The 112542-nt window shown below is 66.0% G+C and carries 115 protein-coding genes and 1 tRNA gene (2 of these 116 only partly in view); 63 read left to right on the top strand and 53 right to left on the bottom strand.

The annotated features are described in order from the left end of the window. On the bottom strand, positions 1 to 294 hold the beginning of the coding sequence (locus BKY59_RS12010) for an alkaline phosphatase family protein (RefSeq protein ID WP_206362063.1). Its footprint begins 537 nt before the window's first position; only the first 294 of its 831 coding nucleotides appear in the window; its start codon is at positions 292 to 294; its stop codon lies beyond the left edge, outside the window. Positions 295 to 452: 158 nt separating this feature from the next. Between BKY59_RS12010 and BKY59_RS12005 the strand changes: the two genes are divergently transcribed. Then, the gene (locus BKY59_RS12005; protein WP_240500081.1) at positions 453 to 3800 is read left to right on the top strand and encodes a PAS-domain containing protein; all 3348 of its coding nucleotides are present in this window, start codon (positions 453 to 455) and stop codon (positions 3798 to 3800) included. A 174-nt stretch (positions 3801 to 3974) separates the two neighbouring features. Here BKY59_RS12005 and BKY59_RS12000 read toward each other — a convergent pair whose 3' ends face one another. Together BKY59_RS12000 and acs are read right to left on the bottom strand one after the other, a co-directional pair. Continuing rightward, positions 3975 to 4601, bottom strand: a complete 627-nt coding sequence (locus BKY59_RS12000; RefSeq protein ID WP_076071787.1) for a response regulator transcription factor — start codon at positions 4599 to 4601, stop codon at positions 3975 to 3977. Next, positions 4598 to 6553, bottom strand: coding sequence for an acetate--CoA ligase (gene acs / locus BKY59_RS11995; RefSeq protein WP_076071866.1), 1956 nt, complete (start codon positions 6551 to 6553; stop codon positions 4598 to 4600). The genes BKY59_RS12000 and acs overlap by 4 nt, the downstream gene beginning before the upstream one ends. Positions 6554 to 6698: 145 nt before the next feature. Here acs and BKY59_RS11990 point away from each other — a divergent pair, with 145 nt between their 5' ends. Next, positions 6699 to 8156, top strand: a complete 1458-nt coding sequence (locus BKY59_RS11990; RefSeq protein ID WP_076071785.1) for a DcaP family trimeric outer membrane transporter — start codon at positions 6699 to 6701, stop codon at positions 8154 to 8156. 48 nt (positions 8157 to 8204) lie between these two features. Next, a complete protein-coding gene (locus tag BKY59_RS11985; protein ID WP_076071784.1) occupies positions 8205 to 9872 on the top strand; it encodes an MFS transporter in 1668 nt (555 codons plus the stop codon). Positions 9873 to 10021: 149 nt separating this feature from the next. Here BKY59_RS11985 and kynU read toward each other — a convergent pair whose 3' ends face one another. The 4 genes from kynU to pgi form a co-directional block, all read right to left on the bottom strand. Continuing rightward, a complete protein-coding gene (gene kynU, locus BKY59_RS11980) occupies positions 10022 to 11257 on the bottom strand; it encodes a kynureninase (protein WP_076071782.1) in 1236 nt (411 codons plus the stop codon). Next, positions 11254 to 12183: an alpha/beta hydrolase gene (locus tag BKY59_RS11975; RefSeq protein WP_240500080.1), complete on the bottom strand. Its 930-nt coding sequence runs from the start codon at positions 12181 to 12183 to the stop codon at positions 11254 to 11256. The genes kynU and BKY59_RS11975 overlap by 4 nt, the downstream gene beginning before the upstream one ends. 86 nt (positions 12184 to 12269) lie before the next feature. Continuing rightward, positions 12270 to 13616, bottom strand: a complete 1347-nt coding sequence (gene gorA / locus BKY59_RS11970; RefSeq protein WP_076071779.1) for a glutathione-disulfide reductase — start codon at positions 13614 to 13616, stop codon at positions 12270 to 12272. Positions 13617 to 13760: 144 nt separating this feature from the next. Next, positions 13761 to 15278, bottom strand: coding sequence for a glucose-6-phosphate isomerase (pgi, locus tag BKY59_RS11965; protein ID WP_420822093.1), 1518 nt, complete (start codon positions 15276 to 15278; stop codon positions 13761 to 13763). Between the two features lie 121 nt (positions 15279 to 15399). On the opposite strand from pgi, the gene lepB reads away from it, so the two are divergent. Then, positions 15400 to 16182: a signal peptidase I gene (gene lepB / locus BKY59_RS11960; protein WP_076071778.1), complete on the top strand. Its 783-nt coding sequence runs from the start codon at positions 15400 to 15402 to the stop codon at positions 16180 to 16182. A gap of 158 nt (positions 16183 to 16340) precedes the next feature. Here the strand turns inward: lepB and BKY59_RS11955 are convergent, their stop codons facing one another. The 3 genes from BKY59_RS11955 to BKY59_RS11945 form a co-directional block, all read right to left on the bottom strand. Next, the gene (locus tag BKY59_RS11955) at positions 16341 to 16925 is read right to left on the bottom strand and encodes a CHAP domain-containing protein (RefSeq protein ID WP_240500079.1); all 585 of its coding nucleotides are present in this window, start codon (positions 16923 to 16925) and stop codon (positions 16341 to 16343) included. Positions 16926 to 16983: 58 nt separating this feature from the next. Next, a complete protein-coding gene (locus BKY59_RS11950; RefSeq protein ID WP_083672094.1) occupies positions 16984 to 17319 on the bottom strand; it encodes a hypothetical protein in 336 nt (111 codons plus the stop codon). Between the two features lie 156 nt (positions 17320 to 17475). Further along, the gene (locus tag BKY59_RS11945; protein ID WP_076071774.1) at positions 17476 to 19716 is read right to left on the bottom strand and encodes a ribonuclease R family protein; all 2241 of its coding nucleotides are present in this window, start codon (positions 19714 to 19716) and stop codon (positions 17476 to 17478) included. A gap of 166 nt (positions 19717 to 19882) precedes the next feature. Here BKY59_RS11945 and BKY59_RS17780 point away from each other — a divergent pair, with 166 nt between their 5' ends. From BKY59_RS17780 to BKY59_RS17435, 5 genes are all read left to right on the top strand, one after another. Then, a complete protein-coding gene (locus tag BKY59_RS17780) occupies positions 19883 to 20026 on the top strand; it encodes a hypothetical protein (protein WP_165374850.1) in 144 nt (47 codons plus the stop codon). Positions 20027 to 20094: 68 nt separating this feature from the next. Next, positions 20095 to 20169, top strand: a tRNA-Ile gene (locus BKY59_RS11940). A gap of 156 nt (positions 20170 to 20325) precedes the next feature. Further along, positions 20326 to 21615: a tyrosine-type recombinase/integrase gene (locus tag BKY59_RS11935; RefSeq protein ID WP_076071773.1), complete on the top strand. Its 1290-nt coding sequence runs from the start codon at positions 20326 to 20328 to the stop codon at positions 21613 to 21615. Positions 21616 to 22011: 396 nt separating this feature from the next. Next, positions 22012 to 22365, top strand: a complete 354-nt coding sequence (locus tag BKY59_RS11930; RefSeq protein ID WP_338056540.1) for a transposase — start codon at positions 22012 to 22014, stop codon at positions 22363 to 22365. Between the two features lie 195 nt (positions 22366 to 22560). Continuing rightward, positions 22561 to 23169 (top strand): hypothetical protein, encoded by a 609-nt coding sequence (locus BKY59_RS17435; protein WP_129586371.1) that lies wholly within the window; start codon positions 22561 to 22563, stop codon positions 23167 to 23169. Between the two features lie 183 nt (positions 23170 to 23352). Here BKY59_RS17435 and BKY59_RS11925 read toward each other — a convergent pair whose 3' ends face one another. The 8 genes from BKY59_RS11925 to BKY59_RS11890 all read right to left on the bottom strand — a co-directional run bounded on the left by BKY59_RS11925 (position 23353) and on the right by BKY59_RS11890 (position 28880). After that, complete coding sequence (locus tag BKY59_RS11925) at positions 23353 to 23877, bottom strand: CAP domain-containing protein (protein WP_076071770.1); 525 nt, start codon at positions 23875 to 23877, stop codon at positions 23353 to 23355. Positions 23878 to 24092: 215 nt separating this feature from the next. Continuing rightward, on the bottom strand, positions 24093 to 24275 hold the full coding sequence (locus BKY59_RS11920; RefSeq protein WP_076071768.1) for a helix-turn-helix transcriptional regulator: 183 nt from the start codon (positions 24273 to 24275) through the stop codon (positions 24093 to 24095). Then, positions 24272 to 24475 (bottom strand): hypothetical protein, encoded by a 204-nt coding sequence (locus BKY59_RS11915; protein WP_129586370.1) that lies wholly within the window; start codon positions 24473 to 24475, stop codon positions 24272 to 24274. The genes BKY59_RS11920 and BKY59_RS11915 overlap by 4 nt, the downstream gene beginning before the upstream one ends. A gap of 161 nt (positions 24476 to 24636) precedes the next feature. Next, entirely contained in the window at positions 24637 to 25146 is a 510-nt protein-coding gene (locus BKY59_RS17430) for a hypothetical protein (RefSeq protein ID WP_129586369.1), read from the bottom strand. Beyond that, entirely contained in the window at positions 25143 to 25640 is a 498-nt protein-coding gene (locus BKY59_RS11910) for a hypothetical protein (RefSeq protein ID WP_076071765.1), read from the bottom strand. Before BKY59_RS11910 ends, BKY59_RS17430 begins: the two co-directional genes overlap by 4 nt. A 280-nt stretch (positions 25641 to 25920) precedes the next feature. Further along, positions 25921 to 27540 carry a hypothetical protein gene (locus BKY59_RS11905; protein WP_076071763.1) on the bottom strand — a complete coding sequence of 540 codons (1620 nt, stop codon included), beginning with the start codon at positions 27538 to 27540 and terminating at the stop codon, positions 25921 to 25923. Between the two features lie 112 nt (positions 27541 to 27652). Further along, the gene (locus tag BKY59_RS11900) at positions 27653 to 28309 is read right to left on the bottom strand and encodes a helix-turn-helix domain-containing protein (protein WP_083672093.1); all 657 of its coding nucleotides are present in this window, start codon (positions 28307 to 28309) and stop codon (positions 27653 to 27655) included. A gap of 373 nt (positions 28310 to 28682) precedes the next feature. Continuing rightward, positions 28683 to 28880, bottom strand: a complete 198-nt coding sequence (locus BKY59_RS11890) for a hypothetical protein (protein ID WP_076071757.1) — start codon at positions 28878 to 28880, stop codon at positions 28683 to 28685. A 53-nt stretch (positions 28881 to 28933) separates the two neighbouring features. On the opposite strand from BKY59_RS11890, the gene BKY59_RS11885 reads away from it, so the two are divergent. From BKY59_RS11885 to BKY59_RS11865, 5 genes are read left to right on the top strand one after another with little or no spacing between them, the layout of a single operon-like run. Then, positions 28934 to 29407 (top strand): hypothetical protein, encoded by a 474-nt coding sequence (locus tag BKY59_RS11885; protein ID WP_076071756.1) that lies wholly within the window; start codon positions 28934 to 28936, stop codon positions 29405 to 29407. Beyond that, complete coding sequence (locus BKY59_RS11880; protein ID WP_076071754.1) at positions 29404 to 30393, top strand: CHC2 zinc finger domain-containing protein; 990 nt, start codon at positions 29404 to 29406, stop codon at positions 30391 to 30393. Before BKY59_RS11885 ends, BKY59_RS11880 begins: the two co-directional genes overlap by 4 nt. Positions 30394 to 30398: 5 nt before the next feature. Next, entirely contained in the window at positions 30399 to 31823 is a 1425-nt protein-coding gene (locus tag BKY59_RS11875) for a replicative DNA helicase (RefSeq protein ID WP_165374849.1), read from the top strand. Continuing rightward, positions 31820 to 32671 (top strand): YdaU family protein, encoded by an 852-nt coding sequence (locus BKY59_RS11870; protein WP_165374848.1) that lies wholly within the window; start codon positions 31820 to 31822, stop codon positions 32669 to 32671. The genes BKY59_RS11875 and BKY59_RS11870 overlap by 4 nt, the downstream gene beginning before the upstream one ends. A gap of 14 nt (positions 32672 to 32685) precedes the next feature. Continuing rightward, positions 32686 to 33021, top strand: coding sequence for a hypothetical protein (locus tag BKY59_RS11865; protein ID WP_076071750.1), 336 nt, complete (start codon positions 32686 to 32688; stop codon positions 33019 to 33021). A gap of 22 nt (positions 33022 to 33043) precedes the next feature. Here BKY59_RS11865 and BKY59_RS11860 read toward each other — a convergent pair whose 3' ends face one another. After that, positions 33044 to 33355 carry a PilZ domain-containing protein gene (locus BKY59_RS11860; protein WP_076071749.1) on the bottom strand — a complete coding sequence of 104 codons (312 nt, stop codon included), beginning with the start codon at positions 33353 to 33355 and terminating at the stop codon, positions 33044 to 33046. Between the two features lie 117 nt (positions 33356 to 33472). Here BKY59_RS11860 and nusG point away from each other — a divergent pair, with 117 nt between their 5' ends. From nusG to BKY59_RS17425, 10 genes are all read left to right on the top strand, one after another. Further along, a complete protein-coding gene (nusG, locus tag BKY59_RS11855) occupies positions 33473 to 34039 on the top strand; it encodes a transcription termination/antitermination protein NusG (RefSeq protein ID WP_129586367.1) in 567 nt (188 codons plus the stop codon). A 1155-nt stretch (positions 34040 to 35194) separates the two neighbouring features. After that, the gene (locus tag BKY59_RS11850) at positions 35195 to 35464 is read left to right on the top strand and encodes an HNH endonuclease (protein ID WP_076071746.1); all 270 of its coding nucleotides are present in this window, start codon (positions 35195 to 35197) and stop codon (positions 35462 to 35464) included. A gap of 107 nt (positions 35465 to 35571) precedes the next feature. Beyond that, a complete protein-coding gene (locus BKY59_RS11845) occupies positions 35572 to 35958 on the top strand; it encodes a hypothetical protein (protein WP_076071744.1) in 387 nt (128 codons plus the stop codon). Next, the gene (locus tag BKY59_RS11840; protein ID WP_083672091.1) at positions 35909 to 37801 is read left to right on the top strand and encodes a terminase large subunit; all 1893 of its coding nucleotides are present in this window, start codon (positions 35909 to 35911) and stop codon (positions 37799 to 37801) included. Before BKY59_RS11845 ends, BKY59_RS11840 begins: the two co-directional genes overlap by 50 nt. Then, entirely contained in the window at positions 37798 to 39087 is a 1290-nt protein-coding gene (locus BKY59_RS11835) for a phage portal protein (protein WP_083672090.1), read from the top strand. The genes BKY59_RS11840 and BKY59_RS11835 overlap by 4 nt, the downstream gene beginning before the upstream one ends. Further along, positions 39084 to 39698 (top strand): HK97 family phage prohead protease, encoded by a 615-nt coding sequence (locus tag BKY59_RS11830; protein ID WP_076071741.1) that lies wholly within the window; start codon positions 39084 to 39086, stop codon positions 39696 to 39698. The genes BKY59_RS11835 and BKY59_RS11830 overlap by 4 nt, the downstream gene beginning before the upstream one ends. A 28-nt stretch (positions 39699 to 39726) precedes the next feature. Beyond that, on the top strand, positions 39727 to 40914 hold the full coding sequence (locus BKY59_RS11825; protein ID WP_076071739.1) for a phage major capsid protein: 1188 nt from the start codon (positions 39727 to 39729) through the stop codon (positions 40912 to 40914). 51 nt (positions 40915 to 40965) lie between these two features. Further along, positions 40966 to 41187 (top strand): hypothetical protein, encoded by a 222-nt coding sequence (locus BKY59_RS11820; RefSeq protein WP_076071737.1) that lies wholly within the window; start codon positions 40966 to 40968, stop codon positions 41185 to 41187. Then, positions 41187 to 43421 (top strand): SGNH/GDSL hydrolase family protein, encoded by a 2235-nt coding sequence (locus BKY59_RS11810; RefSeq protein WP_129586366.1) that lies wholly within the window; start codon positions 41187 to 41189, stop codon positions 43419 to 43421. Before BKY59_RS11820 ends, BKY59_RS11810 begins: the two co-directional genes overlap by 1 nt. Beyond that, on the top strand, positions 43418 to 43702 hold the full coding sequence (locus BKY59_RS17425) for a hypothetical protein (protein WP_129586365.1): 285 nt from the start codon (positions 43418 to 43420) through the stop codon (positions 43700 to 43702). The genes BKY59_RS11810 and BKY59_RS17425 overlap by 4 nt, the downstream gene beginning before the upstream one ends. On the opposite strand, the gene BKY59_RS11805 is transcribed toward BKY59_RS17425, so the two are convergent. Next, positions 43699 to 44418: a type II toxin-antitoxin system HicB family antitoxin gene (locus tag BKY59_RS11805; RefSeq protein ID WP_076071731.1), complete on the bottom strand. Its 720-nt coding sequence runs from the start codon at positions 44416 to 44418 to the stop codon at positions 43699 to 43701. The genes BKY59_RS17425 and BKY59_RS11805 overlap by 4 nt on opposite strands. 96 nt (positions 44419 to 44514) lie before the next feature. Between BKY59_RS11805 and BKY59_RS17775 the strand changes: the two genes are divergently transcribed. The 19 genes from BKY59_RS17775 (at position 44515) to BKY59_RS17770 (ending at position 60187) form a co-directional block, all read left to right on the top strand. Next, positions 44515 to 45501, top strand: coding sequence for a hypothetical protein (locus BKY59_RS17775; protein WP_076071730.1), 987 nt, complete (start codon positions 44515 to 44517; stop codon positions 45499 to 45501). After that, complete coding sequence (locus tag BKY59_RS11795; protein WP_076071728.1) at positions 45501 to 46049, top strand: head-tail connector protein; 549 nt, start codon at positions 45501 to 45503, stop codon at positions 46047 to 46049. The genes BKY59_RS17775 and BKY59_RS11795 overlap by 1 nt, the downstream gene beginning before the upstream one ends. A gap of 29 nt (positions 46050 to 46078) precedes the next feature. Beyond that, positions 46079 to 46396: a phage head closure protein gene (locus tag BKY59_RS11790; protein WP_165374847.1), complete on the top strand. Its 318-nt coding sequence runs from the start codon at positions 46079 to 46081 to the stop codon at positions 46394 to 46396. Further along, positions 46393 to 46932, top strand: a complete 540-nt coding sequence (locus tag BKY59_RS11785; protein ID WP_076071724.1) for an HK97 gp10 family phage protein — start codon at positions 46393 to 46395, stop codon at positions 46930 to 46932. Before BKY59_RS11790 ends, BKY59_RS11785 begins: the two co-directional genes overlap by 4 nt. After that, positions 46925 to 47320, top strand: a complete 396-nt coding sequence (gp17, locus tag BKY59_RS11780) for a tail completion protein gp17 (protein ID WP_076071722.1) — start codon at positions 46925 to 46927, stop codon at positions 47318 to 47320. The genes BKY59_RS11785 and gp17 overlap by 8 nt, the downstream gene beginning before the upstream one ends. Positions 47321 to 47385: 65 nt before the next feature. Beyond that, positions 47386 to 47805: a phage tail protein gene (locus tag BKY59_RS11775; RefSeq protein ID WP_076071721.1), complete on the top strand. Its 420-nt coding sequence runs from the start codon at positions 47386 to 47388 to the stop codon at positions 47803 to 47805. A gap of 17 nt (positions 47806 to 47822) precedes the next feature. Next, entirely contained in the window at positions 47823 to 48206 is a 384-nt protein-coding gene (locus BKY59_RS11770; RefSeq protein ID WP_129586364.1) for a hypothetical protein, read from the top strand. Further along, entirely contained in the window at positions 48206 to 48325 is a 120-nt protein-coding gene (locus BKY59_RS18370; RefSeq protein ID WP_083672088.1) for a phage tail assembly chaperone, read from the top strand. The genes BKY59_RS11770 and BKY59_RS18370 overlap by 1 nt, the downstream gene beginning before the upstream one ends. A gap of 178 nt (positions 48326 to 48503) precedes the next feature. After that, positions 48504 to 50663, top strand: coding sequence for a tape measure protein (locus tag BKY59_RS11760; protein WP_076071717.1), 2160 nt, complete (start codon positions 48504 to 48506; stop codon positions 50661 to 50663). Then, positions 50660 to 51253 (top strand): hypothetical protein, encoded by a 594-nt coding sequence (locus tag BKY59_RS11755; RefSeq protein ID WP_129586363.1) that lies wholly within the window; start codon positions 50660 to 50662, stop codon positions 51251 to 51253. Before BKY59_RS11760 ends, BKY59_RS11755 begins: the two co-directional genes overlap by 4 nt. Continuing rightward, positions 51253 to 51894 carry a hypothetical protein gene (locus tag BKY59_RS11750; protein ID WP_076071714.1) on the top strand — a complete coding sequence of 214 codons (642 nt, stop codon included), beginning with the start codon at positions 51253 to 51255 and terminating at the stop codon, positions 51892 to 51894. Before BKY59_RS11755 ends, BKY59_RS11750 begins: the two co-directional genes overlap by 1 nt. Further along, complete coding sequence (locus BKY59_RS11745; protein WP_076071712.1) at positions 51891 to 52340, top strand: DUF6950 family protein; 450 nt, start codon at positions 51891 to 51893, stop codon at positions 52338 to 52340. Before BKY59_RS11750 ends, BKY59_RS11745 begins: the two co-directional genes overlap by 4 nt. Next, complete coding sequence (locus BKY59_RS11740; RefSeq protein WP_076071711.1) at positions 52333 to 56490, top strand: hypothetical protein; 4158 nt, start codon at positions 52333 to 52335, stop codon at positions 56488 to 56490. Before BKY59_RS11745 ends, BKY59_RS11740 begins: the two co-directional genes overlap by 8 nt. A 9-nt stretch (positions 56491 to 56499) precedes the next feature. Beyond that, the gene (locus BKY59_RS11735) at positions 56500 to 57735 is read left to right on the top strand and encodes a tail fiber domain-containing protein (RefSeq protein WP_076071709.1); all 1236 of its coding nucleotides are present in this window, start codon (positions 56500 to 56502) and stop codon (positions 57733 to 57735) included. Between the two features lie 66 nt (positions 57736 to 57801). After that, positions 57802 to 58332 carry a hypothetical protein gene (locus tag BKY59_RS11730; protein ID WP_076071708.1) on the top strand — a complete coding sequence of 177 codons (531 nt, stop codon included), beginning with the start codon at positions 57802 to 57804 and terminating at the stop codon, positions 58330 to 58332. Then, the gene (locus BKY59_RS11725) at positions 58329 to 58733 is read left to right on the top strand and encodes a hypothetical protein (RefSeq protein WP_076071706.1); all 405 of its coding nucleotides are present in this window, start codon (positions 58329 to 58331) and stop codon (positions 58731 to 58733) included. Before BKY59_RS11730 ends, BKY59_RS11725 begins: the two co-directional genes overlap by 4 nt. Before the next feature lie 401 nt (positions 58734 to 59134). Continuing rightward, positions 59135 to 59650 (top strand): TIGR02594 family protein, encoded by a 516-nt coding sequence (locus BKY59_RS11720; RefSeq protein WP_076071704.1) that lies wholly within the window; start codon positions 59135 to 59137, stop codon positions 59648 to 59650. Further along, positions 59647 to 60063 (top strand): hypothetical protein, encoded by a 417-nt coding sequence (locus BKY59_RS11715; protein ID WP_076071702.1) that lies wholly within the window; start codon positions 59647 to 59649, stop codon positions 60061 to 60063. The genes BKY59_RS11720 and BKY59_RS11715 overlap by 4 nt, the downstream gene beginning before the upstream one ends. Then, on the top strand, positions 60047 to 60187 hold the full coding sequence (locus tag BKY59_RS17770; RefSeq protein WP_165374846.1) for a hypothetical protein: 141 nt from the start codon (positions 60047 to 60049) through the stop codon (positions 60185 to 60187). The genes BKY59_RS11715 and BKY59_RS17770 overlap by 17 nt, the downstream gene beginning before the upstream one ends. A 33-nt stretch (positions 60188 to 60220) precedes the next feature. Here the strand turns inward: BKY59_RS17770 and BKY59_RS17420 are convergent, their stop codons facing one another. Further along, complete coding sequence (locus tag BKY59_RS17420; RefSeq protein WP_129586362.1) at positions 60221 to 60703, bottom strand: hypothetical protein; 483 nt, start codon at positions 60701 to 60703, stop codon at positions 60221 to 60223. Between the two features lie 146 nt (positions 60704 to 60849). Between BKY59_RS17420 and BKY59_RS11705 the strand changes: the two genes are divergently transcribed. Together BKY59_RS11705 and BKY59_RS11700 are read left to right on the top strand one after the other, a co-directional pair. Continuing rightward, positions 60850 to 61392, top strand: coding sequence for a hypothetical protein (locus BKY59_RS11705; RefSeq protein ID WP_129586361.1), 543 nt, complete (start codon positions 60850 to 60852; stop codon positions 61390 to 61392). Positions 61393 to 61408: 16 nt separating this feature from the next. Further along, positions 61409 to 62260: a recombinase family protein gene (locus tag BKY59_RS11700; protein WP_076071696.1), complete on the top strand. Its 852-nt coding sequence runs from the start codon at positions 61409 to 61411 to the stop codon at positions 62258 to 62260. 118 nt (positions 62261 to 62378) lie between these two features. On the opposite strand, the gene BKY59_RS11695 is transcribed toward BKY59_RS11700, so the two are convergent. From BKY59_RS11695 to BKY59_RS11675, 7 genes are all read right to left on the bottom strand, one after another. Further along, on the bottom strand, positions 62379 to 63008 hold the full coding sequence (locus BKY59_RS11695; RefSeq protein ID WP_076071694.1) for an SOS response-associated peptidase family protein: 630 nt from the start codon (positions 63006 to 63008) through the stop codon (positions 62379 to 62381). Beyond that, positions 63001 to 63177, bottom strand: coding sequence for a hypothetical protein (locus BKY59_RS17765; RefSeq protein WP_165374845.1), 177 nt, complete (start codon positions 63175 to 63177; stop codon positions 63001 to 63003). The genes BKY59_RS11695 and BKY59_RS17765 overlap by 8 nt, the downstream gene beginning before the upstream one ends. Positions 63178 to 63370: 193 nt before the next feature. After that, on the bottom strand, positions 63371 to 63523 hold the full coding sequence (locus BKY59_RS17760) for a hypothetical protein (protein WP_165374844.1): 153 nt from the start codon (positions 63521 to 63523) through the stop codon (positions 63371 to 63373). A gap of 139 nt (positions 63524 to 63662) precedes the next feature. Continuing rightward, complete coding sequence (locus tag BKY59_RS11690; protein ID WP_076071692.1) at positions 63663 to 63869, bottom strand: DUF6961 family protein; 207 nt, start codon at positions 63867 to 63869, stop codon at positions 63663 to 63665. Between the two features lie 15 nt (positions 63870 to 63884). Continuing rightward, positions 63885 to 64181: a YozE family protein gene (locus tag BKY59_RS17120; RefSeq protein WP_129586360.1), complete on the bottom strand. Its 297-nt coding sequence runs from the start codon at positions 64179 to 64181 to the stop codon at positions 63885 to 63887. 225 nt (positions 64182 to 64406) lie between these two features. Further along, entirely contained in the window at positions 64407 to 64640 is a 234-nt protein-coding gene (locus BKY59_RS11680; RefSeq protein WP_076071688.1) for a hypothetical protein, read from the bottom strand. Between the two features lie 94 nt (positions 64641 to 64734). Beyond that, positions 64735 to 66444 carry a sensor histidine kinase gene (locus tag BKY59_RS11675; protein WP_240500078.1) on the bottom strand — a complete coding sequence of 570 codons (1710 nt, stop codon included), beginning with the start codon at positions 66442 to 66444 and terminating at the stop codon, positions 64735 to 64737. Positions 66445 to 66589: 145 nt separating this feature from the next. On the opposite strand from BKY59_RS11675, the gene BKY59_RS11670 reads away from it, so the two are divergent. Further along, positions 66590 to 67069 (top strand): Lrp/AsnC family transcriptional regulator, encoded by a 480-nt coding sequence (locus BKY59_RS11670; protein ID WP_076071686.1) that lies wholly within the window; start codon positions 66590 to 66592, stop codon positions 67067 to 67069. 230 nt (positions 67070 to 67299) lie between these two features. Here BKY59_RS11670 and xth read toward each other — a convergent pair whose 3' ends face one another. The 8 genes from xth to BKY59_RS11635 all read right to left on the bottom strand — a co-directional run bounded on the left by xth (position 67300) and on the right by BKY59_RS11635 (position 74787). Continuing rightward, positions 67300 to 68076, bottom strand: a complete 777-nt coding sequence (gene xth / locus BKY59_RS11665) for an exodeoxyribonuclease III (protein WP_076071684.1) — start codon at positions 68074 to 68076, stop codon at positions 67300 to 67302. A 153-nt stretch (positions 68077 to 68229) separates the two neighbouring features. Next, positions 68230 to 68556, bottom strand: a complete 327-nt coding sequence (gene erpA / locus BKY59_RS11660) for an iron-sulfur cluster insertion protein ErpA (RefSeq protein ID WP_076071682.1) — start codon at positions 68554 to 68556, stop codon at positions 68230 to 68232. A 38-nt stretch (positions 68557 to 68594) separates the two neighbouring features. Next, the gene (locus BKY59_RS11655) at positions 68595 to 69317 is read right to left on the bottom strand and encodes a M23 family metallopeptidase (protein ID WP_076071680.1); all 723 of its coding nucleotides are present in this window, start codon (positions 69315 to 69317) and stop codon (positions 68595 to 68597) included. A 237-nt stretch (positions 69318 to 69554) separates the two neighbouring features. Then, the gene (locus BKY59_RS11650) at positions 69555 to 70043 is read right to left on the bottom strand and encodes a peroxiredoxin (protein WP_076071856.1); all 489 of its coding nucleotides are present in this window, start codon (positions 70041 to 70043) and stop codon (positions 69555 to 69557) included. Between the two features lie 23 nt (positions 70044 to 70066). Continuing rightward, positions 70067 to 72754, bottom strand: a complete 2688-nt coding sequence (locus tag BKY59_RS11645) for a bifunctional [glutamine synthetase] adenylyltransferase/[glutamine synthetase]-adenylyl-L-tyrosine phosphorylase (protein WP_276205511.1) — start codon at positions 72752 to 72754, stop codon at positions 70067 to 70069. Positions 72755 to 73014: 260 nt separating this feature from the next. Then, positions 73015 to 73650, bottom strand: coding sequence for a sigma-70 family RNA polymerase sigma factor (locus BKY59_RS11640; protein WP_083672103.1), 636 nt, complete (start codon positions 73648 to 73650; stop codon positions 73015 to 73017). Between the two features lie 136 nt (positions 73651 to 73786). After that, positions 73787 to 73924, bottom strand: coding sequence for a hypothetical protein (locus tag BKY59_RS17755; RefSeq protein ID WP_165374843.1), 138 nt, complete (start codon positions 73922 to 73924; stop codon positions 73787 to 73789). A gap of 68 nt (positions 73925 to 73992) precedes the next feature. Next, a complete protein-coding gene (locus BKY59_RS11635) occupies positions 73993 to 74787 on the bottom strand; it encodes a response regulator (protein WP_076071678.1) in 795 nt (264 codons plus the stop codon). Positions 74788 to 75101: 314 nt separating this feature from the next. Here BKY59_RS11635 and BKY59_RS17750 point away from each other — a divergent pair, with 314 nt between their 5' ends. Both BKY59_RS17750 and BKY59_RS11630 read left to right on the top strand, forming a co-directional pair. Next, a complete protein-coding gene (locus tag BKY59_RS17750; RefSeq protein WP_165374842.1) occupies positions 75102 to 75212 on the top strand; it encodes a NepR family anti-sigma factor in 111 nt (36 codons plus the stop codon). Between the two features lie 87 nt (positions 75213 to 75299). After that, positions 75300 to 76874 carry a sensor histidine kinase gene (locus BKY59_RS11630; RefSeq protein WP_165374841.1) on the top strand — a complete coding sequence of 525 codons (1575 nt, stop codon included), beginning with the start codon at positions 75300 to 75302 and terminating at the stop codon, positions 76872 to 76874. A 188-nt stretch (positions 76875 to 77062) separates the two neighbouring features. On the opposite strand, the gene BKY59_RS11625 is transcribed toward BKY59_RS11630, so the two are convergent. Further along, entirely contained in the window at positions 77063 to 77242 is a 180-nt protein-coding gene (locus tag BKY59_RS11625; protein WP_076071676.1) for a hypothetical protein, read from the bottom strand. A 167-nt stretch (positions 77243 to 77409) separates the two neighbouring features. Between BKY59_RS11625 and BKY59_RS11620 the strand changes: the two genes are divergently transcribed. Then, positions 77410 to 77538, top strand: a complete 129-nt coding sequence (locus BKY59_RS11620; protein ID WP_076071674.1) for an entericidin A/B family lipoprotein — start codon at positions 77410 to 77412, stop codon at positions 77536 to 77538. A 68-nt stretch (positions 77539 to 77606) separates the two neighbouring features. Here BKY59_RS11620 and tatC read toward each other — a convergent pair whose 3' ends face one another. The 11 genes from tatC to BKY59_RS11565 form a co-directional block, all read right to left on the bottom strand. Continuing rightward, complete coding sequence (gene tatC, locus BKY59_RS11615) at positions 77607 to 78374, bottom strand: twin-arginine translocase subunit TatC (RefSeq protein ID WP_076071850.1); 768 nt, start codon at positions 78372 to 78374, stop codon at positions 77607 to 77609. Then, entirely contained in the window at positions 78374 to 78802 is a 429-nt protein-coding gene (gene tatB, locus BKY59_RS17115) for a Sec-independent protein translocase protein TatB (RefSeq protein WP_083672084.1), read from the bottom strand. Before tatB ends, tatC begins: the two co-directional genes overlap by 1 nt. 93 nt (positions 78803 to 78895) lie before the next feature. Beyond that, the gene (locus BKY59_RS11605; RefSeq protein WP_076071672.1) at positions 78896 to 79141 is read right to left on the bottom strand and encodes a twin-arginine translocase TatA/TatE family subunit; all 246 of its coding nucleotides are present in this window, start codon (positions 79139 to 79141) and stop codon (positions 78896 to 78898) included. Positions 79142 to 79225: 84 nt separating this feature from the next. Continuing rightward, positions 79226 to 80233 (bottom strand): beta-N-acetylhexosaminidase, encoded by a 1008-nt coding sequence (nagZ, locus tag BKY59_RS11600; RefSeq protein WP_076071670.1) that lies wholly within the window; start codon positions 80231 to 80233, stop codon positions 79226 to 79228. Positions 80234 to 80396: 163 nt separating this feature from the next. Continuing rightward, a complete protein-coding gene (locus BKY59_RS11595) occupies positions 80397 to 81173 on the bottom strand; it encodes an SPOR domain-containing protein (RefSeq protein ID WP_076071668.1) in 777 nt (258 codons plus the stop codon). Then, a complete protein-coding gene (argS, locus tag BKY59_RS11590; protein WP_076071667.1) occupies positions 81173 to 82900 on the bottom strand; it encodes an arginine--tRNA ligase in 1728 nt (575 codons plus the stop codon). Before argS ends, BKY59_RS11595 begins: the two co-directional genes overlap by 1 nt. A gap of 266 nt (positions 82901 to 83166) precedes the next feature. Next, on the bottom strand, positions 83167 to 83919 hold the full coding sequence (locus BKY59_RS11585) for an alpha/beta fold hydrolase (protein ID WP_076071665.1): 753 nt from the start codon (positions 83917 to 83919) through the stop codon (positions 83167 to 83169). A 72-nt stretch (positions 83920 to 83991) separates the two neighbouring features. Next, positions 83992 to 84462 carry a GFA family protein gene (locus BKY59_RS11580; RefSeq protein WP_076071663.1) on the bottom strand — a complete coding sequence of 157 codons (471 nt, stop codon included), beginning with the start codon at positions 84460 to 84462 and terminating at the stop codon, positions 83992 to 83994. Beyond that, positions 84459 to 85115, bottom strand: coding sequence for a DUF2238 domain-containing protein (locus BKY59_RS11575; RefSeq protein ID WP_076071661.1), 657 nt, complete (start codon positions 85113 to 85115; stop codon positions 84459 to 84461). Before BKY59_RS11575 ends, BKY59_RS11580 begins: the two co-directional genes overlap by 4 nt. A 4-nt stretch (positions 85116 to 85119) precedes the next feature. After that, complete coding sequence (locus tag BKY59_RS11570; protein ID WP_076071659.1) at positions 85120 to 86196, bottom strand: aspartate-semialdehyde dehydrogenase; 1077 nt, start codon at positions 86194 to 86196, stop codon at positions 85120 to 85122. 123 nt (positions 86197 to 86319) lie between these two features. Continuing rightward, positions 86320 to 87300, bottom strand: a complete 981-nt coding sequence (locus BKY59_RS11565; RefSeq protein WP_076071658.1) for an NAD(P)H-quinone oxidoreductase — start codon at positions 87298 to 87300, stop codon at positions 86320 to 86322. Positions 87301 to 87398: 98 nt separating this feature from the next. Here BKY59_RS11565 and BKY59_RS11560 point away from each other — a divergent pair, with 98 nt between their 5' ends. From BKY59_RS11560 to BKY59_RS11505, 12 genes are all read left to right on the top strand, one after another. Further along, entirely contained in the window at positions 87399 to 87596 is a 198-nt protein-coding gene (locus BKY59_RS11560) for a DUF1192 domain-containing protein (protein ID WP_076071656.1), read from the top strand. A gap of 132 nt (positions 87597 to 87728) precedes the next feature. Beyond that, entirely contained in the window at positions 87729 to 90125 is a 2397-nt protein-coding gene (gene clpA, locus BKY59_RS11555) for an ATP-dependent Clp protease ATP-binding subunit ClpA (RefSeq protein WP_083672082.1), read from the top strand. Positions 90126 to 90545: 420 nt separating this feature from the next. Beyond that, on the top strand, positions 90546 to 91343 hold the full coding sequence (locus BKY59_RS11550; RefSeq protein ID WP_076071654.1) for a hypothetical protein: 798 nt from the start codon (positions 90546 to 90548) through the stop codon (positions 91341 to 91343). Next, positions 91340 to 92524: a M48 family metallopeptidase gene (locus tag BKY59_RS11545; protein ID WP_240500076.1), complete on the top strand. Its 1185-nt coding sequence runs from the start codon at positions 91340 to 91342 to the stop codon at positions 92522 to 92524. Before BKY59_RS11550 ends, BKY59_RS11545 begins: the two co-directional genes overlap by 4 nt. A gap of 11 nt (positions 92525 to 92535) precedes the next feature. Then, complete coding sequence (locus BKY59_RS11540) at positions 92536 to 93141, top strand: hypothetical protein (protein ID WP_076071651.1); 606 nt, start codon at positions 92536 to 92538, stop codon at positions 93139 to 93141. A 312-nt stretch (positions 93142 to 93453) separates the two neighbouring features. Next, positions 93454 to 97617, top strand: a complete 4164-nt coding sequence (rpoB, locus tag BKY59_RS11535) for a DNA-directed RNA polymerase subunit beta (RefSeq protein ID WP_076071848.1) — start codon at positions 93454 to 93456, stop codon at positions 97615 to 97617. A gap of 156 nt (positions 97618 to 97773) precedes the next feature. Further along, positions 97774 to 102075: a DNA-directed RNA polymerase subunit beta' gene (gene rpoC / locus BKY59_RS11530; RefSeq protein ID WP_076071649.1), complete on the top strand. Its 4302-nt coding sequence runs from the start codon at positions 97774 to 97776 to the stop codon at positions 102073 to 102075. A gap of 283 nt (positions 102076 to 102358) precedes the next feature. Beyond that, positions 102359 to 102715 carry an SWIB/MDM2 domain-containing protein gene (locus BKY59_RS18365; protein WP_076071648.1) on the top strand — a complete coding sequence of 119 codons (357 nt, stop codon included), beginning with the start codon at positions 102359 to 102361 and terminating at the stop codon, positions 102713 to 102715. 167 nt (positions 102716 to 102882) lie between these two features. Continuing rightward, positions 102883 to 104061, top strand: a complete 1179-nt coding sequence (locus BKY59_RS11520) for a glycosyltransferase family 4 protein (RefSeq protein WP_076071646.1) — start codon at positions 102883 to 102885, stop codon at positions 104059 to 104061. A gap of 199 nt (positions 104062 to 104260) precedes the next feature. Continuing rightward, on the top strand, positions 104261 to 105589 hold the full coding sequence (locus tag BKY59_RS11515) for a replication-associated recombination protein A (protein WP_076071644.1): 1329 nt from the start codon (positions 104261 to 104263) through the stop codon (positions 105587 to 105589). Positions 105590 to 105608: 19 nt separating this feature from the next. Next, positions 105609 to 106175, top strand: coding sequence for a YbhB/YbcL family Raf kinase inhibitor-like protein (locus tag BKY59_RS11510; RefSeq protein ID WP_076071642.1), 567 nt, complete (start codon positions 105609 to 105611; stop codon positions 106173 to 106175). Positions 106176 to 106259: 84 nt separating this feature from the next. Continuing rightward, positions 106260 to 106751, top strand: coding sequence for a GreA/GreB family elongation factor (locus BKY59_RS11505; RefSeq protein ID WP_076071640.1), 492 nt, complete (start codon positions 106260 to 106262; stop codon positions 106749 to 106751). Positions 106752 to 106912: 161 nt separating this feature from the next. Here the strand turns inward: BKY59_RS11505 and BKY59_RS11500 are convergent, their stop codons facing one another. Beyond that, positions 106913 to 107647 carry a metallophosphoesterase family protein gene (locus BKY59_RS11500; protein ID WP_076071638.1) on the bottom strand — a complete coding sequence of 245 codons (735 nt, stop codon included), beginning with the start codon at positions 107645 to 107647 and terminating at the stop codon, positions 106913 to 106915. Positions 107648 to 107699: 52 nt separating this feature from the next. Next, the gene (gene lov, locus BKY59_RS11495; protein ID WP_206362062.1) at positions 107700 to 108746 is read right to left on the bottom strand and encodes a blue-light-activated histidine kinase; all 1047 of its coding nucleotides are present in this window, start codon (positions 108744 to 108746) and stop codon (positions 107700 to 107702) included. A gap of 165 nt (positions 108747 to 108911) precedes the next feature. Between lov and BKY59_RS11490 the strand changes: the two genes are divergently transcribed. After that, positions 108912 to 109772, top strand: coding sequence for a type 1 glutamine amidotransferase (locus BKY59_RS11490; RefSeq protein ID WP_076071636.1), 861 nt, complete (start codon positions 108912 to 108914; stop codon positions 109770 to 109772). A gap of 9 nt (positions 109773 to 109781) precedes the next feature. On the opposite strand, the gene BKY59_RS11485 is transcribed toward BKY59_RS11490, so the two are convergent. From BKY59_RS11485 to BKY59_RS11475, 3 genes are read right to left on the bottom strand one after another with little or no spacing between them, the layout of a single operon-like run. Then, positions 109782 to 110666: an SMP-30/gluconolactonase/LRE family protein gene (locus BKY59_RS11485; protein ID WP_076071844.1), complete on the bottom strand. Its 885-nt coding sequence runs from the start codon at positions 110664 to 110666 to the stop codon at positions 109782 to 109784. Positions 110667 to 110726: 60 nt separating this feature from the next. Continuing rightward, entirely contained in the window at positions 110727 to 111362 is a 636-nt protein-coding gene (locus BKY59_RS11480; protein ID WP_076071843.1) for a 2-dehydro-3-deoxy-6-phosphogalactonate aldolase, read from the bottom strand. Positions 111363 to 111376: 14 nt separating this feature from the next. After that, a complete protein-coding gene (locus BKY59_RS11475) occupies positions 111377 to 112375 on the bottom strand; it encodes a 2-dehydro-3-deoxygalactonokinase (RefSeq protein ID WP_083672081.1) in 999 nt (332 codons plus the stop codon). Between the two features lie 57 nt (positions 112376 to 112432). Between BKY59_RS11475 and BKY59_RS11470 the strand changes: the two genes are divergently transcribed. Continuing rightward, positions 112433 to 112542, top strand: the 5' end (the start) of a protein-coding gene (locus BKY59_RS11470; protein ID WP_276205508.1) for an alpha-N-arabinofuranosidase. The gene runs 1486 nt beyond the window's last position; 110 of the gene's 1596 nt are visible here — the first part of the coding sequence; its start codon is at positions 112433 to 112435; its stop codon lies beyond the right edge, outside the window.

Genomic DNA, 112542 nt, shown 5'->3' with positions numbered 1-112542 from the left:
CACAAAGCCCGGCTCGCTCAGCCCCGGATGCCCGGCCGCCGCCAGCCGGAACAGCCGCCCCAGCTTCGGATTGACGAACCGCTTGCGCAACGCCGCGACGCCGGGCGTGAAGCCCACGAACATCGCCGCATGCGACCCGTAGGTGAAATGCGATGGCGCCTGCGCCTCGTACAGGGCGGACACGCTCTTGGCCGCCGGCGCATAGGCCGCGACGAAACTGTCGAAACGGCAGGAATCGAGCGTCACGAACAGCACGCTGTCGTCCGAAATCATACGGGGCGGTTCATGCTGCATGTCATCGTCTCTCCCGCCCATGCCGTCCGCCCGGGCGCCTACGGGACATAACCTGCCCCGGCCCTGGCCGGAAGGCCGCCAAACCGGGAAGCCGGAACGGCATCCCCGGCTTCCCGTCCGGTCCGGCAACGCGTACGATCCGGCCGGTCGATGCTGCCGTGGAGCGCGCTATCACTGGTCCCGCCGTCATCCTCGCGATCCTGGCCTACGGCGCGCTGCTGTTCGGCATTGCCTGGATCGTGGACCGGCGCGGGCTTTCGCCGCGGCTCGGGCGGATCGCCTATCCGCTGTCGCTGGCGGTCTATTGCAGCAGCTGGACCTTCTTCGGCGGTGTCGGAACCGCGGCGACCCGCGGCTGGGACTATCTGGCCATCTATCTCGGCCCGGCGCTGCTGTTCCTGCTTGCGCCGCGTTTCCTGGCGCGGCTGGTCCAACTGGCGCGCGACGAAGGGTCGAGTTCGATCGCGGACTTCATCTCCGCACGCTACGGGCGCAGCCGCGGCACGGCGGCGATCGTCGCGGGCACAGCGCTGCTGGCGTCAGTGCCCTATATCGCGCTCCAGCTGCGCTCGGTCACGCTCAGTTTCGGCGCGCTGGCCGGGATCGGCAGTTCGTCCGCGGTCGGCACGCTGGTGGCACTGCTGCTGGCGGTGTTCGCCATCCTGTTCGGCGCGCGGCGGTACGAGGTCGCCGGGCGCAACCCCGGCGTCGTCGCCGCGATCGCCACCGAATCGCTCATCAAGCTGCTGTGCTTCGTGGTGCTCGCCGGGTTCACCCTCCTGCTGCTGGCCGACGTGCCGAACGCGGCGCTGGCCGCCCCGCTGGCCCGGCTGGGGGCGGGCTTCACCTGGGGGGCGCTGACGTCCGACTTCTGGGTCCGCACGCTGCTGTCCGCGCTGGCGATCCTCTGCCTGCCGCGGCAGTTCCATGTCGGCGTGATAGAGGCGAGCGGCCCGGACGCGGTGGCCCACGCCCGCTGGCCGTTCATCGCCTATATGGTCGTCATCTCGCTGCTCGTCCTGCCGCTCGCGCTGGCGGGAATGACGGTGCTGCCAAATGACGGCACGCCCGATCTGTACGTCCTGGCCGTGCCGCTGGCGCAGGGGCACCGGCTGGTCGCGCTGCTCGCCTTCCTCGGCGGCTTCTCGGCCGCGACCGCCATGGTCGTGGTCGAAACGATCGCGCTGTCCACCATGGCGACGAACGACCTGCTCGCCCCGCTGCTGCTGCGCCGCCACAGCGATGCCGGCGAGGGCGCGCTAGGCCGGCGGATGCTGCGCGTCCGGCGCGTCATCATCGTCGCCATCGTCGCCACCGCGCTGGTCTACGGCCGCAGCCTGGAGGCGGGCCTGCCGCTCGCGTCGATCGGCCTGATCGCGTTCGCCGGCGTCGCGCAGTTCGCGCCGGCGCTGATCGCGAACATCGGCTGGGGGTTCACGGATCATGCCGCGGCGCGCGGCGGGCTGATCGCCGGCGTGCTCGTCTGGATCTACTGCCTGCTGCTGCCGTCGATCGGCGACGGCGTCGGCCCGACGCTGGCGCAGTTCACGCACGGCTGGCTCGATCCCGCCGCGCTGCTCGGCTGGCGGATCGGTTCGCCGCTCGTCAACGGTACGGTCTGGAGCCTGGGCCTGAACGTCGCGTTGATGGCCGCGCTCCATGTCCGCCGCTGGCGGGGCGGCGGCACGATCGACCATGTCACGACGCTGGGCGAACTGCGCACGCTCGTCGCCCGTTTCGTGGGGGAGGCGGAGGCGGCCGAGATGATGGACAGCGTATCGCTCAACGCACGCGCGCCGATCGACGGGCCGGCCGCCCGCACCGCCGAACGGCTGATCGCCGGCGTCATCGGTGCCCCGTCGGCGCGCAAGATCGTGGCGTCCAGCATCGCCGGATCGGCGATCGACGTCAGCGACGTGGTCCACCTGCTCGACCAGCGCGGCCGATCGCTGCGCTTTTCGCGAACCTTGCTGTCCGCCACGCTGGAAACGATCGATCCCGGCGTCAGCGTGATCGATGCGGACCTCCGCCTCGTCGCGTGGAATCCGCGCTATGTCGAAATGTTCGATTATCCGGAGGGCTATGTCGTCACCGGCCGGTCGATCCGCGATCTCATCCGCTACAATGCCGAACGCGGCGGCAGCGGGCCGGGCGAGATCGAGGCGCATGTCGCGCGGCGCATGGCGCATCTGGCGCGCGGCACGCCGCACAGTTTCGAACGGCAACGCCCGTCGGGCCGCTGGATCAAGGCGGTCGGCCGCCCCATGCCTGGCGGTGGCTATGTCCAGAGCTTCACCGACATCACCGCTGAAAAGGAACGCCAGGCCGATCTGGAGGCGCGCGTCGCCGCCCGCACGCAGGATCTGGCGCAGTCGAACCTGATGCTGGACGAGGCCCGCGCGGTCGCCGAAACCGCAACGCGCGACAAGACGCGGCTGCTGGCGGCGGCCAGCCACGACCTGCTGCAACCGCTGCACGCCGCCCGGCTGTTCTGCGCCGCGCTGGATGCGGGCAAGGCGGCGCACCAGGCCGAACTGATCCACGCGATCGATGGCGCGATCGGGTCCGCCGACACCCTGTTGCGCGCGCTGCTCGATGTTTCGCGGCTCGATGCCGGCGGGGTCGTGCCGAAGATCGAACGCTTCGCGCTCGGCCCGCTGATCGCCGAACTGGCCGCGCAGTTCGCGCCGCAGGCGCGCGAACGCGGGCTGCTGCTCGCGGCCCACGCCGGCACGTTCAGCGTCGCGACCGACCGGTCGCTGCTCCGCTCGATCCTGCAGAACTTCCTGTCGAACGCGATCCGCTATTCCACGGACGGCCGGATCTGGATCGGTGCGCGGCGGCGCGGGGACGCTGTGTCGATAGAGGTGCGCGACGCGGGGCCGGGCATCGCGGCGGCGGACCGCGAACGGATCTTCGACGAATTCGAACGGCTGGAAAGCAAGGGCAGCGCGGGCGGCGGCGTCGGGCTCGGCCTCGCCATCGTACGGCGTATCGCGCGCCTGCTGGGTGCCACGGTCGAACTGCGCTCCGCACCGGGCCGCGGCTCGACCTTTGCGATCCGCGTGCCGATCGCCCCCGCCGGCGCGGACCATCTGCCGACCCCGCCGACCCCGCCCCGCACGCTGGTGCCTGGAACACGCATCCTGTGCCTCGACAATGACGCGACGATCCTGGCGGCGCTCGATGCGGCGCTCCGTGCGCGGCGCTGCGTCCCGCTGCTCGCGGCGACGATCGCGGAGGCGTTCGTGCTCGCCGCCGACGAGGAACCCGATATCGCGCTGATCGACTTCCACCTCGACGAGGCGGAAGACGGCCTTGACGTCGCCGCGCGGCTGGCGGCGATGCGCCCCGCCCCCGCGATCGCGCTGGTGACCGCCGACCGCGCGATCGCCACCGACCCGCGCGCAGCCGGCCTCACGATCCTGATCAAGCCCGTCGTTCCCGCCGACCTGTGGCATTTCATCGAAGGCGCCTCGATGGCGGCGGCGCAGGGGATGGAATAGGACCTGACCCGCTTTGCCGAAAACCGCCCATCCCGTGCGAAGTCGAGGGACCCTTCGAGCGTAGCCGAGAAGCCAACAGCGCCCCTCGGCTACGCCCGGGGAAGGTGCCTCGACTGCGCTCGGCATGGACGGATTGAAGTAGAGCTGTCTGAAGTCATCCAGCTCCAAACCACCTCAATCCGCGAAATGCACGTCCATCGCGCGCGCCGCCAGCACGGCCTGCGTCCGGTTCTGCACGCCCAGCTTGCGCAGGATCGCGGTCATATGCCCCTTCACGGTTCCTTCGGAGATACCAAGGTCATAGGCCACCTGCTTGTTCAGTCGCCCGGCCAGCACGCCGAGCAGGACCTTCAGCTCGGTCGGCGTGAGGCTGGCGACGCGGACCGCCATGTCGTCGGTCGGCGGCAGGTCGCTCGCCACGTCCCGCTCGCCTGCCAGCGCGCGCGCCACGGCCGCCTCCAGCGCGGCCAGGTCCGCCGTCTTCGATACGAACCCCACTGCGCCATAAGCGCGTGCGCGGGGTGCCGCCTCCGCTTCGTCCGCCGACGATATGACGACGATCGGCGTGTCCGGCCGCTCCGCATGCAGCAACGCCACGCCGCCGAACCCCTCCGAACCCGGCATCCGCAGGTCGAGCAGGATCAGGTCCAGCCGGCTGGCCGCCCGCGCCGCATCCACCGCCTCGCCCAGCTGCCCCGCCTCGATCACCACCGCGTCGGGCGCCGCGCGGCTGACCGCCAGCCTCAAAGCCTGCCGGAACAGCGGATGGTCGTCCGCGATCAGGATCCGCCGGGCCGTCATGCTGCGACGGCGGTCGCCTCCGCACGCCCGGCGATCAACGCATCGACCACCGCCGGGTCGGCCAGCGTCGAGATATCGCCCAGCGCGTCGAGCTGGTCCTCGGCGATCTTGCGCAGGATGCGACGCATGATCTTGCCCGACCGCGTCTTGGGCAAGGCCGGCGCGAACTGCAGAATGTCGGGCGTCGCGATCGGCCCGATCTCGCGCCGCACCCACTGGACGAGTTCCTTGCGCAGGTCATCGCTCGGCGCGGCATTCGCGTTCAGCGTCACATAGGCATAGATGCCCTGCCCCTTCACGTCGTGCGGCATGCCGACCACCGCCGCCTCGGCAACCTTGCTATGCGCGACCAGCGCGCTTTCCACCTCCGCCGTGCCCATCCGGTGGCCGCTGACGTTGATGACGTCGTCCACCCGGCCGGTGATCCAGTAATAACCGTCCTCGTCGCGCCGGCACCCGTCGCCCGTGAAATATTTGCCGGGATAGGTCGAAAAATAGGTCTGGAAGAACCGCGCATGGTCGTTCCACACGGTCCGCATCTGACCGGGCCAGCTGTCCGCGATCACCAGATTGCCCTCCACCGCGCCGTCCAGCACCCGGCCGTCGGCATCCACCAGTTCGGGCATCACGCCGAACAGCGGCTTCGTGGCGCTCCCGGGTTTCAGCGCGGTCGCCCCTGGCAGCGGCGAAATCATGTGCCCACCGGTCTCGGTCTGCCACCATGTGTCGACGATCGGGCAGCGCCCTTCGCCCACGACGCTGTGATACCAGTTCCACGCCTCCGGATTGATCGGCTCGCCCACCGATCCCAGCAGGCGCAGCGACTTGCGGCTGGTCCGCGTCACCCAGTCGTCGCCCTCGCGCATCAGCGACCGGAGCGCCGTGGGCGCGGTGTAGAGAATATTCACCTCATACTTGTCGACGATCTGCCAGAACCGGCTGTGGTCGGGATAGTTCGGCACCCCTTCGAACATCACCGTCGTCGCGCCGTTCGCCAGCGCGCCGTACAGCGCATAGGTGTGGCCGGTCACCCAGCCGACGTCGGCCGCGCACCAGAAGATTTCGCCGGGGCGGTAGTTGAACACATATTCGTGCGTCATCGACGCCCAGACGAGGTAGCCGCCGGTGGTGTGCAGCACGCCCTTGGGCTGCCCCGTCGATCCGCTGGTGTACAGGATGAACAGCGGGTCCTCCGCCCCCATCGGCTCCGGCGGGCAGTCGGTCGACTGATCCGCGACGCTGTCGGCATACCAATGGTCGCGCCCCGCCTTCATCGTCACCGCGCCGCCCGTGCGGCGCACGACGATCACCGTCTCCACCGCCACGCCGTTCTGGTCGAGCGCGGCGTCGACATTGGCCTTCAGCGGCACCGTCTTGCCGCCGCGCAGCCCCTCGTCCGCGGTGATGACGATGCGGCTGTCGCAATCCTGAATCCGGTTTCCCAGGCTCTCGGGTGAAAATCCGCCGAACACGACCGAATGTATCGCGCCGATCCGCGCGCAGGCCAGCATCGCGAACGCCGCCTCCGGGACCATCGGCAGGTAGATCGTGACGCGGTCGCCCTTCGCCACGCCGTGCGCCTTCAACGCATTGGCCAGTTTCGACACTTCGTCGCGCAGCTCGGCATAGCTGACCGCGCGCGCATCGGCGGGGTCGTCGCCTTCCCACAGGATCGCGGTGGCGTCCGGCCGCGTCGCGGCATGGCGATCGACGCAGTTCGCAGCGACGTTCAGCTGCCCGTCCTCGAACCAGCGGATATGGAAATCCTGCTCGTCGAACGACGTGTCCTTGATCTTCGTCGGTGCCACAATCCAGTCCAGCCGCTGCGCCTCGCGCGCCCAGAAGGCGTCCGGGTCGGCCGCGGCCTCCACAGACATCCGGTCATAGGCGGCCGCGTCGATCAGCGCGTCCTTCGCCCAGCCTGCGGGGACGGGATAGCTGGCCTCGGTCATCACACTCTCCTTTTGCCGGCCTTTACGCGGTGGCGTCCGGACGATCATCCCGCACCAAAGTCAGGGATGGCCGGGCGTCCGCGATGCGCCATGACTGCGAGGCTTATTCCACGCGCAAGACCAGTGGAAAAGCGCGGAGACGGGTATGACAAGAAAGGCGTTCAAGACGCGGCTGGCCTTGACGGCGTTGCTGGCGGGAACGGCGCTGGTACCGGGTATGGCGCAGGCGCAGACGGCACGCGAGATCGAGCTCGAGACGCGGTTGAAGGCGCTCGAAGCGGCGGTGCAGGATCTGCGTGGCGAGTTGAATGCGGCGCGACGAACGGCTTCGGCGCCGATCGCCCCGACTTCCATGAACCCGGCTCCCATGAACGCCAATCCCATGACCGCGTCTTCGATGAGCGCGGCATCCGAGTCGCCAGACCGATCGCCCGGCGCGACCAATGTGGCCGAGGTCAGGCCTGTCGCGACGAAGTCGGCACCGACCGACGGTTTTCGCGTCGGCAACACCACGGTCAAGCTGGGCGGCTTCGTCCGCCTCAACGCCATCGCCAGCCGCTACAGCGACGGGGAGGTCGCGGTCGGCGGGCTGGGCAAGGAGTTCTTCCTGCCGCAGCAGATTCCGGTCGGCGGCGGGTTCTCCAGCCAGGACCTGCTGCTCTCCGCGCGCCAGACCCGCCTGCAATTCAGCACGGCGACCCCGATGAACGGCACCGAGATAAAGACGCTGGTGGAGTTCGATTTCGCGCTCGCGACGGCGCCGGTCGGCGCGCAGCGCGCGACCAATCCCTACACGCCCACCTTCCGCCGTGGCTTCATCGAATATGGCAATCTGCTGGTCGGGCAGGAATGGTCGACCTTCCAGAACATCGCGGTGCTGCCGGAGACGACGGATTTCGTCGGACCGCTGGACGGCACGGTGTTCAACCGCCAGGCCCTGGTCCGCTACTCCATCCCGTTGCGGCCCGGGCTGACGCTGCAGGTCGCGGCCGAAAACCCCGAAACGCAGACAGCGCTCCCGACCAACGCAGCGCTGGTCGATACGGATGACGACCGCCTGCCTGACGTGGTGGCACGGCTGAACTGGAAATCGACGCTGGGCGATTTCGCGCTCGCCGGCATCGCGCGCGAACTGCGCACCGATACGCTGGGCAGCGGCGATACCGCCTTTGGATGGGGCGTTTCCGGGTCCGGCAAGATCCCCATCGGCAAGCGTCACGACCTGCGCTTCATGGCGACCTACGGACAGGGCATCGGCCGGTATCTGGGTCTGGGATATGTCCCCGACGCGATCTTCGGTGGCACTGCGGGCCAACTTGAGCGGATCGACAATTTCGCAGGCTTCGCGGCGTTGCGGATCGGCTGGACCGACGCGATCCACTCCACGATCATGGGCAGCTACCAGTCGGCCGACTATCCGGCCGGCGTGATCGTCACCGGTTTGGCCAATGCGAAGTCCTATGGCGGTGCTGCCAACCTGTTCTGGTCACCGGGCAAGGGCTTCGACATCGGCGTGGAATATCGCCACGCCGTCCGCGAGCTGGTCTCGGGTGACACCGGGGCGCTCGATCGCCTCGAATTCGCCTTCAAATACGGGTTCTGATTGCCCAACGCTTCAGAATCCCCACCGCTTACTTCAGAGGATACCGTCATGGTCACGACAACAGGGGATGCTTCACCCCTCGCCCATGTGAAGCAAAGCCAACCGTTGATCATCATCGCCTCATCCCTGGGGGCGGTGTTCGAGTGGTATGATTTCTACCTGTACGGCCTGCTCGCGACGATCATCACGGCGCAGTTCTTCTCCGGCGTGAACGAAACCACCGGCTTCATCTTCGCGCTCGCGGCGTTCGCCGCCGGCTTCGCTGTGCGCCCGTTCGGCGCGCTGGTGTTCGGGCGGATCGGCGACGTCGTCGGGCGCAAGAACACCTTCCTCGTCACGATGGCGATCATGGGGTTGTCCACCTTCCTGGTCGGCCTGCTGCCCAGCTATGCCTCGGTCGGCGTCGCCGCACCGATCATGCTCGTCGTTCTCCGCCTGCTGCAGGGCTTGGCGCTCGGCGGCGAATATGGCGGTGCCGCCACCTATGTCGCCGAACATGCGCCGGACAAGAAGCGCGGGCTGTTCACCAGCTTCATCCAGACGACGGCGTCGCTCGGCCTGTTCGCCGCGCTGCTGATCGTCATCGGCGTCCGCACGCTGGTGGGTGAGGAAGCGTTCGCCGCATGGGGCTGGCGCATCCCGTTCCTCGTTTCCATCGCGCTGCTCGCCGTTTCGCTCTGGATCCGGATGCAGCTTGAGGAAAGCCCGGTCTTCCAGAAGATGAAGGACGAGGGCAAGACGTCGAAGGCCCCGCTGACCGAGGCGTTCGGCCAATGGAGCAACCTCAAGGTCGTGCTCATCGCGCTGTTCGGCGCGGTCGTCGGCCAGGGCGTCGTGTTCTACACCAGCCAGTTCTACGCGCTGTTCTTCCTCGAAAAGAACCTCCGCGTCGACGGCCCCACCACCAACATCCTCATCGCCATCGCGCTGCTGATCGCCACGCCGGCGTTCATCTTCTTCGGCTGGCTGTCCGACCGGATCGGCCGGAAATGGATCATTCTGGCCGGTTGCGCGCTGGCGGCGCTCACCTACATGCCGCTGTTCCACGCCCTGTCCAAGGCGGCGAACCCCGCGCTGTACGCCGCCAACGCCGCCTCGCCGGTCACCGTCGTCGCCTATCCGGACGAATGTTCGGTGCAGTTCGATCCGGTCGGCAAGAACAAGTTCGACGGCAGTTCGTGCGATATCGCCAAGGCGTATCTGGCAAAGGCCGGCATCTCCTATAGCAACGTCGTCGCACCCGCCGGCACCGTGGCACAGGTCAACATCGGCGGCGCGACCATTCCGGTCGTCGACCCGGCGGTTGTGTCTGGCGCGGACAAGGCCGCCGCGATCAAGGCGTTCGGCACCCAGGTGAAGACCGCGCTCACCGCCTCGGGCTACCCCGAAAAGGCGGACCCGGCGCAGATCAACAAGCCGATGGTCGTCGCGATCCTCGTCATCCTCGTGCTCTATGTGACGATGGTCTACGGCCCGATCGCCGCGCTGCTGGTCGAACTGTTCCCGACGCGGATCCGCTACACGTCGATGTCGCTGCCCTATCATATCGGCAATGGCTGGTTCGGCGGGTTCCTGCCCACCACCGCCTTCGCGATGGTCGCAGCCACCGGGGACATCTACTACGGCCTCTGGTACCCGATCGTCGCCTGCGCGGTGACCGTGCTGGTCGGCCTGGTCTTCCTGCCCGAAACCTTCCGCCGCTCGCTGGACCGGTAAGGCTTCGGCAAAGAAGCGACGACGAAAAATGCTCCCGCCCGGACCGCCCGGGCGGGAGTTTCTTTCTCCGGCATGACGGCTCTGGATTGATGTGTGTCTGACCCCCGTCTGGGCAAACCCGATATCATCAAGATCCGGTCAACGGCCGCTCAGGTCACCAACCCCCGCACCGAAAAGCGCGGGTCCCGCCACGCCCCGGTCGCCATGATGTCCGCGAGCATATCCACCGCCCGCCAGACGTCGGCCAGCCCGACATATAGCGGCGTCAGCCCGAACCGCAGGATATCCGGCGCGCGATAATCGCCGATCACGCCACGGTCGATCACTGCCTGCATGATCGCAAACGCATCGGGATGCCGGAACGCGATATGGCTCCCCCGCGCCGCCGCATCCGACGGCGTCACACAGGGGATAGCCGGCAACAGCGCCGCCATCCGCGCCGCGAACAGGTCGAACAGGTCCGCCCCGCGCGCGAACAATGCGTCGCGCGGCGCCTCGCGGAACAGGTCCACCCCGCTTTCCAGCGCCAGCATCGCGATCACCGACGGCGTGCCGGCCAGGAACCGCGCCACCCCCGGTGCGGGCACATAGCCATCGCCGAACGCGAACGGTTCGGCATGCCCCATCCACCCCGCGATCGGCGACGTCACCCGCGCCTGCACCGTGTCGCGCACATACAGGAACGCCGGCGCGCCCGGCCCGCCGTTCAGATATTTATACCCGCATCCCACCGCCATGTCCGCCCCGTCGCGGTCCAGCGCGACCGGCACCGCCCCCACCGAATGGCTGAGGTCCCACAGCGACAGCGCCCCCGCCGCCCGCGCCGCGGCCGAAACCGCTAGCATGTCATGCCGCGCACCATGCTTGTAATGAACATGGGTCAGCATCACGACCGCGGTCTCCGGGCCGATCGCCTCCATGACCGCCCCCGCGTCAACGGTGCGGACGGTGACGCCGGGCAGCATCGCCGCCACCCCCTCGGCCACATGCAGGTCGGTCGGGAAATTACCCGGTTCGGTCAGGATTTCCGTCCGCCCCGGTTGCGCCCGCAACGCAGCGACCAGCAGCTTGAACAGGTTCACCGACGTCGAGTCAGCCACGATCACCGACCGCGGATCGGCCCCGACCAAGTCGGCGATCTTCGCGCCGACGCGCTGCGGCGCGCCGATCCAGTCCGCCTCGTTCCACGACCGGATCAGCCGCTGGCCCCATTGCCGCGTCACCACATCCGCGGTTTGCGCCACCGTCTGCGACGGCAGCGCCCCCAGCGAATTGCCATCCAGGTAGATCACCCCCTCCGGCAGATCGAACCGCGCACGATACGGGTGCAACGGGCTGGCCGCGTCGGCGACGATCGCCTCGTCCAGACTGGCCGGAACGCTCACTTCGGCAGGCCCAGCGCGGCGCGGATCAGCCCCAGCTCGATGCGCCAGGCGTTGGTCCCGGGCGCTACCAGTTCGACATGGCCCGCCTCCGGGATCGCGATATGGCCGACCGTCCCACCCGCCGTCCGCACCCGTACGGCATAGGCGGACGCCAGCGTCACCGGCGCGATCCGGTCGCGCACGCCCGTCACCAGCGTCTGTTCGGTCGCCAGCGGCAACAGGTTCGGCACCGACGTGTCGGCCAGCACGTTCGGCCGGTCCCCGCCCGGCAGCCCGACGAGCCGCGGCACGCCCGACACCCCGCAACTATTGCCCGGCAATGCCTGCGCCACCGCCAGATCGGGCAGCGCCCCCAGCGCGATAACCGCATGCAGCGCGATCGGATCGCCCGTCCGCAGCGGACTACTCGCCGGCAAACGCTCGCGCCCGGCCAGCCACAGCGCCAGATGCCCGCCCGCCGAATGGCCCACCGCCACGATACGGTCGGTGCGCAGCCCGTAGCGCGGCCCCAGCACGCGCAGCATGTCCGCCGCCTGCGCCACGTCGGTGAACGTGCCGGGATATCCGCCGCCCGCCCGGTCCACGCCGCGATAGTCGATGTTCCACACCGCGATCCCGCGCTTGGCCAGGTCCGCCGCCGCCCAGTCCATCAGCGTGCGGTCCGCGATATCGCTCTGCCAGCACCCGCCGTGGATCATCAGCACCACCGGATGGGCCACACCCTTCCGCCCGCGCGGCAGCCACAGGTCGCCGACCTGCAACGGATCGGCCCCGTAGGAAATGCGAATCCCGCCTACCGGACGCGGCCGCCCGGTCAGCGCCGCCCAGCCCATCGTCGCCCCGTCGGTCGGCGCCGCCGGGGCCGCGGGAAGCGGCACGGACCCCAGCCCAGCCACGATCGCGGCCAGCATGACGCCCCGTTGCATCCGTCCCATAGCGGCTCTCTCCCCCGATTTTTCCACCCCGACTCCGTTTGGGGAACATGTCCGTCGACGCAATCGAAACCATGCGCTTATTTGAACAGCACCAGTTCCTCGGCCATCGACGGGTGCAGCGCCACCGTGTCGTCAAATGCTTCCTTGGTCAGGCCGGCCTTCACCGCCACCGCGGCGGCCTGCAGTATCTCCGGCGCGTCCGGCCCGATCATGTGCAGCCCCAGCACGACATGCGTCTCCGGGTGGCAAACCATCTTGTACAGCGCCCGCTCGTTGCGCTGCGCCAGCACATTTTTCATTGGCCGGAAATCGGACGTATAGACCTTGGCCGTGCCATGCAGGTTGCGGACCTGCGTCTCGGTCATGCCAACTGCGCCGATCGGGGGGTGGCTGAACACAGCGCTCGGGATGTTGTGATAGTCGACCCGGCTCGGCTTGCCGCCGAACACCGTATCGGCGAACGCCTGCCCCTCGCGGATCGCGATCGGGGTCAGCTGCACCCGGTCCGTCACGTCGCCAACCGCGTAGATGCTCTCGATGTTCGACCGGTTGTCCTCGTCCACGATGATCGCCCCGCGCTCGCCCAGCGTCACGCCCGCGTTTTCCAGCCCCAGCCCCTGCGTATGCGGCCGGCGCCCCGTGGCGAACATCAGCAGGTCGGTCTCGATCGGGTCGTGATTGGTGGTGAACACCAGCAGCGATCCGTCCGCCTGCTTTTCCACCTTCTCGAACGCGGCGTGGAACTTGAACTCGATCCCCTTCACCGTGGAGATCTTCAGCAGCCGGTCGCGGATCTGTTCGTCGTAGCCGCGCAGGATCACGTCGGACCGGTTCACCAGCGTCACATGCGACCCGAACTGGTGGAAGATTCCGGCAAACTCGTTCGCGATATAGCCCGCGCCCGCGATCACCATGCGCTTCGGCACGGCGTCGAGGTGAAAGATCTCGTTCGACGTGATGCCATGTTCCGCGCCCGGAAACTGCGGCGTATCGGGCCAGGCGCCAGTCGCGATCAGGATCTTGCCGACGCTGATCTCGCGTCCCGACGCCAGCGTCACCACGTTCGGACCGGACACGGTCGCCCGCTCATGGAACAGCGTGACGCCGTTGCTGTCCAGCGTGTTGGTATAGAGCCCCTCAAGCCGGGTGACGTCGGCCAGCACCGCATCGCGCAAGCGGATCCAGTCGAACGACGTTTCCGGCACGTCCCAGCCGAAATGCCGCGCATCGGCCAGGTCCTCGGCGAAATGCGCGCCGTAGATCAGCAGCTTCTTGGGCACGCAGCCACGAATGACGCAGGTCCCGCCGACACGATGTTCCTCCGCCAGCGCGACCTTCGCTCCGTGGGCCGCGGACACCCGCGCCGCGCGCACGCCACCGGACCCGCCGCCGATGACGAAGAGGTCGAAATCATAATCGGACATGCAAGGCTCCGGAAATCGATCGAAAGGAATAGCCCCTCCCCTTCAGGGGAGGGGTTGGGATAAGGAGCAAGAGCGCCCCGGAATCGAACCTTCCAAGTGGGGAGGCCTAGCCCCCACCCCAACCCCTTCCGTGAAGGAGAGGGGCTAGGAAGACGTCCCCAAGGCCCGCGCCATCAGTGCGCGGGTCGAGGCGTCGAACCGCCCGGTCCCCTCCTCGACGATCGACCGGGCGATGGTCTTGCCCAGTTCCACTCCCCACTGGTCGAACGGATTGATGCCCAGCAGCACCGCATTGGCGAACGTCCGCTGTTCGTAGAACGCCAGCAGCGCGCCCAGCCGGGCCGGGTCCAGCCGGTCGATCAGGATCGTCGTCGACGGCCGGTCGCCCGGATAGGCGCGCTGCGGATCGTCATTGCCCTGCCCCGCCATCAGCGCCGCGCCCTGCGCGAAACAGTTTACCAGCAATGCCTCGTGGTGCGCTTCGTCCAGCGCGTCGCCCGGCTCGATCACCGCCACGAACTCCACCGGCACCAGATGCGTACCCTGATGCAGCAACTGGAACACCGCGTGCTGCGCGTCCGTCCCCACCCCGCCCCAGGTGATTGGCGCGCTCGGCATCGCCAGCGCCGCGCCGTCGACGCCCACGCGCTTTCCGTTCGACTCCATCTCCAACTGCTGGAGGTAGGGCGGCAGCAACGCCAGCCGCTCGTCATAGGCGAACACCGCACGCGTCTCCGCGCCCCGCACGACCGCATAATAACAATCGACGAAAGCCGCCATCAGCGGCGCATTCTCCAGCGGCGCGGCCAGCCGGAAATGCCGGTCCATTGACGCGGCGCCCTCCAGCATCGTTTCGAACGCATCCCAGCCGAGCGCCAGCGCCGCCGGAAACCCGATCGACGACCACAACGAATAACGCCCGCCGACGCTTTCCGCGAAGGGCAGGATGCGCGTCTCGTCCACGCCCCATTCCACCGCGCGGTCGGGCGCGGCGGTCAGCGCCACCACCTGCCCGTAGGGATCGGCGACGCCGTTCTCCGCCAGCCAGGCCAGCGTGCTTTCCGCGTTCAGCATCGTCTCGGCCGTCGTGAACGTCTTGGACGCGATCACCACCAGCGTGGCCGCCGCATCGAACCGCCGAAACACCCGCTCCAGCGCCATCCCGTCGACGTTGGACACTACCGCCACGTCATAACGGTCGGCATCGTCGCCCAACGCGTCGATCAGCAGGTCCGGCCCCAGCGCGGACCCGCCGATGCCGATATGCAGGATGTGCCGGAACGGGCCGATCGCCTCTGCCTCGATCGCGTCGATCAGCCCGCGCATCCGGGCGTGCAGCATCCGCGCCGCCGCCACCGCATCGGGCGCGCCCTGCCCGCGTTCCGCGATATGTTCGGCCGCGCGCCCTTCGCTGACGTTCACGGCATCGCCCGCGAACAGTGCGTCGCGCCGCGCCCCGAACCCTTGGGCATCCGCCAGCGCGACGAACCCGGCCAGCATTTCCGCGCTCAGGTGCGTCTTGCAGAAATCGAACCGCAGCCCCGCTTCCTCGATCACCATCCGCGACAGCCGGTCGGGCTCCGCCACGAACAGTTCGGTCAGTTTCGGTACGGGCTGCGTACGCAACGCGTCCCATGTGGCCGTCGGTCCGTCCTGCATCATATCGTCCCCGCGCGAATGGTCCGTGGTCTCTGGTCCGCGCCGCTCTAACGCGCCGGGTCGTCCCCGTCATCCTCGTTGCACACGCTTGACGTCGGCGGCCCCGACCCGCCATCCGTGATCCATGGCCGCCGCCCCCGCCCCCGCCGCCCGCTTCGCCACGTTGCGCCTGATCGCATTGCTGTTCGTCGCCGGCTGGCTGGTGCGCAGTTTCGGGGTCGGGGCCTATGCGATCCCCAGCGGGTCGATGCTGCCGCAACTGCGCCCCGGCGACTACATGCTCGTCGCCAAATGGCCCTATGGCTGGTCGCGCTACGGCGTGCTGGGCGGGGTGCCGCTGTTCGACGGGCGGTTATGGCCGCGCGATCCCGTGCGCGGCGATGTCGTCGTGGTGCGCGATCCGAATCGTGACGGCGGCCGCAACGTGGTGAAACGCGTCATCGCCCTGCCCGGCGACCGCGTCGCGATGCACAACGGCGTGGTCTCGATCGGCGGGCGCGCGCTGCCCCGGCTGCGGATCGGCGACGCGCTCGTCCCCATGCGCCGGGGGGAACCGTGCCGCGGCGTGCGCCGCGAAGGACCGGAGTGCCGTTTCCGCCGCTATGCCGAAACCATGCCCGACGGCGGCACCCATGCCGTGCTGGACAGCGCGCCCGGCGCGTCGGACGACTATGCCGCCCGCGTGGTGCCGCCGGGCATGCTGTTCCTGCTCGGCGACAACCGCGACGACAGCATCGACAGCCGCGTCCACCCGGACGACGGCGGCCTCGGAATGGTTCCGGCGGATCGCCTGCTCGGCCGCGCGGCGATCCTGTTCTGGTCGACCGACGGCACCGCGCGGCTTATGTCCCCCCGGTCCTGGTGGACCACGATCCGCTGGGACCGGATCGGCCTCGGCATCGACTGATCCGCGCTTTGACTAGAACCGACCATCCCGAGCGAAGTCGAGGGACCCGTCGAGCGCAGCCGAGACGGCGCACGGCACCCTTTGACTACCCTCGCGGGAGGTGCCTCGACTGCGCCCGCAAGCCCGGATTTCGCAGTTCAATCTAGGATCATCGCACTTTACCCGATCGAATCGATCACCGCGCCGATGATGTCCGGGGACGGCCCGCTCAACCGTGGCGACGGGGCCGCGGTTCGCACCCCGTTCGACACCGGCGCGCCGTAGATGAAGCCATAGGTCGGGTAGCTCGTCCCACCCAGCGCCTCGTTCTGGTGATACCACACCCGCACCCGGCTCCAGTTTCCGGCTTCGGATGTATCGGTCATCGTCACGTCGCGTTCCACCTGGCCGCGCGTGCCGTCGATCCGCGACCAGTTGCTGTGCGTCACCATCACCACGCGCGGGCCGATCACCTGGCTCACCACCGCGACATGGCCCAGCCGCATCGCGCCGGTCGGCCGGAACACCAGCACGGCGCCGACCCGTGGTGCCGTACCTCGCGCATAGCGACCGTCCGCCTGCGTCCACCATGTCCAGGCATTGCCGTACAGCTGGATACCGGACATCGCGCGGGCGAACGGCACGCATTCGCCGACCGTCTCGCCGGTCACTTCGGCATGCACCTGGGCCGCACAGAGCGACCCGAACAACAACAGGAGACTCGACCAGCGCATTGCCACCCCGACCATCAGAGACCCGGACATTGGCCGGGGGCGGCTTAACAAATCGTAGCGGGCCAGTCACCCATGCGCCCGCCGGGTCTTATCGTGCGGCGAGCTGCGCGGCGCGCTCCAGACCGACCGTCGCCAGCGTGTGCGACCATGCCGGCGATCCGTCCGGGCGTGCCATCTGCACATTGGGTTCGGCCAGCACGCGGCGATACAGCGTCTCGGCCTGCGCGGCGCGCGCCGTCTGGCGATAGACATGCGCCAGGTTCAGCAACACGCCCGGCTCGGCCGATCCGGCCGCGACCTGCGCCACCAGCGTCTTTTCCGCGCGATCCAGCTTGCCCTGGGCAATCGCCTGAAACGCCACCGGATCGGCCTGGGCCAGCGTGGAAACCGAGAGCAGCAACGCCCCTGCGAACAAACGAATCATAGCAACCTCCATTTATGTTACGTCTTGATGACACGGAGGCTACGCTTTTGCGTCAGTGAGTAAATAGATCATTTGTCCCAGCTCGGGACGCGCGGAAACACCCCGTTCCGGCCTGGAACGGGGTGCATCCTTTTATCGCTTCAGGGCATCAGGGTGTCAGCGGCGCCCCTGATGGCGGATGTTGCGGGGCCGGCCGGGCTTGCCGCTGCGTGGACGCTCGCGCGAATCATGCCGGCGATGCGGCAGGTGGCTCGCCCCCTCCACCGGTTCGAACCGCAGCGCACCGCTGATCGGGTCCGCCTCCACCAGCCGCAGTTTCAGCAGTTGCCCGCTGACATAGCGGTCACCGCTCTCGTCGCCGACCAGCGCCTGCGCCGCCTCGTCGAAGGTGAAGCGTTCGGCGCCCAGCGTGGACACCGGCACCAGTCCGTCGCCGCCGATCTCCTGCACCGTCGCGAAGAACCCGAAGGCGCGCACCCCGGTGATCCGCGTATCGACGACCTCGCCGACGAACCGCGTCAGATAGGCCGCGACATAGCGGTCGATCGTCTCGCGTTCCGCCTCCATCGCACGCCGCTCGGTTCGGCTGATCGCCTCGCCCAGCGCGCTCATCCGCTCTGCATCGGCAGCGGGCAGCCGCGTCGCCTCGACCGCCGGCTCCAGCCCGAACGCACCGACCAGCGACCGGTGGACCAGCAGATCGGCATAACGCCGGATCGGGCTTGTGAAATGCGCATAGCTGCCCAGCGCCAGCCCGAAATGCCCGGTGTTGGCCGGCGCATAATAAGCCTGCGTCTGCGACCGCAGGATCTGCTCCATGATCTGCGGCCGCATCGCCGCATCCTCGACGCGCGCCAGCAGGTGATTGAACGTCTCGGGCCGGATCACCTGCCCCAGCGCGAACGACACGCCGCAGGTTTCGAGATACTCCTTCAACGCGACCAGCTTCTCGCGGCTCGGCGGCTCGTGATCGCGGTACATCACCGGCTGCTTCTTCGACTCAAGCGCCTTGGCCGCCGCGACGTTGGCCGCGATCATATATTCCTCGATCAGCCGCATCGAATCGAGCCGTTCGCGCGGTGCCACCGACTGGATCCGCCCGGTCTCGTCCAGCTCCACCCGCCGCTCCGGCATGTCGAGGTCGAGCGGCCCGCGCCTTTCCCGCGCGCCCGCGAACAACCGCCAGCAGGCCCAGAGCGGCTTCAGCGCCGTCTCGACCAGCGCGTCCGGCACGCGCCCCGCCTCGCCGTCGATCGCCGCCTGCGCATCCTCATACGCGATGTTCGCCGCGATCCGCACGGTTGCGCGCGTGAAATGCCACCCCTTCAGCGTCCCGTCCGCGCCGACGCGCAGGTGGCACGCCAGCGCCGCGCGATCGACGCCTTCCTTCAGCGAACACACATCCGCCGACAGGATCTCGGGCAGCATCGGCACCACCCGGTCGGGGAAATACACGCTGTTGCCGCGCTTGCGCGCCGACCGGTCCAGCTCGGAGCCCGCTCGCACATAGTAAGCTACGTCGGCGATCGCCACGATCGCACGATACCCGCCGGCATTCCCCGGGTCCTCGTCCGGCGTCGCCCATACGGCGTCGTCATGGTCGCGCGCATCGCTCGGGTCGATCGCCACGATCGGGAGGTGCCGCAGATCCTCGCGCCCCTCGCCGACCGGCAGTTTCGCCGCCGCCGTCGCCTCGTCCAGCACCTCTTGCGAAAACACGTCGGGAATGCCGAACTTGTGGATCGCAACCAGGCTGAAACTGCGCGGCGCGAACGGGTCGCCCAGCCGCTCGGTCACGCGCACCGTCATGCGCGGCGGCCGCCCGGCCTTCTCCGCCAGCACCAGGTCCCCGACATCCGCCTCGCCCGCGTCCGACACCGGCCAATCGCGCTTCTCGCGCTTGTCGACGGGCTTCAGCCACAACCGGTCGCCTTCACGGCGCAGCACGCCCAGCACCAGCTCCTCGCCGCGCGCCAGTTTCTTCATCGGATGCGCCAACCAGCCGGACCCCGCCTCCTCGGTCCGCGACAGGATGCGGTCGCCCGGCCCCAGCGGATCGCGCTTGCCGCGCACCACGACGCGCAACCGCGGCGGCGGCTGGTCGCTGTCCCAGTTTTCCGGCACGGCGATCGGTACGCCCTCGTCGGTCACGTCCACGACGCGCAGCACCGTCACCTTCGGCACGCCGCCCATCTTGTGGAACGCGCGGCCGGGTGCGCTGTCGATCAGGCCTTCGTCCGCCATATCCTTCAGCAACGCCTTCAGCAGGATCTTGTCCTGTGCATGCAAGCCGAAGGCGCGCGCGATTTCGCGTTTGCCCGCGGGGGTATCGCTGCTTGCGATGAAATCGAGGATTTGCTGGCGGCTTGGGAGGCCCGGCGACTGTCTGTTACGCATTGCGCACCCTAGCGTGGCGCATGCCATCCGTCATCCGGCCATCTCCAGGCCGGCGGCACTACGCCTGGCACTGGAAGATGAAATATTTTGTGCTGGTCTGACGCCCTTTTTCAGGCATGACACGTTTTAGATAAGAGAAAAAAGACGCGTGATTGGAGAGGCTGCAATGACAATTGGCTTCACGAAGACCGATATCGGACCACTGACGAAGCGGGACGACGTGCCGATTCCGATGGCCATCATGTGTGCCGCACTCGCCTCTGCGCCGGTTTGGCTCGCATTGGGCTGGGTCGTCACGCTGGTCCGTTAACCCGTTCTGCCGGCATCCTGGTCGGCAGACTTGCAAACCAGCCCCGCGCTCCGCTATCCGCGTCACCGGGGCCTGTAGCTCAATGGTAGAGCCGGCCGCTCATAACGGCTAGGTTGCGGGTTCGAATCCTGCCGGGCCCACCAATTTCCCCGCGCATCGTGTTCCATACCGGCGCAGAACCCTTGTAAAACCTCACTTTTTCCACCATCCTTTGGGTCATGGTGTCGCATCGTGTCGCACCTGATCGCGGGGCATCCGGGGGCACTTTGGGGGCACCGGTTCGGAAATTGGGGGCATCGTTGCTGACCGACGTACAGGCTCGGAAGGCCAAGGCCACCGACAAGGATCAGAAGCTGAGTGACGCGGGCGGGCTATACCTGTTCGTCACGCGAACCGGCTTCAAATCCTGGCGCATGAAATACCGATACGGCGGCAAGGAGAAGCGCCTGACGTTCGGCCCCTACCCGGAGGTCAGCCTCGCCGAGGCACGCGATCGGCGCGACGCCGCCCGCCGCCTCCTGCGCGACGACCGCGACCCGTCGATCGAGAAGATGAAGGCTCGGGCAACCAGCGCCACAGCGGCGGCAACGACATTCGAGATGAAGGCGCGCGAGTGGCATACGGCCCAACGGCCGCGCTGGTCCCCTGACTATGCCGACCTGGTGCTTCGTGCGCTCGAGCGCGACATCTTTCCAGATCTTGGCCGTATGCCCATTGGGGAGATCGACGGCCCGCTCGTGCTCGCCCAGCTGCGGAAGATCGAGAGGCGCGGGTCGATCGAGACGGCCAAGCGGATCCGCCAGCATGTGTCGGCCGTGTTCGTCTACGCGATGGCAGAGGGCACAGCTGCGAGCGATCCGTCGGCCAGCCTTGGCAAGGCCCTTCAGCCGCTGGCGAAAAAGGGCAAGCAGCCGGCGTTCGTCGACATCAAGAAGGCTCGTCAGCTGCTGGTCGATACGGAGGCGTCCAGCGCCGGCCCGGTCACCAAGCTGGCGTCACGGCTGCTGGCACTGACGGCGGCGCGACCAGGCATCCTGCGATCAGCACCCTGGCCGGAGTTCGAGGGCATCGACTGGGACAAGCCGGATGCCCCCAGCCCGGGGGCACTCTGGCGCGTCCCCGCCGCCCGAATGAAGCTGGAGATGGACCGGAAGACGGATGCGGTGTTCGAGCACATCATCCCCCTGTCTCCGCAGGCGGTCGACGTCCTGCACGCGCTCCGTCGTCTGACCGGCCGGATCGCCCTGCTGTTCCCCAGCACGCGAAGCACCATCCGCCCGATGTCCGAGAACACGATCGGCTACCTGTACAACCGGATCGGCTATCGCGGCCGGCACGTCCCGCATGGCTGGCGTGCATGTTTCTCGACCATCATGAACGAGCGCGTCGGCGACGACGTTCGCGTCGGCGATCGGGCGGTGATTGACCTGATGCTCGCGCACGTCCCGCAGGGCCTGTCGGGTTCGGAGGCGGCTTATAACCGGTCGCAGCATATGGCGCGGCGGCGGCAGTTGGCCGACGAGTGGGCCAATCTGCTGATGGACGGCATGGCGCCGGCGAACGATCTTCTGCGGGGGCAGGAGCGCTGATGCCGAGGATCAAGCGCAAGATTGAGTCTGACCCTGCGAAACTCCGGTTCTCAATCGGGCGAGGCAAGTCAGCCGGGCTTGTAAAGCTGGATAGGCACCTCGCTGACTTGCAAAAAAATAGCCCCCTTTGCCGGCCTCAGAAAGGCGCGCGTCGCGTCATCGCGGTACGACAAACGACTTCGGGGTTCGAAGCTGATGTGGAGTTTGAAAATAAAAGTGAAGCCATTTACGCTCACGTTACATGGTCCGTGCCCTAGCGCTTACTGACAACCCATTCGTTAGCTTGCTTTCGAACAGACGAAGCAGCTCCTGCGCGTTACGAATTGCTTCTGATGTCAGCAAAACTAAGGTAATTGTATAATTGAGTTATTAGTCTAGGCGAGCCGAACCACCGATATCGCAACGAACATCGCCGACGCTTCAAACCTGATAATGGACGGAAGTCCGGTCTACAATCGCATAGGACGCGAGTTCGGTGCATACACTACGGTGAACCGTGGCGCAGGAGATTACATCGCGCACAAAACGCTTCACGCGAACACGGTCGAAAGCTGCTTTTCGATCTTCAAGCGCGGCGCAATCGGCGCCAATCTTTACATAAGTGAGGCTCATTTGGGCGGTTACTGCGCCGATTTCGATATGCGCTACAACACGCGCTATCTGAATGACACGGAACGTGCTGCCATGATCCTCAAAGGCGGCGAAGGCCGTCGTTTGACCTATCGACGGATTGGTAACGTTGCCGCCTAAAACGGCGCATTCCCCGGGTGGTCGGGCAGCCACGCAAGCGCCAATAGCTATTCTTGGGACTCGACTCTCTTGCGCTTGTCGATAGGATCGTGCGGTTTGTGGGGAGTGGCGAGAATGTTCCGCAGCGCCGCCTCTCGACGGGCCACTGTCTCCGCGTCGGAGTAGGTGTCATTCTGACCTTGATTGGTTTCTACCATGTCTTCGCCTTATTCCAGTAAGGGCGCGGCGTTGACACCGTACGCTCTTAGCCAAGAGGATTATGCAGCCATTGGCCGCCTTGTAGCTACCTGCGCCCAACTCGAAATCAGGGTTAACTTATGGTTGTCAAAACTGGCATCGATCACGCCAGGTGCCCTTGATATTATCTTAGGAACGATGCCCATATCCGGGAAGGTGAAACTGCTTGAAACATTCGCCGAATTGGCGGGTGCTGACAGCCTTAAAAAGTACAAAGCCATTTTTGCACATGAATGGTGGAAAGCCACGTTCGATGTGCGAAATATCCTTTGCCACGGGGTGCCGTTAGGGAAGGACGAGAACGGTTTACTCGCTTTCAAAAGCGTAAGGTTAGTCGGCAAAAAGGTCGGAAAGGCTACGTTTGCGATATCGACCGTCAAGATGGAAACCCTCCCATCAATGACGGACTTTGCCGAAGGCGCTATCGGCCCAATGAGTGCTGAACTCGAGCTAACATCATTGCTCGAAAAACATCTTCCGACAGCTGTCGGCCCCCATCCAAAAAATCCGAGTCAAAGTCAGCCATCGAGAGTTCCCTCGCGCCCGCATCCTTCATCTCAGAAGTGATTTCAATTTCAGCGCCGGCTTCTCTCGAATCATGCAGCATGGCGAATCCGCTAACTAAATTACATAATTGCCGCTAGTTGGCTGCGACCTCACTGGAACTCGTCGCAGACGTGGGCATGGCGAGTGCAGTTTGCAAATTCCGCCGCGTGACGGGCCTGTATTGGAAAGGTAAAGAGCCGCGCCTCAGTATACTTGCTGCCCGCTGACATTTCCCGGTTTCCGATACCGACAAACTACGATCTCTTCCGTAGCACTTCGGCTCAAAGCACAACCGATCTCGCCCGTCGCGCGCCAGATTATCTGCGTGTAGTGCGCGACATCGGCACCGTCGCCCGTGCGACTGCTCGCGGAGAACACACCCCCTCGAAAGTGCTGCCGTTCCGACACCCAGAGCTTTACGACCGATTCCGGGGTGAAAATGCTCGGATCGCCGCACCAGATGTTCTCGCCCAACAATTCCTCGCCGGATCGGTCCGGCGAATGTGTGAACTGCCCCGTTTCTCCTAAGGCGTCAGACCAAGTCCGTGCCCCGGCGGCAAGGTTCGCACTCCACCGCAACGGAAGAAGCCGAAGGCCGGCGCGCTCCTGATTGTGCGCCGCGAGTATGCGCACCTCGAAGTCCGACTGCGATCCCGCTGCACCAGTCAGCATCGGCCATGCGAGAACAACCGACGTTGCGAGCCACACCCTCTTCACAGGGAAACTCATGACACCCCCAATTTATCACCAGTCTGCGCCGGACCCGGCAAGACTGGTAACATACAGATGAGTGTTCGCAATCGTGTGTTAGCGCGCGTTCAGCCAGACGCACCTGGATAGCTACGCCGACGAACCCAGAGCCTTTGTGCGGTACACCGGGCTGCGACCATCTCCCGTCGAGCCCTGCGACCGCCTGGTGTCCCCCCCCATGAGCCACCCCCCGATCAGCGGGGATCGGCGACCCACGCGTTGACGTCCGACTCGTACCAGCCAACGCAATTCTGGCTCAATTGGAATTGTTGGGGGAACGTCCCTGCAGCCACCTTCCGATAGATGGTTGCCCGGTGCAGGCCGGTCCGACGTCGGACCTCCGGCAGTCGAACGATGTTGTCATGCTCGCGGGTCATCCGATTACCTCCACCTGTCGCAGCATCAGTTTCTCGAGCCGCGCGAAATAGGTCAGGCGGCTGGCGACGCTGTCGTCGTAGAGCCACAGCTTCTCGTCCCGCGTGTTCCACCAGACGTCCAGCGCGGTCGGATCGCGTGCGAAGAAGACGCCGTGCGTCGATAATGCCTCGTCGTAATCGATCCATTTGCCCCGGGTCATTCCCAGCGGCACATAGTCCCGGTTCAACGGTAGGAACGCGTGCTTGTGCTTCGGATGCTCGAGGCGCTGGAACAGGTACGGCATCCATCGTTTGAAAAAGGTTGATCCGGTGGCCCGGCCGTGGCCGCAGGTCAGACCTGCCGCCTGTCGATCAGACATGGTCATAACGCCCCACCCTGTCCCGTTCTGGGATCTATTACAGTTAAATGACGGTTACGAATCTTGGGCATCGTATGTGATGCTTCGTGTCTGCCAACGCCGAAAACGGCTTGGCTGCTTGGGAGAGTTTCACGATGATCGCTGACTATGCTGACAGTCTTATTTGGAAGCTCGTCTACACCATTTTCCATTCGACGATCGACCGCCTGGATGCCGGAGAACTCGTGTAAATCAGGACCGCCATCGGATTGACGACGGGATTGGTGAACCATCGCGCTATGGTCGCCCGCGCCAGCGACCAGCGACAGCGGCGGTTCCAGCTGTACCGCGATCTCGGCTAGTTCTGACATTAAAGCGAATGCCCGCTGAAGGCGGTGCGCCTTAAGCGCCACCACGACCCGCTCAGCGGACTGTGCCGCCTCCCGCTCCATGGCAACCAGCGTCTGCGTCACGGCGCTGTACTCGGCCCATGTGTCGGCGATTGCGTCCTGAGTGGGGATGCCGGCGATCATGATGGAACCGCCCGGACGGCGTGTTCGCGATCATTTTCCAACTTGGCTGCGTGTTCCACAGCCCACGCGGAAAGGAAGAGTGACCGATCGTCATAGCCGCAGTCGCTCGCCTCATCCCATATCGAGCCGTCAGGATACTCAATTGGCATAGGTCGAAACATGCCATCGTGAACACCACGGGCGGTCAACGGCCGCGTCTCTGCGTTTGCCGCGACAGCGAAGCCGATGACGGGAACGGAGCGTGAGATGTAGCCCCTCCCCTGATCGTTCAGGCAGGCGTGGAGAAGGCTGTAACCAGCCGGAGCCACGATGGTGCTGACAACTCCGCCACTGATCGCGTCAATCTCCGAAGTTCGAACGATGGCATCCTCATCACCTTGCAGGAAGATTTTCGAGTAGCCCTCACGATCACCTTCCGGCCCACAGTCGTCTTGAATTTCTTCGATGCGGCTAATCGGATACCGGGTGGTGAAACGGCTGTTCCAGACAAACATGGTCGGCTCCTTCAGCAGATGGGCAAATTGGCGGGATTGCGATGCGGCGGCAGTTCGAACTGGCCGCACCAGTCGGAGAAGCTTGTCGAAGGGAACAGAGTGGCCCTGCTCAGTGCCCCGGCCCCCAGCCAATCGTTCGGCCCGGAAGCCTTTGTCACGGCGTTCGCGATGCTCCCAGCGACCCGGGGCGGGTTTCGTCGGCACCAACCGTAGCGGTCGTCCAAGGGACTGATCTCGTGCGTGTCCTCACGCCAGAACCGACAGTCTGCGCACTTCTCGGTCATGCGCGCACCGCCTCCCTCGGGAAATGCGGGACGAAGCGCAAGGCTTCCTCTGCCAGCCGTGCATCCCAGTAGTCCGCCTGGCGTCCATCGGCATGCGCGACCAAGAACTTCAAGGCGAAGGACTCGAGGTCGGGCGCGTCAATTGCCATCAGCGCTTCTTCGGTTGCGAACCGCAGGTTCAGAAGCCGGTCGCTCTCCGCGTCGATGTCGTCCGGGATATCGATCTTGTCGGCAGCGTATCGCGCGAACGCGGGCAGGTACGTGGTCTCGTCGTAGATCCGCTCAGCGGTCTTGGCCGCTACGTAGGGGACGAGAGCCGCATTCCACATGTTCGGCATCGCCTCCCGCTCGAATTGCTTCAGGTCATCGAGCAGCGACCAAATTTCACCGATCTGGACATTCGCCTCAAGTGCGAGCTCGAGCTTGATACGGGCTGCCGCGAGATCAGGCGCCGGTGTGGCGAACAGAAGGTTCTCCGCCTCCGTGTCGGCCTTCATTGCGACCAGGACGACGGCCTCCGCTTCAGCGTACCCCGGATCGTCAGGCAACATCTGAGAGTAGGGCGCGTTCGCGATCGTGAAGGCCTGGTTCGCGATCCGGTATGACGCGAGGTTGCGGTCCCACTCCGACCGCATGGTCCCATCGGCCGAGGTGCGATTCCCGGTCGGACCTCCAGCATAAACGATATCGTTTATTGCGGGGCCGTTGCTGGCAGACGCTGTCGACACCACGTCCGCGAGCCGAAGCGCATCAGTCAGCGTGGACAACATCGCCTCCCCCGCCTGCGTGCACTGGAAGTCATCAGGATCGACGGCCAGCCAGCCGTCGACGGTCGACTGCGGGTGCGCGTGATGCACGGCGACCAGCAGCTTGGCCCCCAGATCCGGGACGGTCATGGCCGGGAAGATGCGGATGTCGTCTGCGGCTGCAACCACCTGATCCCCCGCCGTCTCAGCGTGCGAGAAATAGGCGGCGAAATACGCCTCGAAGAGGTCAGCCATCGTGTCGCTGATGCCTGACGGCAGCGGTGGCAGTGGCACCGGGCCGACCAGCCCCGCACTAGCGGCAGCGGCAAGACTGCCCGGCGTCGCATTGAGACGCGGACCGGCATCGATCCACGGCGCAACGGCGATCGCGCCGGTCGGACCCGTCGGCGTCAGACCGTGGTGGTCCTGCAGGTAGCCGATGCCGAAATGCTTGCGCGCTTCGAAGATCGCCTGCACCGCCTCGGTCTCGCCGAGCTCGTGACCCTCGGCCGTGACCTGCAGCGCCGCGATCATCTTCACGACCGCGTCGTCCGGGGTGGCGGCCGGGGAACCCAGGACCAGCCGTTCGCATTCGCTGACGACCGAATAAAGTTCGCCCTGTTCGACATCGCTCAGGCTGTCGATCGCATCGTCTTCGTCCAGCTGCTGGATCACGGCGTTACGCCGCGCCATCAGCGTGCGCAGCGTCGTGTCGGTGTTCAGTTCGTCGAGCGTGACGTCGCGGTTCGGCGTGCCCGCCAGCGCACGGCCGATGGCCGCAACCGCGGGGCCGTTGCTGTAGGCGATACGGACATTGGGCCGCGGTGCGGCGGTATGCGTGAAGTCGGCGTGCTTGAACTGCGTGGCCATGATGCGTCTCCCTGCGAGGACGCAGGGGTGCGGCAGAGGCCTCCGGAGAGAGCGTGCGTTACGAGCCTGCGATCACCGTCTGGCGACCGCTGGGGTGCTCAGGTGATGAGAGCTAATTAGCCGTATCCGCTAAATTGTCAACTTCGCGTTTTAGAACCTCAGGCAAATCTCGCTCGGGCGGCCGCCACATTGTGCTTACCTCCCAGCGCACCTCGCCGATCACACTGATGTCGGACACACCAAAGTAGAGATTAAGAGAATGCTCGCAGCCAGGATATGGTTCAAACCTAGGAGGGTCTGACTTATATACACCTAGAAATGGCCATGAGTCATCTGCGTAGTATGCATACGGCCAATCTTCAAACAAAAGCTTCGAACTTGCATCAATACAAACAAACGAGCGAAACAAGGTTGTCTTAATAAATCCAAAAAACATGTCCTTTTCGACTGCGTAAACATCTTCTCCGTAAATGTTCACATTTATCAAATCGCCAATCCACGCATCTTCCAGTTTTGCTCTTTTGGATAAGTACACGAGGGGTATTTTTTGATCACCAGGCCTGGAATTACCCGTGTCCTCGAAAATTTCAGACAACGGGACTTCTAAGGCGGTTGCCAGTTTTTGCATCCAGACAGCCGAAAGCGCCATTCTACCCTTTTCGATCTTTTGGATCGTAGATAAATGGGCGCCATCGCCAATTTTATCTGCCAACGCTTTCAGCGTCATGCCTCGTAGCTTACGAAGTTCTCGAACACGGTTTTGTAGCATAGCGCCTCCAAAGGCCAATATAGCCGTTCCGGCCAAAACAGGAAAATCCTACAGAAATAGCGGTTGCGGCTAATTTTCACTCCTTCTATGATTAGCGGATGCAGCTATCTTTGTATCTCGCCCGTGAGGGTTTTACCTACCTCGCGTTCGCTAAGCGCATCGGGAGCGATCATGCGCGTACGGTCGAAAGGTACGCCAAGGGTAAATCCGTACCCAACCGAACAATGATGCTGCGCATCGCAGAAGCTACGAACGCCGAGGTCACCGCGAACGACTTTTTCGCTCCCCCCTCTACGACTTCTCAGGTTGAGGTGTCGCAACTTCGTCACGCGCGCGCCTCCCAAATCGAAACAGACCTCGCGTGACGCCCCCCTCAATCATTCACCGGCACCGACGCCCGCACGATATCGACGATCTCGTCGAGCATCGCGCCGGCCGCGCCGTAGAGCGTAACCCCGTTCAGCCGCTCCAGCCCGTCAAGGAAGCCGTGCGTAACGTCGTTCGGCAGATCCGCACGCCGCATCGTGTCGACCAGCACGGCGATGAGGTTCGCGATCGCGATCACCGTCATGCGGTTTCCGTCCCGGGCTTTCCTGTCTTTCGTCATGACGAGGCTTCTGTCGCATGAACGCACCGAACATCCACGGCCAGCGCCGCACTTTTTCCGCGTCAAGCGCGGTCGATGCGCAGAACGCCATCCTGACGGACATCAAGACCGAGGACGGCACGACCTGGGCCGACATGGGCCGGGTACTGGGCAAGTCCGACGATCGGGCGGCCGCCTATGCCAACACCGCGGCGGCGATCGACCTGCCGACGTTCCTGTTCGGCTGCAAGGAATGGGGTGGCCGGTTCGCGGATCCGCTGCTGGGTTTGGTCGGCGGGCGCTGGGCCGATGCCAACGCCGTCTGCACCGGTGACGACCAGGCGGCGCTTACGCTCGCCACCCTGCTGCCGGCGATCATCGCGATCGAGGCGGACAACCTGACCGAGGCGCACGAGCTGACGCCGCACGAGGCGCTGATCCGCCGCGTCCACACCCTGACGGCATGCTGGCTCGACATGATCGCCGCCGACAAGGGGCAAGCCCAGCGATGAACCGCCCCCGGCTCGACCCCGACGCGTTCCGCCGTGCCATCGGCGACGCCAAGGGCCGTCACCTCCTGTCCGAGATCATCGGCCGCAAGACCGCGCTGAAGAAGCGCGGCCCGCGCGAGATGGTCGGGTTGTGCCCTTTCCACGTGGAGAAGTCGCCGTCGTTCGAGGTCAACGACGACAAGGGCACATACCATTGCTGGGGCTGCGGTGCGGTCGGTGACGCGATGACGTTCCTGATGAAGGCGGAGGGCCTGTCGTTCCGCGATGCTCTCCAATCGCTTGCAGGCGATACCTTTCCGGTCATCTCCGACGAGAACCGGACCCGACGCAAGCAGGAGGCCGCTGCCACGACAGCGCGCCGTATTCGTGCGGGCCAGGACTGCTGGCGTCGAGCCGTGCCCTCCGAAGGCACCGCTGCAGAAGCGTATATACGTTACCGCGGCATCACCGCCCCGCTGCCCGACACGGTCCGCTTCGCCGAACTGGATTACCGCGACCAGGAGACCGGAACCGTCATCGCGTCCCGCGTGCCGGTCATGGTCTGCGCGCTTCAGGATGCGTCCGGCTCGGTCGTCGGGGTCCAGCGGATCTACCTGGCGCAGGACGGGCGCGGGAAACTCGACGTGCCCAAGCCGAAGATGTCGCTTGGCATCATCGTTGGCTCGGCATTCCGCGCCACCGGGCACGACCTCGGCAGCGCGACGCAAGTCATAGGCTGCGAAGGCCCGGAAGACGGCTTGACGCTCGCGCAGGAGATCACCGGCCGCCCCGTGCTGGTCGCGTGCGGCACCGCGCTGCTGTCGCGTCTGGACCTGCCGCCGCAGGTTCGCGAAATCATGCTGGCCGGCGACAACAATGCGGCCGGGCGAACAGCGGTCGAGCAGTCGCGTGCCGTCTACCTCGACCGCGGTATCGACGTCGTCGAGATGTACCCGGCGGACGGGTTCAAGGATTATAACGACCAGTTGCGCGGGGTGCGCATGTGACCGGGATGTTCGAACAACAGCTGGCCAACGCCAGCCCCGCCGCACCGCTGCAGAACATGAAGGCGGAACTGAGCCTGCTCGGCGACATGATCGCCGACAACCGACTGATCGACCTGGTCGCCGATCGCTGCCGCCCCGCCGATTTCTCGGTCGCGATCTACGGCGCCGTCTTCGCCCGCATGCTGGAACAGTACGCGGCCGGCGCAACGGTCGATGCTGTCACGCTGGCACCGTTCTTCGCAGGCGAGGAGGACTGGCCACGCACATTCTCGACCCTGTCCGCGGCATCGCTGAACGCCGGTACCCGCGCGCAGACCAAAGCCTATTTCGAGCAGATCCTGATGCTGTCGAGCAGGCGGCGGCTCGTGGCCGGGCTGCAGGACGTGATCGCGTCCGCCCGCGACGTCACGATCGCGAAGGAGGAACTGGTCGCAAACGCGGACGAAGCGGTTGCGGAACTCGCGGAGCAGACGGCGACAGCGCAGGCGACCGTGGGTGCCTATGCCCAGATCGTGATCGACAGCTTCGGGAAGCCGATCGTCGGTGTTCACTGCGGAATGATCGGATCGCTCGACAAGGTTCTCGGCGTCCTGCGTCCGACGAACATGGTCGTGGTCGGCGGCCGTCCTGGCATGGGCAAGACGTCCCTCGTGACCTCCTATGCGCTCGGCGCGTCAGGTCTTGGGCATGGCGTGCTGATCTTCTCGCTGGAGATGAGCGCGGACGAGCTGACCCGACGGATGTTGGCGGACCTGTGCTTCACCACCCGCGGCGGCGTGCCCTACGAGGATATCCGCGACGGGACCGTGAAGCCGGGGGACCTCGACGCCGTCATGCGGGCAAAGCGCCGCCTCGACGATATGCCGCTGGAGATCAACGAAACGTCTGGTCTGACGCTGGCCAAATTCGTGCGTCAGGCGCGCACGCACAAGCGCAAGCTGGCGGCCCGAGGCCAGAAGCTCGAACTGGTCATCGTCGACTATCTCCAGTTGATGACGCCCAGCCGGAAGGGCCTGTCGCCGTACGAGCACGCCAGCGAGGTCAGCCGCGGTCTGAAGGAGTTCGCGAAGGCGGAGAACCTGACCGTGATGGCCGTGGCGCAGCTCAGCCGGGAGGTCGAGAAGCGCCCTGACAAGCGTCCCCAGGCCTCCGATCTGCGCGACAGCGGGCAGATCGAGCAGGACGCCGACATCCTTCTCTTCGTCTACCGCGAAGAGGAATATCTGCGCCGCACGGAGCCTGAGGACCAGTACGGTTCGAAGCATCAGGCCTGGCGGACCGACATGGACGCAGTGCGAAACAAGATCGAATTTCTGGTCCCGAAGCGACGCAGCGGGCCGACTGGCAAGGCGCTCGGATGGTTCTTCGGAGCCAATTCTGCGGTGCGTGGCAGCAGTTTTTACAGCGAACTCGAGGAAAATTATCCGTGACGGTTCCAGAACCAATGACGCCGCCCGACTGCGATTTGCGCGGCCTCGAGTACATGCCGCTGCTCGGGCAGCGCCTGTTCGGCAGCGAGTTCGATGCGCTTGCGAACGACAGCGAGTGGCGTGCGGGCCTCACGCTCTGGTGGGCGGCCTGGACACAATGCCCGGCCGGGTCACTCCCGGACGACGATGCGGCGCTGTGCCGGCTCGCCGATTTAGGGCGCGATATCAAGACGTTCCGCAAACTGCGGGTCAGGGCTTTGCATGGGTTCGTCAAATGCAGCGATGGTCGCCTGTACCATCCGACCCTGTGCGAACAGGCGCTGGTGGCGTGGGACAAGCGCGTCAAGGAACGCGCTCGGAAGGCTCAGTGGCGGGCGAAAAAGTCGGGACAGGATGAGGGACAGGACGGGGACGTCCCACCTGCTGTCCCGCGGGACAGAACGCGGACCGAACCGGGACAGAACGCGGATGTCCCCGCTGACGTGACGAGACGGGACAGTAATACAGTAGCTAACGCTACTGGCGCCGAAGCGCCGCCGGCCGATTTGTCGAAGGTGATCTTCGCCACCGGGGTCGCCCTGCTGTGCGGAACCGGCATGGCGGACCGGAGTGCCCGAACCCTGATCGGCAAGTGGCGGAAGCAGAACGGCGATGCGTGGACCCGGGATGCGATCATCAGCGCTGAGGGCCGTTCCGAGCCCGTCGCCTGGATCGAGGGCCGCCGAAAAGCACAGGACACCGACGCCGACGAAGCCCGGGCTATCAGCAGCGCGACGGCCGAACGGTACCGCCAAATGGACATGCCGGGTCCGCCGTCCGGCACCGCTCCAGCCACCACCGCCCACTAGTGAAGGATCGGACCATGACCCAGTATCACCCGACTGCGACCGACATCACCGATGGCGTCCCGGACGACGTGCTAACCGACCTGCCGGAGGAGGCGAAGGCGATCGTTCGGACGCTCTTGGCCCGTGTTTCGGAGCGCAGCTACCGGCGGGGGGTTCAGCAAGGCGTGACGGTGTTTCAGCGCAGCCCGGGCTCGCTGCCGAAAGACCTGCACGACTGGCGGTACGGCACATCCACCGACCTGAGCGTCTGGGCGGACTTCGACATGTCCGAGGCTTCGGTTTCCCGGCTGTACACCGAAAATATGAGTTTGCGGCGGGCCGGGTTGTGGGAAGCCCGGGAAGCCGAATGACTGCTACCGGGCCACTTTTGGATCAGGCCGCGCGTGCTGTCGGTAAGTTCAGCGCGTCACCGACGGTTACGAACTCGCAGCCGTACTGGGCAAAAATCTGCCGCACGACGCGAGCATCGCCCAACGTGGCACCTGCGGTTTCAATGCTGATGATCGCGCCAACCGGCAGATCCACGTCGGCGTCGATCAGGAAGCCACGTGCGGACAGATCGCGGACACTCACCTCGATCAGCGTGCCGCCACCCTCCATGATCTGGCCCGGGAGGTTCATGGACCACCGTGGCATCGCGCGACGGTCCGGCATCTCCTTCAGCTTCAGTTGGGCAACGATCATGCTCGGCCTCCGACATTCTGGGTCGCCAACAACATGCCCTGCCGCTCGCTACGAAACTCATAACGTGGTGCCGAAGCTCGCGGTCTCAGCAACATTTCAGGGACAGGGGTAGGGATCGTGGAGACCAACCAGAAGACCAGCGCCTCATGGTGCATTTTGCGGATGAGTGGCCCGCGCACGCTGACGCTCGTCCGGTCGCTCGTCGCTGCCGGCATCGAAGCATGGACCCCCACGGTCACGCGATCGATCCGGGTCCCACGGAGCAAGGCGAAGCGTGAACGGGACTTCCCGATCATGCCGACGTTCGTGTTCGCGCATGCCCGGCACCTGCCCGAACTGCGCCGATGCCTCGGCCTTCCGAGCAACCCGCATCCGGCCTTCTCGATCTTCCGTCACGGTGGGCGGATCCCGCTCATCACTGATCGCGAGATCGAGAGCGTCCGCGCGATCGAGACACAGGGTCAGGAGGCCCGCCGGCTGGCGCACCAGCAAGCCATGGACGCGGCACGTCGTGCCAAGCGTCATCACGTCGAGGTCGGGTCGGAGGTCGAGATCCCGGAAGGTGGCTTCGCTGGGCTAACGGGGATCGTCGAAGAGAGCGACGGCAAGTTCGCGCTGGTTTGTTTCGGTGGCAGCCTGCGCGTCAAGGTTGCCTCTTTCCTCCTGGCGACAGACGGTGTATAGGACACCTATCCTGACGTTGTTTCGGCGTTGGGGACTGCTGCTTCAGCGGCTGAGTGCGAGCATAGAGCCGGTTGGTCGACGGACCTTACCGCCCTCGCCATCCCCCCTGCGGAAGCTGCGCTTCCGGGGTTGTCCTACGGATGTGAATGAGCATCGGTCTCGCGTCAGGCGGTACTAGCCGGCGATCCTGTGTTACGGGCCTTTGCTAGAAGTTCTCTCAAGTCCTTCCGCAAAGAACCGCCAGCAAGATGCGAGTGAACATTCTCGTACCCCTCACGAATCAACGTCCGGGTGATATCCGGGACGTTGTTGCACTTCCCAGTGCGGGCGATCTGGTATGCACGTTCAATAACGCAAGCTTCGATTGTCATGCTGCGTTCGTAACAGGTTCGAAACAGTAGCGTAAGGCCTGGGTAAGACGTCAAGACCGTGATCCGGTCAGTCCAGTTTCGCAATTATGTTGAGGAATTCAAGCCCGGCCGGAAGCTTCGGCTGTCTGTTCAATATCTCGAACTCAGCTTCCTGTTCAAACCGATGGCGTATCGCTGATGCTGCAAACGCGCGCAGATGTCGCGTTCGAAGTCGGTCTTCGTCCGTGTCGTTAGTGTCGGCAACGACCATACGTCGATGTTGCATGCCGAACTCCTTAAGGCTGACCTCGTTTGCCCCCGGTCAGTGAGTTGAATGGACGAATATGGTTATAACCTGGTTAACGAGCTGGCTCGGGGGAGAAAGGGCGATCCCGAACGGGGTCTCAAAGGACCCCTAGATCGTGCTCACCTAAGCCTTGCATTTCTGGTGTTAGTGGAGGCTGATCGGTCAGTATGCGGCCTTCGCTCGATTGCTCCGTCCCGAGCCGACCAGCGGCCGCTGCAAATGCTCGAAGGTGGCGGGTTCGCAATTGATCCTCTTCCATCTCGTACACGTCCGCTGGGACAATTCGGCTGTGTTCCATGTGCTGCTCCAATCGCTGCCGGAGTACACGATTTTGCTGAATGCGGTGTGCAGGACGATGGTTACGGACATGGTAACGCAAAGACTGGGGTAAGCGACGATGCCCACGTGCGCCCCTTCCCCTCATACGCCGATGGTCAACGCGGCCAGTAAGCTGTCCAACTCGCACAAGCGCACGTCGATCAAGATCGCGATCAGCTGATGGTCGAACGTCTTCGCGGTTCTGCCGGCGTTGCCCAGCGAAAGCGCCGGCTAGCTCGATCCCACGGCCTTTGCGAACGCTGTCCGGATCGGGGGCGGACAACTCTGGCGGTCGAGGTCGACCACATCGTGCCGCTCGACAAGGGTGGCACCGACGATGACAGCAACACGCGCAACCTGTGTAAGTCGTGTCATGTCGAGGTGACCGCTGAGCAGTTCGGGCACCGCAAGCGCGTGGCGATCGACGCCGATGGGTGGCCGGTCGACTGATCGGTCCCAGACCGGGGGGGTGGGTAAAAACTCCGGGGGGTCATTGCCCTGGACACCGCACCATCCAAAACTTTTCACATCCACAGTTCAAAATTCAGGGGTAGGCGATGGCGGCACGACGGTTGCCGGCCGGCAAGGCCAAAGCGACCGGCGCCGCGCTCCGCAATCCAGGACGGCATAAAGATCGGAAGGAACCGGCCTCCGCCCCGCTGGGTGGCGCGCCGGCGCACCTCGACCTTCACGCCAAGCGCGCCTGGGACCGCTTCCGGTCCGAGCTGCCGTGGCTGACCGCGGCCGACAAGGCGCTGCTGGAAATCGCATCGATGGTGCGCGGCGAGATGCTGGCGGGCGATATCCCCGGTGTCACCAAGCTGAGCATGTACCAGTCCGTGCTGTCGAAGCTGGGCGCGACGCCGACCGATCGTAGCAAGGTGAACATGCCGGATGACGAAGCGGAGCCGGACGAGTTCTTCGGGGCAGACGGTAGCTGCTGACCCCGCCGAGGATCGAGCAACGGACTGGGCGCGCGCCGTGGTGGCGGGCGAGATCGTCGCCGGACCGCACATTCGCAACGCTGCCCGTCGTCATCTTGACGATCTCGAACAGGGCGGCGCACGCGGACTGCGGTTCCACCTGCCGACAGCCCAGCGCGCCATCCGGTTCTTCGAGACCAAGCTGCGGCTGAACGGCGGCCAGTTTGAGGGTCGGCCGTTCCTGCTCGCGCCTAGCCAGGCGTTCAAGGTTGGATGCCTGTTCGGCTGGCAGCGTGCAGACGGCACCCGCCGATTTCGTCGGGCGTACATCGAAGAGGGCAAGGGCAACGGCAAGTCGCCGTTCGCAGCCGGCATCGGCCTGTACGGCATGATGGCGGACAACGAACCGGGCGCGGAAATCTACCCGGTGGCGGCCCACCGCGACCAGGCGATGATCCTCTTTCGGGATGCCGTCGCGATGGTTGATCAGTCACCGGACCTGTCGCGCCGCATCACGCAGAGCGGCGGGCCGGGCCGGGTCCACAATCTGGCGCATCTTGGCACCGGGTCGTTCATGCGGCCACTCAGCCGGTCCGCGGGCAAGTCCGGCTCCGGTCTCCGCCCGCATATCGGTCTGGCCGACGAGGTTCACGAAGCGCCGAACCGCGACGCGATCGAGATGGTCGAGCGCGGGTTCAAGTTCCGCCGGCAGCCGTTGCTGTTGATGATCACGAACAGCGGCAGCGACCGGAACTCGATATGCTGGGAAGAGCACGAGCACGCGGTGCGCGTCGCCGCCGGCACCGCGACGCCGGGCGAGGACTTCGCCTATGTCGGCGAGGTCATCGACGACACCACGTTCAGCTTCGTCTGTTCGCTCGACCCGGGCGACGATCCACTGAACGACCCGTCATGCTGGGCGAAGGCGAACCCACTGCTCGGCACTATTCTGACCGAGGATTATCTGGCCGGTGTCGTCGCCCAGGCGAAGGCCCTGCCCGGCAAGCTCAACGGGATCCTGCGCCTGCACTTCTGCATGTGGACCGATGCCGACGCGGCGTGGATGTCGCGCGCAGTGCTGGAACCCTGCCTGGCCGATTTCGACCCCGCCGAGCATTACGGCAAGCGGATCAGCATCGGCCTCGACCTTTCGCAGAACCGGGACATCACGGCGAAGGGATGCGTCGTCGAGACGGGCACAGTCGACGTCGAGATCACGGTCGACGGTGTCACGTCGACGATCACGAAGCCGACCTACGATGCCTGGATCGAAGCATGGACGCCGGGCGACACGCTTGCTCAGCGGGCGCTTCAGGACAAGGCACCGTACGAGACCTGGGTTCGCGACGGCCACCTTCAGGCTCCCAAGGGTCAGAGCATCCGGTTCGATCACGTCGCCCAGTCGCTAGCTGACGATGACCGCGAGTTCGAGATCGGGGCGGTCGGCTACGACCGGTACGCGTTCCGACGGTTCGAAGAAGAATGCACGCGGATGGGGTTGTCGATCCCATTCGTCGAGCATCCCCAGGGCGGCACCAAGAAGGGCAAGCCGACCGACGCGATGAAGGATGCGGCGAGGCAGGCCGGGCGGGAACCTGAAGGTCTCTGGATGCCCGGCTCGGTCCGCGAGCTCGAAAGCGCGCTGCTCGAACGACGTATTCGCCTCCGCCGTAACCGGGTCCTGATCTCCGCCATGATGTCGGCGGTCACAGACGAGGACCGCTGGGGCAATCACTGGCTCGCCAAAGAGCGGGCCACGAACAAGATCGACGCCGCGGTGGCGTTGGCAATGGCGCTGGGGGTTGCGATGGCTGTTCCGACTTCCGCTTCCGTTGATGACTGGATCGCGAGCATGCGCGCATGACGGGTTACCGCCTGTCCGCACGTGCTGCCGAGGCGGAGGCCCGGCGCGATCTGTCGCTGGAACGCAAGAGCGTTACCGTCGAGGGCCCCGACGGCGCTCGCAGCGACCGCGACAACTTCATCACGAACAGGATCACGACCGAGACGTACGACGACTATCGCGGGAACGGCGTCGGCGCGGCGCTTAGTTTGTCCGCCACCTGGGCTTGCGTCAGTTTCTGGGCCGGCAACATCGCCGGTCTGCCGATCGCGGTCTACCGGAACGGCCCCGACGGCGTCGCGGTCGAGGCACGCGATCATCCGCTTTTCTGGCTCCTGCACGACAGCCCGAACTATGATCAATCCGCGTTCGATTTCTGGGAGTTCATGGCCGCGTGCATCGAGTTGCATGGCAACGCCTACGCCGAGATCGGCAAGCGTGATGATGGCTTTATCGTCTCGCTGACGCCAGTCCGCCCGGACCTCATGAACGTGTCGCGCCTTCCGTCGGGCGACCTCGGTTACCGGTGGAACGACAACGGCCGGGACCGCAGGGTCGCGCAGGAGTCGATACTGCATATCCGCGGCTTCGGCGGCGGGCCGCTTGGTGGCCTCTCGCCGCTCGCCACCTGTCGGCGGTCGTTTACCAGCGCGATGGCGGTAGATCGGGCCTCTGGTTCGATGTTCGCGAACGGCGTCCGTTCCAGCGGCGTGATGTCGATCGACAAGCCGCTGACGGGTACCCAGCGACCGGAACTGGAAGCGCTGCTGCAGGAGAAGTTCGTCGGCGCGCAGAATGTCGGTAGGCCCATGCTGCTCGATAACGGTCTGAAGTGGCAGCAGCTGTCCATCAATCCGGCCGACGCCGAGATGTTGGAGAGCCGCAAGTTCGGCGTCACGGATATTTGCCGCGTGTTCGAAGTCGATCCCCATCTGGTCGGCCATACCGAGGGCAACAGTTCGCTGGGCAGCAGCATCACAGACCAGACGCTGTCGCTGTTGAAGTTCAAGCTGCGCAAGCGGCTGAAGCGCATTGAGGGAGCGCTAGAAAAGCAACTGTTGACCCCGGTGGACCGCCGCAACGGCGTGTCGATCGAGTTCAACCTCGAAGGCTTCCTGCGTGCTGACAGCGCCGCACGCGCCACTTTCTACACCGCCATGACCGGCATGGGCGCGATGTCGATCAACGAAGTCCGCGCGCTGGAAGGCCTGCCGCCGGTCGCCGGCGGCGAGGTTCCTCGCATGCAGGTCCAGAACCAGCCGATCACGGCGACCCCGGCGCTGCCGGCCCCAGGAGCGACGCCATGAACGAACTCGATTTCGCTCTCGACACCAAGTCGATCGACGACGACGGTAATATCACAGGTCTCGCGGTCGGGTTCGGCAACGTCGACCACGGTGGCGATATTGTCGCCAAGGGAGCGATCGACCTGCAGGGCCGCAAGTCCCTCCCGATGCTGCTGTTCCATGATCAGAAGCGCCCGGCCGGCGCGTGGCATTCGTTCGAAGAAGTTTCGGACGGGCTGCTTACGAAGGGCCGTTTCTCCACGTCGCAGACCGGCAAAGATGCTCGCGAAGACGTGCGTTCCGGCGCGCTGGCCGGAATGTCGATGGGTTTCAAGACGTTGAAACACCGGATGGAGGGCAAGTCCCGCCATCTGCTTCACGTCGCGCTGCACGAGATTTCGCTTGTGACGATCCCGATGAACGATCGGACGCGCGTCATGAGCTTCAAAGACATCCTGGGCGTCGGCGATCTGCCGACCGTCCGTGATTTCGAGGATCATCTGCGAGACGCAGGTTTTTCCCGAGCCAAGGCAACGGCGATGGCCTCTGCCTGTGCGCCGCATCTTCGGGGGGACCCCGAGGCGAAGGCGATCGACGAGGCAATGGAGTTCCTGAGTATGCTCCGGGCCTGATCTTTCATCTCTGCCGAAAGGGCAACCAATGACCGACAAGACTCCGAGCGAGCTCGCGCTCGAACTCAAGACCGCGTTCGACACCAAGCACGACCAGGTTAAGGCGATCGCCGAAAAGGCGTTGGCCGAAGCCGAGCGCGGCACGCCGCTGTCGCAGACCGCCAAGGAACTCGCGGACACCGCGATTATCGGAATGAACGAGGCGAAGGCCCGCCTCGACGATCTGGAGCAGAAGGCAGCCCGCCGCGGTTCCGACGAGGAAGTCATCGCCACCCCAGGCGAGGCCTATACGAACTCCGACGAGTTCAAGGCGCTGAACGGCAACATCACCCAGGGCCGCTCGATCACGGTCGAGATGAAGGCGATCACGTCGCTGTCGACCAACGCCGACGGTTCGGCCGGTGCGCTGTACCGCGCGGAGCGCGTCGCCGGCATGCTCACGACGCCGCCGACCCGCCAGCTGCGTATCCGCGACCTGCTCGCCCCCGGCAGCACGGCGTCCAGCCAGGTCGAGTATCCGCAGGAAAGCGGCTTCACCAACAGCGCCGACATGGTGCCGGAAGGTGGTCTGAAGCCCGAGTCCAGCCTGAAGTACACGACCAAGACGGCCAGCGTCCGCAAGATCGCGCACTGGATGCGTGCTTCGACCGAGATCCTGGCGGACGCACCCGCGCTCCGGTCCATGATCGACGTCCGTCTGCGGTACGGGCTGGCCTTCAAGGAAGACGCGCAGCTGCTGAACGGCAATGGCGTCGGCAACAACCTGCTGGGCATCAACGCCGTGGCGGTTCCCTACGTGCTGCCCACCGGTGCCACCGCGCCGGTGCAGCAGCTCGACAAGCTGCGCATGGCTATCCTGCAGGTGGCACTGGCGGAATATCCCGCGTCGGGCTTCGTGCTGAACCCGATCGACGCCGCAAACATGGAGGTCTTGAAGGATGCCGCGAACGGCTACCTGATCTCCAACCCCACCGAGGCACCCGGTCTGCGCATCTGGGGCCTGCCCGCCGTCGAGACGCAGTCGCAGGCGACTGGCCGGTTCACGACGGGTGCCTGGAACATGGCGGCGCAGATCTTCGACCGCATGCAGGCGGCGGTGACGGTGTCGAGCGAGGACCGCGACAACTTCGTCATGAACCTTGTAACAATTCTGGCTGAAGAGCGTCTGGCGCTGGCGATCTACCGGCCGGAAGCCTTCGTCTACGGCGCGTTCTGATGACCGGCGGGGCGGGCTGATCGCTCGCCCCGCTATCAGGGAGACCATTTCATGAAGAATTATCGGTTCACCCGCCCCCTAGATGGGGTGGCGGTCGGTGACGTGCGCGAGATGTCGATCGACGAGGCAGCGCCGCTGCTCGCATCCACCGCGATCGAGCCCGTCAACGACGAAGCGGATCCCGACGTGGCGGATGCCGAGCCGGCAACCGCGCCGGCGAATGCGTCGGTCGTTCACGAGAGGCCCGCACGCGCAAAAAAGGTACTGAACTGATGGCTCGCAGCCCGCGCTCCCTCCGCCCCACCGGTATGTCCAACCCGGCCGCGCGGGCTGCAACCGCCGCGGCGAGCGGCTTTCTCGCGATCATAGACGCGGCGCTCGGCGCGGTCGTGGAAAGCAGCACCGTCACGCTGCTGAACCTGACCGGCTCGGTGCCGCTCACGATCAACGGCGGATCCTATGCGAAGAACGGCGGCGCCTACTCGACGGCCGGCACCACGGTCGCGAACGGCGACACGTTGAAGGTGCGGCTGACAAGCTCGACCAGTGCTGGCACGATCGCGACCGCAACGGTGACGATCGACAGCGTGCCGCGGACTTTCTCGGTTACCACGGCTGCGGCATTAGTAACACCGACGCCCACTCCGACGCCTACCCCAACGCCCACCCCAACCCCGACGCCTACGCCGACCCCCGGTGTTGGAGTCCCGGTTGCGTCCGGCAACCCAACGATCAGCGGCGGAGTGAACGAGGGCGATACGATGCTGGCGACGGCACCGTCGTACAGCAATATGAGCGCGACTTCGTATGTGCGCTGGCAGTGGACGCGTGACGGCGCCGCGATCCCGCTGGCGACCAAACCCGCCTATACCCGGCGAGGCGAGGACGTGGGCAAGACGCTCGCGGTGCAGACGATCGGCGTGAACGCGTCCGGCGCGTCGGCCCCGTCTGCCACCACCGCGGCGGCCACTGTCGCGGCGGCAGCACTCGGTATCACGCATATCGCCAGCATCATCGGCGCGGCCAACGTGTTCGATCTGGATCCGGCCGTGAACGTCACGGCCGATGGATCGAGCAAGGTCTCGTCCTGGGCGAACAAAGTGGCCGGTGGCACCGGAGCGATGGCGCAGGCGACCGCGGTCGCCCAGCCGACACTGATGCCGACCGGCTGGGGTGGCACGCTGCCGGCCGTCCAGTTCCTATCCGGCTCGTCGCAATATCAGGGCCTGACCTCCAACGCGGCTCCGCTCTGGGAACTGCAGGGGATGTTCGGCGTCATGCGCCGCAACGCGAACCAGACGAACCTTGCGACCACAAAGGTGGCAATCGAGTTCCCGCGTCCCAGCGACAGCGCCCGCACGCAGGTCACGATGGCCAACGCGACGTCGCAGCCGGCGCAGAACACGATCGGCATCTCGGGCCTTGGTGGCGCGTCCGGCGGCATCTCGTTGACGACTTTTACCGCCGGCACCGCCGCGATGATGTCGCTCCGCCAAGAGGCCAGTCGTCATCGCGGCAACTGGAACGGTGCCGACCCGATGACCGAGGGTGGTTCGCCCTCTTCGCCGCCCGGCAGCACCACCACGACCGACACGATCGGCGGGTACAGCAACAATACCGGCGCACGGTTCGACCTCGGTCGCCTTATCCGCGTCAACCTCGACGCCTTCCCCGGCGGCGTGGGCCAGCGGTACGGTTCCCGCCTCATCGAAGGCATGCTCGCCTGGAAGTACGGGATCGCGGGCGACGCCAACACCGACCTCGTCGCCGGTCTGAACGCAGGTCATCGGTTCAAGGCGCGCGCGCCCTCGACCGCCGACTTCCTCGGCAAGGTCATCAGCATCCAGACCTGGGGCAACTCGATCACGAACGGCTTCTCTGGGCAGATCGGGAACGCGCTCGGCTATAACGACGACTTCGGCGGCAACGCGGGGGCGTCGTGTTCGAACGGCGGCGTCGGCGGCGATACGGCAAACCAGATCCTCGACCGTTTCCTGAACGGTCGCGATCTCAGCCCGGCTGGCACGTCCGGCCTGCCGGTCACAGTCCAGCGCCAGAAAGTCACCGTCATCGGCGATCTTTTCACCAACGGCACCGGCCCCGCGACCGGGTCGGCCGCCGCGACGTCGGTCTACGATGCGATTGCACAGATGGTCGCAGCGACCGAACAGGCGCAGGGCGTGACGGCGGGAAACGGCCGGATCGTGGTGCTGGGCCGCTACCGCACGACGGCCAGCGGCTATTCGGGTGACCCGGCGACGGATGCCGTCGAGACCGCCGACGCGCAGCTGAAGGCCGCCTATCCGAACTATTACTGCAAGCTGTCGGAGGCCCTGTGGCAGGCCGGCGCGCCGGACGGCCCGTACCCGGATGCCGCCGCATTCGCGAACCAGGCCTGCCCGACCGTGCTGCGGTCCGACGGCACCCACCCGACCGGGCAGGGCTACCAGCTGCAAGGCCAGTACATCGCGGCATTCATCAAGTCGAAGGGATGGGACCGGGCATGACCGATACCGCGCGCTATTACCGGGCGTCGATCCGTGACCGCGGACCGGGGCATCGTCCTGAGTGGCGGTGGGAGGGCGTTCTAGTAGATTTCCACGACCCCAGCGGCTTCACTGGATCATGGGCACCGGATCGTGAGACGCTGCTTTTGAAGCTTCGACGGGAAGTGGTCGAAGCACGGGCCTGGTTCTTGGAGCGGGGGTATAAAATTCCCGCTCCGGTAAGCTTGGCCGACGTTGATGACGACCATTCTGCCATCCTTTTGTCAGGCGACCAGCCCTAAAGGATTTCCTTCGTATCAACGTAGAAGCACGCGAGAGACTGCAACTGCAACTGGCGAAGCTTCTCGATCAAGCGATTGATCTCGATCTGCTGATCCGGCGTCGGAGTTCTGTTTTCAAGGTCGCGCCAATCCAGATTATTGAGACGAAGATACGTGTCCCAAATCTCGTCGATGGTTGCTTGAGAATTGAACGACACCATAGGCGGCGGGCTTAGCTTCACGCGTTCGAATGGTCTCCGATACTCCGAAAACACGTTACCTCTTGATTCGATGGCCGCGGCGATAAACCGATCAATGGTCTCATGGACTGCGATCAGATTTCGGACACGATCTGCAGTGCGCTCGGCGAGCATATATCGTGCTGCCTCTGCCAGAAATTTTGATCGGTTCGTGGTGTGCCGATCAATCTGGGCGAGAAGACCCATATCCAAGGAAATATTCACCCGCGTCGACCTTCCGACGATGTCCGCGCGGATCAAGAGCCGACCAACCCCATCATCTTGATTGACATCGTCCAGTTCGGACCGGGGAGGCAGGGGCATATTCTCAGCAAGCAGATAGTTCAGGTGTTTGGACAGCTCTGTTGTGGCTCGCTCGACGAGGAGCTGCTGCGATTCTTCGATCACCCCGTCCATCAATCCGGGAATATCGGGAAACTCGAGAGACCAGTGATCTCGTCCGCCCAACAGCAAGGCCGGATAGGAATTTTCAAACATGCAAAATCTCCGCTAACGGTGTGCTCCCAATACACACCTATTCCGAGTGACGCAACCCGATACACACTCAGACCACAAGAAGGATGTTCTACGGCTATGACCTCGAACACGTTCACCAGCGCCACGCATCTGGTCGGCAAGGTCGCCGGTCAGATCACGTCCAGCGGCAAAGTCCCGGGCCTCGGTCCGAAGGGTGCCGTCTGGATCGACAAGGGCCAGCAGCCGAACGGCTCTTGGCTCTACTGGCGGAAGGGTTATGCACCGCCCTCTCCCACAGCTATCCCCACACCTATCCCCAGCCCAACGGCCCGGATCGACTATATCGGCGCGGAGGCCTTCATGCAGTCGGATCGCCTGGCTGTCGGTCTCAACGCCAGTGGCACGCTCGGCACGCGCGCGTCGGCGCCCGCGGGCATCATCACGGACCGGGACAGCGGGTTCCTGCGCGTCGGCATGGTCGCGATCGGCGCCAAGGGCGAAGACATCGCGGGGGATGCGATGCTGAAGGGCACGCCGGTCGAGGCGTTCGTGGTCGCGTATCAGGTTGGCGCCAAGATCGTCCGAGTGGTCAATGCGGAGCGGCTCGGCCCGTCCCAGATGACCGGCGAGATCTTGCCGGAGCCGGACCGCGTGACGTGGGTCGGCGATACTGCCGACCTGCACATCCTGCAGACCATGACGCTGGCGGGCGGCGTCCTGACCATCGACGTCGCGATCGTGAACGCGTCCACCAAGACGCTGACCGACTTGCGCTACATGCGCTTGATCGATCCGGACCATGACGCGAACCCGGACGCTTTCAAGACGACGAACGCGATCGTTGCGCCGGCTGCGGTCAGCGCCACGGCCTCGGGTGTCACGCTGACCTTAAGCAGCGACGACCCGCGCGCACGTGCATCGATCCAGCCGTTCGGTCCGCCGCTGATGCTCGACCCGTACAAGGCGAGCGCATGGGACGTGCCGCAGCCGGTCGCGCCCGGTCGCAAGGCGGACGACCTGCTGCACCTGACGTTCGCGCTCGGCTCGCTGGCCTCGGGTGCCACGGCGCGGCTGACGCTGCGCTACGAGATCGCGGTCGCCTGATGGCCGAGCCGGTCTCGATGGAACTGGCGCGCGCCCAGCTGCGCGTCGATCCGGATGCCGCGCAGGATCTGCTGATCGAGCAGGCGATCGTCGCGGCGCGCGAATGGGTCGAGCGTTACACCGGCCACCTGCTCGTCCGCCGCGAGGTGGCCGAGGTGTTCGGTTCGCTGTCCGGCACGGTCGACCTGCACGCCTGGCCGAACGTAGAGGTGACGCGGGTCGACTATCTCGCCGCCGACGGCAACGTCACGCTGGACAAGTCCAACTATGTCGTGTCGCCCATGCAGCGCCCTGCCCAGCTGGGGCTCGTAGCGCCATCGGGGTGGGGCCAGTTCGGGCGCGCGGCGGCGGGCGCGGCGACGTCGTCGATCGTCACGGTGACGATGCAGGCGGGCTATGCCGAGGACGAAGTGCCGGGTCGGCTCATCCGAGCAATGCGCCTGCTGATCACCGACGATTTCGAGAACCGCGGCGACGGTGATTATTCCGCCAAAGTCATTGCGGCGGCCGAGTCCATCTGTCGGTCGGACCGGCGAGTGGTCGTCTGATGGGGGATCGGCCGAACCTCGCGAGCCGCATGCGGCACCGGATCACAGTCAACCGGTCGGTCGAAGTCTCGGATGGCCGCGGCGGCTATGACGACGAGTGGCAGCCGATTGCCACGCTCTACGCGGAGGTCACCAGTCTAGCCAGTCGCGAGGCCCTGATTGCTCAGGCGATGCAGGGCGTGTCCAGTTACAAGATCGTGGTGCGGTACGGCGCCGACGTGCGGGTGTCCGATCAGATTCTGCACGACGGGAAGACGCTGAACGTCCGGTCGGCCGACGATCCTGACGGCAAGCGCGTCGCATTGCTGATCCTCGCAGACACCGCGAACGCGCAGGCAATGACGTGACGGGGCGGGTCAAGGGCGCGGCCGGCGTCCGCAAGCTGCTGCGCGCCCTGCCCGACGCCGCGCGCGACGGCATGGCCGATGTGCTGGACGATTACGGTTCGAAGGTTCTGGCGGCGATGCGCCAAGACGTGGCCTACAAGACGGGCTTTCTGCGGTCGCGCCTGTCGAAGAACCTGAGCCGCAAGTCCCTCCGGCTGAAAGTCGGGTTCATCGGCAAGCGCGCGAACGGCGCGATTAAGTTGAGGGGCGACCAGTTCGTCGGCAAACAGTTCTACGGCCGGTTCATCGAGTTCGGGCGAAAGGCCCAGACCGTCACGGTCCGGCGACGTAGGGCAGGCGGCAAGGGTCTGCGTAACGGCAAGAAGAAGGCTGAGGACATCGCGGCGACCTACCAGCTGCGCGTCCGTGCACAGGGCGCCCGACCCTTCGTTTTCAAGAAACGAGCGGCGTTGCGCGGCGGACTGACCACTTCGCTGAATACCTACTGGGACGATGTCCTGACCGCCGCGGCATCGGGAGCCAGCTTCGATGATTGACCTGCTCGTTTCCACTCAGGACGCGGCGTTCGCCGCGCTGTCTGCCGCGGTCCCGCCCGAACTGGCGGCGGTCTATCAGCATGTTCCCGAGGGCGCGCAGCCGCCGTTCATCGTCGTCGGCGACATCGAGGCGGAGGCGTTCGGCGGCAAGGATGGCGGGCTGGAGCAGCATGTCCTGGAGATCAACTATGTCTACCGGGGCAAGAAGCGCCGTGACCTGCTGGCGATGATGCACGCGGGTCGCGAGGCGCTTGACGGACAGTCGATCGCCGCGGACGGCGCCAGTTTCGGCGATCCGGTCTGGACCAGCTCGGCGACCGGCGCGGCGGACGACGGCGTCACCTACGGCGGCAGCCAGACTTACGAGATCCTCGTCCAGCCGGGCTGACCCGGCCCGACTTCTATTCCCCCCCTGCCCCGCGTCACCGGGGTTTTTCTGCATGGAGAACGATCATGGCCAAGAAGCTCGGCAACAACCTGCGGCTGTTCGTGAAGGCCGCCGGCGCGGAAACCTTCGCGCAGCCGCAGGGTCAGGGCAACCTGACGATCAATCGCAGTTCGTCGCCGATCGATTTGGGAACGAAGGACACTGGCCAGTATGGCGCGTCTGCCCCCGGCCCCAAGACGCTGTCGCTCGCGCAGTCATTCATCCCCGACCTGCCCGACACAGCATACGCGCGGATGAAGTCGCTGGACGCCAGCGGCGATACGACGATCTACCAGGTCCGCGAGAAGCCGTTCGCCGAGGACAATGTCGTGTTCGAATGCGAGATGTACACGGTGTTCGGCAACACCGACGGCAACCAGAACGCGGCCGTCGGCACGTCCGCCACGCTGAACGCCGCGACCGCCCCCACCGTGGACGAAATCTGATGGGGAGCGCGAATGAGGTGCGCGGCGAGGCCGTGTTGACGCTCGCCGATACCGAGTATCCGCTGCGTCCGAGCTTCGAAGCGATCGTCGCGTTCGAGCGCGCTACCGGCATGACGCGATATCAACTGGCGGACGCCGCCAACAGCAATGCTCTGACCCTGGAGACGATGGGCGTCGTCGCCGCCGAGCTGATCCGGGCGCATGCGAAGGCCAACGAAGATGCCGACATGGCCAGGGTGCGGCCAGAACGGATCGCCCAGTTGATCTACGAAGCCGGATCTTTCGGCATCAGCCTGCAGCTGGCGCTGGTTCTGATGCGTGCGGCGGGCGGCGGGTACACGATCGAGGGGGAAGCCAAGAAGGTGGGGAAGAATATTCCGGCGATCCCCACCGCCGCCTGATGGCAATTGCCATCGTCGATTTGGGTTGGTCTCCGGATACGTTCTGGCGGGCAACGCCCCATGAATTCTATGCGGCATGCGAACTGCTAGTCGCTCGAAGTCAGGATCGAGAGGTTTGACCGCGGACGCTATTTCCGGGGCAATACTGTTGGATCGCGAGAGTTTGCTTTGTCAGTTCATCTAGTTTCGTCTGCAACTCGCTTCGCTGCCGTGTCGGGGATGAACTGACACCCCGAGCATGCGACGGCGGCAACCAAAATAACCCAACGCATAAGCGCCTCGTTCAAAGGTAATCTCATGGCTTCTTCGTCAATCGATGTGAAGCAGCTCCAGCTGCAGATCTCGGCGTCGACCGAATTGCTGCGCCGGAGCATTGGCGATGCAGATCGTGCGATCGCTGGGTTCGAGCGCGAGACGAGCGTCCGGCTAGACCGGGTCGAAAGCAGCTTCGCCGGACTGGGAGGGTCGCTCGGCACGCTGAAATCGGGCTTGCTGGCTTCGGTGAGTGGAATTGGGATCGGCCAACTGGCAACCGAGTTCATTGCCGTCGCCGACGAGTTTAAGTCGCTTCAGGCGCAACTGCGGCTGGCTACGCGCGAATTCGGGTCGTTCGGCGTCGCGCAGGAGGATGTTGCTCGCATCGCACAGGCGACGCGCGCGGGGCTGTCTGAAACGACCGCTCTTTACGGGTCGTTCGTCCGGGCGTCAGAGCAGACGGGCCGTTCGCAGGAAACGGCAGCCCGTGCGACGGAGACGTTTTCGAAGGCGCTCAAGATTGGCGGGGCCGATGCGGGGGAGGCGTCGTCGGCGACGCTGCAGTTCGGGCAGGCGCTGGCGTCCGGCGCGTTGCGTGGCGACGAGTTCAACTCGATCGCGGAGGCCAGCCCCCGCATCTTGAAACTGCTCGCCGACAGCATGGGATTGCCACAGGGCCAGCTCCGCGCCTTGGCCGAGGAAGGCAAGCTGACAGCGGACGTCCTGTTCAGAGCCCTGACGGACACAAAATTCACGGCCGGCATTGATGCGGAGTTTCGCGAAATGCCCGTCACATTTTCAGAGGCAATGACGCAGGTCAACAACTCAGCCGTTCTGACGTTCGGCGCGTTCGACCGAGGCGGCGATTTCTCGACCATGCTCGCGAACTTCGCGATGCAGGGCGCAAACGATTTTGCCGCCCTTGGGGACCGGGCTACGGATTTTGGAGTGGAGGTGCGGTCCGTGTTGGCCGGACTGTACGACGCGTTCGATCCGCTGAAAATTGGTGGCGACGAAGCGATCTCCTTCATCCGCGCCAAGTTTCAGGGGCTGCGCGGAGAGATTTCGTCGGTCCTCGGCGCAGTGGACCAGATCCGCAACTTCGGGCGGGGAATGTCCATCAATCCTTTGGCTGGTGGTCAGCCATCCGGATTGAATATCGGTGGAATACCAATTTACGCGGGGCAGAGCCAAAAGGGCCTTTCCGCGCCGTCCGATAGCCGCGGAGTATTTCTGCGAAGCTACGACCGCACGAAAGCTGTTCGTGAAGGCGAATTGCGTGACGAAGCGTTGGACGAACGGTTCGGGTTCCGTCGGGCCGGCGACATCACCTCTGGCTACGGGCCACGAACGACAGCAGCAGCAGCACCACGTCCGGTCAGTGCCGCTACTTCAACGTCAGCGAAGCGTGCGAGCGGGGCGACCCGTAAACCGGCAGCTGCCCGCGTCAGACCAATAGCAGATCGGGTTCGCGAAGAAGCCGGCGGCATCTTCGCCTCGAACGAAATCCAGATCGGCACCTTCGATATCTTGTCGGACGGCGCGACAGACGTCGACACGCTGAAAGCATCCTTCGATAACCTGCGTACCGGGATCGAGGATGTCGATATCGGCAGCATCCTGACCCCGGAAGAGGCAGACCGGATCGTCAACTACACGCGCGAAATCGATCGGCTGGGCGAGGATGTAGTCGGGTCGCTACTAGGTTTGAACGACCTGTCGTTCGATGACCTGATCGGCGAGTTCCAGCGTCTCGTTCTGCAGATGCTGATTGTCGAGCCGTTGCTGGGCAGCTTGCGAAATGCCCTGGGGGGCGCGGCCGGCGGCGCGTCCGGTGGGTTCGTCGGGTCGCTCCTATCGATCGGCTCCAGCATCTTCGGCGGCGCACGCGCGGCCGGCGGGCCGGTGGATCCGTCGAGCGTTTACATGGTCGGCGAGCGCGGCGCGGAGATGTTCGTCCCCAACACGCGCGGTACGATCATCCCGAACCACAAGATCGGCGGCGGCGGTAGCGGCGGCGGGGTCACCATCATGCAGACGGTCGACATGCGCGGCTCGGTGCTGACCGAGAAACTGTACGCGGACATGCAGGCGATGGCCCAGCAGAGCGGCGTCGCGGCAGCACAGATCGGCGCACAGCTTGGGTCCGCCGATGCGCAGCGGTCGGCCCGGCGATCCTACTTGCCGGGGAGTCCGGGATGACTGTCATCGCTATGCCCGCCAGCCCGGTCCCGCGGACCGTGGCGTGGAACCTGCGCCAGCCGACGCAGGTCAACCGGTCCGAGTTCACCGGTCGCCGCAAGGTGACCATTCTGGGTACCGCCCCGCGCTGGACTGCCAAGGTCACGCTGCCACCCATCATCGGGGAGCCGAAGATCCACGCTTGGCGGGCGTTCGCCGTCGACTGCAACGGGCAGGCGAACAGTTTTCGGGTCATCGCCTGCGAGCGCGATCAGATCGTCGGTGTCACCGTCCGCGTTGCTGGCGCTGGCCAGGGTGGTTTCGCGGTCGTGACCAACGGCTGGGGCGGCGCTGGCGTGAAGTTGCGACGTGGCCAGTTCGTGACGATCGCGGACCAGCTGCTGATGCTGATGCAGGACGTCGTTGCCGATGATGCCGGTACAGCAACGCTCCGGTTCAAACCGTTCCTGCGCCGCGCAGCCGCGAACGGCGCGGAGATCGAGGTTCGCCGGCCTTACGCGCTCATGTCGATGACGGGTGACGAGGCTGGCTGGGTGGCTGACGTCGGCCAGCAATATGCTGTTTCGTTCGATTGCGAGGAATCCTACTGATGGCCCGGCCCGACATGGACACCGCCGCCGCGCTCGATCGCGACGTCATCCATCCGGTGATGTTCGCCTATCTCGACATCCTGGGCGACCCCGTGCGCGCGACCACCGCGCCGTACAGCGTCGACATCAGCGGCACCGGAGATCCCGATCTCGACGGTCACGTGTTCGACGCGGTTGACCCGACTTTCGTCGCCGTGTCGCCGGTGAAGTCGAAGGAAGGCGGCACCGATACCGTCACCGTCCAGATGTCGGGCCTGATCGGGATCGACACGGACCTGATGAACCTGATCGGCAACAAGGCCAACTGGCAGGGCCGCCCTGCCCGGCTCTGGCTTGCGCTCTACGACGAGCATTTGACGCGGATCGGTGCGATCTGGCCGTTCCACACAGGCTATATGTCGGTGCCGAAGATCATCGGCAGCGCGGACAGCCAGACCATCAGCCTCGATATCGAAAGCTATCTCGCGTTCCTGACGCAGGCGTCGAACCGGTCCTATCTGAGCCAGGCCGAATATGATCCCGGCGACCTGTCGGCCGAGGCGTCGATCGCGATGGCGAACGGCGGCACCGGTGCCGGGCTGACCGGATCGTCGGGTGGCAGCAGCGGCATTATCCGCGGCGTACAGCGAGCGATGGCATGATCCGGCTGCCTGACTGGGAAGCGCGGCTCGGCGCCTACATGGAGCCGCTGCGCGCTCTGGCGTTCGCCTGGGGCGAGCACGATTGCTGCACATTCGCGGCGGGTGCCGTTGCGGCCATGACCGGGGTCGAGACAATGGACGAGTTCCGCGGCCGCTACACCACGCGGCGCGGCGCGGTCACGGCGCTTCGTCGGTACGGCGCCGGCACGCTGGCCGACACGATGGCGGCGAAGTTCGCCGCGATCCCACCGGCGCAGGCGCAGCGCGGTGACCTCGTCATGATCGCGGGCAACCTGGCGGTGAACATGGGCCGGTTCGCGGTGACGCCCGGTGTCGCCGCGCCGGGCACGGCTGATGAACGTGCTGGGCTGATCCGGCTGCCGCGTGGCGACAACTGGACGCACGCATGGGCGGTGCCATTCGCAGGGGAGCAGCGTCATGGGTAAAGGTGCCCTGATCAAGATAGGGATCGGCGCGGCGATCATCGGCGCGGCCTTCCTGACTGGCGGCGCTTCGATCCTGCCGTCAATCGCAGCGACATCGGGAACGGTTGCAGGCGTCACCGTTGCGACAGCGGCGATCGGGACGGCGCTGACCACGACCGCGATCGGCGCCATGGCGTTGGCGGCTGGTGCGTCGATCGCGCTGAGCGGTGTCAGCCAGGCGTTCGCGAAGGCACCGTCGGTCTCGCTGTCCCAGATCGATCGGCTGAACGCATCGATGGTGCCGTCCGCACCGCGCAAGATGGTGTTCGGGCAGACCGCGATGGCGACCGATATCCGCTACGTCGAGCCGTCCGGCGAGAACCAGGAATATATCGACTACATCATCGCTGTTGCCAGCCACGCGGTGCAGAGCATTGATGAGATCTGGCTCGAAGACACGATCGCCTGGCGGGCCGAGGGGGACGTTCAGGGCAAGTATCGCAACTACCTGTCGGTGAACCCTGTGCTCGAAGGCTCGGCGGGCAATGCCATCGCGATTAACGGCGGCGGCAAATGGGGATCGTCGCGACGTCTGACCGGATGCGCGTACCTGCACCTTCGCATCAAGCGGACCGGCAACGGGAAGAAGGCGGAAAGCCCGTTCTCGGGCGGACTGCCGGGTCGCATGACGATCACCGGCCGAGGTGCCAAGCTGTACGATCCGCGCCGCGACAGCACCATCCCGGGCGGGTCTGGCCCCATGCGTGCCGCTGACCAATCGACATGGCGCTATGTGACGGACGACGGCGCGACGATCGGCGAGAACCTGACGCTGCAGGCGCTGTGGTATCTGCTCGGGTGGCGGATCAACGGCAAGCTGGCGGTGGGGCGCGGCCTGCCCGCGGACAGACTGAATCTGGTCGAATGGATCGAGGCCGCCAACCTCGCCGATGAGCAGGTCCAGCTGGCGAGCGGTGGCATGCAGACCCGATACACCGGCGCGGGCGTCACGTCGGAAGGCGATGATCCCGGCTCCGTGCTGCAGACCTTTGCGGTCGGGTGCAATGCGCGGTTCCGCGACGGTGGCGGCAAGCTGTCGCTCAGCGTCATGCATAACGATCTCGCGGCCGCGGCGACCGACGACGGTCTGACCGACGACGACGTCCTGTCCCCCTTCACATGGAACCCGGATCCGGCGCTGGAGCAGACGTACAACATCGTCCGCGGACGCTACACCGATCCGTCGCCGGCCTCGCTGTATCAGCTTGTCGACTATCCGGAGGTCAGTCTGCCGAGCCCGGATGGCATCGACCGGGTCATGACGCTCGATCTCGCCATGATCGAGGACGCGGCGCGCGCCCAGCGGATCGCCAAGCAGGTGCTACAGCGCAAGCAATATGACCGGACGTTCACGGCGACGTTCGGCGCGCGCGCCTGGGCCTATCAGGTAGGCGACGTCCTGCCCTTCACCTTCTCTCCGCTCGGGTTCGATCGCGCGCTGTTCCGGATCCAGGAGCAGCAGCCGACCATGGACGGCACCTGCCCGATGGTCCTGACTGTCGAGCATCAGCAGATCTATGTCTGGGACCGCGACGACAGCGCCGCGGTCGTTGCAGCAGAGCCGGTGCGATACGACCCATTGAACAACGCGATCATCCTTGCCGTTGCGGAAGCGGACGGGGCCTATCTCGGGACCGATCAGATCCCCGGTAATCTGTACGGGCCGGACGGCGTCACACCGGTCCACCCCGACGACGTCCTGAACGACGCTATCAGCCTGACCCCGGACGGCCGCCTGCTGCAGCGTCTCGGCAACGCGATCGTCCCGCTCGGTACGCTCGACCTCGAGGCAGCCGGCGGCGTGACCGACGCGGCGCTGGCGGTCGTCCGCGAGGCAGCCAAGGCCGGCGATCGTCAGGTGGCAGCCGGGACCGCGGCGCTGGCGGAAGCGTCGCAGTCCGCATCGCGCCAGATCGACCGGGCGCTGATGTCGCTGACTGATGCGCTGACGCTGCTATCGCTGGACGCGCAGCGCACGCGCGATGTTCTCCGCGACGCCGGCATCGTCATCGACCCGGTGACCGGCACGGCGCGGATCTACGCGATCGACCGCCAGGCGGAGACACTGTCGCAGGTGGCGATCACGCTGGCGGCGCAGCAGGCCGCGATCACGCTGTCCGCGACCCGGACCTATGTGAACGAACAGATCGTGCTGGCGCAGCTCGACCCGTCCCAGACGGTCGGCCTCGAACAGATCATCGCCCGGATCACGGCCAGCGAGATCGATATCGATGCGCTGAACGGTCAGGTCGCGTTGAAGGCGGACGCGGTTACTCTGACGACGCTGTCGCAGACGGTGACGACAGTCAGCCAAGTGCTGGACGCGCTGGCAGGAACCGTATCGACCAAGGCGGACAGCACCGTGCTGAACGCGCTGGGCGCACGCGTCGCGTCGGCCGAACAGGTGCTGACCGCGCTCGGAGACGTGTCCTCGGTCGTGACGCAGCTCAGCCAGGCGCGCTACAGTGTCCGTGCCGCGGCGGACAACGCCTATGCCCAGTTAGGCGCGGTCGTCGCGGGCGAGGCCGACCGGCGCTACACGCTGGAGATGCTCGCGACCGCACGGTCCGAGCTCTATTCGCGGCTCGTCGACGGCGATGCGGCGGAGGCGGGCCAGCGGCTGCAGCTGGCCGCGAAGTTCGCGGCGACCACGCAGACGCTCATGGCGCTCTACTCGGCCGAGACGCTGGCCCGGGCGACCGGCGACGACGCGGTGGTCCGCCAGATCGAAACGCTGGCAGCCTCGATCGCGGGTCAGGTCGACCGCATCGATGCCCAGTCGGTCACGGACCGGCAGGCGCGCGTCGATGGCGACAGCGCCAGTGCGACCGCCCTGGAGGCGGTACGGGCGGGGTTGGCGGACGCGGATGCCGCGATCAGCGCCGACGTCGCGGAAAAGGACAGCGCATCCGTGACGCGCGACGCGGCCAATGCGGATCGGATCGAGACGGTCCGGGCAGCGCTTGACGCGACCGACGGTGCGCTGGCTGCATCGATCACCGATGTTCACGAGGCCGCCGTCGAACGTGACGCAGCGAGCGCGCGCCGGATCGAAGAGGTCAAGGCAGGGCTCGACGCGACGGACGGCCAGATTGCTGCATCCGTCGTTGCGGTGAACGAAGCGTCGGTCGATCGCGACGAGGCCAACGCGTCCAGGACCGATCAGGTGCGTGCCGACCTGACCGGGGAAGTCGGCGCGGTCGATGCGCGCGTGACGCAGGAGGCGAGCGCCAGCGTCGAGCGGGACAACGCGAATGCTGGCCTCGTCGCGCAGGTGGCGGCGCGGCTGGACGGCGCGGGCGGCGGCGGGGTGACCGTGGAGCAGGCGCTGCTTGCGAACGCATCCGCAATCAACGGCGTGCTGGGCGAATATACGGTCAAGATTCAGGGGACCGACAGCGCCGGCAACCCGATCATCGCCGGGTTTGGGCTCATTGCGGGGGAAGGCGTGAGCGAGTTCGCGATCCTGGCTGGGATCATCCGGGTCGGCACCGGCAAACTGATCTTCGACAGCGGCACGCACATGAAGGTGCTTGGCGTCGGGTTCGGCGGCGCAGGCGATCTGCTCGAATGGTCTGGTCCGACAATGCCGATCGCCAGCTGCACCCGAGCCAATGCGATTTCGTATCTGACGATCCGCGGCGATGCGTATTTCGGAGGGTCGTTGACGGCGGGCGAGCTCGGCAACGCGACCACTGGATCCAGCACGGCCGCCGATGCGCAGGCTGTCCTCGGCCCGTTCCGGTCGAACGGTGGTCGCAAGGATATCGTGTTGAGCTACGCTTTCGCAGCGCAGATCAGCATCGCCCGCGGGCCGCCGGGCAGCTTTCAGCCGGAGAACCCGACCGCGACGCTCGTTCTTGAGAAATTGGTGGGTGGGTCCTTCTCCACCGTGGCCACGCTGCGGGTCACCGGAACCTACGGCTACGACCCGCCCAACCCGCAGGAAGCGGGATTCTACGCTCAGCAGATGGGCGGAAGCCTCACCTACACGGACAACGCAACCGAGACGGACGGCTATCAGTACCGCGCCCGCCTCACGCTCCGCAACGCGATGAGCTTCGGCGACCCGATCACCCAATCGATCACCATCGTCTCGTCGGAAGAATAGGAAACACACATGGCAATCTGGTACGCGACTGGCACCGTCTCGGTGGCCAGTGGGTCGCCGGCCGTTAACGGCGCAGACACCGCATTTGTCGGCAACGTCTTCGCCGGCGACGCTTTTATCGGGCCGGACGGCCGGACCTATGAGATCGCGGGGGTTTCGGCCGACACGCTACTGACCCTGTCCCGGCCTTACGGCGGCGTCGGCGCGGCAGGCCAGCCCTACCAGATCCAGCCGACGATCGGCCCCACGGTCGATGCGAGCCGCCAGGTCATCGCGCTGATCCAGCGATACAGCCTGATCGCCGAGAATGCGGAGCTTGGTCGGTTCCGCGACGGCGGCGTCACGGTCCCGGCCATCACATTCGGGGCGGACCAAGACACCGGCTTTTACCGGACGACGGCGAACGGCATCGGGGTCACACTCGGCGGGCGGCTGGCGGCGCAGTTCTACAGCGCTTTCGCGATCTACACGGACCCGGCGACCGCCTACACGGTCGACCTGATCGGCCGGGGCGACAACACGTCGCAGGTCCGGTTCATCAACAACGGCAACAGCGCGGTCCTCAGCACGCTCGGCTACGAGCCGACTTATGGCCTGCAGCTTATCTGCGCGCTGGGTGGCCTGCGCCTGGCTGCGCCGGCTGGCGCCTCGGTGCTGGTGCGGGTCGGATCGAGCGACATCACCCAGACCACCGGCAGCGCGTTCGTGCCCGTCGCGGATAACGCGGTCGCGCTGGGCGGTCCGGGCAGCCGCTGGTCGCAGGTCTATGTCGCGTCGGGAGCGATCAGCACGTCGGACGAACGTGACAAGGACTGGCGCGGCGCGCTGACCGACGACGAACTGGCGGCCGCGCGGGAGATCGCCAGAGAGATCGGCGTCTATCGCTGGCATGCGTCGATCGCGGCGAAGGGCGACGACGCGCGCCTGCATGTCGGTGTTCGGGCGCAGCAGGTCGCCGCCATCCTGGCGCGACACGGTCTCGATCCCGATTGCTACGGGCTGCTCTGCTATGACGCGTGGGAAGCGGTGGCGGGCACCGCCGACGTCGCCGCAGTGCCGTCCGTGGCGGAAGCACGCGATGCGAGTGGAGCGGTGACGGCACAGGCACAGCCCGGCTCCCCTGCCATCGCCGGAACAGCGCCGCGCGCGCCCGGCGAGCGATACGGCGTGCGGTACGACGAGCTCGCGATGTTCATCGCCGCCGCGCAGGAACAGCGCCTTTCCGCGCTCGAAGCGGCCGCCTGACCCTTTCCATCTTAGGAGACGACCGATGTTCGAAACGTGCCTCGTGCGCGGCGGGAGCCGTGCGCCATGACCCCGAGCACCAACGCTGCGGCAGCGATGGTCGCCAGTTCGCCCCTCCCCCTCAGCTTCGCGGGCGACGAGACGCTGTTCGCGGCCAGCCTGGGTGGCATGACCGCGCTCATGTGCCTCGGTATCATGCTGGCTGGCGTGAACGTCCTGACGATCGCGCGGACCTGGCGGATCGACCGGTGGAACCATCCCGTCTCGATCTGGCGCTACGCCTTTGCGCTGGCCGGTCTGGCGACCGCGCTACGCTGCGGGTCGGAGGCGATGCTGCTGTGGAGCTGGTCGCCGCAGGACGCGGTGACGTCGGCCCGGGTCATCATGGCGAAGCGCTGGGTGGATCTCGCCGCGATCAGCTGCGGCGTCGGGTGGATGACGCTCTTCGTGCTGTCGCGTCGCCAGATCGAGATCCACCTGCAGCGACGGCCGCTGCCCCTCGAAGTCTGGGAGATGATCCCGGCGCTGCGGCGGCCCGCGCTGGTGGTCATATGGAGTTTCATCATGGCAATCGGCGTCGTCTGGGCACGCGGGTGAGCAAGGTTGCGGCGACGGCCGCTGCCACCGTCCCGCCCGTCATCTGGACCTTTCTCGGCTACCAGTTCGAGGGGGCCAGCATGATCGCCGGGCTGGGTTCGTGCCTGATGGTTCGAATCTGGGTCTCGCTGAACGACAAGTCGGTACGCGCCTGGACAGTCGATATCGCGGTGATGGGCCTGACGCTCTTATGCACCGCCAGCTGGATCATCGAACAGCGGCCGACCCCCTTTTACGCGCTGCTGTCCGGCACCGGGTTCGGCGCGCTGGGCGCGGGCATCATCACCGTCGCGCTGAAGTATCTGCGCAAGTTCGGGCTGACCGACAACGACGGCAGCGGCGTCGGCCCGACCCCGCCTGACATGGGCGCGAAGCTGCATGAGATCGACAAGCCGAAATAACAGATCGTCCCCACCAGCCCCTGCGGGCAAGGCGGTCTGGCAGGGACTGCGCGGAAGACCGACTCAACCGCGGTTTCCCAAACTACATCCGCCTAAGTGCCGGTCAATAAGCACAAAGTACCATTGGTCGCATGCTTTGACATGTTGGTGGTTCGCCCCGTCGGTCCGGAGTGCCGTCGCCGACGGGGCAGGCGGCAAGTCGGTTACCGCACGGCAAGAAGAGACTCGTTAACCAAAGGTCTGTTCCCGGCGGTTCCTCACAATAAGGCGAGCCGGTCGATTGTGACGCTCCGCCGGACCGAGGGCTCCGGCGGAGCGTGCGGCAAGTCGGTTGCCGCGCCACGACGATTAGCCGGTCTTTTCCTAACGCACGTTGAACGTAACTCGCATTGGAGACGATTATGACGAAGGCTCTCGAGCCGGCGTGGCTTCGCCATGCGCGGTCCCTGTTGGGCACGCGTGAAGCGGCCGGCGCTGCAAACAACCCGACGATTATGGCCTGGGGGCTGCTGCTGGGCGCGAAAGTTCTCGGCATCGTCTTCAACGCAGACAGCGTGCCGTGGTGCGGGCTGTTCGTGGCCAGATGCATGCACGCTGCAGGCCTGCCGTCCGCGCCGATCGCGTTGCGTGCTAAGGCATGGGCAGCGTGGGGCGTCAATTTGGCGGCGGACCGCCTGTCGCCCGGTGCAGTACTCGTCTTCGAGCGCCCCGGCGGCGGTCACGTCGGCTTCTACGTCGGCGAGGACGCGACCGCTTACCACGTCCTCGGTGGCAACCAGGGCGACCGGGTCAGCGTCATGCGGCTGGAGAAGTCGCGCTGCATCGCCCGGCGCTGGCCAAGAGGTGAGGTCGTTCTCGGCAAACCGGTGAAGATGCTGATGACCGCTGGCGTACCGGTGTCGCGGCATGAGGCATGACAGCCGCGCTGCTGACCCTCCGCAAGATCTGGCCTTACCTCGCGATCGTCGCCGGGTTGGCCGTTGCCTACTTCTGGATCGACCACCGCGGCTACGCGCGCGGCAAAGCCGACGTCGAGGCCCGGCACGCGGAGGCCGTCGCTCGCATCCTCGCCGATGCCGAACGCATCCGGATCGCCACTGACAAACTCGCCGAACAGGTAGCCGCCTCCCGGACCGAACAGGTCACCACAGAAAGGACCATCTACCGTGACGCGATCAAGATCATCGACCGCCCCGTGTATCTGCGTCAGTGCATGGATGCTGATGGCGTGCAGTTGCTCGACCGTGCCCGCGACAGCGCCAACCGTGGCCTTACCGGCGAGCCTGCTGACGCCGCCGCCGACGCTTCCCTTGATGCCGCGCAACGTTGACGGGATGCTGAGCGGGCAGCAGTGCCTGATCGGCGCGCTCGATCTGTACGGCGTGGCCGGCGGGATCCGGTTGCAACTGCTTGGACTGATCGCCGCGGAACAGGCGCGCCAAGCGACAAAGTAGGCGACGAAACATTGCGGGCCTGTAGGTTGGTGATCACTCGTCCGGCAACCCGAGCTGGCGCAGGATGCCTCGCCAGCCGCCATAAACGCTCGCGCTGATCGAGATCGGGTTGTTGCTGCCGGCGTCCCTATAGAGGCGATCGCACCATGAAGGGTCAGGACAATGGCACGAGAGACGCGCCAGCGCGACGCGCAGGGCTTCCGTCTGGATCGGCTCTTTCCCGGCTCGATTTACCGACCACCGGACAAGCTCGATCGCCTCGGCGAACCGCTGTCGCGTCTCGTCGCGAAGCCTGTCGGCGAACGCCACGACCGATAGGCGCACATCCTTAGATCCGCAGGTGCATCGGAAGTGATGCGGCAACAGGTACCAGTCGAGGTTGCGACGGCGGCGCATAAGATCGACGATCAGGGTTTCTCGGTCGAACTCGTGCGAGTGCCGGCACGTTCGACAGGTGACGATAAGGTTCGCTTCGATCTTGCGGAGATCGCGAAGGGACTTGGGTGGACCGACCATGCGGAATGAGGCGCAGAGAAAGCATGTGTAGGAAAACGGTTCGTGGGAAAATTATACCGTCTCCCCAAATGATGGTTGTCCCAGCAGGCCGGTCTTGATCCATGTTTAGGTCCACCACCTTGACGCGGCAGGCGACTTACTAGCGAATGCTGCTCGCAGCCTCAGGGGAGGATGCGAAGGGGGCTTCAATGAAAAAGAAAACACTCGCGTGCGCCGCATTGGTTGCGCTCGGATCAATCACTGCGACTGCGCAGGTTCCGACCTATACCCCGCTGCCCGGAGCGGCGGCCCGAGCAACATTGCCGATGGACACGATGATCCAGGTCACGCCGGTCGAGGAAATCACCTCGATCAAGATGAAAGAAGGCGACTCCTACATGCTGCAGGTCGCGGCCGACGTAGCGCAGAACGGGGTCGTCGTGATCCCGCGCGGCGCACCTGTGAAAGGAACGATCACCTGGCGCACGGGCAAGGGCATCGGCGGGAAGTCGGCAAAGTTCGACATGACGTTCAACAGCGTGACCGTGCAGGGTCGCCAGTTCGCGCTGAAGGGTAAGCATCGGCAGGAAGGCAAGGGCAACACGGTCGCCGCGCTGCTTGGGTCGATGTTCGTCTCGGGTCGGTCTGCGATCATCACGTCCGGCCAGGTGTTGAACGCGTTCACCGCTGAGGCTATCCCGGTCGCTTAACCAGCGGGATCAGTCGATGCGCTGCGCGATCTACACCCGGAAGTCAGCCGACGAGGCGATCGACACTCAGCACAGTTCGATCGAAACGCAGCGTAATCTTTGCGAGAAGTACGTCGCCAGCCAGGCTGGTGAAGGGTGGGTCATCGTACCCACCCGCTATGACGACCTGGGCGCATCGGGCGGGTCGCTGAAGCGGTCCGCCCTCACGAGGCTACTCGCCGACATCGATGCCGGCCTGGTCGATGTCGTCGTGGTCTACAAGATTGACCGGCTGTCCCGCTCGCTCCGGGACTTTCTGAACCTAATGGAAGTTTTGAACGACCGGGGCGTCACCTTCGTATCGATCACCCAATCGTTCAGCACGACGACAAGCGTAGGGCGGCTGACGCTGAACGTGCTGCTGTCGTTCGCCCAGTTCGAGCGTGAACTGATGGGCGAACGTCGCAAGGACTGGATCGCAGGCGCCCGCATGCGAGGTCTTTGGACAAGCGGGCCGGCGCCGTTCGGCTACGCGCTCGATAATCTGCGGCTGGTAGTTCACCCCGAGCGCGCCGAGCTGGTTCGCCTTGTGTTTCGCGCGTTCCCTCGCACGCGATCCGCCGGCACGATCGCAGATCAGCTGAATGATGCTGGCCACCGTAACCGGTTCGGCCGGACGTTCGACGGTCGCACTGTCAAGCGCATGCTGACCAACCGTGTCTACCGAGGCGACCTTAAATATCGAGGCGAGCTAATCGCGGGCACGCATGAGGCGATTATCACCGAGGCGTCGTGGCGGCGCGCGCAGACCATCCTCGCGGCGACCGGTGGAGCCGGCCTGCATTCATGGCAACGCGACCGAAAGCCTCAACATCTGACCGCCGTTTAGAGCAAGTCAGTGAAGAGGTTCGCGGCGACGATCGCGACGACCAGCCCGACGATCACAACACGGATAAGGCGCATTCGCACCTCGGGCCGTTTGCGCAGCGGAGGCCATGGCTCCAAGCTCACGATTTCCTCGTTGGAAAGACGGGCCCACGAACGGTCATTCTGTCTGACGAATAGGGTCGCTGCAACGCGACGACGTCGTCGTAGCTACCAGTGAGCCACCGATCCCAGTCAGCTTCCTCCAGCACTGTGATCATAGCCTTCGGATGGATCGGCGCGACCAACTCGTTGGGATCGCAGGTCACCATCGTGAACCCGTTCCCCTTCGCCGTTGGCTGCCAGAAACCAGCAACCGCGAACACGGGCTGATCCGTGACGCTGAACCACATCTCTCCTTTGAGTGGCGGCTTGCCATCACCGAGGTTGTGCTTGTCGGGGGTGAACTCAGCGAACTCGGTCAGAGGCACGAGACAGCGGTGCTGTACCGGCCCGGCGAGCTTCCGCCACTGCGGCAGGCCCATCTGTCGGACATTGGTCATCGGGAATTTGGCTTGCCCGCCCAGGACGTCCCATGACATCACATCGATGCCGCGCCCGCGATCGTCCTGACGCACGATCCAGGCGCGCGAGCGTGGTGTCAGTTCCTGCGGATGGAAACGGTTGTCCATAGGGCGATCGGCAAGCCAACGGCCCCCGAACCGCTCGGTGATCGTCTCCGGCTCTCCGGCCATGCGGGCGCGGTTACACATCGTCAGTCGCCTCCTCTTCGAGCGCCCACACGCCGCGCACGATCACAGCGCGCACCCCACAGCAGCGGCCAACCGCCCGTCCCGGCTCCCCGTCGATCGCGGGCAGGATCTGCCACACATGGCCGACACCATCACAGTCTACAGGCGGTGGCGGTTCGTTCTGCTTCATATATCCGTGAGTGGGTGACGCAGTCCCGGCTGCTCCCAGTCCGTCGTGATGTCGACCGCAAGGGCTGTGCAATGCTCGAGCTTATTATCGTCCCACCATGTGAGGCCTTCTCTTACAGCGTCTTCCAGCGCTTCCTCGCGCGTCTCCCGCCATGGGCCGCGGGGCCTGCCGTAGAAGGTAACGCGGTGGCGGGTCACAGGTCCAGGTTGCGCCGCTCGATCTCGCCAAGCGCCAAGACCTGTTCCTCGGTCGGATCGCCGTCGACCGCGTCCCATAGAGCAATGACATCCACGTCGGACATACCGGCGAGCCGGTTTTCGTATGCTGTCATCTCATCGTCGGTCATAGCGGTCCTCCAATGGCGGTCGCGTCGTATGTACGCGGTCCAAGAGATTTGAACACACTCAACCACCGATAGGCGAGCGGGGGTGCTGTGCGCTAACACAGCAACCGACGGAATATTACCCTGTCGAACCGTCCTACGATCAGTGCTTAGTGCGCTGCCCGGCGTGCCCGCAGTCGGACAGTTGATCGACGCGATCGGCGATCTGCTTCCAGGTCTCGACACCTGCGATGTCGCCAGCCAGCGCCAGCGATCCGATCCGTTCGGCGATATGGACCTGTGCTTGCGTGCCGTGCTGTTTCAACACCTGCTGCGCGCAGGCCCAGAGTTCCCAGTCGGTCAGCGGCACTGATCGAGGCTGGCCCTAGACTGTGTCATGGTCGGCTTCCTCATCAAGATCTTCAGCGATCCGGCTTTCGAGATAGTCAGGCGTCGGTTCCGAACCTGGCCAGTCTGCCTCAGCGTCGTCGACAGCCTCGAACAAATTCCCCTTGGCCATCGTCTCGCGCAGCCGGGCGCGGACGTCTTCCGGGCTACCGGCGCGGGGGAACTGCGGATCGGACCGAGCAGCTCTCGCAAGATCGCCTACCGAGTCTTCGCGATCCTTCTGTGTCAACAGCCAAGCGCCGAACGTCTCACCCTTGCCGTTCGTGTCGGCCATACTGCCCTCCTGCTCGTCATCCTGGTGACATGCTATCATCGAAGCAGCTAGGTTACAGTCCCGGTTAAGGACGAATGTTTTGGGGGCATTTCTGGGGGCATCGTCAAAAGCCAACGCCGGATAAACGGCGTCTTTCTCTCGCTTCTACCGCTTAATATGATAGGTGCCGGGCCCACCATACCATTGTCCGGGCAGGGCGCTTTAACCGCCCCGGCGAACATAGACTTATGCATCGTCGCCGCTGCTCGACAACCACGCACTTTCCGCGTCGTCCACCGCCTCGAACATGTCACCTTCCGCCATCATTTCGCGCAGGCGCCCACGGACGGCTTCCGGGTCGCCGCTCCGCGGAAACTTCGGGTCCGTCCGGGCCGCCTTGGCCAGGTCGCCGACCCATCCCTCCCGGTCTTTCTGCTGCAACAACCAGGCTCCGAACGTCTCGCCATTATCGTTCGTCATCGTCGTGCCTTCCGATTGCGTAGGTCTTGGCCTTTACAGTGCGACGGTCCCAAACGAAACCACGCGCGCGCCGCCGCTGCCGCGCGCACCAGGTTCAGGCGCTACCGACCTCGCTGCCGACCGCCGCAAAGGGCAGGCGCACCAGGAAACGCGTGTCCTCGATGCTCAGGCTGCCGCCCGCCGCGGTCGCCAGATTGCGGATCAACCGCAACGAGAAGCCAAGCCCCAGTAAAGGGGCATCCGGCCAGTCGCCGTCCGGCGCATAGCCCGGATCGAGCAACGTCCGCTCGTCCCGCCCCGCCAGCCGCCGTGGCCGCGACAGCGTGAACAGCAGCCCGCGCGCCCCATCCGCATCCAGCGTCGCGGCGATGCGCTCGCCCGCGTCGGCCAGCCCGACCGCAGCGGCGATCAGCCGCGACACCATCCGGTCGTACACCGTCCCGTCGCCTAGCCGGCCGTCCAGCCCCGGCGCAATGGCCAGGTCGATCGGGTTTTGGCCGTCCGGTCCGGCATGGCGCGCGACGATATCGACGAGCTGGCTGGCCGGATCGATCTGCCCGGACCCCACCGTCATCCGCTCCGCATCCAGCCGTGCGGCAATGTCCAGATCGTCGATCGCCACCACCAGCCGGCGGCCATCGTCCGAAATGGCGTCCGCGCGCCGGCGATATTCCGGGCCGACCGGCCCTAGCATCTGCGCGGCAATCATGTCCGCGAACCCGACGATCGCGTTCAGCGGCGTCCGTAGTTCATGCACCAGCTGCCGCAGCGAATCGGGCGCGAGTGCGACGCCCAGCAATGCCGTCTCCCGCGCCACCGGCAGCGCGATCTCGTCGGCGCGCGGCCGGCGGGCGGTGCCGCGATATCCCAGGAACCGCCCGTCGACCGGCGCGAACAGCGGCACTGCGGAAATCCGCCAGTCGCCCGCCGCCGGCCCGGCGCCGCCGACCACCAGCCGCGCGTCGCGGAACGGGCTGCGCTGCCGAAACGCACCGGTGACCTGACCGTCGACGCCGTAGCCGCCGAGCAGCGATGCGGCACGCGCCAGCGTTTCGCCGATGATCGCCTCGCGCGGGGCACCGTCGACCCAGAATATCATGCCGTCGGCCCCGGCCTCGAACCGGAAATCCTGCGCGGGCGGCGCGGCGGGCGGCGTCGTGCCCACCGGCCGGTCGCGGCGATAGGCGTCGATCCGCTTGACGAGGTCGCTGATCGACACGCCGATCGACACGCCAGGCCGGGGCGTCGCGCCATCCGCCCCACGGTCCGGGTTGCCGTCCCCACCCGGCACGGCCGCCTGGGGATCGGGAACCGGCTCCTGTGCCGACAGCGCAATCGCCACCGGTGCGGCCAGCACAAGGTCGATCGCGCCGAACGCGGACAAGGCCCGGCGCGTCTCGGCATCCAGGTCGCGCCGGTTGCGCAACATGCCACGCGTCGTCGGCGACAGCGCAGGCAGCACCGCCGCCCAGCTCCCGGCCGCCAGCCGCGCGGTCGCCAGGATCGGCGCAGCGATCGCGGGCGTATCCTCGGCGAACAACAGGACCAGCCCGGTCGGCAACCGCCGCCCCGCCAGCGATCGTGCGCAACGCGCGCGCAGGTCCGCCGGCACCATCGATCGGCCGGCGCGCAGATAATCATATCCCCGGTCGGTATCGTCGCCACCGCGCCCCTGCGCAATCAGATCGACCACCTGCCGCCATGCCGTCGACCGCGCATCGTCGGTCGCCGGCATCTGGTCCAGCACGGTGCCGATCATGTCGTCGTAACGCACCGCCGGCGATCCCCCGAAAAACGGCGCCATCCATCGGTCCGCATCTTCCGATCCTGCGGTAGCCGCAACATAACCCGCTGGGAACAGCCGATTTCGCGCTGTCACATTCCGAGACGATTTCAGCCGCTTGATAGATTATTCCAATCCGGCACCAGATCAGTATAGGCTCGTGACCATGGCCAATCGCTACCCCCTCGATTCAATCGATCGCACGATCCTGACGTCGCTTCAGGAGGAGGGCCGGATCACGAATGTCGATCTTGCCCGCCGTGCCGGTCTCACCGCCCCGCCCTGCCTGCGCCGCGTCCGCGCACTGGAAGAGGCCGGTATCGTCGAGGGCTACCATGCCAAGCTGAACGCCGCGTCGCTCGGCTACGGCATCATGGTGTTCGCACTGGTCTCGCTGCGGTCGCAGGCGGAGGAGGATCTGCGCGCGTTCGAAAGCCACATGGCCGCGCTCCCCCAGGTCCGCGAATGCCACATGCTCAACGGCGAAATCGACTTCATCCTGAAGATCGTCGCGCACGACCTACAGAGTTTCCAGGCGTTCCTTACCTCCGAACTCACCACCGCCCCCCATGTCGCCAGCGTCAAGACATCGCTGACGATCCGAACCGCCAAGGACGAAAGCGGCATCCCGGTCGATCCGGAGTAAGTCGACTTGAGACGATCCGGGTATCAGGCACCAGGAGCCCGGAGCGCGCTCCAGGCTCGAACCAAACGGGTCAGACGCGGATCCGGCCGAAGTCGTCATGCCCTGCTCAGAGTAGCGGCCAGGCAACGGTGAAAATCAAGATCCGGAACGTCTGCGCCGGTCTGCGATGCAACAACGCCAGACCCGGTCATCAGTCGATCCGACCGAGTTCCGCCGAAAACCGGTAAACCCTACCGCAGGGTGATCCATGTCGGCGCATGGTCGGACGCCTTCTCCTTGCCGCGCGTCGCCTTGTCGACGCCCGCGTCCGCCAGCCGGTCCGCCGCAGTCGGGCTCAGCATCAGGTGATCGATCCGGAAACCCGCATCCCGCGCCCAAGCGCCGGCCTGATAATCCCAGAATGTATAGACCGGGCCGGTCGGATGCCGCGCCCGGATCGCATCCGTCCAGCCCTGGAACCGCAGGCGCCGAAACGCGGCCTGCGACTCCGGTTGCAGCAAAGCGTCGCTCGCCATCGCCCGGACCGAATAGGTATCGTCATGCGTGCTCGTCGGAATGACGTTATAGTCGCCCGCCAGCACGACCGGCTGCTCGCTGGCGAGCAATGTCGCGGCATGATCGATCAGCCGGTCGAACCAGGCCAGCTTATATTCGAACTTCGGCCCCGGCTGGGGATTGCCGTTGGGCAAGTAGATCGACGCCACGATCACGCCGTTCACCGCCGCTTCCAGATAGCGGCTCTGCGCCGGATCGGGATCGTCGGGCAGGCCGCGCCGCGTCTCGACCGGGTCCGTTCCGCGCGCCAGGATCGCGACGCCGTTGAACCCCTTCTGGCCATGCCAGATCGCACCATACCCTGCCGCGCGGATTTCCGCTTCGGGAAAGCTGTCATCCTGCGCCTTTACCTCCTGAAGGCAGGCGACATCGGGCTGCGTTTCCTCCAGCCATTCGAGCAGCCGGGGCAGGCGCGCGCGCACGCCGTTGATGTTGAAAGTCGCGATCTTCATGGCACGCTGTCTAGCGGCTGGCGCCGGCTTGTGCAGCCCCCGCGCGCAGCCCTGGAACATGGCCACTTCAGGTAGGGTCGATCGGTCCGTCCGGTCCGAGCCTGTCGAGAACCGGAAATGGGGTCAAGTAAACCCAGTTGATTCGATCGTGACCTAGACCGAGAAGCTGGTCCCGCATCCACAGCCGGAAGCCGCATTCGGATTGGTCACGCGAAATGCCGATCCGCCCAGCGAATCGACAAAATCGACCGCGCTACCGCGAACGAGATCGAGGCTCATCGGATCGACCACCAGCGTGACGCCATCGCGCACTGCGGACGTATCGTCCTGCTCGATCAGGTCGGCCAGGCCGAACTTGTACTGGAACCCCGCACATCCGCCGCCATCGACGGCCAGGCGCAGGATCGCGGGTTTGCCCTGACGCTGCGCGATGAACGCGACGCGCTTGGCGGCGGAGGGCGTCAGGTCGATGTCGGACATGACTATTAGATAGGCCGGGGCAGGTCCGCCCGCAACGTCTACTCGCCGATCGGGCCGCCCATCGACGCCAGCTGCGTGCCCGTCGCCGTCCGCTTCTCGAACGACGCGACATATTCCGCCGACCGCAGATACGGGACCGGGTTGACCGCGCGGCCGTCGATCCGGACTTCGTAATGCAGGTGGCTGCCCGTCGAACGTCCGGTGGACCCCATCAGGCCGATCAGCTGGCCACGGCGGACCCGCGTATTGGCGGCGACCAGGATGCGCGACATATGGCCATAGCGCGTTTCCATGCCCGCGCCATGGCTGATCTGGACCAGATTGCCATAACCATTGCCCCAGCCCGCCTTGTTCACCACGCCGTCCGCCGTGGCGTAGATCGGCGTACCGACCGGGCCGGCCAGGTCGATGCCGGCATGCATTGCGGCGCTGTGACGGAACGGATCGGACCGAACGCCGAACCCGCTGGTGAAGTTCAGCGACGTCAGCGTCACGGGGCGAAGCGACGGAACACTGACCTGCGGGCCGGACGGCATCGTCGCGACACCCGGCTGATTGAAGGCATCGGCCCGCTTCCAGTTGGTGAAAAGCGCGTGGAACTGGGCATCGGCGGGCGCCTGAACGTCCGTGTCGACCTGCTCATACCCGCCGTCCATCGCCGTACCGTCCTGCGGTGCGGCTGCGACTGCGGTGCCGGACAGGCACGCCGCAGCGCAAAGGAACCGAATGGCAGAAGCGACGTTGGAAGCGGTGAATGTCATTCAGTCCCCGGTAGTCGGCGCAGGCCGCAGGCTAGACCCACGGGTGCTGGAAGATTAGGTCGTTGCCGGGATTTGCTCCCCCCCCCGACGGCGTGAAACCCTACTGCTTCATCGTCGCCAGGTTGGAAAGCGCGTGCTGCGCTACTTTCGTCAGGGCGGCTGTTTCGTGCGGCCAGCCGCGCGACGGGTCGCCGACGGGGGCGGGGGTCGGCACGAACCCGACTCCGCCCCGGCCCATCATCCGGCGTGCGGCTCGGCCTGCCCTTTCAGCGCGCGCGCCGCTTCCAGCACGGCTTCGGCATGGCCCGGCACCTTCACCTTGCGCCACACCTGTGCGATTCGCCCGTCGCCATCGACCAGGAAGGTCGCCCGGTCGATCCCCATATATTTCCGGCCGTACATGCTCTTTTCCACCCACGTCCCGAACGCCGCGCACACGCTGTCGTCGCTGTCGGTGGCCAACGGCACGGTCAGCCCGGCCTTCGCGATGAAGCTGTTCTTGCCCTTCGACGTGCCCTTCGAAATGCCCAGCACATGCGCGCCTTCCATCTCGAACGCGGCCTTCAGCCGGGAAAAGTCCTGCGCCTCGGTGGTGCAGCCTGACGTGTCGTCCTTGGGGTAGAAGAACAGTACCAGCGTCTGCCCCGCCATGTCGGCAAAGCGCAGTGTGCCGCCGTCCGGCGTTTCGAGGGCGAGATCGGGCAGGCGGTCGTCGATGTCGAGCATGGCAGGGTTCCCGAATAGCGAAGTCAGACCCCGCTGATGCGCGCCCATTCTGCTGCGATCAACCGTTGCGCATCGTCGCGCGCCTCGATTAGCGCCGCCCAGTCCGCGACTCCGCACGCCGCGGCGATCATCGGCCGTACTGCGGGGGGCGGTTCGGTCGATGCCGGCGACACCAGCCGCAACACGACCAGCATCCGGGTCAGCAACGCATGCGCCGCCGCCATCCCGCCGTCGATCAGCCCGGCATCCGCCAGCGCGGCGATCGCGCTACGCAACCGAGTGTCCAGACCGATCGCATGGCGCAGTTGCAGGACGTGAACCGCGAACTCGGCATCCACCAGCCCACCGGGCACCAGCTTCACGTCGAACGGCCCCGCCGGCGGTTTGTGCGTGCGGATCTCGCCGCGCATCCGCACCGCGTCCGCCACCAGCACCGCTGCATCGCGCGGCCCCGCCAGCACCGCGCGGATCGTCGCGGACAGCGCAGCTACAGGCTCGGGCGATCCGAACACCGGCCGCGCGCGGGTCAACGCCATATGCTCCCACGTCCACGCATTCTCGCGTTGATAGCGTTCGAAGCTGTCGATCGACACCGCCAGCAAGCCCTGTGCGCCCGACGGCCGCAACCGCGTATCGACGTCGTAGAGTGGCCCGGCCGGCGTCGCGACGCTCAGCGCGGCGGTCACGCGCTGCGCCAGCCGGTTGAAATAGGTGGTGGCGCCGATCGGTTTCTGCCCATTCGATTCGGCCAGATGATCGCCGCTGAACAGATAGATCAGATCGAGGTCGGACGCGTGGGTCAACGCGCCGCCACCCAGCCGGCCCAGCGCCAGGATCAGCAGTTCGCCGCCCGGCACGACACCGTGGACCTTCGCGAATTCCGCCACCGTCGCCCCCGCCAGCGCGGCGATCGCCCCCTCCGCCACGCGGGCATAGCCCGCGGCGACGTCGATCGGATCGGCCGCCGCCGCCACGATCTGCGTGCCCAGCGCGAACCGGCGCTCGTTGATCCGCGTCCGCGCCCGGTCCAGCAGCATCTGATAGTCGCCGCCCGGCTCCGCCCTGCCGAATTCCTGCGCCAGCACCTCGGCCGACGGCGGCGGATCGAACGCGCTCGCATCGATCAGCGCGTCGAGCAGCGCCGGTCTGCGCCCAAGCTGATCCGCCAGCGCGGGCGCCGTCGCCAATATGTCCGCCACCAGCCGTCCCAGCGCCGGACGCGCCGCCACCAATCGAAAGAAATCGATCGCGGTCGGCAGGCCGGACACCATCCGGTCCAGCCGGGCGAACGCCGCGTCCGGGTCGCTCGCCAGGCCCAGTGCTGCGGTCAGTCCGGGGAGCGCCGCCTCCATCGCCGCCTGCGCCGCCGGCGTCCGCAACGCGCGCGGCGTTCCGGCCCGCCACCCCTCGATCCGCCCGCGGACAGCCGCCGCATCGCGAAACCCGGCCGCCGTCACGGCCCGCTCGACCGCCGACGGGTCGCGCGGCAGGTCGTCGTCCGCCACCGGATCCAGCGAATCATAGATGCGTCCCACCGCCGCCACATGCGGCCGCAACCGATCGAGCAGCGCCGCGCCGTCCGCCATCCCGTCCAGCCGCGCTACCGCGTCCAGCGCCGCCGGATCGCGCGGCAGACTGTGCGTCTGGTGATCCTCGATCATCTGCAACCGATGTTCGATCGTCCGGAACAGCCGGTACGCCACCGCCAGCCGGTCGGCCTCTTGGCCGGCGATATGCCCCGCCCCCGCCAGCGCCGCCAGCGCGTCGAGTGTCGCCGGCGCGCGCAGGCCCACGTCGCGGCCGCCATGGACCAGCTGCTGGATCTGCGTGAAGAACTCCACCTCGCGGATGCCGCCGCGCCCGCGCTTCAGGTCATATCCCGGACCGAATAGCTGGCCGCCACTGTAATGATCCCGGATCCGGCTCGAAATCTCGCGGATCTCGCCGACCGTGCCGAACCCCAGCCCGCGCCGCCACACGAACGGCCGGATCGCGGCCAGGAACCCTTGCCCCAGCACCGCGTCCCCCGCCGCCGCCCGCGCACGGATGAACGCCGCGCGTTCCCACGGCAGTGCGCTCGATTCATAATATCCGATCGCCGCCTCGACCGGCAGGGCCGGCGGGGTTGCCTCCGGCGACGGGCGCAGCCGCAGGTCGACACGGAACACATATCCGTTCGCATCGCGCGCCTGCAACATCTCGACCAGCCGGCGGGCGATCCGCGCCGCCGCCTCGACCGGTTCCTCGCCGCGCCGCCGTGGCAGGGTGTCGGGATCGAACAGCAGGATCGGGTCGATATCGCTGGAATAGTTCAGCTCGCGGCTGCCATGCTTGCCCAGCGCCAGCACGCAGAACCCGGTCGCATCGTCGGCCCCACGCTCGCGGAATATCGCCTGCAACGCCCGCTCGACCGCGCGGTCCGCAAAGTCGGACAACAGGCGAACGACCTGCTCGAACGCCAGTCGTCCCGAAATATCGCCCAGCGCGACGACCAGCGATACCGCCTGCCGCTCGCGACGCAGCGCACGCGCGACGTCGGTCGCCCCTTCCCCCGCCTCGTGGGCATCGGCGATCGCACCGGCGAAGTCGCCACCGGCCGCCCGGTCCAGCACCTCCGGTCGGGACAGAGCGAGACGACGCAGGAACGGTGCCTGCGCGATCATGCTGTCGCGCGCATCGGCGATGGCGGGGTCGAACGGGGCGTCGGTCACCGCGCCTGCGTACAGATTACTTCGGCTGTCGTCACGCGTCGGCAACCGCGCCTGTATTGGTGCGTTCTAACTATATGACGAAAGGAAATATTCCGATGCCGCAGGCCCAGGGTGGACCGGATGACCGCGGCCAGACCCCACTCGTGCGCTCGTCGAACCGTCCAGTACAGAAAGTCGGTGTTGCCTTGCGCTCGGTCTACGCTGGCGGACCGGTCCTCCCGCCCGACATACAGGCCTTGCTCGATCGGATACCGTGAACTTCAACGTGGACGGCTGAGTTCGTCCACGTCGCCCATGATGGACTGCAGCGCCGTCTTGTCCGGATCGGACACATAGGATCGCCGGGACGGCAACTTGCCTTCGCTCAGCAACGTCTCAAGCGCGACGCGGCCACGGGCCACCCGGCTCTTGATCGTCCCGACCGCACAGCCGCATATTTCGGCTGCTTCCTCGTAAGCAAAGCCACCCGCGCCGACGAGGATCAACGCTTCGCGCTGCGGCTGCGGCAGATGCATCAGCGCGCGTTGCATGTCGCCAAGCTCGACGTGCCGGTCCTGGCTGGCCGGTGCTGCGAGCAGCTTGGACGCCGTGATCTCGTCCCATTCGCCCTTGAAACGCGCGCGACGCATCTGGCTCAGGAACAGGTTGCGCAGGATGATGAACGTCCAGGCCCGCATGTTCGTGCCGGCCTGGAACCGCTTGCGGGCGGCCCATGCCTTGAGCAGCGTTTCCTGCACAAGATCGTCGGCCAGATCGCGGTTGCCCGACAGGGATCGGCCGAACGCCCGGAGATGCGGGATGACCCGCGCCAGCTCATCCTTGAATTCGTCGTCCGGCAACGGGACCGGCTCGACCGGTACCGGATCGACATCGTCGTCATTTTCGTCGTCCGGCAGGTCCTGGTCCTGGTCAATCACGTGATACTTGCCCCTGCGAACGGACGTTGGCCGTCCCGTGGCCGGAAAATAGGAACGGTCCGCCCGGATTGCGAGCCGTTTTTGAAAGCCGTTACGGCAACGGTAGATCCGATGGTCAGGCGAACATCATCAGCAGGATGATGAACAGTCCGACGATCAGACCGAGCGAAATCGGCAGCACGTACCGTGTCACGTGCGTGCTCGCACCGGCGCGCGCTTCGGTCCGGGTCACTTCCGTGGGGTCTTCCGCCATCTTGTCTCTCCCTGGTCCGACATAGGTCGTCGGTCACGGGCAACGTGCCCGTGCCCGCGGTGGTTCCGTCAGGCGGGCACCGTCGCCTGATCGAAGAAAAGGGCCTGGCTGATCGCCGCCTTTACAGTCGACCGCTGGAACGGCTTGGTGATCAGGAATGTCGGCTCGGGTCGTTCGCCGGTCAGCAGGCGTTCCGGGAACGCGGTGATGAAGATGACGGGCACGGAAAACTCCGCAAGGATGTCTTTCACCGCATCAATACCCGAACTGTCGTCCGCCAGTTGAATGTCGGCCAGCACCAGGCCGGGGCGGTGCGCCATGGCCTGCGCCACCGCCTCGTCGCGCGTCACGGCCACGCCGTTCACCGAATGGCCCAGGTCGCGGACGATCGTCTCCAGGTCCATCGCGATGATGGGCTCATCCTCGATGATGAGCACGTCGGCATGCGTTTGCCGCTCGATCTCCTCCAGCGCCTCGTTCACCAGCATCTCAACTTCCACCGCGTCCGCATCGATCAGATAACCGACGTCCTCGGGGGTGAAGCCTTCCATGGCGGTCAGCAGCAGCGCCTGGCGCGACCGCGGCGTCACCTGCGCCAGTCGTGCCTGTGCGATGCCCTCGTTGCCCGTATCGCCGGCATCCCGGTTCTCGGTTTCGTCGTTGGTCGATGCCCAGATCGCCTGGAATGTCCGGTACAGCCCCAGCCGCGGATCCACGTCGCGCGGAAAGTCGCCCGGCGCGTCGACGATCGCCTGCAGGGCGGCACGGACATAGGTGTCGCCATGCGACTGGCTGCCGGTCAGGGCGCGGGCGTAGCGCCGCAGGAAGGGGAGATGCGGAGCGAGATCCTGGCCAAGCGACATGTCGTGAATATACTCCTGTTTCGACCGGACATATCGGCGTGTGCGCAGGGCATGGCAAGCTGCCAGCGCCCCCGGCACCCGTCGGCCCGATTGTCGTGTTGAGGCTGGAACCATCCGGGCAGTTTTTTGTTTCCCCGCACGAGACAGCAATTTTACCACGTCGTTCCTTTCGGCACATCGCTGCTGTAGGAGCGCCGTCGGACGCGGGTGTGCCGGCAGCACATGATCGATTACGGGGGACGAACCAGTTGGCGCCTGAGGTAAAGAAGCAGCCAGCAATTGCCGGCAAGACCGCGAAGCGATCGGTCCCGGACATGCCGATCGGTGATGCCAATGTCGGTCAGGCCTTGCGCTCGGCCTATCAGCGTACCGTGAACGAGGACGTGCCCTCCGATCTGCTCGACCTGCTGGGAAAGCTGGGCTGACACGGTGCCGGGCTGACCCCCTGGTGTGATTAAACGCCGACGATGCACCCGTGCGTGCAATGTCGGCCTGACGGGACGGCCCGAACCATGACGTCACTGTCCATCTCCAGGCTGTCGACCGGCCTGAAGATGCTGCTGATCCTTACGGTCGCGTTGCTCCCGCTGGGCTTGATCGCGGTCTTCGCCTCGATCGAAAGCGCGCAGACCGCGCGACTGCGCCGCAACGACGATGCCCGCGTCACCGCGACGGAGGCCGCCCGCCAGCTAAGCCTCGCGATTGGACGGACGTCGCTCGATCTGCGCGCAGTCACCGCGCAACTCGATTTCGCGCAGATGACCGCGGCAACGCGGCTCGCCCGCTGTCGCGGCGCCCTGTCGGACCTGCGGGCCGCCCGCAACGGGCGCTACGAATTCGCCGTCCTGACGATCTCCGGTCGTCCGGTCTGCGCCAGCCCCGGTTTCAGCGGCGTGGCGCGGGTCATTCCGCAGCAGCTGTTCGCAACCGAAGTCCGCCTGCTCCCAACAGTCCAGCGTCTTCAGTTCGAGGCCCGCTCACCAGGCGGTTCGCTCTACGGTGTGGTCGAGGCCCCGCTTGCGACCATCGCGGACCTTACCGCCCTGCCCGGCCGCACCATCCGGCATGGCATCGTCCTGCGGCAGGATGCGGCCAGGGTGGTCGTGCGGCCCTATACGGGGCACGCGGCGCTGGGCCCGCGCCTGCGGGTGACCTCCCCCGTCGCCAACGGGCAGGTCATGCTCGAACTGGTCACAAATGCCGTCCCGGTCGGCGTGATTGAACTGCTGCTCGCCTTCCTGCCGATCCTCATGTGGTCGGCCGCGGCGATCATCGGCTGGCTGGTCGTCGACCGGTTGATGATCCGACCCCTGTTGCGCCTGCAACGCATCGTCGCCGACTATCGGCCGGAAGACGGTCCGCTGGCCGTGCCGCATCTCACCACACCGGCTCGCGAAATCCGCGATCTCGGTGCCGCCTTCACCCTGTTGACCGAACGGGTCGCGCTGCATGAGGCGGAGTTGGCGGAAGGTCTGCTCCGCCAGACCAAGCTGACGCGCGAAGTGCATCACCGCGTGAAGAACAACCTCCAGGTCGTCGCCAGCCTCATCAACATTCACGCCCGCGGCGTGGAAGATCCCGATGTCGCGGCCGCCTATGCGTCGATCCAGCGGCGGGTCGATGCGCTCGCCGTTGTCCATCGCAACCATTTTGCGGAAATGGAGGCCAGCCGCGGCGTGGCGTTGCGCCCGCTGATCGGCGAACTCGCCGCCAACCTGCGCGCCACCGCGGCGCCCGGCGCGCAGTTCGGCATTACGCTCGACGTCACGCCCGCTTATTGCACGCAGGACGTGGCCGTCCCGGTGGCGTTTCTCATCACCGAAATCGTCGAAGTCGCGATGATCGCCGAGCCACGCGGCAAGGCCGTTATCCGCTTGTCGCCGATCGCCGGCGTGGATCGCGCAACCCTTTCGGTCACTTCCATGGCGCTGACCGACACGATGGGGCACTCCGAAGGACCGCCGGAACGCTTCCTGCGCGTGATGGAAGGCCTGTCGCGCCAGCTTCGCACCAAATTGTCGGTCGATCCTGCAGTCGGCAGCTACGCCCTCGACATCTCCATCCTCCCCGAACCGACGGAACCCTGACGCGACCGCGTCGAGCCTCCGGCAATCCTGTGGGAGGTCGCACGACCTATCGACGCTAGCCGAACCGCCAACAGCACCCGGCTAGCGTCGTGGCAAAGGAGCGGTCACCGCCCCCGGCAAGGACGGATCCTGCCCGGATCGACCAGCTCGTTCGCGATACGGCGTAGGCTGGCCAACCGCCGGATAAGTCAGTCGCCGATCGCCTCACTGCCGCTATCACTCTCCGGCCGACCCTTCGCCTGGTCGTTCCCACGCTCGATCTGTTCATTGTCGTCCGTATCGACGTTGCCGGGCCGATCGACCCGCAACCGATCCTCATTGACGCCGGTGATGTCGGACGATGGCGGCGATGCGGGTGGTTTTGCCATGGGGCTATCCTTCATGAAATGGGAGGTCCTTCCGGAACCCATACGCGGCCCTCAGGTTGCGCCGCTGCAACAGGCGCAGCGTTTCGGCACGGTTGCGGAACAAGTTAGATCGCCGGGCATTCCCCATCCAGCCGTTGAACAGGCGGCACTGAATCAGGAGTAAGAATATGGTCCGTAAGATCGTCGCTATTGCCCTCGTCACCGGCGGCCTCATGGTTTCGGCCTGCAACACGGTCGAAGGCGCCGGCAAGGACGTGAAGTCCGCCGGCCAGGCCATCGAAAAGACGGCCAACTAAGACGTTCAGTCTTTGCGAGGAGCCCGCCGGTCGATGCGACCGGCGGGTTTTTTTGTGCCTTCGGCGGATCAGTCGGTCACGGCTTCGGCCGCTGCAACGCGCTTGCGCCGCCGTTCCGTGAAGAAGATTGCGATCAGCGCGAATTCGTAGAGAATGACCAGCGGTATTGCGAGCATCAGCTGCGACACGACGTCCGGTGGCGTCAGTACCGCCGCAATGCCGAACGCCGCAACGATGGCGTAACGCCGGCCGGCCTTCAACTGCGCCCGCGTCACCAGCCCGGCGGTTTCCAGCAACATCAGCAACACCGGCAGCAGGAACGCCACACCGAACCCGAACAGGAACTTCGTGACGAAACTCAGATAATTGCCGACGCCCGGCAACGCGTCTTGCTGGACCCCGCCGATATTGCCCTGATATCCCAGCAGGAAATGCAACGCGACGGGCATCGCGAAGAAATAGGCCAGCGACGCGCCGCCTAGGAACAGGACCGGCGTCAGGATCAGGAACGGGAAGAAGGCGCGCTTCTCGTTCTTGTACAGCCCCGGTGCGATGAACTGCCACAGCTGGTTCGCGATCACCGGGAACGCCAGCATCGTGGCCGAAAAGAAGGCGACCTTCAGCTCGACGAAAAATGCCTCGAAAATATCGGTGTAGATAAGTCGACCCTGCCCCGCGCGCAGCAGCGGCTGCACCAGCACCGCGAATATCGGGCGTGCGAAATACATGCAGACGCCGAACGCAACCGCCAGGGCCGCAAACGACCAGAGCAGCCGCCGGCGTAGTTCGATCAGATGGTCGAGCAGCGGTGCGCGGCTCTCGTCGATATCGCCGATCACGGCTGTTCCATCCCGTTCTGCCGCTCGGGCGGTCTTCCCGGCTCGGGCACGACACCCGCCGGCTGGGCGTCCTCGACGTTCGGTGCCGCCATCGGCACGCTTCCTTCGGCCGCAGCGGGTTCGGGGGTCGGAAGGGCGGTCAGGACGGCATCGTCGCCGCGGGCATAAGCCGCATCATGGATTTCCTCGACGGGATGCTCGCGCATGATGCGCGCATTTTCCTTCGCCCAGGTCTCCTCCATCTCCTTCAGTTCCGCCTCGCGCACCATCTCGTCGAAACCGGACCTGAAATGACGGCCGATCCCGCGGACCTTCGCGACGAACTGCCCGACCGTCCGCATCGCCTTCGGCAAATCCTTCGGACCGATGACGATCAGCGCCACGACGGCGCACAACAGCAATTCGGTCGGTGCGATGTCGAACATCGTCAGCTTCTACCCCGGAATACGTCGCGACGCCGCCCGATCATTCGGGCGACGCCGGCTCCACCAACCCTGCCTGCTCGAACCGGGCGCCCCTCAGACCTGAGGACGGTCGTCCTCCATCGGCTGCAGGTCGGCCTGCGGATTCGGGTCGACGGGCGGTTGGGCCTGCAGGCGGGGCGCAGGCTTCGCGGGGACGTCATGGTCCTCTTCGGCCATGCCTTTCTTGAACTGCTTCACACCCTTGGCGACATCGCCCATCATGCTCGAAAAACGCCCACCCCCCAGCAGGAGGATCGCAACGACGGCAAAGATCAGGATATGCGGGAGCGAGATGCCCATCGGTATTCTCCTATTGTCACGCCTATCTAGTCGCGATTGCCGGCGCGTGCCACCTTTTAGCTGCCGCGTCCCGCCAAGGGACGGTCAGGCCAGCGCCAGAAACGCGTCGCGGCGCGCGGCCAGCGCAGCGTAAGGCGTCCCGTCGCCACCGCCCGTCACCGTCGCCAGCGCACGGTCCAGCCGGCGGCGGGCGTCCGCACCGATCTCACCCACTGCGGCGGCGCAGGCGTCCATCTCGTCCAGCACGCCGGAACAATGCAGCGCGATATCGCATCCAGCCGCGATCACGCCCCCCGTCCGCGCGCCATATCCGCCGCCCAGCGCGTCCATGCACAGATCGTCGGACATCAGCAGCCCGTCAAACCCGATCGTACCGCGAATGACCTCGCCGATCACTACAGGCGACAGGCTGGCGCAACGGTCCGGATCCCACGCGCGGTAGACGACATGCGCGGTCATCGCCATTGACGCGTCTGCCAGCGTGCGGAACGGCCGGATATCGGTTTCCAGTTCGTCCGCGTCGGCGGTCACCACCGGCAATTCGACATGGCTGTCCACCAGCGCGCGGCCATGCCCGGGCATATGCTTGATGACCCCGATGACGCCGGCGCGGGCCAGCCCGTCGATCGTCGCACGGCCCAGCGCCGCGACCTGCACCGGATCGCGCCCCAGCGCGCGGTCGCCGATGATGTCGTGCGCGCCGACCTGCGGCACATCCAGCAGCGGCATCAGGTCCACCGTGATGCCGACTTCCGCCAGCAGCGTACCGATCGCCTGCGCGTTCGCCAGCATCGCCTCGATCGCCGATACCGGTGCGCGGTCGTAGAGCGGACCGAACACCGCGCCCGGTGGAAAAGCTGGCCATTCCGGCGGCCGCATCCGCGCCACGCGCCCGCCCTCCTGATCGATCAGGATCGGCACGTCCGTGCGACCCGACACCGTCCGCAAGGCATCCGTCAGGCGGCGCAACTGCCCGCGATCGGTGATATTGCGGCGAAACAGCACGAACCCGGCGGGGTCGCATGCGGTGAAGAAGGCGGTCTCGTCCGATGTCAGTTCGGTACCGGACATGCCGAGGAAGAGCGGGGTCATCGCAGGGGCATAGCGTGGATGCCCCGCACCGCAAACCCCGCGAACACGGCCGACCGCCGACCATCATTCCGGCGGAAGCCGGTATCTCCCTCCGGTAAAGCGCTCTCCCGCGGCCGAACGAGATCCCAGCCGACGATCGGTCGAGACCGATAGATACCGACCCTTAGCCGACCACCGAACAGGTCTCGCCCGCCACCTTCAGCCGGGCGCAGATCGACGCGGCCTGTGCGCCGGTGCCGGCCCGCAGCCGGTACAGCGTCTTGCCGCCGACCTCGACCGGCGTCACCGCTTTCGCCAGCGGCGCCAGGAACGCGAACCGGCCGGACAGCGTCTTCCACGCGGCATTCGCCTTGGCCTCGCTGCCGAACGCACCAAGCTGCACCTGCCCGCCACCCGCAGTGACGGCAGGCGCCGCCGTGACGGGTGCCACGACCGGCGCGGGCCGCGCCTGGGCCACCGGTGCCGGTCGCACGACCGCCCCGGCGGATGAGGCCGGAGCCGGAGCCGCGGCCGGAGATGGCGTCACCGGCCGGATCCCCAGGCCGCCGGATGCCGCATCCGCCGTCGTCACGCTGCCCGCACCGGCAACCGGTGCCTCCGGAATGGCGGACAGGTCGATCGACGCATTCGTCTCCCGACCGTCGCTCGCGGCGAACGCGGTCTCGCCCTCACCCTCCACCTTCATGCCGCCCGGCTGGTCCGGCTTTACCTTGTAGTCGCCTTCGGGCGCCGCGATCAGGTCGCCGGACGCAGTGCCGGGCCGGCTCGCGCTCAGCCAGAATATGCCGCCCACGACCAGGCCGATCACCAGCAGAGCGACCAACAGTGCCGCGATCGTCTTGCCCGTCCCCGGGGCACTGCCGCGGTCTTCCTCGACCGGTTCCAGCCAGGGAAGACGATCATCGTCGCCGGCGGTCCGGCCGCGTTCGATATCCGACATCAGTGCATCTCCTCCGCTGCCGCGACACCCATCACGGCCAGGCCATTGCGGACGATCTGCCCGATGGCATTGGCGAGCGATAGTCGCGCGAGCGTCGTTTCAGTGTCGTTAATGAGCAGGAATCGCCGTTCGGGATCGTCGTTCCCGCGGTTCCACAACGCATGGAACGCGCCCGCGAGGTCCGACAGGTAGAAGGCGATACGGTGCGGTTCCCGAGTCGCGGCTGCCGCCTCCACGATCCGCGGGAACTGCGCGGCCAGCCGCACCAGCGCCAGCTCCTCCGCGTCCAGCCGCCCCAGGTCCGCCGGCGCGGACACGTCGATCCCCGCTTCCACCGCCTTGCGGCCGAGCGAGCGGATCCGGGCGTGCGCATATTGCACGTAGAACACCGGATTGTCCTTCGATGCCTCCACCACCTTGGCGAAATCGAAATCCATCTGCGCGTCGGCCCGGCGGGTCAGCATCGTGAACCGCACGACGTCCTTGCCGACCTCCTCGACCACGTCGGCCAGCGTCACGAAGCTGCCCGACCGCTTGGACATCTTCACCGGTTCGCCGTCGCGCAGCAACCGCACCATCTGCACCAGCTTCACGTCCAGCGGAACCGCCCCACCGGTCAGCGCGCGCACCGCCGCCTGCACCCGCCTCACCGTGCCGGCATGGTCCGCACCCCAGATGTCGACCAGCAGATCCGCGGTCTCCGCCTTCTGCGCATGATACGCCATGTCGTTGCCGAAATAGGTATAGGCCCCGTCCGCCTTGCGCACCGGCCGGTCGCTGTCGTCGCCGAACTGCGTGGCGCGGAACAGCGTCATCTCGACCGGTTCCCAATCGTCCGGCAGCTCCCCCTTCGGCGCCTCCAGCACGCCTTCGTAGATCAGGCCGTCGGCACGCAGCTTGTCGATCGCGGCGACAACCCGGCCGTCCGCCTGCACCTGCGCCTCCGACGAGAATATGTCGTGCACGATGCCCAGCAGTGCCAGGTCGGCGCGGATCATGTCCATCATCGCCGCCACCGTCCGCGCGCGGAACAGCGGCAGCCATTCCGCCTCGGCAGCGCCCACATAGCGATTGCCATATTCGGCCGCGAGCAGCGCCCCGATCGGCTTCAGATAGTCGCCCGGATACAAGCCTTCCGGTATCGTCACCGTCTCGCCCAGCGCCTCGCGGTAGCGCAGGTGCGCGGACCGGCCGAGCGTCTCGACCTGGCTGCCCGCGTCGTTGACATAATATTCGCGCGTCACGGCATGACCGGCATATTCCAGCAGGCTGGCGAGCGCATCGCCCACCACCGCCCCGCGGCAATGGCCCATATGCATCGGCCCGGTCGGGTTGGCGGACACATATTCCACGTTCACCCGCACGCCCGCGCCTTGGCGCGAACGGCCATAGTCGGCGCCCGCGGCGAAGATCGCGCGCATCTCGTCGCGCCACTGCTCCGGGTCCAGCCGCAGGTTCAGGAAACCAGGCCCGGCTATCTCGACCGCGGTCACGCCCGGCAACGCCGCCAGCTTCGGCTGGATCAACGCCGCCAGTGCGCGCGGGTTCGTCCCGGCCGGTTTCGCCAGTACCATCGCGGCGTTGGTCGCCAGGTCGCCATGCGTCGCGTCGCGCGGCGGCTCCACCGCGATATTGGCCCGGTTCAATCCCGCCGGCAGCGCGCCCTCGGCCTCCAGCATATCCAGGACGGTATCGATCGCTGCGGCGAAACGGGCATAGAGGCTCAAGGCAATTTCCGGGCGTTGCAGAAGGGACACGCGGTCATAGGGTAAGTCGCGCCGTTCTGAAACCGGGGACACACGCCCAATCCGTCATCCCGGCGAAAGCCGGGATCTCGCCATAGCCAGAGCCGACCAGGCCAGATGACCACCCCTTTCCCGTCATTCCAGCGAACGCTGGGATCTATTATCACTCCGCTCGCCGACACCCGCCGCCGTAGTGATAATGGATCCCGACGTCCGCCCGAATGACGTGCGACGAGGCGGCACTTACCTCAGACCACCCCGAGCCATTCCACCATCGCCCGCCCCAGTTCCGGCTTCACCACCGCGCTCATGTGATTCCCCGGCACCGCCACATACGCGCCATGCGGCAGCAGTTCCGCCAGCGCCGCCGACGATCCGTTGTCGTCATCCTCTGCGCCCGACACCACCAGCACCGGCCGGTCGATCGCCGCGATCTCCACCCGCGTGGTATCGACGAAGCTGCCCAGCAACGGCAGCAGCGCCTTCGGATCGCCACCGCTCGTCTTGAGGAACGCCTCCGCCATCCACTCCGGCGTGCCGCGCTCGAACGTACCCAGACCCGTCAGGATTCGCCGGAAATGCGCGGCGCGGTGGCCCGTGTCGAGCAACCCGTCCAGTCCCATGCCCGACAGGATCACGCGGTCCGGGGCGGCCCCGCGCACCAGCATCCGCACCACCGTCCGCGCGCCGAGCGAATATCCGCCCAGGTCATAATCGGTCAGCCCGAGATGCGCGATCAACGCCTCGGCGTCGTCCGCCAGCACGTCCGGCGGATAGGCCGCGGCGTCGTGCGGCCGGTCGCTCTCCCCGTGCGCACGCAGGTCCGGCATGATCACCCGTTGTCCCAGCGCGGCGATCCGCTTGGCATGGCCGAACTTGATCCAGTTCGTGTCGGCGGACGAGAACAGCCCATGGATCAGCATGATCGGCCGCCCCTCGCCGACCTCATGCCAGGCCAGCCGCACGCCGTCCGGCGCGATGAACTCATGCGTCGTGACCATCCAAAACCTCCGCTTCTGCACCGACCGCCAAGCAGCCGCATACTTGTATCGTTCCCCGGCGCAGGCCGGGGCCTAGGTGAAAGACCTGTCCGCAAACCCCGCCCGCCACGCCGCCATGTCGGCCGGTTGCGTCTCGTGCGTCGGCACCCCCGGATCGAGCCGCACCCAGTCCAGCTTGCGCGACACCCAGATATGCGCGCTCGGCACCGCCAGCGTGCGATCGTCCAGCGAACCGCCCTTCACGCTCACCCGGTCCGGCGTCAGGCTGTCGATGTGGAACACGCGGGTCCCGCATTCGATGCAGAAGACGCATGTCGTCCGCGCCCCCAGGTCGTTCTGCCGGTCCCAACGCCGGACCGGACCGGTCACCGCGAATGCCGACCGCGCCACTGCCAGTGACAGCCCGAACGCGCTGGCCGACTGCGCCTGGCATTCGCGGCAATGGCAGGCATGACAGGGCGGCACCGGCCCCACGATCAGATAGCGCACCGCGCCGCACTGGCACCCGCCCGCGATCGGGGCGCCGTCCGCCGAACGGGTCACGGCCGGTCGTCGCGCTGCGATCGGAGCGGGGCGACGGCGATCATCGCCCCCAGCGCTGCGATCGCCATGTCCTTCTGCGCATCGAACGGATCGCCCTGCTGCCCGTTATACGCCTCGGCATCAGCCGGGCTCATCCCGACCGCGAGCAGCCATTCGAAGACTTCGTACAGCGCGCTGGCCGCCAGCACGAAGCCGACCGCCGCCCAGGCCGCGTGGCGCGGCGTCTGGTCGCCATACCGGACGAGCAACTCGCGGACCGGTCGGACGGCCAGCAGGCCGAAGGCGAGATGCACCAGCCGGTCGTAATGATTGCGCGTCATCCCGAACATCCCGCTCAGTCCCTGTCCGGTCAGGCGCCGTGCCCAGTCGTCATAGGGCACGAAGGAATAGCTGTACCGCGCGCCCAGCGTATGCAGCAGGAAGAACAGGACGATGCGTCCTACCGCCGCGTCGCTCATCGGCCAGCGCCGCAGCAGCGGCGCCGCGGCCAGCAGCAGGATCAGCGTCGGCGCGGTCTGCAGAACGGTATTGCGCGGGTAGAGCGCGCCCCAGCTGCCGGCGACCATCGCGACCGCCAGCAACCAGAGAAGGCGGACCTGCAACGCAGGCAGCCGCGATACCGTCGTGCGGCCCCCCGCCGGGCCGTCCGTCATCGCCTCAGTCGTCCGACGCGTCGTCGTCGTCCAGGATCGCGCCGTCCTCGATCATGTCGCCCTTCTTCAGGTGACGCCGGCCCAGCAGCTCCGCGATCTGCACGGCGTTCAGCGCCGCCCCCTTGCGCAGATTGTCGCTGACGCACCACAGCAGCAGGCCGTTGTCGACGGTCGGGTCCTCGCGCACCCGGCTGACGAAGGTCGCGAATTCGCCCACGCACTCGACCGGCGTGACGTATCCGCCGTCCTCGCGCTTGTCGATCAGCATGATGCCGGGTGCCTCGCGCAGGATGTTCTGCGCCTCGACCGCCGATATCTCGTTCTCGAATTCGATCGCCAGCGCCTCCGAATGGCCGACGAACACCGGCACGCGCACGCAGGTCGCGACGATCTTGATCTTCGGACCCATGATCTTCTTGGTCTCGACGACCATCTTCCACTCTTCCTTGGTGAACCCGTCGTCCAGGAAGACATCGATGTGCGGGATCACGTTAAACGCGATCTGCTTGGTGAACTTGCGCGGTTCGGCCGGGTCGCCGACGAAGATGTTGCGGCTCTGCTCGAACAGCTCGTCCATTCCGTCCTTGCCCGCGCCCGATACCGACTGGTACGTCGATACCACCACGCGCTTGATCGTCGCGGCATCGTGCAGCGGCTTCAGCGCGACGACCATCTGTGCGGTCGAACAGTTCGGATTCGCGATGATGTTGCGGCGGGTATAGCCGTCGATCGCCTCCGGGTTCACCTCCGGCACGATCAGCGGCACGTCCGGGTCCATGCGGTAGAGCGAGCTGTTGTCGATCACGACGCAGCCCGCCGCAGCGGCCTTCGGCGCGTAGAAGGCGGTGGCTTCGGATCCGATCGCGAACAGCGCGATGTCCCAGCCGGTCCAGTCGAAATATTCGATGTTCTGGACCTTAAGCTGCCGGTCCGTATCCCCGAAATCGACCATGTTGCCCTGGCTGCGCGATGACGCGAGCACGGCGATCTCGTCGATCGGAAACTCCCGTTCCGCCAGGATGTTGAGCATTTCCCGCCCGACATTGCCCGTCGCACCCGCGACGACGATCCGATAGCCCATGCTGTCCGCTCCGTTCCAAAGTTGCGGCGGGGTTTAGGCGGGAAGATGTGTTTGTCCAGCCGCTACGCCTATGGACGGAGCAACTTCTTCTAAAGCCCTCCCCCACCGGGGGGAGGGAGCAGGTCACTCGACCGTCAACACGACCTTCCCGACATGATCCCCCGCCTCCAGATACGCATGCGCCGCCGCCGCCTCGCGCAGCGGGAAGGTCCGGTCGATGATCGGCTTCAACCGCCCCTCGCGGACATGCGGCCAGACCTGCCGGTCGATCTCGTCGGCGACCAGCGTCTTGAACTCGGTGCTGCGCGCGCGCAGCGTCGATCCGGTCAGTGTCAGGCGGCGACGCATCACGTCCCAGATCTGGAACGACGCCTCCCCCCCGCGCTGTGCCGCGATCGATACATGCCGTCCATCGTCCGCCAGGCATTTCAGGTTTCGCGCGAAATAGTCGCCACCGATCATGTCCAGCACCGCATCCACGCCGCGTCCGTCGGTCAGCTGCTTCACGACCTCGACATAGTCCGCGGACCTGTAGTTGATCGCGTGCGCCGCGCCGATCTCCAGCGCCCGCGCGCACTTCGCGTCCGACCCGGCGGTCACGATCACGGTCAGCCCGAACAGCCGCCCCAGCATGATCGCCATCGTGCCGATCCCGCTCGTCCCGCCGTGGACCAGCACGGTGTCGCCCTCCATGGCGTAGGCCCGCTCGAACAGGTTGGTCCACACGGTGAACAGCGTCTCCGGCATGGCCGCGGCCTCCACCATGGTCAGCGCGGCGGGCACCATCAGGCACTGCCCGGCCGGCACGACGGCATATTCGGCATAGCCCCCGCCGGATAGCAGCGCACAGACCGGCTGGCCCAGCATCGCCTCCGTCGCCCCCGCGCCCAGCCCGACGACCGTCCCGGAAATCTCCAGCCCCGGGATCGACGAGGCACCCGGCGGCGGTGGATAGGCCCCCGCGCGCTGCATCAGGTCCGGCCGGTTCACGCCCGCCGCGGCGACGCGCACCAGCACCTCCCCCGCCCCCGGGACGGGCAGCGGGCGGGTCACCGGCAACAAAATCTCGGGTCCGCCGGCCCCTTCGGGGTCGATCGCGGTCATGCTGTCGGGCAATACGGCCAAGTCGGTCTCTCCCGCACGAACCAGCCGTGCCGCGCAGTTTATTGACTTGGGGGGCGGCGCGGTCAACGCTGGGCGTCATGGAGTCGGAAGAAACTTTTCCGAAACGGTCCGACGATCCGCTGGCAACACTCGCCCGCCAGGATCTCGATCCGCTGTCGGTGGCCGAACTGGCCGCGCGCATTGCCGCGCTGGAGGCGGAGATTACCCGCACGCGCACGCATGCGGACCGGGCGAACAGCAACCGCGCCTCTGCCGACGCGCTGTTCCGGACGTGACGGGCGGTCGGCCGCCTCGCCATGATATGGGGTGCCATGGGGCGTCCGTCACCTCCTTGATCGTGGCTCGCGGCACACGACATATCCAACAGACGGGATGGTCCCTTGACGGTCCCGAAGGAGTAGACATCCATGCCCTCATTCGCCCGTGAGCTGGAACAGACGCTGCACAATGCGCTGACCGCCGCCAGCACCCGCCGCCACGAATATGCCACGCTCGAACATCTGCTGCTCGCCCTGATCGATGACGAGCATGCCTCCAAGGTCATGCTGGCCTGCGGCGTCGAAGTGTCCGAGCTCAAGGACGCCGTGACGCTGTATCTCGATACCGAACTCGACGCCTTGAAGGTGGAGGGTCAGACCGACCCCTCCCCAACCTCCGGGTTCCAGCGTGTCGTGCAGCGTGCAATCCTGCACGTCCAGTCCTCCGGCCGCGACGAGGTGACCGGCGGCAACGTCCTGGTCGCGCTGTTCAGCGAGCGCGAGAGCTATGCCGTGTTCTTCCTGCAGCAGCAGGACATGAACCGCCTCGATGCGGTCAGTTTCATCAGCCACGGTGTCGGCAAGGCCGGTGCCCCGACGGAGGCGCGCGACGTGAAGGGTGCCGATGACGACAAGCCGCAGGGCAAGGACGGCAAGAAGGGCGAAAGCGCCCTGAAGCAGTTCACCGTAAACCTGAACGAGAAGGCCGCCACCGGCAAGATCGACCCGTTGATCGGGCGCGGTCCGGAGGTCGACCGCACCGTCCAGATCCTGTGCCGCCGCTCCAAGAACAACCCGCTGTATGTCGGTGAGCCCGGCGTCGGCAAGACCGCGATCGCCGAGGGCCTTGCGCTCAAGATCATCAACGGCGACGTGCCGGAAGTGCTGCTCGAAGCGGTGATCTACTCGCTCGACATGGGCGCGCTGCTTGCCGGCACGCGCTACCGCGGCGACTTCGAGGAACGGCTGAAGCAGGTCGTCTCCGAACTCGAGAAGCTGCCGCACGCCGTGCTGTTCATAGACGAGATCCACACGGTGATCGGCGCTGGCGCCACCAGCGGCGGCGCGATGGACGCGTCCAACCTGCTCAAGCCGGCACTGTCGGGCGGTTCGATCCGCTGCATCGGTTCGACGACGTACAAGGAGTTCCGCAACCACTTCGAAAAGGACCGCGCCCTCCTGCGCCGGTTCCAGAAGATCGATGTCAACGAACCGACGATCGAGGATGCGATCGCGATCCTGACCGGTCTGCGCTCCGCCTACGAAGCGCATCACCACGTCAAGTACACGCCGGCCGCGATCAAGGCGGCGGTCGAATTGTCGGCCCGCTACATCAACGACCGCAAGCTGCCCGACAAGGCGATCGACGTCGTCGACGAGGCCGGCGCGATGCAGATGCTGGTGGTCGAGGACAAGCGCAAGAAGGTCATCACGCCCAAGGAGATCGAGGCCGTCATCGCGACGATGGCGCGCATCCCCCCGAAGTCCGTGTCGACCGACGACACCAAGGCGCTCGCCACGCTCGAGACCGACCTCAAGCGCGTCGTGTTCGGCCAGGATGCCGCGATCGAACTGGTCGCCTCCGCGATCAAGCTCAGCCGTGCCGGCCTGCGCGATCCGGACAAGCCGATCGGCAACTATCTGTTCTCCGGCCCCACGGGCGTCGGCAAGACCGAAGTCGCGCGCCAGCTGGCGGCCATCATGGGCATTCCGCTGCAACGCTTCGACATGTCCGAATATATGGAGCGTCACTCGGTCAGCCGACTGATCGGCGCTCCCCCCGGCTATGTCGGCTACGATCAGGGCGGCCTGCTGACCGACGCCGTCGACCAGCATCCGCACAGCGTGCTGCTGCTCGACGAGATCGAGAAGGCGCATCCCGACCTGTTCAACATCCTGTTGCAGGTCATGGATAACGGGAAGCTGACCGACCATCACGGGAAGACGGTCGATTTCCGCAACACGATCTTGATCATGACCACCAATGCCGGCGCGTCCGACATGGCGCGGGAGTCGCTCGGCTTCGGGGCGCTGACCCGCGAGGGCGAGGACGAGGAGGCGGTCAAGAAGATGTTCACGCCGGAATTCCGCAACCGGCTGGACGCGATCGTGCCCTTCTCCTACCTGCCGACCGAGGTCATCAGCCGGGTGGTGGACAAGTTCGTCCTCCAGCTCGAACTCCAGCTGGCCGACCGGCACGTCCATATCGCGCTCGATCAGGAAGCAAAGGACTGGCTGACAACGCGCGGCTACGACAAGCTCTACGGCGCACGTCCGATGAGCCGCCTCATTCAGGAAAAGGTGAAGCAGCCGCTGGCCGAGGAACTGCTCTTCGGCAAGCTGGTCCATGGCGGCGAGGTGAAGGTCCACGTCAAGGACGGCGCACTCGCCTTCGAGATCACCGCCGCCCCGCCGAAGAAGCCGAAGAAGCGCAAGGCGAAGGTCGTCGCCGGTTCCGACGAGGCCGAGGCCGCCGAGGAACAGGATTATGACGACACCGACATGACCGACGAGGACGGCGACGACGAAACCCCCGTCGCCGAATGATCGCCCCCCTGTCCCGGCGTGAGCCGGGACAGGGCATTCGATTGCGACAACCCAAGGTCGAACCATGCAATGCCAGTTCGATCGGTTGGCAATCGAAGCGGCCGTTACGCGTAGCTCTACAACCGACATGATGATGGTTCGCGGTCAGCCGAAAAGCCTTCGAACCTGACCTGCGTTGCGGGACGAAGGTTTGCCGGTAAATCTCCGATCAGATCATTACGTTATCAACTTGGTGCCCAGCCTTGCATCAATCGGTCCGATCCGGATTGATCGGATGCTTCGCGTATTCGGCAGAAGGCGGTTATTCGGTTTACTGTGCAAATCGTCACGGCCCCTGGCTTGACCGCGGCCTGCACCCTGGAATATCCCGCTCCGTAGCAGCGGTCGGGGGGAACGCTGCATCTCCGGGGGGAGGCTGTCATGCATCGTTTGTTCCGAGTGGCGCTTGCCGCGTCGCTAAGCTGCGCATCCATCCTTGCGTCTGCACCCGCCGCCGCGCAGGAAAAATCCGCGATCAGGGCAGGCTTCGAACTGGCTGCCGGATCGAAGAGGATCCTGCTTGTCCGCCCCGCGATCAAGGTCGGTGCGCAATCGACGGGCGGCTCGTTCGAACCGAATGCCGACTGGACCGACCAGGCGAAGGCGAACATCGCCACCGCGCTCGATGTCGCGCAGGGCAATCTCGGCAACAGCGTCTTCGTCGCACCCGACGCCGTCGGTGCCCCGGCGCGCACGCTGGCCGGCTACCGCGCCCTGTTCTCGACCGTCGCCGATGCGGTCATCACCTACCAGTTTTTCCCCGGCAACCGTCTGCCGACCAAGAAGCGCAAGGGCGCGCCGTTCGAATGGACGCTGGGGCCGGGCGTGCGCGACATTCCGGGCGCGGCCACGGCGGACTATATCCTGTTCCTCGAAACGGAGGATCATTTCGGCTCGACCGGTCGCAAGGTGGCGCAGCTCTTCGCCGCCGGCCTGGGCGTCGGCATCGTGTCGGGCCTGCACAAGGGCTATGCCGGGCTGGTCGATGCCCGTACCGGCGACCTCCTCTGGCTGAACGCCGATCGCCAGATGGGCGGCGACGTGCGTGATGCCGCGGGTGCCGCCAGGCGCGTGGCGCAATTGCTCGAAGACTTCCCCGGCAGTACGACGTTGACCACCGCGCCCGCGACCACCGCGACGGCCCTGACGCCGACCGCCGCAGCGCCGGGCGCGCAATGATGCGCCGCACGCTGTCCACGCTGCTGCTCCCGGCACTCGCACTCGCCCCATCGATCGCGCCCGCCGCAAAGACCCGGATCGTCCCGCCGCCGCCCTACAGCGGCGCCTATCAGCCGCAGACCGTGGACGAACGCGGTCTTTGGGGTGAAGTGGACGAGATGGAACGGACGCTGCAGGACTCGCCCGCCGTCCTCCGCGACGTCGCGTTGAACGCCTATCTCCGCCAGGTGCTGTGCGACACGGTCGGCGCCGATCGCTGCGCCGGTGTCCGGATCTACGTCCTGCGCGTACCCCATGCGAACGCGAACATGGCCCCAAACGGCAGCATGCAGATCTGGACCGGCATGTTGCTGCGCGTCCGGAACGAGGCCGAACTGGCGGCGATCCTCGCACATGAATTCGCCCATTTCGAGAAGCGCCACACCCTGGCCGCCTTCAAGGCCCATCGCACGACCGGTGACATCGCGATGTGGGTCGGGCTCGCCGGCGCCTATGCCGGCACCGCGACCGGCTCGACCCAGCTCAGCCTGTACGGGACGCTCTATTCCTACCAGCGTGATCAGGAACGGTCGGCCGACATTCACGGCTTCCAGTATCTCGCCGGATCGCGCTACCGCCCGGGCGCCTTTTCCGAATTCTGGCAACGGATGATGGACGAGGCCGACGCGACCGCATTCGGCCGGCAGCAGCGCAGCACGCGCTACGATCGCACCGCCTTCTTCGCGACCCATCCGACCGATCTGGAACGGGCCGGCTATCTGAAACAACTCGCGGTCAGGGACGGCGACGATGGCGATGACGGCGTCACCACCTTCGCCGCCGCCATGCAGAAATGGCGTCCCCTGTTCCTGGCGGACCAGCTCAAGCGCAACGATTTCGGCGGCAGCGAATATCTGCTCGCGCAACTGGCCGGCACCGGCTGGACGCCCGACCTGCTCTTCGCACGGGGCGAGCTGTACCGCATGCGCGGCAACCCGCGCGATCTCGTCGCCGCCGCCGATTTCTACCGGGCGGCGATCGCCGGCGGCACGGTCGATCCGCTCGCTCATCGGGGGCTCGGGCTGGCCCTGATGCGGACCGGCCGGCCCGCCGAGGCGAAGGTCGCACTCGCCACCTATCTCGTCGCACAGCCTGATTGCGAGGATGCCGCGCTGCTCCGCAGCCTGATCGAACAGCCATGAGGACCCGCCCCATGAAATCGCATCGCTTCGCCATCCATAGCCTCGGCATCAGCCTCGCGCTCGCGCTGTCCACACCGGCATTTGCCGGCAACTCGCTGGTTCCGGGCGGCGCACCGGTCGCCGTGGCGAAATCCACGCTGACCGTCACGCCCGCGACGGAGTGGAACCGGCTCGGCGCACGTCCCGGTCGCAACGCCGAAACCTGGACGCTCGACGGGGATACGCTCAACGATCTCACCTTCTACGGCGGCATCGCCGATGGCCAGCCGATCGTGCGAGAAGTCTCGAAGAAGGCCCGCCCCCTGCCCCGGTTCAGCGGCACGATGCTGCTGAACGACCTTCCCGCGCTGTTCGAACAGACCTACCGAGTCGCGCTCGATACGCCGTTGATGGAGATCGGCCGTGTCGAGCCGACCCGATTCGCCGGCCGCCCGGGCGTTCGGTTCGGCTACCGCTTCACCCGGCCCGACGAGAATGTCGAACGGATGGGCGAAGGCTATGCCGCAATCGTCGACGGCAAGCTCTACATGGCGACGTTCGAAGCTCCCGCGATCCACTATTTCGCAAGCGGCATCGACGCGGCCCGCGCAGTCGCGACCAGCGCCGTCCTGCCATAGCGACAGACACAAGCGGGGTTGGCTTTCCAACACCGATCTTCTATATGGGTTCCTATAGCCGCGCCGCCTTTCGAGGGGGACCGCGGCGGTCCGGCCTCCCCGGGACACGATCCGACATTGCGCGACGGATCGCGACGCATTGGGAAGACCGGAAATCATGACGCTGAAACTGCGATATCCGCTCGGATGCCGCAGTTTTTTGTCGTGCTGCGTATCTGCGGTCCCGCCCTTTTGCAGGCGGTGACCGCGACGAACCGGTTTCACGGCGCGCTGCCACAGCGTGCCGACGAATTTGAGCGCGAAGGATTATCCATGGCGACCCAGGCAATCACCCCAACCGTGCAAGGTGCCGCGAAGAAGCGCATCCGCAAGGTGTTCGGCAACATCCACGAAGTCGTGCAGATGCCGAACCTGATCGAGGTGCAGCGCGAGAGCTACGAGCATTTCCTGCGCTCGCGACCCGAGGACAGTTACATCTCCGGCCTGGAAAAGACGCTGCGCAGCGTCTTCCCGATCCGCGACTTCGCCGGCACCGCCGAGCTCGATTTCGTGAACTACGAGCTGGAAGAGCCGAAGTTTGATACGGACGAGTGCCGCCAGCGCGGCATCACCTATGCGGCGCCAATGCGCGTCACACTGCGCCTGATCGTGTTCGAAGTGGATCCGGACACGGAAACCCGCTCGGTGCTCGATATCAAGGAGCAGGACGTCTACATGGGCGACATGCCGCTCATGACGTCGAACGGCACGTTCATCGTCAACGGCACGGAACGCGTGATCGTCAGCCAGATGCACCGTTCGCCGGGCGTCCTGTTCGATCATGACCGCGGCAAGACGCACGCCTCGGGCAAGTATCTCTTCGCCGCCCGCGTCATCCCGTATCGCGGTTCGTGGCTCGACTTCGAATTCGACGCCAAGGACATCGTCAACGTCCGCATCGATCGGAAGCGCAAGCTGCCGGTCACGACGTTGCTCTACGCGCTCGGCATGAACGACGAGGACATCCTCAACCACTTCTACGGCACGGCGACCTATGTCCGCGGCCAGGGTGGCTGGCAGGTGCCTTACGTCGTCGAGAATTGGCGCGGCCAGAAGCCGTCGTTCGACGTCGTGAACGCGGAGACCGGCGAGGCCGTGTTCCCCGCCGGCACCAAGATCAGCCCGCGCGCCGCCAACAAGGCGGCCAAGGACGGCCTGTCGATGCTGCTGATCCCCACCGAGGAGATTTTCGGCCGCTACAGCGCGTTCGACCTGATCGACGAGGCCACCGGCCGGATCTACATCGAGGCCGGCGACGAAGTCAGCCCCGAGAATCTCGAGATGCTCGACGCCGCCGGCATCGAGAAGCTCGAACTGCTCGACATCGACCATGTCTCGACCGGTCCGTGGATCCGCAACACGCTCAAGGCCGACAAGGTCGAGGAGCGCGACCATGCGCTGTCCGAAATCTACCGAGTCATGCGCCCCGGCGAACCGCCGACGAAGGAAACCGCGGAATCGCTGTTCTCCGGGCTGTTCTTCGACCCGGAACGCTACGACCTGTCCGCCGTCGGCCGCGTGAAGCTCAACATGCGCCTCGACCTCGATGTCGAGGACACGGTCACCACGCTGCGCGCCGAGGATATTCTCGAGGTCGTCAAGACGCTTGTGAACCTCAAGGACGGCAAGGGCGAGATCGACGACATCGACAATCTCGGCAACCGCCGCGTGCGTTCGGTGGGCGAGCTGCTCGAGAACCAGTACCGCGTCGGCCTGCTCCGCATGGAGCGTGCCGTGAAGGAGCGGATGTCCTCGGTCGACGTGTCGACGGTCATGCCGAACGACCTTATCAACGCCAAGCCGGCGGTCGCCGCGGTGCGTGAATTCTTCGGCTCGTCGCAGCTGTCGCAGTTCATGGATCAGACGAACCCGCTGTCCGAAGTGACGCACAAGCGTCGCGTGTCCGCACTCGGGCCCGGTGGTCTGACGCGTGAGCGCGCCGGCTTCGAGGTCCGCGACGTTCACCCGACGCATTATGGCCGCATCTGCCCGATCGAAACGCCGGAAGGCCCGAACATCGGTCTGATCAACTCGCTGGCGTCGTTCAGCCGCGTGAACAAGTACGGCTTCATCGAGACGCCGTACCGCAAGGTCATCGACGGCAAGGTGTCGGACGAGGTCGTGTATCTCTCCGCCATGGAGGAAGCCAAGCACACGATCGCGCAGGCCAATGCCGAGCTGGACGAGACTGGCGGCTTCGTCGAGGAGATCATCTCCAGCCGCGAGGCCGGCGAGTTCCTGATTGCCCCGCGCGACCACATCACGCTGATGGACGTCAGCCCCAAGCAGCTCGTGTCCGTGGCCGCATCGCTCATTCCGTTCCTGGAAAACGATGACGCCAATCGCGCGCTGATGGGCTCCAACATGCAGCGTCAGGCCGTGCCGCTGGTCCGTGCCGAGGCGCCGTTCGTCGGTACCGGCATGGAAGAGACCGTGGCCCGGGACTCCGGCGCCGCCATCTCCGCCAAGCGCGGCGGCGTGGTCGACCAGGTCGACGCCGCCCGCATCGTCATCCGCGCGACGGAGGGCATCGAAGCCGGCAAGTCCGGCGTCGATATCTACACGCTGATGAAGTTCCAGCGGTCGAACCAGTCGACCTGCATCAACCAGCGTCCGTTGGTGAAGGTCGGTGACATCGTCGACAGGGGCACCGTGCTGGCCGACGGTCCGTCGACCGAGTTCGGCGAACTGGCGCTCGGCCGGAACACCCTCGTCGCGTTCATGCCGTGGAACGGGTACAACTACGAGGATTCAATCCTCATCTCCGAACGGATCGTGAAGGACGACGTGTTCACGTCGATCCATATCGACGAGTTCGAAGTGATGGCCCGAGACACCAAGCTCGGGCCGGAGGATATCACCCGCGACATCCCGAATGTGGGTGAAGAGGCGCTGCGCAACCTCGACGAGGCGGGCATCGTCTATGTCGGGGCCGAGGTCGAGCCGGGCGATATCCTCGCCGGCAAGATCACGCCGAAGGGTGAATCGCCGATGACGCCGGAGGAGAAGCTTCTCCGCGCCATCTTCGGCGAAAAGGCGTCGGACGTGCGCGACACCTCGCTTCGCCTGCCGCCGGGCGTGTCCGGTACGGTCGTCGACGTCCGCGTCTTCAACCGTCACGGTATCGACAAGGACGAGCGCGCGATGGCGATCGAGCGCGAGGAGATCGACCGGCTGACCAAGGATCGCGAAGACGAACGCGGCATCCTCAACCGGTCCTCCTACGCCCGCCTGCAGGACATGCTGGTCGGCCAGACCGCTGCGGCCGCCCCCAAGGGCATCCGCAAGGGAACGGCGATCGACCAGGCGCTGCTCGACACCGTCGAGAAGCGCGACTGGTGGAAGTTCGCCGTCGCCGACGACGCCCGCCAGTCCGATCTGGAGGCCGTGAAGGCGCAGTATGACGACGCGGTCAGCATCATCGTGAAGCGGTTCGAGGACCGTGTCGAGAAGCTGCAGCGCGGCGACGAGCTGCCGCCGGGCGTGCTGAAGATGGTCAAGGTGTTCGTCGCGGTGAAGCGCAAGCTGCAGCCGGGCGACAAGATGGCCGGCCGTCACGGGAACAAGGGCGTCATCAGCCGCATCCTGCCGAACGAGGACATGCCGTTCCTCGCCGACGGGACGCCGGTCGATATCGTGCTCAACCCGCTCGGCGTGCCGTCGCGCATGAACGTGGGTCAGATCTTCGAGACGCATCTGGGCTGGGCCGCACGCGGCCTGGGGCAGCAGGTCACGCAGGCGCTCGAGGAATGGCGCGAAGCCAATCCGGACGGCGTCACCGCGGCCGGCTCCCCGCCGGAAGCGGTCAAGGAGCGGTTGAAGACGGTTTATGGCGAGCAGTATCATGCCGACATCGACAGCCGGACCGACGAACAGATCGTCGACCTGGCCGCCGTCCTGAAGAACGGCGTGCCGATGGCGACGCCGGTGTTCGACGGCGCCCGCGAAGCGGACGTGGCAGCGATGCTGCGTCTCGCGGGTCTCGACGAAAGCGGTCAGTCGGACCTGTTCGACGGCCGCACCGGCGAAATGTTCGATCGCAAGGTGACGGTGGGCTACATCTACATGCTCAAGCTGCATCATCTTGTGGACGACAAGATACACGCCCGGTCGATCGGCCCCTACTCGCTCGTCACGCAGCAGCCGCTGGGTGGTAAGGCGCAGTTCGGTGGTCAGCGCTTCGGCGAGATGGAGGTCTGGGCACTCCAGGCCTACGGCGCCGCCTACACGTTGCAGGAAATGCTGACGGTGAAGTCCGACGACGTCGTCGGCCGCACCAAGGTCTACGAGGCGATCGTCAAGGGCGACGACACGTTCGAGGCCGGCATTCCGGAAAGCTTCAACGTGCTGGTCAAGGAAATGCGCTCGCTCGGCCTGAACGTGGAACTCAACACCCACGAACCGACCGCCGAAGAGCTGGCCGACGCCGCCGAGTAACCTTCTGCTCCCTCTCCCGCGTGCGGGAGAGGGCCGGGGAGAGGGGCGAGCCTAGCGAGCAGCCAGGCCCCCTCACCCTCCCACCGCGAAGGCGCGGCGGGCCCCTCCCTCTCCCCTCACCGGGGCGCGGGGCAAGTTTCGAGAAGAGGTTCTTCCATGAACGAACTGACCAACTTCGCCAATCCGGTCGCCAAGACCGAGACGTTCGACCAGATCCAGATCGGCATCGCCTCCCCCGAGCGCATCCGTTCCTGGTCGTTCGGCGAGATCAAGAAGCCAGAAACCATCAACTACCGCACGTTCAAGCCGGAACGTGACGGCCTGTTCTGCGCGCGCATCTTCGGTCCGATCAAGGATTACGAGTGCCTGTGCGGCAAGTACAAGCGCATGAAGTACAAGGGCATCGTCTGCGAGAAGTGCGGCGTCGAGGTCACCGTGTCCAAGGTCCGTCGCGAGCGGATGGGCCACATCGAGCTCGCCGCTCCCGTCGCGCACATCTGGTTCCTGAAGTCGCTGCCGTCGCGCATCGGCCTGTTGCTCGACATGCAGCTCAAGCAGCTCGAGCGCGTCCTGTATTTCGAAGCCTATATCGTCATCGAGCCGGGCCTCACCCCGCTCGAAAAGTATCAGCTTCTGAACGAGGACGAGCTGCTCGAGGCGCAGGACGAGTATGGCGAGGACGCCTTCTCCGCCGGCATCGGTGCTGAGGCCGTCCGCCGGATGCTCGAGGACCTCGACCTGGAAGGCGAGAAGGCCGACCTGCTGAAGGAGCTGGCCGAGACCAAGTCCGAGCTGAAGCCCAAGAAGATCATCAAGCGGCTGAAGGTCGTCGAGAGCTTCCTCGAATCCGGCAACCGCCCGGAATGGATGATTCTCGAGGTCGTCCCCGTGATCCCGCCCGAGCTGCGCCCGCTGGTGCCGCTCGACGGCGGCCGCTTCGCCACGTCCGATCTGAACGACCTCTATCGCCGCGTCATCAACCGCAACAATCGGTTGAAGCGCCTGATGGAACTGCGCGCGCCGGACATCATCGTCCGCAACGAGAAGCGCATGTTGCAGGAGTCGGTCGACGCATTGTTCGACAACGGCCGCCGCGGCCGCACGATCACGGGTGCCAACAAGCGTCCGCTGAAGTCGCTGTCCGACATGCTCAAGGGCAAGCAGGGCCGCTTCCGCCAGAATCTGCTCGGCAAGCGCGTCGACTATTCCGGTCGTTCGGTCATCGTGACCGGTCCCGAGCTGAAACTGCACCAGTGCGGCCTGCCCAAGAAGATGGCGCTCGAGCTGTTCAAGCCGTTCATCTATGCGCGCCTCGATGCCAAGGGTCTGTCGATGACCTTGAAGCAGGCGAAGAAGTGGGTCGAGAAGGAGCGCAAGGAGGTCTGGGACATCCTGGACGAAGTGATTCGCGAGCACCCCGTGCTGCTCAACCGCGCGCCCACGCTTCACCGTCTGGGCATCCAGGCGTTCGAACCCGTGCTGATCGAGGGCAAGGCGATCCAGCTTCACCCGCTGGTCTGCTCCGCCTTCAACGCCGATTTCGACGGCGATCAGATGGCGGTCCACGTGCCGCTGTCGCTCGAAGCGCAGCTTGAAGCCCGCGTCCTGATGATGTCGACCAACAACATCCTGTCGCCCGCCAACGGCAAGCCGATCATCGTGCCGTCGCAGGACATGGTGCTGGGTCTGTACTATCTGTCGATGTTGAAGGAAGGCGAGCCCGGCGAGGGCATGTTGATCTCCGACATGGTCGAGGTGCATCAGGCGCTCAATGCCAAGGCGGTGACACTGCACACCAAGATCGTCAGCCGCGTTCCGCAGACGGACGAGGCCGGCAACCAGTATATGAAGCGTTTCGAGACCACGCCGGGCCGCATGCTGCTGGGCGAGTGTCTGCCGAAGAACTTCAAGGTGCCGTTCGACACCGTCAACCGCCTGCTGACGAAGAAGGATGTCGGCGACGTGATCGACGAGGTCTACCGCCACACCGGCCAGAAGGAGACCGTGCTGTTCGCCGACGCGATCATGTCTCTCGGTTTCCGCCACGCGTTCCAGGCCGGCATCTCGTTCGGCAAGGATGACATGATCATCCCCGCCGCTAAGGTCGAACTGGTCGACGAGACCAAGGCGCTCGTGAAGGACTTCGAGCAGCAGTATCAGGACGGCCTGATCACGCAGCAGGAGAAGTACAACAAGGTCATCGACGCCTGGTCGCGTTGCGGTGACCGGGTCTCCGACGAGATGATGAAGGAGATCAAGGCGGTCAAGAAGGACCCGGAGACCGGCCGTGAAATGCCGATCAACGCGATCTACATGATGGCCCACTCCGGTGCCCGCGGTTCGCAGGCGCAGATCAAGCAGCTCGCCGGCATGCGCGGCCTGATGGCCAAGCCGTCGGGCGAGATCATCGAAACGCCGATCATCTCGAACTTCAAGGAAGGCCTGACCGTCCTTGAATATTTCAACTCCACCCACGGCGCCCGCAAGGGTCTCGCGGATACGGCGTTGAAGACCGCCAACTCGGGCTACCTGACCCGCCGTCTGGTCGACGTGTCGCAGGATTGCGTCGTGGTCGAACTCGACTGCGGCACGGAACGCGCGCTCGACATGAAGGCGATCGTCCAGGGCGGTTCCACCATCGCCTCGCTCGGCGAACGCATCCTCGGTCGCACGACCGCGGAGGACATCGTCGACACCAAGAACAACGAGGTCCTGATCCCGTCCGGCACGCTGCTGGACGAGGCCATGGTCGCGCGGATCGAGGCCGTCGGCACGCAGGGCGTCAAGATCCGCAGCCCGCTGGTCTGCGAATCGAAGGGCGGCGTCTGCGGCGCCTGCTATGGGCGCGATCTCGCCCGCGGTACGCCGGTGAACATCGGTGAGGCCGTCGGCGTCATCGCGGCGCAGTCGATCGGCGAGCCCGGCACCCAGCTGACGATGCGGACGTTCCACATCGGCGGTGCGGCGCAGCTCAACGAAGTCTCGAACCTCGAAGCCGTCACCGACGGCCGGATGGAATATCGCGACTTGCGCATCATCATGGACACGCGCGGCCGCCGCGTGTCGCTCAGCCGCTCGGGCGAACTCGCGATCATCGATCTCGATGGGCGCGAGCGGGCGACGCACCGTATTCCGTACGGCGCGTACCTGCTGTTCGACGACGGTCATGTCGTGACCAAGGGCGACCGGATGGCGGAGTGGGATCCCTACACCATGCCCGTCATCACCGAGACGGGCGGCGTCGTGAAGTATGTCGACCTGGTCGACAAGCAGACGCTGTCCGAGCAGACCGACGAAGCGACCGGCATCACGCAGAAGGTGGTGATCGATTACCGCGCCACCGGCCGCAAGGAGGATCTGCGTCCGCGGATCACCCTGATGGACGATGCCTCGGGCGAAACCGCACGTTACATGCTCACCACCGGCGCAGTGCTGTCGGTCGAGGACGGCCAGGCCGTCTCCGCGGGTGAGGTGCTGGCGCGTGTGTCGCGTGAATCGGCCAAGACCCGCGACATCACCGGCGGTCTGCCGCGGGTGGCGGAGCTGTTCGAGGCACGCAAGCCGAAGGAGAATGCGATCATCGCAAAGGTCTCGGGCCGTGTCGAATTCGGCAAGGACTACAAGGCCAAGCGCAAGATCAGCATCCGTCCGGACGACGGCAGCGAACTGATCGACTACCTGATCCCGAAGTCGAAGGTCATCGACGTTCAGGAAGGCGATTACGTCAAGCGTGGCGACAACCTGATCGGCGGTTCGCCCGATCCGCACGATATTCTCGAAGTGCTCGGGATCGAGCCGCTGGCGGAATATCTCGTTTCGGAAATCCAGGAGGTCTATCGTCTGCAGGGCGTGAAGATTAACGACAAGCACATCGAGACGATCGTCCGCCAGATGCTTCAGAAGGTCGAGATCACCGACGCGGGGGACACGCAGTTCCTGGCGGGCGAGCAGATCGATCGTCTGGAAATGGACGAAGCCAACGAGAAGCTCGAGAAGGGTGCGATGCCGGCACAGGGCAAGCCGATCCTGCTCGGCATCACCAAGGCGTCGCTGCAGACCCGCAGCTTCATCTCGGCCGCATCCTTCCAGGAAACGACCCGCGTGCTGACCGAGGCGTCCGTCCAGGGCAAGATCGACAGCCTGACGGGCCTGAAGGAGAATGTGATCGTCGGCCGCCTGATCCCGGCCGGTACGGGTGCGGGCCTCAACCGCCTGCGCGTCACGGCCAACAGCCGCGATGCCGCTCTCCGCGCCGCCAACCGCGGTTTTGCGGCGGCGACCGCGGCGGCCTCGGCCGCGGCGGTCGAGAAGGCGCTGATCGCGCCGTCCTCGGCCGCCGAGGAGCATGAGGCGGAACTGGCCGACGCGAACGTCTCGGTCGGCAACGATCCGCTCGGCAATGCGGTCGGCGAAAGCCATGGCACCGATGCCGACGCCGGGGAATATCTGAACGACTGACCATCCGGTCGATCGCGCACGCGGATAACGCCGTCGTTCCCGAATGGGGGCGGCGGCGTTGTCCGTTCTGGCGGCTGGTGATCCCGCCTGTCCGGCCTACTGTTCCGTTTGGATCGGCACTCCGTTAGATCGTACGTTGTCGCGCTCGGGATCCCTGTCCCGCGCTGTTCCCCGCATCGAATACACCGCCGGGCCGCGGCCTCTTGTCGCCACCGCGGAAAAACGCAACAATCCGTGCAGGACGGACGTTCAGTGAACCGTTCGACATCAGGGAGACGAGACGATGGTAGCCAAGAAGGCCGATCCGGCCACGAAGGACGAGGCCAAGCCCGCCGCCAAGAAGGCCGCCGCGCCGAAGAAGGCCGCTGCGCCGAAAACCGCTCCGGAAGGCGGCAAGCGCACCGACGGCATCCACAAGCCGGTCCAGCCGTCCGCCGAACTTGGCGAGATCGTCGGCAACGATCCTATCGCCCGCGGTGAGGTAGTGTCCAAGATGTGGGAATATATCAAGAAGAACGATCTTCAGGATCCCAAGGACAAGCGCCAGATCAACGCCGATGCGAAGCTGGAGAAGATCTTCGGCAAGAAGAGCGTGAGCATGTTCGAGATGAACAAGCATCTATCCGCACATCTGAAATAGGCGACCATCGTCGCGGATGGGGCGGACATCCCCCGCCCCATCCGACCACGGTCCTGTGCTGCGACCGTTCACAGCGATATCGGGCGCTGTACCCTGGTCCGACAGCCCGATGCGGGTTCAGGCCGGTTCCGGTGGTATCGTCCGGCAGGACAGGCTAGGGGCGCGCGATGCAGCCAACCGAACTTCGCGTCGCGCTTTTCAGCGGCAATTATAATTATGTGCGGGATGGTGCAAACCAGGCGCTCAACCGCCTCGTCGGATATCTGCAGCGACAGGGTGCGCAGGTCCGGATCTATTCCCCGCGCACCGATAGACCCGCCTTCGCGTCGGTGGGCAAGGTCGTCAACATTCCGTCCGTGCCCTTCCCCGGCCGCGGCGAATATCGCCTCCCGCTGCTTATCTCGCCGCATGCGCGCGCCGATCTCAAGGCGTTTGCGCCGAACATGGTCCATGTCGCCAGCCCCGAATTTGTCAGCCACCGCGCCGTCACCATCGCGCGCGCGCGCGGCGTGCCGGTCGTCGCCTCGGTCCACACCCGCTTCGAAACCTATCCGCGCTATTACGGGTTGACCTTTCTCGAACCGGCGGTGGCCGCGATCCTGCGCCGCTTCTACCGGCGGTGCGACGCGATCTTCGCACCGTCCGAATCGATGGCGCAACTGCTGCGCGAACAGCGCATGAATTACGATGTCGGCATCTGGTCGCGCGGCGTGGACCGTGAGATCTTCACACCCGACCGGCGCAGCATGGACTGGCGACGCTCGCTGGGGCTGGCCGACGATGCCGTGGTGATCGGCTTCCTCGGCCGGCTGGTGATGGAGAAGGGGCTGGACGTGTTCTCCGACACGGTCGACCGCCTCCGCCGGCGCGGCATCGCGCACCGCGTCCTGATCGTGGGCGAAGGGCCGGCGCGCGCCTGGTTCGAACAACGCCTGCCCGACGCGATCTTCACCGGCCAGCAGACGGGGGCCGACCTCGGTCGCGCGCTGGCATCGATGGACCTGTTCTTCAACCCGTCGGTCACCGAGACGTTCGGCAACGTCACGCTGGAAGCGATGGCGGTCGGCCTGCCCGTCGTCGCCGCCCGCGCGATCGGCAGCGAAAGCCTGATCGACGACGGCGTCAGCGGCCGGCTGATCGCACCGGGTGGGGTGGAGGCCTTCGCCGACACCCTAGCCACCTATGTCGGCGATCATGCCCTCCGCCGTGCGGCCGGCGCGGCCGGCGAACGCGCTTCGCAACGCTACACCTGGGACGCGGTCAACCAGACGCTGCTCGACGCCTATCTCCGCATCGCCGAACATCGCCGCAACGGCGGCAAAGCTCCGAAAGGCCCGCTGGGCTGAATGCAGCGGCGCGTCGCTTTCTCGGCCCAACCAGAACCGTCATCCCGGCGCTGGCCGGGATTTCGATCCGGTAGAGCACCCAGCCCAAGCCCAAACGATATTCCGGCCCCCGCCGGGATGACGACTGCCCGGGGAACCGGTCGCGGACCGGCGCGACAAAGTTGGCCACCCTCACCCCGCCCCCCTATATCGATCGGCGATGGACCTGTTCGCCCCCGCCCCCGATCCCAGCGCGTCGCAAGATACCGCACCACTCGCGGACCGGCTGCGTCCGGCCACGCTGGCGGAGGTTATCGGTCAGGACCATCTCGTCGGTGCGGACGGCGCGATCGGGCGGATGGTCGCGGCCGGGCGGATGTCGTCGATCATCCTGTGGGGGCCGCCCGGTACGGGCAAGACCACGATCGCGCGGCTGCTCGCCGACGCGGTCGGGCTGCGTTACGCTGCGGTCTCGGCCGTCTTCTCCGGCGTGGCGGAGCTGAAGAAGATCTTCGCCGAGGCGCGCGACCATCGTCGGCTGGGCCAGCGCACGCTGCTGTTCGTGGACGAGATCCACCGCTTCAACCGCGCGCAGCAGGACGGCTTCCTGCCCTATGTCGAGGACGGCACCGTCGTGCTGGTTGGCGCAACCACCGAGAATCCCTCGTTTGAACTCAACGCCGCGCTGCTCAGCCGCGCGCAGGTCCTGATCCTCAACCGGCTCGATGCGGTTGCGCTGGGTGGCCTGCTCGATCGTGCGGAGGCTGTCGAGGAACGCCCGCTCCCGCTGCTTCCCGACGCGCGGGCCGCACTCATCGCATCGGCGGACGGCGACGGCCGCTTCCTGCTGAACCAGGCGGAAACGCTGTTCGGCATCGCCGTCCCCGCCCCGCTCGACCCCGCCGGGCTGGCCGCCCTCCTCCACCGCCGGATGGCCGTGTATGACAAGGATCGCGAGGGACATTACAACCTCATCTCGGCGCTCCACAAGGCCGTGCGCGGCTCGGATCCGCAGGCGGCGCTCTACTATCTCGCGCGCATGCTGGTGGCGGGGGAGGAGCCGCTGTTCCTGCTCCGCCGGCTGGTGCGGATGGCGTCGGAGGATATCGGCCTTGCCGACCCGCAGGCGCTGGTCCAGTGCCTCGCCGCCAAGGACAGCTATGATTTCCTCGGTTCGCCGGAGGGTGAACTGGCGATCGCCAACGCCTGTGTCTACCTCGCGACCGCGCCCAAATCGAACGCCGGCTATGCCGCGTGGAAGGCGGCGGCCCGGTCCGCCAGGGAAACCGGATCGCTGATGCCGCCCAAGCTGATCCTGAACGGATCGACCAAGCTCATGAAGGATGTCGGCTACGGCAGCGGCTATCATTACGATCACGACCAGCCGGACGCCTTTTCCGGCGACGATTACTGGCCGTCGGAAATGGCGCCGCAGACCTTTTACGTCCCCGTCCCGCGCGGGTTCGAGGCGAAGATCGCCGAGCGTCTCGCTTATTGGGACGGGCTCCGTGCCGACCGGCGGAGCGATCGCCCCGGTCGGGGCGTTTAGCACCCGAAGGAGAGGCGCCATGCTCGAACATATCCCCGAAGGCCTGGGCGAGGCGATGCGCGACATCCGCCCCGGCCTGGAACGGCTCGTCTGGGCGGACCCCGCGCTGGTCGATGTCCCCGACACGATCCGGCTGACAAGTTCCGCGTTCCAGGACGGCGCGCCGTTGCCGGTCCGCTTCACAGACGATGGACCCGGCGTGTCGCCGCCGCTGGCATGGGACGCGATTCCCGATACCGCCGCCGAACTGCTGCTGATCGTCGAGGATGCCGACCCGCCGCTGCTGTCGCCGCTCGTCCACGCCATTGTCCACCGCCTCACCCCCGCTGCGGGATTCCTGACGGAAGGCGGCATGTCCGTGGACGATCCCGGCATCCATATCGGCCGCAATTCCTACCTGCGCACCGGCTGGCTCGCGCCCGATCCGCCCAAAGGCCATGGTCCTCACCGCTATGTGTTCCAGCTTTACGCGCTGGGCGCACCCAGCGAACTGGGCGAACATCCGGGCCGTAGCGCGGTGCGCGACGTCGTCGAGGCGCTGGCCATCGCCCGCGGACGCCTGATCGGAACCTATGAGCGGACCTGACCGGCCGTCCCGTCTTACAGCTGACGCCTATCCTGGTCCGATCCACTAATCGGACATCTAACGTCCCTTCCGGAGCCTGCATCAATGTCCGTCGCATTTCGTCGCGAGAGCGACGAGGAACATCTCGAACCGCGTCCCGACCTGCCCATCCCGCCCGGCCCCAACCTCGTCACCGCGCGTGGCCTCGCGCTGATCGCGCAGCAGGCGTCCGATTGGGAGGCGCGTTTGGATGCCGCGCTCGCCGCCGTCCCCGACGAAGCGGCGATCAAGGAAGTGCGGCGCAACCTGCGCTACTGGCACGCCCGCCGCGCAACCGCACAGGTCGCGCCGATACCCGACGGCACGACCGTCGCGTTCGGCACGCGCGTTACCTACGCGCGCGACGAAGACGACACGCAGACCGTCGATCTGGTCGGCGAGGACGAAGCGACGCCTGCCGAGGGCCGCATCGCCTTCACATCCCCGCTAGCTCGCGCGCTGATGGGGCTGGTCCCGGGCGACATCGCCGCCTTCCGCGCCGGCGGCCGGACGACCGACCTCGACGTCGTTGCTGTGGCACCGATCCCGGTCGACTAGGCTCCGTCCGAGAGGATCGCTCATTCAGGTCCCGTTTGGTTCGAGCCTTTCGAGAATTCCGCGCAGGGTTCTCAACAGACTTGAACCAACCGGACCGCTCCGTGCCTTAGTCCGAATTCACTCCGGTCCGAAACGGGCGGACCGCATTCAGTCCGCCGCCGTCACCCGAAAACCCGCGGCCGGACCTCCAGCACGCCATCCTGCACGATCAGTTCGTTGAACGAAGGCCGGCTGGTACGCAGCCGTTCGGACAGCGTGCCCGCCCCGATCAGCCGCACGGTCCGCCCCGCTACCGGATGGGGCACATCGAACGGATCATGGACATGCCCGCTGAGCACCGCATCCGCCCCCGCCGCGCCAAGCGCCGCCAGTGCCGCGGCCCCGCCGGCGGTCCGCGCCTCGCCGTGAACATGCGGACCGTCGATCAGCGGGTGATGGCATAGGATGATTGCCAGCGTATCGGCCGGCTTGGCCCTCAACTGCGTCAGCGCCGACACCAGCCCGCGCGCGCTGACCCGTCCATAGGCCCAGTTCGTCCGCCACTGGAACCGCGCCGTGGTCTTCAGCGGGATCAGCGCCACACCCGGCAGGTCGATCGGCCGTTCCAGCGCGCGTTCCACTGCGGCATAGCGGCGATAGGGCGACAGCAGCCGCATCAGCGGATTGTGGTACGGAATATCGTGATTGCCCGGTTCGATCGTCACCGGCACGCCCAGCCGCTCCAGCCAGGTCCGCGCCGCCGCATATTCGCTAGCCCGCGCGCGCATCGTCAAGTCGCCGGTACAGATCACCGCCGTCGGCTTCTCCGCATGGACCAGTCGTTCGAACCAGTTCAGTGCTTCGCCGTCGGCGCGGCCGAAATGCAGGTCCGAGACATGAAAGAGGCGTATCGTCATCGCGCGACTACGCCCCGCCCCGTCGGGAGTTCCGCCCGGATGGCAACGCGGTTCAGTCCGTCGATACGCCGCCGACGCGGCGCCGGATCGTCAACATCGCCCGCAGCCCTTCCGGTTGCAGGTCGAACTTTACCGTCCCCCGCATCTGGCTGCGCACGATGCTGGTCAGCATGCGCCAGCCGAAACCCGGCACCGGCTGCGCCGTCACGGCTGGCCCGCCGGTTTCGATCCACTCGATCGTCACGCCGTCCCCATCCTCGACCGGGGCCCAGCGGATCACTACGCGCCCGCCCGGCACCGACAGCGCACCATGCTTCGCCGCGTTGGACAGCATTTCGTGCATCACCAGCGCCAGCGGCTGGACCTGCACCGGCGCGATCGCCACCGGCGGCCCGCTCGGCACGACATGCTGCCGCCCGAACGGTTCCATTTCGCCGCGGATGATCGCCTCCAGATCGACGTCGCGCCACCCGCCCGCCGCCAGCAGGCCATGCGCATGCGCGATCGAATCGACGCGCCCCTGCACCGCGCGGGCATAGGCCGCCGCATCGTCCGACCGGCTGAGCCGGACGATCCCCTGCACCAGCGCCAGCGCGTTCTTGGCGCGGTGGTCCACTTCCTTCAGCAACCGATGCTCGGATCTTTCCAGCGACGCCGCCTGTCGCCGGTCGGTGACGTCCAGTTGCGATGCGAAATAATAGGCGACGGAGCCGTCATTGTCGCGGATCGGGCTGATATGCAGCTCGTTCCAGAACGCGCTGCCGTCCTTGCGGTAATTCAACAGCGCGACGGTGACGTCGCGTTCGGCGGCCAATCCCTCCCGGATCTCGGCGACTGCGGCCGGGTCGGTATCGCGCCCCTGCAGGAAACGGCAATTGCGCCCGATGATCTCGTCCGCACCATAGCCGGTCAGGGTCAGGAACGCCTGGTTCGCCAATATGATCGGTTCGTCGGGCTGCCGCGCGTCGCTGACCACGATCGGCATCCGCGTCCGTTCGACCGATATCAGCGCCAGCGCGGCGCGGTCCGTCAGCCCGATCTCGGATGCCGCGGCAGGGTCTGCGGGCAAACGCGTCGTGGGGGCCAGGATTTCGGTCACGCCGTACCTTTTGTTGCATTGTGCTTCGTCTGAACGTCCGGACTCATGCCAGGTTCACCGCATTTATTGCACCGGCCGCGCGGAACCGTTGCGGAACGTCGCCGTTCCGGCACCGCCGCGGACATGAACGATCGCACCCCTCACCTTCCGACCGGAGCCCTATTCATGCTGCGTTTCCTCATCGCCGAAAGCGAGACGAAGACGGAACGCGACGCACGGCGGGCGCATGTCGGCACCAGTTCGGGCGAAACCTATATCGATACGCTGCGCGAACTGGCGCCCGGGGCCGCCTGCGATCGCATCACCCCGGCCGATCCCGGTGCTGTGGCACCCGATGCCGCGGCACTGACCGGCTATGACGCGGTCTTCATCACCGGCTCGCCACTCCACGTCTATGACGACAGCCCGGAGGTGCGGCGGCAGCTCGATTTCATGCGCGCGGTGTTCGCATCCGGCACACCCGCCTTCGGGTCCTGCGCCGGGTTGCAGGTTGCGGTCGCGGCTGCCGGTGGCCGCGTGCGGGCCATGGGCAAGCGGCAGGAGGCCGGGTTCGCCCGCCGGATCACACCGACCGCCGCCGGCCGGGACCATCCCCTGCTGGGCGGCCGCCCCGCCGCATATGATGCGCCTGCGATCCACGGCGACGAGGTCGAGGCGCTGCCCGCCGACGCGACTCTGCTCGCCTCCAACTCGGTCACCGCCGTCCAGGCGGCCGAGATCCGCCATGACGGTGGGATCTTCTGGGGCGTGCAATATCATCCCGAACTGTCGCTCGGCGAAATCGCGGTCGCGCTCCGCCGGCAGCAGGACGACCTGATCGAACAGGGCCTCGTCGCCAACGGCGCGGACCTCGAACGGCAGGCCGCGCTGATCGAAACGCTGGGCGACGATCCGACCCGGCACGATCTTGCCTGGCAGCTTGGCCTGAACGAGCAGGTGGTCGAACTTGCCGCCCGCCGCACCGAACTGCGCAACTTCATCGACCATCTCGTCGCCCGCATCCGCCGCAACCGCGGCCGGGCCTGACCGCCCCGTTTACTCGGCCCGAGTGAGGCCCACCGCAACCTCGTGTCCCGCCAGCCCCGGCACCGCAACCGGGAAACTGAACAACGCCCCCGCCAGCGGTTGTGCCGCCAGCGCTTCCGCATCCAGACCCTGCCGCGCGGTCGTGGCAAAGGCGGTGCGCAGGTCCGGCCCGCCGAACGCAACCTTCGTCACATTGGCCACCGGGAAGGACACGCTGTCCACCAGCGTCCCGTCCGGCGCATAACGCCGGGCACACCATCCGCCGTACAGGCCGACCCAGACATGCCCCTCGCTGTCCATGCTCACCCCGTCGGGGTGGCCGTCCGCCGGATCGATCGTGGCGAACACCCGCCCCGCGTCGATCCCGCCGTCGGCATCCAGCGCAAAGGCGTGGATCGTCCGGCCCAGCGTATCGACATGGTACAGCGTCGCGCCGTCCGGGCTGATCGCCGGGCCGTTGGTGATGACGCACTGCCCGCCCATCGCGCGTGGCGCGCCGTCATGATGCAGCCGGTACAGCATGCCGCTGGACGCCTGCTCGTCATTGTCCATCGTCCCGAACCACAACCGGCCGGCATGGTCCACGACCGCATCGTTCAGCCGGTTGCGCGGCAGTTCCGGTTCGACGCCCATGAAATGCGCGAACGATCCGTCCGCCGGATCGAACCGATGCAAGCCGTCCGCCATGCCGACCACGAACCCGCCGTCCGCCGCCGGCAGGGCGAACCCCGGCATGCCGGGTGCGTCCCAACTGCCGCGATCGCCGCTGGCCGGATCGAACCGGTGGATACGCTGTCCCTTGATATCGGTGAACCACAACGCGCTGTCGCGCCCCACCCACACCGGCCCCTCGCCCAGTTCGGTGGCAAGCGCCCATACCGGTTCGGCTGTCATCGTTTCGCCCATCGCACTCTCGCCTTGTTCCGGATCCTGTTTCCCTGCACCCGTCACGATCTAGGCCGCAACGTGCCGTCGCCACGCGGTCACCAGCGCCTCCGCCTTCGCCGCCACGTCGGCCGCGCCGTCGCCCGGGCGGAACAGCGCACCGCCGACGCCGACGCCCTCCGCCCCGGCCGCCAGCCACGCACCGATATTGTCCGCACCCGTACCGCCCACCGCCCACAGCCGCACTGACTTGGGCACCACCTCGCCGATCGCCTTCAGATAGGCGGGGCCGAACGCGGTCGCGGGAAACAGCTTCAGCCGCCGCGCACCCGCATCGATCGCCGCGAACGCCTCGCTCGGCGTCACGAACCCCGGCATCGGTTCCAGCCCGGCCGCCACCCCCGCGGCGATCAGCGCCGGGTTCGTGTTCGGCGTCACCATCAGCCGCGCGCCCGTCGCCGCCAGCGCGGCGACCGCATCCGCGTTCAGCACGGTCCCCGCACCGATCAGCGCGCGGTCGCCATAGGCCTGCTGGATCGCGACGATGCTGTCGATCGGGTCGGGCGAATTCATCGGCACCTCGATCAGCAGGATGCCCGCGGCCACCAGCGCGCCCGCCACCGCCACCGCCTCGTCCGGCCGCACGCCGCGCAGTATTGCCACCACCGGCGGCGCACCACCGGCCAGCACATCGTCGATCGTCATGCCTGTCGTGGTCGTCATGCCCGTCCCTCCAATACCCGCAGCCCGGCAAGCGCCGCCGCCGATCCGTCGCCATAGGTCGCACTGCGCCCATGCCGGGCCAGCGCCTGGCCATAAAGCCGCGTCAATGCCGGATCACCGACCAGCATGACCTCGCCATCCGCTGCCACGCCGGGCAGTGCCTCGCGCACCTCGTGCCCGATCGTCAGGCCGGACAGGAAGCCCACCGCCCAGCCCCGCGACCGGCCGGCCCGCAACTGCGCGGCCCGCGCCTCGAACAGCGCCCCCAGATATCCGCCCGCTTCCGCCCGCGCCAGTCCGTCGGCGAAGCCTTCGTCGCCGCCGCTGTCGTCGCCGCCCGCCGTCGTCAGGATCGACCGGTCGCGCAGCAACGCGAACAGTTCACCCGTCAGGAACGTCCGGAACCCCAAGACGCGGCCGTCCGCGACCTCCGCCCATTTCCCGTGCGTCCCCGGCAACGCGATGCAGTGCCGCCCCTGCGCCAGCGCCGGATGCAGCGCCAGCATGCCGAAGATCTGCGTCTCCTCGCCGCGCATCACGTCGGGCGCGCCATCCTCGCGCACGCAGGCCAGCCCCGGTGCGATCACGACCCGCAACGTTCCAACCGCCACCGTGCCGGCATGCGCGCGCCATCCGGCCGCATCGACCGGACATTCGGCATAGGCCACCTCCGCGATGCCGCCGCGCGATCCGGCCATGCCGCACAGCATGATCTCCGCGTCGGTCGGCAGCCCCTGCGCGAACCATGGGGCCAGCGTCGCGGCCAGCACGTCGCCGGGCGGGCCCGCCACCACGCCGATCCCCGGCCCTTCCAGCATTTTCGTCACTCGAGACCCACGCAGGCGGAACAGCCGCAACCGGCTCGTTCCCCAATCCCCCGCGATCCGGTCGCCGGCCTGCCATCCGGCCACATCCTGACCGGTGTCTTCCCGCCCGGTGTCTTCCTGCAAAGCCGCCCCACTCCCGCGTCGCGCCGGCTTGATCGCTGCCGGCATGTTCGATAGCTGTTTGTAGGACAAGAAACCTGACACGGCAAATGGGGGAGGATCGACATGACCGATCGGAAATCGGCGTTGCGGATGATCGTCGGGGGCTGGCTGCTCGCCACCGCCCCGGTCGCCGCCTACGCCCAGACGGCTCCGACGGCGCCGGCGTCGGTCGC

This window comes from Sphingomonas montana, from assembly GCF_001956315.1.
GTDB lineage: Bacteria > Pseudomonadota > Alphaproteobacteria > Sphingomonadales > Sphingomonadaceae > Sphingomonas_R > Sphingomonas_R montana.
Note: the sequence above shows the minus strand (reverse complement) of the source record. Positions and strands in the feature narration are given on the sequence as shown.

Excerpts from the sequence above, each read along its gene's own strand:
- BKY59_RS12000 (WP_076071787.1), bottom strand. The coding sequence starts at position 4,601 with ATGACGGCCCGGCGGATCCTGATCGCGGACGACCATCCGCTGTTCCGG.
- acs (WP_076071866.1), bottom strand. The coding sequence starts at position 6,553 with ATGACCGAGGCCAGCTATCCCGTCCCCGCAGGCTGGGCGAAGGACGCG.
- BKY59_RS11990 (WP_076071785.1), top strand. The coding sequence starts at position 6,699 with ATGACAAGAAAGGCGTTCAAGACGCGGCTGGCCTTGACGGCGTTGCTG.
- BKY59_RS11985 (WP_076071784.1), top strand. The coding sequence starts at position 8,205 with ATGGTCACGACAACAGGGGATGCTTCACCCCTCGCCCATGTGAAGCAA.
- BKY59_RS11975 (WP_240500080.1), bottom strand. The coding sequence starts at position 12,183 with ATGCAACGGGGCGTCATGCTGGCCGCGATCGTGGCTGGGCTGGGGTCC.
- gorA (WP_076071779.1), bottom strand. The coding sequence starts at position 13,616 with ATGTCCGATTATGATTTCGACCTCTTCGTCATCGGCGGCGGGTCCGGT.
- pgi (WP_420822093.1), bottom strand. The coding sequence starts at position 15,278 with ATGATGCAGGACGGACCGACGGCCACATGGGACGCGTTGCGTACGCAG.
- lepB (WP_076071778.1), top strand. The coding sequence starts at position 15,400 with ATGGCCGCCGCCCCCGCCCCCGCCGCCCGCTTCGCCACGTTGCGCCTG.
- BKY59_RS11955 (WP_240500079.1), bottom strand. The coding sequence starts at position 16,925 with ATGTCCGGGTCTCTGATGGTCGGGGTGGCAATGCGCTGGTCGAGTCTC.
- BKY59_RS11950 (WP_083672094.1), bottom strand. The coding sequence starts at position 17,319 with ATGATTCGTTTGTTCGCAGGGGCGTTGCTGCTCTCGGTTTCCACGCTG.
- BKY59_RS11945 (WP_076071774.1), bottom strand. The coding sequence starts at position 19,716 with ATGCGTAACAGACAGTCGCCGGGCCTCCCAAGCCGCCAGCAAATCCTC.
- BKY59_RS17780 (WP_165374850.1), top strand. The coding sequence starts at position 19,883 with ATGACAATTGGCTTCACGAAGACCGATATCGGACCACTGACGAAGCGG.
- BKY59_RS17435 (WP_129586371.1), top strand. The coding sequence starts at position 22,561 with ATGTCTTCGCCTTATTCCAGTAAGGGCGCGGCGTTGACACCGTACGCT.
- BKY59_RS11925 (WP_076071770.1), bottom strand. The coding sequence starts at position 23,877 with ATGAGTTTCCCTGTGAAGAGGGTGTGGCTCGCAACGTCGGTTGTTCTC.
- BKY59_RS11920 (WP_076071768.1), bottom strand. The coding sequence starts at position 24,275 with ATGACCCGCGAGCATGACAACATCGTTCGACTGCCGGAGGTCCGACGT.
- BKY59_RS11915 (WP_129586370.1), bottom strand. The coding sequence starts at position 24,475 with ATGACCCGGGGCAAATGGATCGATTACGACGAGGCATTATCGACGCAC.
- BKY59_RS17430 (WP_129586369.1), bottom strand. The coding sequence starts at position 25,146 with ATGATCGCCGGCATCCCCACTCAGGACGCAATCGCCGACACATGGGCC.
- BKY59_RS11910 (WP_076071765.1), bottom strand. The coding sequence starts at position 25,640 with ATGTTTGTCTGGAACAGCCGTTTCACCACCCGGTATCCGATTAGCCGC.
- BKY59_RS11905 (WP_076071763.1), bottom strand. The coding sequence starts at position 27,540 with ATGGCCACGCAGTTCAAGCACGCCGACTTCACGCATACCGCCGCACCG.
- BKY59_RS11900 (WP_083672093.1), bottom strand. The coding sequence starts at position 28,309 with ATGCTACAAAACCGTGTTCGAGAACTTCGTAAGCTACGAGGCATGACG.
- BKY59_RS11890 (WP_076071757.1), bottom strand. The coding sequence starts at position 28,880 with ATGACGGTGATCGCGATCGCGAACCTCATCGCCGTGCTGGTCGACACG.
- BKY59_RS11885 (WP_076071756.1), top strand. The coding sequence starts at position 28,934 with ATGAACGCACCGAACATCCACGGCCAGCGCCGCACTTTTTCCGCGTCA.
- BKY59_RS11880 (WP_076071754.1), top strand. The coding sequence starts at position 29,404 with ATGAACCGCCCCCGGCTCGACCCCGACGCGTTCCGCCGTGCCATCGGC.
- BKY59_RS11875 (WP_165374849.1), top strand. The coding sequence starts at position 30,399 with ATGTTCGAACAACAGCTGGCCAACGCCAGCCCCGCCGCACCGCTGCAG.
- BKY59_RS11865 (WP_076071750.1), top strand. The coding sequence starts at position 32,686 with ATGACCCAGTATCACCCGACTGCGACCGACATCACCGATGGCGTCCCG.
- BKY59_RS11860 (WP_076071749.1), bottom strand. The coding sequence starts at position 33,355 with ATGATCGTTGCCCAACTGAAGCTGAAGGAGATGCCGGACCGTCGCGCG.
- BKY59_RS11850 (WP_076071746.1), top strand. The coding sequence starts at position 35,195 with ATGGTCGAACGTCTTCGCGGTTCTGCCGGCGTTGCCCAGCGAAAGCGC.
- BKY59_RS11845 (WP_076071744.1), top strand. The coding sequence starts at position 35,572 with ATGGCGGCACGACGGTTGCCGGCCGGCAAGGCCAAAGCGACCGGCGCC.
- BKY59_RS11840 (WP_083672091.1), top strand. The coding sequence starts at position 35,909 with ATGACGAAGCGGAGCCGGACGAGTTCTTCGGGGCAGACGGTAGCTGCT.
- BKY59_RS11835 (WP_083672090.1), top strand. The coding sequence starts at position 37,798 with ATGACGGGTTACCGCCTGTCCGCACGTGCTGCCGAGGCGGAGGCCCGG.
- BKY59_RS11830 (WP_076071741.1), top strand. The coding sequence starts at position 39,084 with ATGAACGAACTCGATTTCGCTCTCGACACCAAGTCGATCGACGACGAC.
- BKY59_RS11825 (WP_076071739.1), top strand. The coding sequence starts at position 39,727 with ATGACCGACAAGACTCCGAGCGAGCTCGCGCTCGAACTCAAGACCGCG.
- BKY59_RS11820 (WP_076071737.1), top strand. The coding sequence starts at position 40,966 with ATGAAGAATTATCGGTTCACCCGCCCCCTAGATGGGGTGGCGGTCGGT.
- BKY59_RS11810 (WP_129586366.1), top strand. The coding sequence starts at position 41,187 with ATGGCTCGCAGCCCGCGCTCCCTCCGCCCCACCGGTATGTCCAACCCG.
- BKY59_RS17425 (WP_129586365.1), top strand. The coding sequence starts at position 43,418 with ATGACCGATACCGCGCGCTATTACCGGGCGTCGATCCGTGACCGCGGA.
- BKY59_RS11805 (WP_076071731.1), bottom strand. The coding sequence starts at position 44,418 with ATGTTTGAAAATTCCTATCCGGCCTTGCTGTTGGGCGGACGAGATCAC.
- BKY59_RS17775 (WP_076071730.1), top strand. The coding sequence starts at position 44,515 with ATGACCTCGAACACGTTCACCAGCGCCACGCATCTGGTCGGCAAGGTC.
- BKY59_RS11795 (WP_076071728.1), top strand. The coding sequence starts at position 45,501 with ATGGCCGAGCCGGTCTCGATGGAACTGGCGCGCGCCCAGCTGCGCGTC.
- BKY59_RS11790 (WP_165374847.1), top strand. The coding sequence starts at position 46,079 with ATGCGGCACCGGATCACAGTCAACCGGTCGGTCGAAGTCTCGGATGGC.
- gp17 (WP_076071722.1), top strand. The coding sequence starts at position 46,925 with ATGATTGACCTGCTCGTTTCCACTCAGGACGCGGCGTTCGCCGCGCTG.
- BKY59_RS11775 (WP_076071721.1), top strand. The coding sequence starts at position 47,386 with ATGGCCAAGAAGCTCGGCAACAACCTGCGGCTGTTCGTGAAGGCCGCC.
- BKY59_RS18370 (WP_083672088.1), top strand. The coding sequence starts at position 48,206 with ATGGCAATTGCCATCGTCGATTTGGGTTGGTCTCCGGATACGTTCTGG.
- BKY59_RS11760 (WP_076071717.1), top strand. The coding sequence starts at position 48,504 with ATGGCTTCTTCGTCAATCGATGTGAAGCAGCTCCAGCTGCAGATCTCG.
- BKY59_RS11755 (WP_129586363.1), top strand. The coding sequence starts at position 50,660 with ATGACTGTCATCGCTATGCCCGCCAGCCCGGTCCCGCGGACCGTGGCG.
- BKY59_RS11750 (WP_076071714.1), top strand. The coding sequence starts at position 51,253 with ATGGCCCGGCCCGACATGGACACCGCCGCCGCGCTCGATCGCGACGTC.
- BKY59_RS11745 (WP_076071712.1), top strand. The coding sequence starts at position 51,891 with ATGATCCGGCTGCCTGACTGGGAAGCGCGGCTCGGCGCCTACATGGAG.
- BKY59_RS11740 (WP_076071711.1), top strand. The coding sequence starts at position 52,333 with ATGGGTAAAGGTGCCCTGATCAAGATAGGGATCGGCGCGGCGATCATC.
- BKY59_RS11735 (WP_076071709.1), top strand. The coding sequence starts at position 56,500 with ATGGCAATCTGGTACGCGACTGGCACCGTCTCGGTGGCCAGTGGGTCG.
- BKY59_RS11730 (WP_076071708.1), top strand. The coding sequence starts at position 57,802 with ATGACCCCGAGCACCAACGCTGCGGCAGCGATGGTCGCCAGTTCGCCC.
- BKY59_RS11720 (WP_076071704.1), top strand. The coding sequence starts at position 59,135 with ATGACGAAGGCTCTCGAGCCGGCGTGGCTTCGCCATGCGCGGTCCCTG.
- BKY59_RS11715 (WP_076071702.1), top strand. The coding sequence starts at position 59,647 with ATGACAGCCGCGCTGCTGACCCTCCGCAAGATCTGGCCTTACCTCGCG.
- BKY59_RS17770 (WP_165374846.1), top strand. The coding sequence starts at position 60,047 with ATGCCGCGCAACGTTGACGGGATGCTGAGCGGGCAGCAGTGCCTGATC.
- BKY59_RS17420 (WP_129586362.1), bottom strand. The coding sequence starts at position 60,703 with ATGGTCGGTCCACCCAAGTCCCTTCGCGATCTCCGCAAGATCGAAGCG.
- BKY59_RS11705 (WP_129586361.1), top strand. The coding sequence starts at position 60,850 with ATGCTGCTCGCAGCCTCAGGGGAGGATGCGAAGGGGGCTTCAATGAAA.
- BKY59_RS11700 (WP_076071696.1), top strand. The coding sequence starts at position 61,409 with ATGCGCTGCGCGATCTACACCCGGAAGTCAGCCGACGAGGCGATCGAC.
- BKY59_RS11695 (WP_076071694.1), bottom strand. The coding sequence starts at position 63,008 with ATGTGTAACCGCGCCCGCATGGCCGGAGAGCCGGAGACGATCACCGAG.
- BKY59_RS17765 (WP_165374845.1), bottom strand. The coding sequence starts at position 63,177 with ATGAAGCAGAACGAACCGCCACCGCCTGTAGACTGTGATGGTGTCGGC.
- BKY59_RS17760 (WP_165374844.1), bottom strand. The coding sequence starts at position 63,523 with ATGACCGACGATGAGATGACAGCATACGAAAACCGGCTCGCCGGTATG.
- BKY59_RS17120 (WP_129586360.1), bottom strand. The coding sequence starts at position 64,181 with ATGGCCGACACGAACGGCAAGGGTGAGACGTTCGGCGCTTGGCTGTTG.
- BKY59_RS11680 (WP_076071688.1), bottom strand. The coding sequence starts at position 64,640 with ATGACGAACGATAATGGCGAGACGTTCGGAGCCTGGTTGTTGCAGCAG.
- BKY59_RS11675 (WP_240500078.1), bottom strand. The coding sequence starts at position 66,444 with ATGGCGCCGTTTTTCGGGGGATCGCCGGCGGTGCGTTACGACGACATG.
- BKY59_RS11670 (WP_076071686.1), top strand. The coding sequence starts at position 66,590 with ATGGCCAATCGCTACCCCCTCGATTCAATCGATCGCACGATCCTGACG.
- xth (WP_076071684.1), bottom strand. The coding sequence starts at position 68,076 with ATGAAGATCGCGACTTTCAACATCAACGGCGTGCGCGCGCGCCTGCCC.
- erpA (WP_076071682.1), bottom strand. The coding sequence starts at position 68,556 with ATGTCCGACATCGACCTGACGCCCTCCGCCGCCAAGCGCGTCGCGTTC.
- BKY59_RS11655 (WP_076071680.1), bottom strand. The coding sequence starts at position 69,317 with ATGACATTCACCGCTTCCAACGTCGCTTCTGCCATTCGGTTCCTTTGC.
- BKY59_RS11650 (WP_076071856.1), bottom strand. The coding sequence starts at position 70,043 with ATGCTCGACATCGACGACCGCCTGCCCGATCTCGCCCTCGAAACGCCG.
- BKY59_RS17755 (WP_165374843.1), bottom strand. The coding sequence starts at position 73,924 with ATGGCGGAAGACCCCACGGAAGTGACCCGGACCGAAGCGCGCGCCGGT.
- BKY59_RS11635 (WP_076071678.1), bottom strand. The coding sequence starts at position 74,787 with ATGTCGCTTGGCCAGGATCTCGCTCCGCATCTCCCCTTCCTGCGGCGC.
- BKY59_RS17750 (WP_165374842.1), top strand. The coding sequence starts at position 75,102 with ATGCCGATCGGTGATGCCAATGTCGGTCAGGCCTTGCGCTCGGCCTAT.
- BKY59_RS11630 (WP_165374841.1), top strand. The coding sequence starts at position 75,300 with ATGACGTCACTGTCCATCTCCAGGCTGTCGACCGGCCTGAAGATGCTG.
- BKY59_RS11625 (WP_076071676.1), bottom strand. The coding sequence starts at position 77,242 with ATGGCAAAACCACCCGCATCGCCGCCATCGTCCGACATCACCGGCGTC.
- BKY59_RS11620 (WP_076071674.1), top strand. The coding sequence starts at position 77,410 with ATGGTCCGTAAGATCGTCGCTATTGCCCTCGTCACCGGCGGCCTCATG.
- tatB (WP_083672084.1), bottom strand. The coding sequence starts at position 78,802 with ATGTTCGACATCGCACCGACCGAATTGCTGTTGTGCGCCGTCGTGGCG.
- BKY59_RS11605 (WP_076071672.1), bottom strand. The coding sequence starts at position 79,141 with ATGGGCATCTCGCTCCCGCATATCCTGATCTTTGCCGTCGTTGCGATC.
- nagZ (WP_076071670.1), bottom strand. The coding sequence starts at position 80,233 with ATGACCCCGCTCTTCCTCGGCATGTCCGGTACCGAACTGACATCGGAC.
- BKY59_RS11595 (WP_076071668.1), bottom strand. The coding sequence starts at position 81,173 with ATGTCGGATATCGAACGCGGCCGGACCGCCGGCGACGATGATCGTCTT.
- BKY59_RS11585 (WP_076071665.1), bottom strand. The coding sequence starts at position 83,919 with ATGGTCACGACGCATGAGTTCATCGCGCCGGACGGCGTGCGGCTGGCC.
- BKY59_RS11575 (WP_076071661.1), bottom strand. The coding sequence starts at position 85,115 with ATGACGGACGGCCCGGCGGGGGGCCGCACGACGGTATCGCGGCTGCCT.
- BKY59_RS11570 (WP_076071659.1), bottom strand. The coding sequence starts at position 86,196 with ATGGGCTATCGGATCGTCGTCGCGGGTGCGACGGGCAATGTCGGGCGG.
- BKY59_RS11565 (WP_076071658.1), bottom strand. The coding sequence starts at position 87,300 with ATGACCGCGATCGACCCCGAAGGGGCCGGCGGACCCGAGATTTTGTTG.
- BKY59_RS11560 (WP_076071656.1), top strand. The coding sequence starts at position 87,399 with ATGGAGTCGGAAGAAACTTTTCCGAAACGGTCCGACGATCCGCTGGCA.
- clpA (WP_083672082.1), top strand. The coding sequence starts at position 87,729 with ATGCCCTCATTCGCCCGTGAGCTGGAACAGACGCTGCACAATGCGCTG.
- BKY59_RS11550 (WP_076071654.1), top strand. The coding sequence starts at position 90,546 with ATGCATCGTTTGTTCCGAGTGGCGCTTGCCGCGTCGCTAAGCTGCGCA.
- BKY59_RS11545 (WP_240500076.1), top strand. The coding sequence starts at position 91,340 with ATGATGCGCCGCACGCTGTCCACGCTGCTGCTCCCGGCACTCGCACTC.
- BKY59_RS11540 (WP_076071651.1), top strand. The coding sequence starts at position 92,536 with ATGAAATCGCATCGCTTCGCCATCCATAGCCTCGGCATCAGCCTCGCG.
- rpoB (WP_076071848.1), top strand. The coding sequence starts at position 93,454 with ATGGCGACCCAGGCAATCACCCCAACCGTGCAAGGTGCCGCGAAGAAG.
- rpoC (WP_076071649.1), top strand. The coding sequence starts at position 97,774 with ATGAACGAACTGACCAACTTCGCCAATCCGGTCGCCAAGACCGAGACG.
- BKY59_RS18365 (WP_076071648.1), top strand. The coding sequence starts at position 102,359 with ATGGTAGCCAAGAAGGCCGATCCGGCCACGAAGGACGAGGCCAAGCCC.
- BKY59_RS11520 (WP_076071646.1), top strand. The coding sequence starts at position 102,883 with ATGCAGCCAACCGAACTTCGCGTCGCGCTTTTCAGCGGCAATTATAAT.
- BKY59_RS11515 (WP_076071644.1), top strand. The coding sequence starts at position 104,261 with ATGGACCTGTTCGCCCCCGCCCCCGATCCCAGCGCGTCGCAAGATACC.
- BKY59_RS11510 (WP_076071642.1), top strand. The coding sequence starts at position 105,609 with ATGCTCGAACATATCCCCGAAGGCCTGGGCGAGGCGATGCGCGACATC.
- BKY59_RS11505 (WP_076071640.1), top strand. The coding sequence starts at position 106,260 with ATGTCCGTCGCATTTCGTCGCGAGAGCGACGAGGAACATCTCGAACCG.
- BKY59_RS11500 (WP_076071638.1), bottom strand. The coding sequence starts at position 107,647 with ATGACGATACGCCTCTTTCATGTCTCGGACCTGCATTTCGGCCGCGCC.
- BKY59_RS11490 (WP_076071636.1), top strand. The coding sequence starts at position 108,912 with ATGCTGCGTTTCCTCATCGCCGAAAGCGAGACGAAGACGGAACGCGAC.
- BKY59_RS11485 (WP_076071844.1), bottom strand. The coding sequence starts at position 110,666 with ATGACAGCCGAACCGGTATGGGCGCTTGCCACCGAACTGGGCGAGGGG.
- BKY59_RS11480 (WP_076071843.1), bottom strand. The coding sequence starts at position 111,362 with ATGACGATCGACGATGTGCTGGCCGGTGGTGCGCCGCCGGTGGTGGCA.
- BKY59_RS11475 (WP_083672081.1), bottom strand. The coding sequence starts at position 112,375 with ATGCCGGCAGCGATCAAGCCGGCGCGACGCGGGAGTGGGGCGGCTTTG.